Source organism: Rhodopseudomonas telluris (genome assembly GCF_042432815.1).
In the GTDB taxonomy this organism is placed as follows: Bacteria; Pseudomonadota; Alphaproteobacteria; order Rhizobiales; family Xanthobacteraceae; genus Rhodopseudomonas; species Rhodopseudomonas telluris.
In genome coordinates this window covers 1,082,008-1,194,450 of record NZ_JBHLWM010000001.1, presented here as the reverse complement: position 1 = coordinate 1,194,450, position 112,443 = coordinate 1,082,008, and the positions used below count along the sequence as shown (strand labels likewise).

101 protein-coding genes and 2 tRNA genes (2 of these 103 cut by a window edge) are annotated in these 112,443 nt (G+C 65.2%); 53 read left to right on the top strand and 50 right to left on the bottom strand.

Features of this window, described 5'->3' with window-relative positions:
- Both ACFFJ6_RS05450 and ACFFJ6_RS05445 read left to right on the top strand, forming a co-directional pair.
- Positions 1-669 carry the 3' portion of a coniferyl aldehyde dehydrogenase gene (locus tag ACFFJ6_RS05450; protein ID WP_378385150.1) on the top strand. The gene continues 765 nt to the left of window position 1, outside the view, so 669 of the gene's 1,434 nt are visible here — the last part of the coding sequence; its start codon lies off the left edge, out of view; it ends in the stop codon at positions 667-669.
- A gap of 75 nt (positions 670-744) precedes the next feature.
- Positions 745-2,349 (top strand): GMC family oxidoreductase, encoded by a 1,605-nt coding sequence (locus tag ACFFJ6_RS05445; protein WP_378385148.1) that lies wholly within the window; start codon positions 745-747, stop codon positions 2,347-2,349.
- Between the two features lie 417 nt (positions 2,350-2,766).
- Here the strand turns inward: ACFFJ6_RS05445 and ACFFJ6_RS05440 are convergent, their stop codons facing one another.
- Positions 2,767-3,528, bottom strand: a complete 762-nt coding sequence (locus tag ACFFJ6_RS05440; RefSeq protein WP_378385146.1) for a glucose 1-dehydrogenase — start codon at positions 3,526-3,528, stop codon at positions 2,767-2,769.
- Positions 3,529-3,636: 108 nt separating this feature from the next.
- On the opposite strand from ACFFJ6_RS05440, the gene ACFFJ6_RS05435 reads away from it, so the two are divergent.
- Entirely contained in the window at positions 3,637-4,419 is a 783-nt protein-coding gene (locus ACFFJ6_RS05435; RefSeq protein WP_378385144.1) for an SDR family oxidoreductase, read from the top strand.
- An 18-nt stretch (positions 4,420-4,437) separates the two neighbouring features.
- Here ACFFJ6_RS05435 and ACFFJ6_RS05430 read toward each other — a convergent pair whose 3' ends face one another.
- A complete protein-coding gene (locus ACFFJ6_RS05430; protein WP_378385142.1) occupies positions 4,438-5,067 on the bottom strand; it encodes a response regulator transcription factor in 630 nt (209 codons plus the stop codon).
- 288 nt (positions 5,068-5,355) lie between these two features.
- Between ACFFJ6_RS05430 and ACFFJ6_RS05425 the strand changes: the two genes are divergently transcribed.
- Positions 5,356-6,426, top strand: a complete 1,071-nt coding sequence (locus tag ACFFJ6_RS05425) for a tripartite tricarboxylate transporter substrate-binding protein (protein WP_378385140.1) — start codon at positions 5,356-5,358, stop codon at positions 6,424-6,426.
- The gene (locus tag ACFFJ6_RS05420) at positions 6,423-9,050 is read left to right on the top strand and encodes a hybrid sensor histidine kinase/response regulator (RefSeq protein WP_378385138.1); all 2,628 of its coding nucleotides are present in this window, start codon (positions 6,423-6,425) and stop codon (positions 9,048-9,050) included. The genes ACFFJ6_RS05425 and ACFFJ6_RS05420 overlap by 4 nt, the downstream gene beginning before the upstream one ends.
- 28 nt (positions 9,051-9,078) lie before the next feature.
- On the opposite strand, the gene ACFFJ6_RS05415 is transcribed toward ACFFJ6_RS05420, so the two are convergent.
- The 5 genes from ACFFJ6_RS05415 to ACFFJ6_RS05395 all read right to left on the bottom strand — a co-directional run bounded on the left by ACFFJ6_RS05415 (position 9,079) and on the right by ACFFJ6_RS05395 (position 15,299).
- Complete coding sequence (locus tag ACFFJ6_RS05415; RefSeq protein WP_378385136.1) at positions 9,079-10,320, bottom strand: two-component system response regulator; 1,242 nt, start codon at positions 10,318-10,320, stop codon at positions 9,079-9,081.
- A 142-nt stretch (positions 10,321-10,462) separates the two neighbouring features.
- Complete coding sequence (locus ACFFJ6_RS05410; protein ID WP_378385134.1) at positions 10,463-10,783, bottom strand: PilZ domain-containing protein; 321 nt, start codon at positions 10,781-10,783, stop codon at positions 10,463-10,465.
- Between the two features lie 13 nt (positions 10,784-10,796).
- Positions 10,797-11,669: a CheR family methyltransferase gene (locus ACFFJ6_RS05405; protein ID WP_378385132.1), complete on the bottom strand. Its 873-nt coding sequence runs from the start codon at positions 11,667-11,669 to the stop codon at positions 10,797-10,799.
- Between the two features lie 617 nt (positions 11,670-12,286).
- A complete protein-coding gene (locus ACFFJ6_RS05400; RefSeq protein ID WP_378385130.1) occupies positions 12,287-12,784 on the bottom strand; it encodes a response regulator in 498 nt (165 codons plus the stop codon).
- A gap of 160 nt (positions 12,785-12,944) precedes the next feature.
- Positions 12,945-15,299, bottom strand: a complete 2,355-nt coding sequence (locus ACFFJ6_RS05395; RefSeq protein WP_378385128.1) for a phosphoketolase family protein — start codon at positions 15,297-15,299, stop codon at positions 12,945-12,947.
- A 341-nt stretch (positions 15,300-15,640) separates the two neighbouring features.
- Between ACFFJ6_RS05395 and ACFFJ6_RS05390 the strand changes: the two genes are divergently transcribed.
- Positions 15,641-16,291 carry a BON domain-containing protein gene (locus ACFFJ6_RS05390; protein WP_378385126.1) on the top strand — a complete coding sequence of 217 codons (651 nt, stop codon included), beginning with the start codon at positions 15,641-15,643 and terminating at the stop codon, positions 16,289-16,291.
- Positions 16,292-16,486: 195 nt separating this feature from the next.
- On the opposite strand, the gene ACFFJ6_RS05385 is transcribed toward ACFFJ6_RS05390, so the two are convergent.
- Together ACFFJ6_RS05385 and ACFFJ6_RS05380 are read right to left on the bottom strand one after the other, a co-directional pair.
- A complete protein-coding gene (locus ACFFJ6_RS05385; protein ID WP_378385124.1) occupies positions 16,487-17,935 on the bottom strand; it encodes a serine/threonine protein kinase in 1,449 nt (482 codons plus the stop codon).
- 5 nt (positions 17,936-17,940) lie between these two features.
- Positions 17,941-18,681, bottom strand: a complete 741-nt coding sequence (locus ACFFJ6_RS05380) for a metallophosphoesterase family protein (RefSeq protein WP_378385122.1) — start codon at positions 18,679-18,681, stop codon at positions 17,941-17,943.
- A 222-nt stretch (positions 18,682-18,903) separates the two neighbouring features.
- Here ACFFJ6_RS05380 and ACFFJ6_RS05375 point away from each other — a divergent pair, with 222 nt between their 5' ends.
- The 6 genes from ACFFJ6_RS05375 to ACFFJ6_RS05350 all read left to right on the top strand — a co-directional run bounded on the left by ACFFJ6_RS05375 (position 18,904) and on the right by ACFFJ6_RS05350 (position 24,660).
- Positions 18,904-19,350 (top strand): hypothetical protein, encoded by a 447-nt coding sequence (locus tag ACFFJ6_RS05375; RefSeq protein ID WP_378385120.1) that lies wholly within the window; start codon positions 18,904-18,906, stop codon positions 19,348-19,350.
- Between the two features lie 155 nt (positions 19,351-19,505).
- On the top strand, positions 19,506-21,209 hold the full coding sequence (gene bchE, locus ACFFJ6_RS05370; protein WP_378385118.1) for a magnesium-protoporphyrin IX monomethyl ester anaerobic oxidative cyclase: 1,704 nt from the start codon (positions 19,506-19,508) through the stop codon (positions 21,207-21,209).
- Entirely contained in the window at positions 21,181-21,888 is a 708-nt protein-coding gene (gene bchJ / locus ACFFJ6_RS05365; RefSeq protein ID WP_378385116.1) for a bacteriochlorophyll 4-vinyl reductase, read from the top strand. Before bchE ends, bchJ begins: the two co-directional genes overlap by 29 nt.
- A gap of 26 nt (positions 21,889-21,914) precedes the next feature.
- Complete coding sequence (gene hemN, locus ACFFJ6_RS05360; protein ID WP_378385114.1) at positions 21,915-23,264, top strand: oxygen-independent coproporphyrinogen III oxidase; 1,350 nt, start codon at positions 21,915-21,917, stop codon at positions 23,262-23,264.
- 250 nt (positions 23,265-23,514) lie between these two features.
- Positions 23,515-23,817: a preprotein translocase subunit YajC gene (locus tag ACFFJ6_RS05355; RefSeq protein WP_378385112.1), complete on the top strand. Its 303-nt coding sequence runs from the start codon at positions 23,515-23,517 to the stop codon at positions 23,815-23,817.
- 192 nt (positions 23,818-24,009) lie between these two features.
- Positions 24,010-24,660 carry a hypothetical protein gene (locus tag ACFFJ6_RS05350; protein WP_378385110.1) on the top strand — a complete coding sequence of 217 codons (651 nt, stop codon included), beginning with the start codon at positions 24,010-24,012 and terminating at the stop codon, positions 24,658-24,660.
- Positions 24,661-24,730: 70 nt separating this feature from the next.
- On the opposite strand, the gene ACFFJ6_RS05345 is transcribed toward ACFFJ6_RS05350, so the two are convergent.
- Positions 24,731-25,006 carry a metal-sensitive transcriptional regulator gene (locus ACFFJ6_RS05345; protein ID WP_378385108.1) on the bottom strand — a complete coding sequence of 92 codons (276 nt, stop codon included), beginning with the start codon at positions 25,004-25,006 and terminating at the stop codon, positions 24,731-24,733.
- Between the two features lie 223 nt (positions 25,007-25,229).
- On the opposite strand from ACFFJ6_RS05345, the gene ACFFJ6_RS05340 reads away from it, so the two are divergent.
- Positions 25,230-27,803, top strand: a complete 2,574-nt coding sequence (locus tag ACFFJ6_RS05340) for a heavy metal translocating P-type ATPase (protein ID WP_378385743.1) — start codon at positions 25,230-25,232, stop codon at positions 27,801-27,803.
- 4 nt (positions 27,804-27,807) lie between these two features.
- On the opposite strand, the gene ACFFJ6_RS05335 is transcribed toward ACFFJ6_RS05340, so the two are convergent.
- Entirely contained in the window at positions 27,808-27,945 is a 138-nt protein-coding gene (locus ACFFJ6_RS05335) for a hypothetical protein (protein ID WP_378385106.1), read from the bottom strand.
- Between ACFFJ6_RS05335 and ACFFJ6_RS05330 the strand changes: the two genes are divergently transcribed.
- Positions 27,944-28,537, top strand: a complete 594-nt coding sequence (locus tag ACFFJ6_RS05330; RefSeq protein WP_378385104.1) for a hemerythrin domain-containing protein — start codon at positions 27,944-27,946, stop codon at positions 28,535-28,537. The two genes, ACFFJ6_RS05335 and ACFFJ6_RS05330, sit on opposite strands and share 2 nt — an antisense overlap.
- Before the next feature lie 64 nt (positions 28,538-28,601).
- On the opposite strand, the gene queD is transcribed toward ACFFJ6_RS05330, so the two are convergent.
- Complete coding sequence (queD, locus tag ACFFJ6_RS05325) at positions 28,602-28,970, bottom strand: 6-carboxytetrahydropterin synthase QueD (RefSeq protein WP_378385102.1); 369 nt, start codon at positions 28,968-28,970, stop codon at positions 28,602-28,604.
- A 360-nt stretch (positions 28,971-29,330) separates the two neighbouring features.
- Between queD and ACFFJ6_RS05320 the strand changes: the two genes are divergently transcribed.
- Together ACFFJ6_RS05320 and ACFFJ6_RS05315 are read left to right on the top strand one after the other, a co-directional pair.
- The gene (locus tag ACFFJ6_RS05320; RefSeq protein ID WP_378385100.1) at positions 29,331-30,536 is read left to right on the top strand and encodes a GGDEF domain-containing protein; all 1,206 of its coding nucleotides are present in this window, start codon (positions 29,331-29,333) and stop codon (positions 30,534-30,536) included.
- A 27-nt stretch (positions 30,537-30,563) separates the two neighbouring features.
- Positions 30,564-31,196 carry a peptidoglycan recognition protein family protein gene (locus ACFFJ6_RS05315; RefSeq protein ID WP_378385098.1) on the top strand — a complete coding sequence of 211 codons (633 nt, stop codon included), beginning with the start codon at positions 30,564-30,566 and terminating at the stop codon, positions 31,194-31,196.
- A 12-nt stretch (positions 31,197-31,208) separates the two neighbouring features.
- Here ACFFJ6_RS05315 and ACFFJ6_RS05310 read toward each other — a convergent pair whose 3' ends face one another.
- On the bottom strand, positions 31,209-31,907 hold the full coding sequence (locus ACFFJ6_RS05310) for a sulfite exporter TauE/SafE family protein (RefSeq protein WP_378385096.1): 699 nt from the start codon (positions 31,905-31,907) through the stop codon (positions 31,209-31,211).
- Between the two features lie 106 nt (positions 31,908-32,013).
- Here ACFFJ6_RS05310 and ACFFJ6_RS05305 point away from each other — a divergent pair, with 106 nt between their 5' ends.
- The 3 genes from ACFFJ6_RS05305 (at position 32,014) to ACFFJ6_RS05295 (ending at position 34,911) form a co-directional block, all read left to right on the top strand.
- Positions 32,014-33,222, top strand: coding sequence for an ABC transporter substrate-binding protein (locus ACFFJ6_RS05305; RefSeq protein WP_378385094.1), 1,209 nt, complete (start codon positions 32,014-32,016; stop codon positions 33,220-33,222).
- Positions 33,223-33,372: 150 nt separating this feature from the next.
- Entirely contained in the window at positions 33,373-34,386 is a 1,014-nt protein-coding gene (locus tag ACFFJ6_RS05300; protein ID WP_378385091.1) for an aldo/keto reductase, read from the top strand.
- A 126-nt stretch (positions 34,387-34,512) separates the two neighbouring features.
- Positions 34,513-34,911, top strand: a complete 399-nt coding sequence (locus ACFFJ6_RS05295; protein ID WP_378385089.1) for a translational machinery protein — start codon at positions 34,513-34,515, stop codon at positions 34,909-34,911.
- 117 nt (positions 34,912-35,028) lie between these two features.
- Here ACFFJ6_RS05295 and ACFFJ6_RS05290 read toward each other — a convergent pair whose 3' ends face one another.
- The gene (locus ACFFJ6_RS05290) at positions 35,029-35,856 is read right to left on the bottom strand and encodes a flagellar hook basal-body protein (RefSeq protein ID WP_378385087.1); all 828 of its coding nucleotides are present in this window, start codon (positions 35,854-35,856) and stop codon (positions 35,029-35,031) included.
- A gap of 405 nt (positions 35,857-36,261) precedes the next feature.
- Between ACFFJ6_RS05290 and ACFFJ6_RS05285 the strand changes: the two genes are divergently transcribed.
- Positions 36,262-36,522, top strand: coding sequence for a hypothetical protein (locus ACFFJ6_RS05285; RefSeq protein WP_378385085.1), 261 nt, complete (start codon positions 36,262-36,264; stop codon positions 36,520-36,522).
- A 31-nt stretch (positions 36,523-36,553) separates the two neighbouring features.
- Positions 36,554-37,771 carry an ABC transporter substrate-binding protein gene (locus tag ACFFJ6_RS05280; RefSeq protein WP_378385083.1) on the top strand — a complete coding sequence of 406 codons (1,218 nt, stop codon included), beginning with the start codon at positions 36,554-36,556 and terminating at the stop codon, positions 37,769-37,771.
- Positions 37,772-37,972: 201 nt separating this feature from the next.
- Here ACFFJ6_RS05280 and ACFFJ6_RS05275 read toward each other — a convergent pair whose 3' ends face one another.
- From ACFFJ6_RS05275 to ACFFJ6_RS05265, 3 genes are read right to left on the bottom strand one after another with little or no spacing between them, the layout of a single operon-like run.
- Complete coding sequence (locus ACFFJ6_RS05275; protein WP_378385081.1) at positions 37,973-38,668, bottom strand: ABC transporter ATP-binding protein; 696 nt, start codon at positions 38,666-38,668, stop codon at positions 37,973-37,975.
- Positions 38,661-39,887: an ABC transporter permease gene (locus ACFFJ6_RS05270; RefSeq protein ID WP_378385079.1), complete on the bottom strand. Its 1,227-nt coding sequence runs from the start codon at positions 39,885-39,887 to the stop codon at positions 38,661-38,663. Before ACFFJ6_RS05270 ends, ACFFJ6_RS05275 begins: the two co-directional genes overlap by 8 nt.
- Complete coding sequence (locus ACFFJ6_RS05265) at positions 39,884-41,158, bottom strand: efflux RND transporter periplasmic adaptor subunit (RefSeq protein WP_378385077.1); 1,275 nt, start codon at positions 41,156-41,158, stop codon at positions 39,884-39,886. Before ACFFJ6_RS05265 ends, ACFFJ6_RS05270 begins: the two co-directional genes overlap by 4 nt.
- Positions 41,159-41,306: 148 nt before the next feature.
- Here ACFFJ6_RS05265 and ACFFJ6_RS05260 point away from each other — a divergent pair, with 148 nt between their 5' ends.
- The 3 genes from ACFFJ6_RS05260 (at position 41,307) to ACFFJ6_RS05250 (ending at position 42,914) form a co-directional block, all read left to right on the top strand.
- Positions 41,307-42,329 carry an alpha/beta fold hydrolase gene (locus ACFFJ6_RS05260; RefSeq protein ID WP_378385075.1) on the top strand — a complete coding sequence of 341 codons (1,023 nt, stop codon included), beginning with the start codon at positions 41,307-41,309 and terminating at the stop codon, positions 42,327-42,329.
- A gap of 71 nt (positions 42,330-42,400) precedes the next feature.
- Positions 42,401-42,649, top strand: coding sequence for a hypothetical protein (locus ACFFJ6_RS05255; protein WP_378385073.1), 249 nt, complete (start codon positions 42,401-42,403; stop codon positions 42,647-42,649).
- A gap of 34 nt (positions 42,650-42,683) precedes the next feature.
- Complete coding sequence (locus ACFFJ6_RS05250) at positions 42,684-42,914, top strand: DUF3222 family protein (RefSeq protein WP_054161419.1); 231 nt, start codon at positions 42,684-42,686, stop codon at positions 42,912-42,914.
- Between the two features lie 144 nt (positions 42,915-43,058).
- On the opposite strand, the gene ACFFJ6_RS05245 is transcribed toward ACFFJ6_RS05250, so the two are convergent.
- The 4 genes from ACFFJ6_RS05245 to ACFFJ6_RS05230 all read right to left on the bottom strand — a co-directional run bounded on the left by ACFFJ6_RS05245 (position 43,059) and on the right by ACFFJ6_RS05230 (position 48,299).
- Positions 43,059-44,291 (bottom strand): carboxylate-amine ligase, encoded by a 1,233-nt coding sequence (locus tag ACFFJ6_RS05245; RefSeq protein WP_378385070.1) that lies wholly within the window; start codon positions 44,289-44,291, stop codon positions 43,059-43,061.
- A complete protein-coding gene (locus tag ACFFJ6_RS05240) occupies positions 44,281-46,062 on the bottom strand; it encodes an N-acetylglutaminylglutamine amidotransferase (RefSeq protein WP_378385068.1) in 1,782 nt (593 codons plus the stop codon). Before ACFFJ6_RS05240 ends, ACFFJ6_RS05245 begins: the two co-directional genes overlap by 11 nt.
- Positions 46,063-46,088: 26 nt before the next feature.
- Positions 46,089-46,907 (bottom strand): class II glutamine amidotransferase, encoded by an 819-nt coding sequence (locus ACFFJ6_RS05235; RefSeq protein ID WP_378385066.1) that lies wholly within the window; start codon positions 46,905-46,907, stop codon positions 46,089-46,091.
- A 240-nt stretch (positions 46,908-47,147) separates the two neighbouring features.
- Complete coding sequence (locus ACFFJ6_RS05230; protein WP_378385064.1) at positions 47,148-48,299, bottom strand: ABC transporter substrate-binding protein; 1,152 nt, start codon at positions 48,297-48,299, stop codon at positions 47,148-47,150.
- Positions 48,300-48,580: 281 nt separating this feature from the next.
- Here ACFFJ6_RS05230 and ACFFJ6_RS05225 point away from each other — a divergent pair, with 281 nt between their 5' ends.
- From ACFFJ6_RS05225 to ACFFJ6_RS05215, 3 genes are all read left to right on the top strand, one after another.
- The gene (locus ACFFJ6_RS05225; RefSeq protein ID WP_378385062.1) at positions 48,581-49,336 is read left to right on the top strand and encodes an SDR family NAD(P)-dependent oxidoreductase; all 756 of its coding nucleotides are present in this window, start codon (positions 48,581-48,583) and stop codon (positions 49,334-49,336) included.
- 22 nt (positions 49,337-49,358) lie between these two features.
- Positions 49,359-50,396, top strand: a complete 1,038-nt coding sequence (locus ACFFJ6_RS05220; protein ID WP_378385060.1) for an aromatic ring-hydroxylating dioxygenase subunit alpha — start codon at positions 49,359-49,361, stop codon at positions 50,394-50,396.
- A 147-nt stretch (positions 50,397-50,543) separates the two neighbouring features.
- Complete coding sequence (locus ACFFJ6_RS05215; protein ID WP_378385058.1) at positions 50,544-50,834, top strand: hypothetical protein; 291 nt, start codon at positions 50,544-50,546, stop codon at positions 50,832-50,834.
- On the opposite strand, the gene ACFFJ6_RS05210 is transcribed toward ACFFJ6_RS05215, so the two are convergent.
- Together ACFFJ6_RS05210 and hsdR are read right to left on the bottom strand one after the other, a co-directional pair.
- Positions 50,753-51,520, bottom strand: a complete 768-nt coding sequence (locus ACFFJ6_RS05210) for a GntR family transcriptional regulator (RefSeq protein WP_378385056.1) — start codon at positions 51,518-51,520, stop codon at positions 50,753-50,755. The genes ACFFJ6_RS05215 and ACFFJ6_RS05210 overlap by 82 nt on opposite strands.
- Positions 51,521-51,696: 176 nt before the next feature.
- On the bottom strand, positions 51,697-54,006 hold the full coding sequence (gene hsdR, locus ACFFJ6_RS05205; RefSeq protein ID WP_378385054.1) for an EcoAI/FtnUII family type I restriction enzme subunit R: 2,310 nt from the start codon (positions 54,004-54,006) through the stop codon (positions 51,697-51,699).
- A gap of 64 nt (positions 54,007-54,070) precedes the next feature.
- On the opposite strand from hsdR, the gene ACFFJ6_RS05200 reads away from it, so the two are divergent.
- A complete protein-coding gene (locus ACFFJ6_RS05200) occupies positions 54,071-54,265 on the top strand; it encodes a DUF2281 domain-containing protein (RefSeq protein WP_378385052.1) in 195 nt (64 codons plus the stop codon).
- Positions 54,258-54,596 (top strand): type II toxin-antitoxin system PemK/MazF family toxin, encoded by a 339-nt coding sequence (locus ACFFJ6_RS05195; protein ID WP_378385050.1) that lies wholly within the window; start codon positions 54,258-54,260, stop codon positions 54,594-54,596. Before ACFFJ6_RS05200 ends, ACFFJ6_RS05195 begins: the two co-directional genes overlap by 8 nt.
- Positions 54,597-54,676: 80 nt before the next feature.
- Here the strand turns inward: ACFFJ6_RS05195 and ACFFJ6_RS05190 are convergent, their stop codons facing one another.
- The 5 genes from ACFFJ6_RS05190 to ACFFJ6_RS05170 form a co-directional block, all read right to left on the bottom strand.
- Positions 54,677-55,909 (bottom strand): restriction endonuclease subunit S, encoded by a 1,233-nt coding sequence (locus ACFFJ6_RS05190; RefSeq protein ID WP_378385048.1) that lies wholly within the window; start codon positions 55,907-55,909, stop codon positions 54,677-54,679.
- Entirely contained in the window at positions 55,906-57,360 is a 1,455-nt protein-coding gene (locus ACFFJ6_RS05185) for a class I SAM-dependent DNA methyltransferase (protein WP_378385046.1), read from the bottom strand. Before ACFFJ6_RS05185 ends, ACFFJ6_RS05190 begins: the two co-directional genes overlap by 4 nt.
- Before the next feature lie 125 nt (positions 57,361-57,485).
- A tRNA-Ile gene (locus ACFFJ6_RS05180) sits at positions 57,486-57,561 on the bottom strand.
- Between the two features lie 113 nt (positions 57,562-57,674).
- The gene (locus ACFFJ6_RS05175; protein ID WP_378385044.1) at positions 57,675-58,088 is read right to left on the bottom strand and encodes an ester cyclase; all 414 of its coding nucleotides are present in this window, start codon (positions 58,086-58,088) and stop codon (positions 57,675-57,677) included.
- Between the two features lie 44 nt (positions 58,089-58,132).
- Entirely contained in the window at positions 58,133-59,383 is a 1,251-nt protein-coding gene (locus ACFFJ6_RS05170; protein WP_378385042.1) for an MFS transporter, read from the bottom strand.
- A 259-nt stretch (positions 59,384-59,642) separates the two neighbouring features.
- On the opposite strand from ACFFJ6_RS05170, the gene flhA reads away from it, so the two are divergent.
- Both flhA and ACFFJ6_RS05160 read left to right on the top strand, forming a co-directional pair.
- Positions 59,643-61,772 carry a flagellar biosynthesis protein FlhA gene (gene flhA, locus ACFFJ6_RS05165; protein ID WP_378385040.1) on the top strand — a complete coding sequence of 710 codons (2,130 nt, stop codon included), beginning with the start codon at positions 59,643-59,645 and terminating at the stop codon, positions 61,770-61,772.
- Positions 61,773-62,103: 331 nt separating this feature from the next.
- Positions 62,104-62,304, top strand: a complete 201-nt coding sequence (locus tag ACFFJ6_RS05160) for a hypothetical protein (protein ID WP_378385038.1) — start codon at positions 62,104-62,106, stop codon at positions 62,302-62,304.
- A 236-nt stretch (positions 62,305-62,540) separates the two neighbouring features.
- Here ACFFJ6_RS05160 and ACFFJ6_RS05155 read toward each other — a convergent pair whose 3' ends face one another.
- The 4 genes from ACFFJ6_RS05155 to fliI all read right to left on the bottom strand — a co-directional run bounded on the left by ACFFJ6_RS05155 (position 62,541) and on the right by fliI (position 66,014).
- The gene (locus ACFFJ6_RS05155) at positions 62,541-63,434 is read right to left on the bottom strand and encodes an anti-sigma factor (protein ID WP_378385036.1); all 894 of its coding nucleotides are present in this window, start codon (positions 63,432-63,434) and stop codon (positions 62,541-62,543) included.
- Positions 63,434-63,982 (bottom strand): sigma-70 family RNA polymerase sigma factor, encoded by a 549-nt coding sequence (locus ACFFJ6_RS05150; protein ID WP_378385034.1) that lies wholly within the window; start codon positions 63,980-63,982, stop codon positions 63,434-63,436. Before ACFFJ6_RS05150 ends, ACFFJ6_RS05155 begins: the two co-directional genes overlap by 1 nt.
- A gap of 178 nt (positions 63,983-64,160) precedes the next feature.
- A complete protein-coding gene (gene fliJ, locus ACFFJ6_RS05145) occupies positions 64,161-64,580 on the bottom strand; it encodes a flagellar export protein FliJ (RefSeq protein ID WP_378385032.1) in 420 nt (139 codons plus the stop codon).
- Between the two features lie 108 nt (positions 64,581-64,688).
- Positions 64,689-66,014 carry a flagellar protein export ATPase FliI gene (gene fliI / locus ACFFJ6_RS05140; protein ID WP_378385030.1) on the bottom strand — a complete coding sequence of 442 codons (1,326 nt, stop codon included), beginning with the start codon at positions 66,012-66,014 and terminating at the stop codon, positions 64,689-64,691.
- 369 nt (positions 66,015-66,383) lie between these two features.
- On the opposite strand from fliI, the gene ctrA reads away from it, so the two are divergent.
- Positions 66,384-67,085: a response regulator transcription factor CtrA gene (gene ctrA, locus ACFFJ6_RS05135; protein ID WP_011442789.1), complete on the top strand. Its 702-nt coding sequence runs from the start codon at positions 66,384-66,386 to the stop codon at positions 67,083-67,085.
- Between the two features lie 262 nt (positions 67,086-67,347).
- Here the strand turns inward: ctrA and ACFFJ6_RS05130 are convergent, their stop codons facing one another.
- The 6 genes from ACFFJ6_RS05130 to chpT form a co-directional block, all read right to left on the bottom strand.
- Complete coding sequence (locus ACFFJ6_RS05130) at positions 67,348-68,223, bottom strand: CheR family methyltransferase (RefSeq protein ID WP_378385027.1); 876 nt, start codon at positions 68,221-68,223, stop codon at positions 67,348-67,350.
- The gene (locus ACFFJ6_RS05125; RefSeq protein ID WP_378385025.1) at positions 68,220-69,395 is read right to left on the bottom strand and encodes a protein-glutamate methylesterase/protein-glutamine glutaminase; all 1,176 of its coding nucleotides are present in this window, start codon (positions 69,393-69,395) and stop codon (positions 68,220-68,222) included. The genes ACFFJ6_RS05130 and ACFFJ6_RS05125 overlap by 4 nt, the downstream gene beginning before the upstream one ends.
- 82 nt (positions 69,396-69,477) lie before the next feature.
- Positions 69,478-69,843, bottom strand: a complete 366-nt coding sequence (locus tag ACFFJ6_RS05120) for a response regulator (RefSeq protein WP_378385022.1) — start codon at positions 69,841-69,843, stop codon at positions 69,478-69,480.
- 62 nt (positions 69,844-69,905) lie between these two features.
- Complete coding sequence (locus ACFFJ6_RS05115) at positions 69,906-70,376, bottom strand: chemotaxis protein CheW (protein ID WP_197279631.1); 471 nt, start codon at positions 70,374-70,376, stop codon at positions 69,906-69,908.
- Positions 70,377-70,402: 26 nt separating this feature from the next.
- The gene (locus ACFFJ6_RS05110) at positions 70,403-73,210 is read right to left on the bottom strand and encodes a hybrid sensor histidine kinase/response regulator (protein ID WP_378385019.1); all 2,808 of its coding nucleotides are present in this window, start codon (positions 73,208-73,210) and stop codon (positions 70,403-70,405) included.
- Positions 73,211-73,406: 196 nt separating this feature from the next.
- Positions 73,407-74,060 carry a histidine phosphotransferase ChpT gene (chpT, locus tag ACFFJ6_RS05105; RefSeq protein WP_378385017.1) on the bottom strand — a complete coding sequence of 218 codons (654 nt, stop codon included), beginning with the start codon at positions 74,058-74,060 and terminating at the stop codon, positions 73,407-73,409.
- Positions 74,061-74,206: 146 nt separating this feature from the next.
- Between chpT and ACFFJ6_RS05100 the strand changes: the two genes are divergently transcribed.
- Positions 74,207-75,043: a 3'(2'),5'-bisphosphate nucleotidase CysQ family protein gene (locus tag ACFFJ6_RS05100; protein WP_378385014.1), complete on the top strand. Its 837-nt coding sequence runs from the start codon at positions 74,207-74,209 to the stop codon at positions 75,041-75,043.
- A gap of 18 nt (positions 75,044-75,061) precedes the next feature.
- Here ACFFJ6_RS05100 and ACFFJ6_RS05095 read toward each other — a convergent pair whose 3' ends face one another.
- A complete protein-coding gene (locus ACFFJ6_RS05095) occupies positions 75,062-75,565 on the bottom strand; it encodes a YHS domain-containing (seleno)protein (protein ID WP_378385012.1) in 504 nt (167 codons plus the stop codon).
- Between the two features lie 111 nt (positions 75,566-75,676).
- Between ACFFJ6_RS05095 and ACFFJ6_RS05090 the strand changes: the two genes are divergently transcribed.
- The 5 genes from ACFFJ6_RS05090 to ACFFJ6_RS05070 all read left to right on the top strand — a co-directional run bounded on the left by ACFFJ6_RS05090 (position 75,677) and on the right by ACFFJ6_RS05070 (position 82,121).
- The gene (locus tag ACFFJ6_RS05090) at positions 75,677-76,270 is read left to right on the top strand and encodes a DUF1134 domain-containing protein (protein WP_378385010.1); all 594 of its coding nucleotides are present in this window, start codon (positions 75,677-75,679) and stop codon (positions 76,268-76,270) included.
- Between the two features lie 251 nt (positions 76,271-76,521).
- Positions 76,522-77,772: a coiled-coil domain-containing protein gene (locus ACFFJ6_RS05085; RefSeq protein WP_378385007.1), complete on the top strand. Its 1,251-nt coding sequence runs from the start codon at positions 76,522-76,524 to the stop codon at positions 77,770-77,772.
- 167 nt (positions 77,773-77,939) lie between these two features.
- Positions 77,940-78,014 (top strand) — tRNA-Val (locus tag ACFFJ6_RS05080).
- 200 nt (positions 78,015-78,214) lie between these two features.
- Positions 78,215-81,343 carry a 5'-methylthioadenosine/S-adenosylhomocysteine nucleosidase family protein gene (locus ACFFJ6_RS05075; protein WP_378385005.1) on the top strand — a complete coding sequence of 1,043 codons (3,129 nt, stop codon included), beginning with the start codon at positions 78,215-78,217 and terminating at the stop codon, positions 81,341-81,343.
- Positions 81,344-81,803: 460 nt separating this feature from the next.
- A complete protein-coding gene (locus ACFFJ6_RS05070; protein ID WP_378385002.1) occupies positions 81,804-82,121 on the top strand; it encodes a hypothetical protein in 318 nt (105 codons plus the stop codon).
- A 176-nt stretch (positions 82,122-82,297) separates the two neighbouring features.
- Here ACFFJ6_RS05070 and ACFFJ6_RS05065 read toward each other — a convergent pair whose 3' ends face one another.
- Both ACFFJ6_RS05065 and ACFFJ6_RS05060 read right to left on the bottom strand, forming a co-directional pair.
- The gene (locus ACFFJ6_RS05065; RefSeq protein WP_378385000.1) at positions 82,298-82,729 is read right to left on the bottom strand and encodes a DUF5413 family protein; all 432 of its coding nucleotides are present in this window, start codon (positions 82,727-82,729) and stop codon (positions 82,298-82,300) included.
- 106 nt (positions 82,730-82,835) lie between these two features.
- Positions 82,836-84,380 (bottom strand): acetolactate synthase large subunit, encoded by a 1,545-nt coding sequence (locus ACFFJ6_RS05060; protein WP_378384997.1) that lies wholly within the window; start codon positions 84,378-84,380, stop codon positions 82,836-82,838.
- 188 nt (positions 84,381-84,568) lie between these two features.
- On the opposite strand from ACFFJ6_RS05060, the gene ACFFJ6_RS05055 reads away from it, so the two are divergent.
- Positions 84,569-85,147 (top strand): L,D-transpeptidase, encoded by a 579-nt coding sequence (locus tag ACFFJ6_RS05055; protein WP_378384995.1) that lies wholly within the window; start codon positions 84,569-84,571, stop codon positions 85,145-85,147.
- Positions 85,148-85,224: 77 nt separating this feature from the next.
- Entirely contained in the window at positions 85,225-86,034 is an 810-nt protein-coding gene (locus ACFFJ6_RS05050) for a DUF2927 domain-containing protein (protein ID WP_378384992.1), read from the top strand.
- 185 nt (positions 86,035-86,219) lie between these two features.
- Here ACFFJ6_RS05050 and ACFFJ6_RS05045 read toward each other — a convergent pair whose 3' ends face one another.
- Positions 86,220-87,392 carry an isovaleryl-CoA dehydrogenase gene (locus ACFFJ6_RS05045; RefSeq protein ID WP_378384990.1) on the bottom strand — a complete coding sequence of 391 codons (1,173 nt, stop codon included), beginning with the start codon at positions 87,390-87,392 and terminating at the stop codon, positions 86,220-86,222.
- 353 nt (positions 87,393-87,745) lie between these two features.
- Here ACFFJ6_RS05045 and ACFFJ6_RS05040 point away from each other — a divergent pair, with 353 nt between their 5' ends.
- The 5 genes from ACFFJ6_RS05040 (at position 87,746) to mdlC (ending at position 94,188) form a co-directional block, all read left to right on the top strand.
- The gene (locus ACFFJ6_RS05040; protein ID WP_378384988.1) at positions 87,746-89,026 is read left to right on the top strand and encodes a cytochrome P450; all 1,281 of its coding nucleotides are present in this window, start codon (positions 87,746-87,748) and stop codon (positions 89,024-89,026) included.
- A 32-nt stretch (positions 89,027-89,058) separates the two neighbouring features.
- Entirely contained in the window at positions 89,059-90,234 is a 1,176-nt protein-coding gene (locus tag ACFFJ6_RS05035; RefSeq protein ID WP_378384986.1) for an acyl-CoA dehydrogenase family protein, read from the top strand.
- Between the two features lie 113 nt (positions 90,235-90,347).
- Entirely contained in the window at positions 90,348-91,442 is a 1,095-nt protein-coding gene (locus ACFFJ6_RS05030) for a CaiB/BaiF CoA transferase family protein (RefSeq protein WP_378384984.1), read from the top strand.
- Positions 91,443-91,454: 12 nt separating this feature from the next.
- The gene (locus ACFFJ6_RS05025; RefSeq protein ID WP_378384982.1) at positions 91,455-92,312 is read left to right on the top strand and encodes an HTD2 family dehydratase; all 858 of its coding nucleotides are present in this window, start codon (positions 91,455-91,457) and stop codon (positions 92,310-92,312) included.
- A gap of 253 nt (positions 92,313-92,565) precedes the next feature.
- Positions 92,566-94,188: a benzoylformate decarboxylase gene (gene mdlC / locus ACFFJ6_RS05020; RefSeq protein ID WP_378384980.1), complete on the top strand. Its 1,623-nt coding sequence runs from the start codon at positions 92,566-92,568 to the stop codon at positions 94,186-94,188.
- Positions 94,189-94,211: 23 nt separating this feature from the next.
- Here the strand turns inward: mdlC and ACFFJ6_RS05015 are convergent, their stop codons facing one another.
- Positions 94,212-94,790 (bottom strand): hypothetical protein, encoded by a 579-nt coding sequence (locus tag ACFFJ6_RS05015; protein WP_378384978.1) that lies wholly within the window; start codon positions 94,788-94,790, stop codon positions 94,212-94,214.
- 199 nt (positions 94,791-94,989) lie between these two features.
- Between ACFFJ6_RS05015 and ACFFJ6_RS05010 the strand changes: the two genes are divergently transcribed.
- Complete coding sequence (locus ACFFJ6_RS05010; RefSeq protein ID WP_378384976.1) at positions 94,990-95,430, top strand: hypothetical protein; 441 nt, start codon at positions 94,990-94,992, stop codon at positions 95,428-95,430.
- An 11-nt stretch (positions 95,431-95,441) separates the two neighbouring features.
- On the opposite strand, the gene ACFFJ6_RS05005 is transcribed toward ACFFJ6_RS05010, so the two are convergent.
- On the bottom strand, positions 95,442-96,299 hold the full coding sequence (locus ACFFJ6_RS05005; RefSeq protein ID WP_378384974.1) for a LysR substrate-binding domain-containing protein: 858 nt from the start codon (positions 96,297-96,299) through the stop codon (positions 95,442-95,444).
- A 182-nt stretch (positions 96,300-96,481) separates the two neighbouring features.
- Here ACFFJ6_RS05005 and ACFFJ6_RS05000 point away from each other — a divergent pair, with 182 nt between their 5' ends.
- The gene (locus ACFFJ6_RS05000; RefSeq protein ID WP_378384972.1) at positions 96,482-97,450 is read left to right on the top strand and encodes a sodium-dependent bicarbonate transport family permease; all 969 of its coding nucleotides are present in this window, start codon (positions 96,482-96,484) and stop codon (positions 97,448-97,450) included.
- Positions 97,451-97,476: 26 nt separating this feature from the next.
- Positions 97,477-97,788 carry a DUF190 domain-containing protein gene (locus ACFFJ6_RS04995; RefSeq protein ID WP_378384970.1) on the top strand — a complete coding sequence of 104 codons (312 nt, stop codon included), beginning with the start codon at positions 97,477-97,479 and terminating at the stop codon, positions 97,786-97,788.
- A 153-nt stretch (positions 97,789-97,941) separates the two neighbouring features.
- Here ACFFJ6_RS04995 and ACFFJ6_RS04990 read toward each other — a convergent pair whose 3' ends face one another.
- The gene (locus tag ACFFJ6_RS04990; protein WP_378385741.1) at positions 97,942-98,448 is read right to left on the bottom strand and encodes a YciE/YciF ferroxidase family protein; all 507 of its coding nucleotides are present in this window, start codon (positions 98,446-98,448) and stop codon (positions 97,942-97,944) included.
- A gap of 394 nt (positions 98,449-98,842) precedes the next feature.
- Between ACFFJ6_RS04990 and ACFFJ6_RS04985 the strand changes: the two genes are divergently transcribed.
- From ACFFJ6_RS04985 to ACFFJ6_RS04975, 3 genes are all read left to right on the top strand, one after another.
- Positions 98,843-99,916: a putative bifunctional lysylphosphatidylglycerol flippase/synthetase gene (locus tag ACFFJ6_RS04985; protein ID WP_378384968.1), complete on the top strand. Its 1,074-nt coding sequence runs from the start codon at positions 98,843-98,845 to the stop codon at positions 99,914-99,916.
- An 87-nt stretch (positions 99,917-100,003) separates the two neighbouring features.
- The gene (locus tag ACFFJ6_RS04980; RefSeq protein ID WP_378384966.1) at positions 100,004-102,001 is read left to right on the top strand and encodes an SGNH/GDSL hydrolase family protein; all 1,998 of its coding nucleotides are present in this window, start codon (positions 100,004-100,006) and stop codon (positions 101,999-102,001) included.
- A gap of 241 nt (positions 102,002-102,242) precedes the next feature.
- Positions 102,243-104,576, top strand: coding sequence for a TonB-dependent receptor (locus ACFFJ6_RS04975; protein WP_378384964.1), 2,334 nt, complete (start codon positions 102,243-102,245; stop codon positions 104,574-104,576).
- 200 nt (positions 104,577-104,776) lie between these two features.
- Here the strand turns inward: ACFFJ6_RS04975 and ACFFJ6_RS04970 are convergent, their stop codons facing one another.
- The 3 genes from ACFFJ6_RS04970 to ACFFJ6_RS04960 form a co-directional block, all read right to left on the bottom strand.
- The gene (locus tag ACFFJ6_RS04970; protein WP_378384962.1) at positions 104,777-105,421 is read right to left on the bottom strand and encodes a DUF2147 domain-containing protein; all 645 of its coding nucleotides are present in this window, start codon (positions 105,419-105,421) and stop codon (positions 104,777-104,779) included.
- 67 nt (positions 105,422-105,488) lie between these two features.
- Entirely contained in the window at positions 105,489-106,781 is a 1,293-nt protein-coding gene (locus ACFFJ6_RS04965) for an O-antigen ligase family protein (RefSeq protein ID WP_378384960.1), read from the bottom strand.
- Between the two features lie 7 nt (positions 106,782-106,788).
- A complete protein-coding gene (locus ACFFJ6_RS04960) occupies positions 106,789-108,114 on the bottom strand; it encodes a glycosyltransferase family 4 protein (protein ID WP_378384958.1) in 1,326 nt (441 codons plus the stop codon).
- Positions 108,115-108,371: 257 nt separating this feature from the next.
- Here ACFFJ6_RS04960 and ACFFJ6_RS04955 point away from each other — a divergent pair, with 257 nt between their 5' ends.
- Positions 108,372-109,412, top strand: coding sequence for a glycosyltransferase (locus ACFFJ6_RS04955; protein WP_378384956.1), 1,041 nt, complete (start codon positions 108,372-108,374; stop codon positions 109,410-109,412).
- Positions 109,413-109,476: 64 nt separating this feature from the next.
- Here ACFFJ6_RS04955 and ACFFJ6_RS04950 read toward each other — a convergent pair whose 3' ends face one another.
- Together ACFFJ6_RS04950 and ACFFJ6_RS04945 are read right to left on the bottom strand one after the other, a co-directional pair.
- Positions 109,477-110,751: a chloride channel protein gene (locus ACFFJ6_RS04950; RefSeq protein ID WP_378384954.1), complete on the bottom strand. Its 1,275-nt coding sequence runs from the start codon at positions 110,749-110,751 to the stop codon at positions 109,477-109,479.
- Positions 110,752-111,093: 342 nt separating this feature from the next.
- The gene (locus ACFFJ6_RS04945) at positions 111,094-112,122 is read right to left on the bottom strand and encodes an NAD(P)/FAD-dependent oxidoreductase (protein WP_378384952.1); all 1,029 of its coding nucleotides are present in this window, start codon (positions 112,120-112,122) and stop codon (positions 111,094-111,096) included.
- Positions 112,123-112,283: 161 nt separating this feature from the next.
- Between ACFFJ6_RS04945 and ACFFJ6_RS04940 the strand changes: the two genes are divergently transcribed.
- On the top strand, positions 112,284-112,443 hold the 5' portion of the coding sequence (locus ACFFJ6_RS04940; protein WP_378384950.1) for an acyl-CoA thioesterase. 290 nt of this gene lie beyond the right edge of the window; the window shows 160 of its 450 coding nt (coding positions 1-160); its start codon is at positions 112,284-112,286; the stop codon falls past the right edge of the window.

Below are 112,443 nucleotides of genomic sequence, written 5' to 3'. Positions count from 1 at the left end.
GCGCCGGACTACGTGCTGGCGCCGCGCGACCAGGTCGAGCCGCTGGCGGAGAAGATCCGCGCCGCGATGGCCCGGATGTTCGGCAGCGATCCGGCCAACGCCGACTACACCTCGATCGTCGCCGACCGGCATTATGCGCGGCTGAAGGGGCTGGTCGACGACGCCGCCGCGCAGGGCGCGACGCTGCTGCAGCCCGCCTCAGCCGACGATGCGGCGTGGAGCAGCCGTCGCAAGTTTCCGCCGACGCTGGTGCTGGGCGCCACGTCCGACATGAAGATCATGCAGGAAGAAATCTTCGGCCCGCTGCTGCCGATCCTCGGCACCGACGATGCGGCGGAGACCATCCGCTTCATCAACGGCCGCGACCGGCCGCTGGCGCTGTACTGGTTCGGTACCGATGAGGCCGCACGCGACGAGGTGCTGGCCCGCACCGTCTCGGGCGGCGTGACCATCAACGACTGCCTGGTGCACTTCGCGCAGCAGAACCAGCCGATGGGCGGCGTCGGCGCCTCAGGCACCGGCGCGTATCACGGCGAATGGGGCTTCAACACCTTCAGCCAGCTCAAGCCGGTGTTCTATCGCTCGCCTTACAACCGCTTCGCCGATCTCTACCCGCCCTACGGCGGCAAGATCGCACGGCTGTCGAAAGTGCTGCGATGGCTGTCCTGATCTGACGATGGAACGACCAGCGACCGGACGCAGAGCCGGCGCGGACAACAAACAAGAATAATCCAGGAGGAAACGATGACGGAGACCTATGACTTTGTCGTGGTCGGCGGCGGCTCGGGCGGCTGCGCGGTGGCCGGACGGCTGTCGGAAGATCCCGGCACGTCGGTGGCGCTGCTCGAGGCCGGCGGGCCCGGCGACAATTGGGTGGTGAAGACGCCCTACGCGCTGTCGCTGATGGTGCCGAGCAAGCTCAACAACTGGCATTTCGAAACGGTGCCGCAGCCGGGGCTCAACGGCCGCATCGGCTATCAGCCGCGCGGCAAGGCGCTCGGCGGCTCCTCGGCCATCAACGCCATGGTGTATATCCGCGGCCACAAATGGGACTACGACCACTGGGCCGAACTCGGCGCCGACGGCTGGTCCTATGCGGACGTGCTGCCCTACTTCAAGCGCTCCGAGAACAACGCCGAATTCAACGGCGCGTATCACGGCCAGAGCGGGCCGCTGCATGTGAACCGGCTGCGCACCGACAATCCAGTGCACGAGATCTTCCTGCAGGCGGCGCGCGAGGCACAGTTCCGGGTGCGCGACGATTTCAACGGCGAGGAGCAGGAAGGCCTCGGCCTGTATCAGCTCACGCAACACGAGGGCGAACGCTGGAGCGCCGCGCGCGCGTACGTGCATCCGCATATGGCGACGCGGCCGAACCTGCGGGTCGAGACCGGCGCGCAGGCGACGCGGATTCTGTTCGAGGGCGGCCGCGCGGTCGGCGTCGAATTCCGCAAGGACAACGAGACCCGGCAGGTGCGTGCGCGCCGCGAAGTGATCCTTGCCTCCGGCGCGTTCCAGACGCCGCAATTACTCCAATTGTCGGGCGTCGGCGACGGCGAAATGCTGCAGCGGCACGGGATTGCGACCGTGCATCACCTGCCCGGCGTCGGCCAGAATTTGCAGGACCATCCGGACTTCATCTTCGCCTATCAGTCCGACGCGCCCTACTTCACCGGCACCAGCTTCACCGGCATCGGCCGGCTGCTCTCCACCATCGGCCAGTATCGCCGCGAGGGGCGCGGCCCGCTCGCGACCAACTTCGCCGAATGCGGCGGCTTCCTGAAGACGCGGCCGGATCTCGACGTGCCGGACATCCAGCTGCATTTCGGCATGGCGATGGTCGACGATCACGGCCGCAAGCGGCACTGGGGCACGGGCTTCTCGTGCCATGTCTGCCTGCTGCGCCCGAAGAGCCGCGGCAGCGTCGGGCTGACCAGCGCCGATCCGCTGGCGGCACCGCGGATCGATCCGAATTTCTTCGGCGAGGCGGACGATCTCGAGGCGATGGTGGCCGGCTACAAGACGACGCAGCGGCTGATGGAGACGCCGGCGCTACGTGCGCTGCAGCAGAAGGACCTGTTCACCGCGAATGTGCGCACCGACGACGACATCCGCGCCATCCTGCGCGCCCGCGTCGACACCGTGTATCACCCTGTCGGCACCTGCAAGATGGGCGCGGCGAACGATCCCACCGCCGTCGTCGACCCGCACCTCAAGGTCCGCGGCCTCGAAGCCCTCCGCATCGTGGATGCCTCGGTGATGCCGACCCTGATCGGCGGCAACACCAACGCCCCGACCATCATGATCGGCGAGAAGGCGGCGGATTTGATCAGGGGGGAGATGCGTTAGCACCGCCCTCTCCCCGTCATTCCGGGGCGCGAGCGCAGCTCGCGAGCCCGGAATCCATACTCCCTGCGGCCTGGTGTTGACGCCACGCGGTCGTCGACTGTGGTCAGCCGAGAGCGCAGGGGTTATGGATTCCGGGTTCGCGCTGCGCGCGCCCCGGAATGACGGGGCGAGGGGCTGTGCTCGTGAGCTTCAGCCACTCGAGCCGCTCTGCGTTACGTGGTATCAGGCCTGATGATGGAAGCCACAAGTACATCCTCATGGTGAGGAGGCGCGCAGCGCCGTCTCGAACCATGCGCCACCGGCGCTGCGTGGCCCCATCCTTCGAGACGCCCGGCTTCGCCGGGCTCCTCAGGATGAGGACTCAGTGCTTCTGCAAAGGCCGGATTGCTTCAATCAATCGATGAAGCGTTCTACTAACTACCCCAGCAAGAACCCGCCATCCACCGTCACCACGCTCCCGGTCATATAGCGCGAGGCGTTCGACGACAGCAGCAGGATGGCGCCGTCGAGGTCGGATTCGTGGCCGACGCGGCGTTGGGGGATGCTCTTGAGGAGTTTTTCGCCGGCGGGGGTGGCCCACAGGTCGCGGTTGATGTCGGTGTCGATGTAGCCGGGCGCCAGCGCGTTGACGCGGATGCGGGAGCTGGCGAGTTCGAGCGCCATCGCCTTGGTGGCCTGGATGATGCCGGCCTTGGAGATCGCGTAGGGCGAGACGAATTTCAGCACGCTCTGGCCGAGCACCGAGGCGATGTTGATGATGTTGCCGCCCTGCTGGCGCGCGATCATTCGGCGCGCGACTTCGGTGGCGAGGAAATACGCGCCTTTGAGATTGGCGCCGATCACCTTGTCCCAGTCGGCCTCGCTGGTGTCCACCGCGAGCTTCTCGGTGGCGACGCCGGCATTGTTGATCAGCACGGTGACCGGGCCGAGCGCGGCCTCGGCCTGATCGAGCGCGCTGGCCATCGAGGCGAGGTCGGTGACGTCCATCTGCACCGCGACGGCGCGGCCGCCCTTATCCTTGATCTCCTGTTCGAGCGCCTTCAGCTTGTCGGTCTGGCGCGCGGCGAGCACGACCGCCGCGCCGCGCTCGGCGAGCACGCGGGCGAATTGCCGCCCGAGACCCTGCGAGGCGCCGGTGACCAGAATGACTTCGTTGCTGACGTCGAACAGTTGATCCATGCCGCGTTTCCCGTTGATGCGTTATGCGTTGCCCTCCCCTTACCATGCCGGACCGGGATGGCTAGAGTGCCGGCCTCACCGACATCGCCGATCATCCGGGAGTGAAACGTGGATCTGGGAATCAAGGGCCGCCGCGCGCTGGTGTGCGCATCGAGCAAGGGACTGGGACGCGCCTGCGCCGAGGCGCTCGCCGCCGAGGGCGTGCATGTGACGATGACGGCCCGCGGCGCCGAAGCGCTGGCCGCGGCTGCGGCGGCGCTGCGCAAGGCTTATCCGGATGTCGAGATCCTCGAGGTGGCCGGCGACATCACCACGCCGGACGGCCGCGCCGCCGCGCTGAAGGCCTGCCCGGAGCCCGATATCCTGGTCAACAATGCCGGCGGTCCGCCGCCCGGCGATTTCCGCAACTGGACGCGCGACGACTGGATCAAGGCGCTCGACGCCAACATGCTGACGCCGATCGAGCTAATCAAGGCGACGGTCGACAAGATGATCGAGCGCAAGTTCGGCCGCATCGTCAACATCACCTCGGCGGCCGTGAAGGCGCCGATCGACGTGCTCGGCCTGTCCAACGGCGCACGCACCGGCCTCACCGGCTTCGTCGCCGGCCTGTCGCGCAAGACGGTCCGGCACAATGTGACGATCAATGCGCTGCTGCCAGGCCCGTTCGACACCGACCGGCTGCGGGGCGTGGCGGCGGGCCAGGCCAAGGCGTCGGGCGTGTCGGCCGAACAGATCCTGCAGACGCGGATGAACGAGAACCCGGCGGGCCGATTCGGCGACCCGGAGGAATTCGGGCTGGCCTGCGCGTTCCTGTGCGGCGCGCGGTCGGGCTACATCACCGGGCAGAACATCCTGCTCGACGGCGGCGCCTTCCCCGGCACGCTGTAACTGCGTCCGCCCGTGACGCTAAGTCCTCGGCGCCGTCATCACGATGCGGACGAGGTCGGTGGCGTTGCGGGCGCCCAGCTTCTTCATGATGTTCGCACGATGATATTCGATCGTGCGGGGGCTGATGCCGAGCTGACGGCCGGCCTCCTTGTTGGTGTTGCCTGAAGCGAACAGCTCCAGCACCTCGCGCTCGCGCAGCGTCAGCGGCTCCTTGCCGGGGAAATTGTACGACGGCGCCTTCACGACCTTGCCGGGCTCCCGGCGGCGCTCGAACGCCTCGATCGCCTCCTCGACCCGCGTCACGATCTCCTTGCCGCGGAACGGCTTCTCGATGAAGTCGAGCGCGCCATTCTTGATGGCGTTGACCGCCATCGCGATATCGCCCTTGCCCGAGATCATGAAGATCGGCGCCGGATAATCCTCGGCGTGCAACTCGGCCAGGATGTCGAGCCCGGATCGGCCGGGAATATGAACGTCCAGAAGGATACAGGCCGGGCTGCGGCTGCGGGTGACGGACAACAGCGACTCGCCATCGGCGAAACAGATTACTTCATAGCCCGCCGCAGATAACACGATCGAGAGCGTTTCGCGGACCGCCGGATCGTCGTCAACGACGAAGACCTCCCCCCCTGACGACTTCTCATTCATCGCTCGACCTCCAAAAAAGCTTTGAAACTAACGCCGACAACGCAACAACCTCGTAGTACTCCGAGGGAACAACTTAACGCGCAGACAGAACCAAATCGTTACAATGAAATAAGAAAACTAGAGAATGACGGTGTCATCTGCTTCCACCGCTGTTGAGCGGAGCGATCTCCCGTGAAAAACATCGCGTCAATATTCACGGAGGCGGCCGCTCCGCCCGTAGCCCAGTCTCACCTAACTTACTCGTCGGCGAAATATTCATGAATGGGAACCTGTTGTCCGCATAGCATCATGAAGCAGATTCGAGCAAGCGCAGCCGCATTCAGGCCGACCTCGCGGGTGGACAACATGGTCCGCTGGCTGCGCTGCACTCTGCTATGGCTGCGCTGCACTGTGCTCTGCCTGCTGGCCGCGCCGCTGACGGTCAGCCCGGGATTCGCCGCCTATCCGACGCGCGCCATCACCGTCATCGTGCCGTTTGCCACGGGCGGCCCGAGCGATACGGTGGCCCGGATCATCGGCGGGCATCTGTCGATGACGCTCGGGCAGCAGTTGATCATCGAGAACGTCGTCGGCTCGGGCGGCGCGACCGCCGCGATCCGTGCGATGCGCGCGCCCGCCGACGGCTACACGCTGATCATGGGTCAGATGGGAACCCACGGCAGCGCGCCCGCCGTCCACCCGAACCTGCCCTACAATCCGGCGAAGGACTTCGCGCCGGTCGGCCTCGTCCTGGAAATTCCCGTCGTGGTGATCGCCCGTAACCCGTTGCCGGTTCACACCGTCGCCGAGCTGATCAGCCATGTGCGCACCCATCCGGACACCACGATGGGCCATGCCGGCGCCGGCTCGATCTCGCATGCGGCCTGCACCCTGCTGGAGGCGACGACCCATGTTCATGCGACCGCAAAGCCGTTTCAGGGCAGCGGCCCCGGTCTCCAGGCGATGCTCGAGGGACGCGTCGACTACATGTGCGACCAGATCGTCAATTCGATCGATCGCATCAGGGCGGGCGAAGTCCGGGCGCTCGTCATCGCGGCCGATCGGCGAAGCCCTGCTCTGCCCGACGTCCCCACCGCCGCAGAGGCCGGCATTCCAGCCTTCGATGTCTCGGCGTGGCAGGCGCTGTTCGCACCGAAGAACACGCCGCCCGAACTGATCGAACGTCTCGCCACCGCCCTAGATCAGGCCCTCGACGACCCCACGGTTCGCCAGGAACTGACCGCCCTCGCCGGCACGATCCCAGCGCCCGATGAACGCGGACCGGCCGCGCTGCGGCGGCTCGTCGATGACGAAATCGCCCGCTGGAAAAAGCACCTGAAACCCGCGCTGGCGCGGGACGACGAACGGATGGCGCCATGAGCGAGCTTGCCACCTCGTTCAGGCCCCGGCTCAAGCGATCCCAGATCGCGCTGCGGCTCGTGGCGATCGCGCTGATCGTCTCGATCATGAGCACCAACGTGGTGTTTCTCAGCAACCTGCGCGAAAGCACCGTGCGGACCGCGGAATCCGACCTGCAGCGCTACAACCTCACACTCGCCGAAGAAGCCGATCGCTCGTTCAAGTCGCTGGACCTCGTGCTGTCGAGCGTCGGCGATTATCTCGCGCGCCGGGGAGTGACGGACAGCGAGTCGTATCGCAAGGCGATGTCGGATTACACCACCCATATGCTGCTGAGGGAGAAGGTCAGCGGCCTGCCGCAGGTCGATGCGGTGACGATGATCGACGATCGCGGAAAGCTGCTCAATTTCTCGCGCTACTGGCCGATACCCGAGGTCAATGTGTCCGATCGGGACTACTTCAAGGTGCTGAGCGCCGACAGCAACCTCGAAACCTATATCAGCATGCCGGTGCGGAACCGCGGCACCGGCGCCTGGAGCATCTACATCGCGCGGCGTCTCAACGATCCCAACGGCAACTTCATCGGACTGCTGCTGGGCGCGATGTCCCAGCAGTATTTCGAGAACTTCTTCGCCGCGACGGCGCTCAGTCCGGACACCGAGATCTCGCTGGTGCGGAGCGACGACGTCGTGCTGGCGAGCTACCCGCATCGCGAGGATAGCCCGCAGCTTGCGACGGGTGGACGGGCGGCCGTCAAGGCGGGCGGCAACGTCCGCGAGGCCGCGGCCGCCGGCGGCAACAAGGCGCGGCTCCGGTCCGCCCGCATGCTGCCGAACTATCCGGTGCTGATCACCGTGACGCAGAGCGAGGAGAGCGCGCTGCAGAGCTGGCAGGAAATGGCGATGCTGCTGCTGGTGATGTCGGTGCTGACCTCGCTGATCGTCCTGACCGGCAGCATCGCGATCGCGCGGTGGTGGAACGAGCAAGCCGTCTATGCCGAGGCCGCCGAAGCGGCCAGCGCGGCCAAGTCCAGCTTCCTGGCGATGATGAGTCACGAGATCCGCACGCCGATGAATGCGGTGCTCGGACTGGCCAGCAATCTTCTCGACACCAGGCTGGATGCCGAACAGCGGCAGGCCGTGATCGGCATTCATGACGCCGGCGACAGCCTGCTGGAAATCCTCGACGACATTCTCGACTTTTCGAAGCTGGAAGCCGGACGGCTGTCGCTCGAACTGATCCCGTTCTCGCCGCGCAAGATCGTCGAGCATCCGCTCTACGTGATCGGACCGCGGGCGGCCGCCAAGGGGTTGACGATCCGGACGGAGCTGAGCGAGGAGCTGCCGGAGGCGCTGATGGGCGATCCCGGGCGCATCCGCCAGGTCATGCTCAATCTGATTTCGAACGCGGTGAAGTTCACGCCGTCCGGAACGATCGTCGTCGCGGCCGAGTGTCTGGCGAATGACGGAACCAGCGCGCGGATCCAATGGACCGTCAGCGACACCGGGATCGGCATCGATCCCGAGAAGATCGAGTCGCTGTTCAGCGACTTCGTGCAGGCCGACAGCTCGATCCGCCGGCGGTTCGGCGGCTCCGGGCTCGGCCTCGCGATCAGCCGGCGGCTGGTCGAGCAGATGGGCGGCAAGATCAGCGTGACATCGACGCCCGGCCAGGGGTCGACGTTCCGTTTCGCGCTGACCTTCCCGGTCACCGCCGACATGCCTCCCAGTGAGGAGGACCACCAGGCACAGTACCAGCAGCTGAGCGCGCGGATCGCGGCCGGCGGCCGACCGCTGCGCCTGCTGATCGTCGACGACAACCCGACCAACCGGGCGGTCGCCGTGGGGATGCTGAACGAGTTCGCGATCCAGAGCAACACGGCGTGCGACGGCACCGAAGCCATCACGGCCGCCACCAACTTCAACTACGACGTGATCCTGATGGATATGCGGATGCCCGAGATGGACGGGCTGGAGGCGACGCGCGCCATCCGCGCCAAAGGCGGCGCGCTCGCGACCGTGCCGATCATCGCGTTCACCGCCAACGCCTTCGGCGAGGACAAGGAGGCGTGCCGCGAGGCCGGCATGACCGACTACATCGCCAAGCCGGTGCGCAAGAACGTGCTGGTCGATGCGATCCTGCGCGCCTTGCCGCCCCCGCCGGCAACGAGCGCATCGACGAATGCAGCCCCGACCATCGTGCCTCCGCCGGCCGCATCCGACGACCGCGGCCCCGGTGGCGCGGCGCCATCGGTCGCCCTCGCCCCGGACGGAGCGGCGGCGCCCACACGCCTCTATGTCGGCAAGACCGCTTTCGCGCATCTCGTCGCAGAGATCGGCGAGGATGCCAGCCGCGACGTGCTCGCCGTCTTCATTCGCGACACCGAGACGCGGCTGCGCTTGTTCGACACGCTGGCGATTCCGGGCGACCGTCGCAGGATCGAGCGCGAAGCGCATTCGCTAAAGAGCGCAGCGGGCACGTTCGGCCTCGACCTGCTGGCAAGCCTCGCCCGCGATCTGGAGCGGCGCGCGCCGGACTTGTCGGAGGCCGACTATGTCGAACTGGTCGGGCGGATCAAGGCCACCTTCGCGGCGGCCCGGCAGGCGCCGGTGGGCGACGACCGGCTGGTCGAATGCGCGGCCTGATATGAGACGGCTGCGCAAGGACGCGTAACTACTCCGCGTGCACCCGGCGGGTCAGGACCGGGACCGGCGTGTCGGCATTCCAGGCCTGATACCAGCTCTCGAACGCGTCCAGCTTCAACGGGCGGGAAATGCCATAGCCCTGGCCGATGTCGCAGCCGAGTTCCTCCAGCGCCCACCATGTCTCGGCGTCCTCGATGCCTTCGGCGACGGCCTTCATCTTGTATTGATGGGCGATCGCGACCGAGGCGGCGACCACCTTCCACATATCCGGATCGACCAGGCAGTCCTTGACGAACGAGCGGTCGATCTTGAGCTCGCTGAACGGCATGCGGGCCAGCGCGGAGAGGGACGAATAGCCGGTGCCGAAATCGTCCATCGAGATTCCGACGCCCTTGATGCGCAGCCGCAGCAGCACGTCCATGGCGCGATCGACGTCCGACATCGCGGTGGATTCGGTCACCTCGATCATCAGCGACCTCGCCGGCACGCCGGTCTCGTCCAGCATCTGCTCGATCTGCTGGAGAATCGTGGTGTCGGTCAGCAGCATCGCCGACAGATTGGCGGCGACGACGAAGGACGGGTCGCGATCGAGAAAGCGCCGCGCCATCGACATCGACTCGCGCAGCATGCGCAGGGTGATCAGCTTGATCGCGCCGCTCTGCTCGGCGAGCGGAATGAACACATCGGGCCCCACCGCACCGAACGTTGGGCTGTCCCAACGGGCCAAGGCTTCACAGCCGACCACCTGCCCGCTCCGCAGATTCACCTTCGGCTGGAACACCGGATACAGCTCGTCGGCCGCAAGGCCCTGGGACAACTCCTCCGCCGTGATCAGGCGCGCATTCTTCTCCGCCCGGTGCTGCGCGGTCGAGCGACCGCCGCCCTCGAAGGTCAGCGCCTCGCGCAGCGACCGCAGATCGATCGGCTTCGGGAGAGACACCGCATCGACGATGCCGGCGGCATGCGCCATGCGGACGGTGGCGCTGAGAATCCGCTGATCGCAGCCGCTGATCACGATGACACGGCGGGCGCCGCTGTCGGCCGCGATCAGGCGCAGAAGCTCGATGCCGTCGCGGTCGCCGAGCGACAGATCGAGCGTGTAGCAATCGAACGTGCCGGTGGAGATCAGATCCGCCGCAGATTGGTAACAATCCGCGAATACCGCCTGATAACCGAGCCGATGACAGACCCCGCAGATCAGGGCGCCCTGCAGAGGGTCATCGTCAACGACGAGAATTCGTATGGTTGGTGCTTGATCGCCGTCCGTCATCAGCGCATTCGCGAGGTTGGTCGGTCTTGTCCCGCCAAGACCTCTGCGGACGACGCTAATCGCGTCTCATAAACGAAGTCTTTTGCGAATATACAACCGGAACCCGGCCGGCCCGAATGGTTAGCTTTTCCCTCCCGGGAGCTCACGAATCCATGCGATCGTCGCGGCTGCCCATCGGCCTGCCGGACTTGTTCTTGGTCTTGAGGAAACGCACGTCGATTTCCGAGCCATTGACGCGGATCAGCTCGCAGCGGCGATACGCCAGACCGGTGGACGACAGCAGCAGGAAGAATTCCTTGAGGTTGAGCCCTTCGATCGAGCCTTCGAGCTCGAGCTCCGCCTCGAAGCTCGAGACGGCCTTGAGCACGCAGCTGCGACGCCACGTGCCGTCGATGCCCATGATCCAGACCGCGTAGCCACGCCCGAATGTCACACGCTCGGTGCCGATATTCTCGGTGGTCAACCCGAACCCTCCGCTAGCGGCCGGCGAAACCCGCCGGTTTGAGACCGCCTGCGGCAAAGCTCGTCGCGGCCGCAGGCGCCACGTTCGGCAGATACACGCCGCGCCGCTTCGGACACACCTTGTAGCTGTCGGTCAGGCCGACCACCGTCTCGGCCGCGCCGAGAAACAGGTAGCCGTCCGGCTCGTTGGCCTTCATCAGACGGTTGAAGATATCGGACTTCGTCGCCTGATCGAAATAGATCAGCACGTTGCGGCAGAAGATCACGTCGAACTTGCCGAGCGGGGCGAAATCCTGCAGCAGGTTGAACTGCCGGAACTGCACCATGGCGCGCACGTCCGCATTGAGCTGCCACATCATGCCGTCCTGCTTGAAGTACTTCACCAGAAACTGGATCGGCAGGCCGCGCTGAACTTCGAACTGGGTGTAGAGACCGTTCTTCGACTTGGCGAGCACCTCGGGCGACAGGTCGGTGGCGATGATCTCGACGCGCCAGCCGTTGAGCTCGGCGGCCTTCTCCTTCAGGAGCATCGCCAGCGAATACGGCTCCTGGCCGGTCGACGACGCCGCACACCAGATCCGCAGGCTGCGCCGTCCGGCGCGCGCCTTGATCAGGTCCGGAATGACGCTGTCCTTGAAGTGGTCGAACGGCGTCTTGTCGCGAAAGAAGAAGGTCTCGTTGGTGGTCATCGCTTCCACCACGTCGTGGATCAGCGACTCCGAGCCGGCCTTCATCTTCTGAACGAGTTCGGTGATGCCGGGCACGCCGGCCTTGCGGGCGAGCGGCAGCAGCCTGCTTTCCAGCAGATACTTCTTGTCCGCCGACAGCATCAACCCGGATCTGTCCTTCAGGATCTTCTGCAGATAGTCGTAGTCGAGCGGAGTCATGGGATCCTTCCTGGCACGTTCGCGTACGACGTATCGCGATGAAGGGCGATTGATCGGTCAACGCTGGGCGTCATGGTGATGACCTCACACAGCCGCCGCGACGGACATCGTCCAGGCCTGCAGGCCGGCGCCGCTTTGCAGAGTGAAATCATCCATTCCAGAGCGCCTTTCTCGACCTTCCGGCGGCGGGCGGTGAAATAGATCCGCCGATCCGGAACTCACGTCTGACTGCTCTAGCGGTGATTGACCTTCACTCTCGTTAATTTTTGTCCCTCGTAGTCGTACCAGCAGGTCGCACGATCAGTTCAAGATACGGCGTCGATGAGCCCGCACGGCGATACAATTGTATTAGACCGAAGGCGACTCCGCACAGCGGCGGCGTCGGCGCGAGGAACATTCGGCTTCTCGTATACAAGGAAGATCGCGGCCCTACGGCGCGGCGAGCCGGCCAAATTCATCAGCCCCGACTTCGGTTGTTGGTTTAAAATTATTCAACCAGAACGGTCGCAAGAACGGGCAATTCCAATGAGCACCGTGATTGGTTGCCGGGACGGCAGCCGGCCCCGCGGTGAAATCCGCTCACCGCGCCGGCCGCATCGGCGCGCGCAGACGCGGGCCTAGCCGTGTTCGTAACGTGGACCGCAGACTTCGCCCCAGGAATGGACGATCGGCAGGCCCGCGACATTACTGCGAATATTGGCGAGCGAAATCCGCAACGCGGCGAGGTCGATCGGCTTCGGGAAGCTCTGCAGCAGGTCCATGCCGAGCGAGCGGGCGAGCGCGCGTGAACTGCGGCGGCGTTCGGAGTTCATGCCGCTGATCACGATCAGCGGCCCGGCATAATGCGCGCCGGCCATCGCCCGCATGACATCGCTGCCGTCGCCATCGTCGAGCATCAGATCGAGCGTCACGCAGTCGAACGGACGCTGCTGGATCAGCGCGATGCCCTCGGCGCAGGATGCCGCATGGGTCGCCGCATAGCCTGCTTTCTCGGCCGCCCCCGTGATCAGCATCCGCTGCACCGGGTCGTCGTCGATCACCAGCAGGTTCAGTAGGCCGAGTAATCGGTCGGCTCCGATCTCCGCATGCGCCGTATCATGGTCGCGCGTATCCATCGGCCCGCTCCTTTTGCCGTTGAGTTCACAGCAGCAGGCTTAGCGGGCCGGTGGCAAGCGTTGGTTAACTCAGCGGCCGTCGGCCGCCGCCAGACCGATCAGCTCAATCGGTGGTTGACGACGGCTTAGCAGCTTGCGGACAATTCGACGACGATTGCACTCAGCTCGGCCAGCGCCAGTCGCGCACTTCCGGCATGTCGTCGCCATGCTCGGCAATGTAGAGTTTGTGCCGCTGCATCGTCGCCCAATAGCGCGACGTGGCCGCCTCGACCTCGCCGGCGAGCCGCGGAATGCGGCGGATCGCGTCGAGGGCGAGCCGATAGCGGTCGAGATCGTTGAGGACCACCATATCGAACGGTGTTGTGGTGCTCCCCTCCTCCTTGTAACCCCGCACGTGGATATTGAAGTGATTGTGCCGGCGATAGGTCAGCCGATGGATCAGCCAGGGATAGCCGTGGAACGCGAAGATCACCGGCTTGTCGGGCGTGAACATCTCGTCGAAGCGGCGATCGTCGAAGCCGTGCGGATGTTCCGAACTCGGCTGCAGCACCATCAGATCGACGACATTGACCACGCGGATCCGAATGTCCGGGACGTATTCCCGCAATAGCGTGACCGCCGCCAGCGTCTCGACGGTCGGAACGTCGCCGGCGCAGGCCATGACGACATCCGGATCGCCCCCGTCGTTGCTCGCCCACTCCCAGACGCCGGCACCGGCTGAGCAATGCCGCACCGCGGCGTCCATATCGAGCCATTGCCACTCGGGTTGCTTGCCGGCCACGATGACGTTGACGTAGTTGCGGCTGCGCAGGCAGTGGTCCGCGACGGACAGCAGCGAGTTGGCATCCGGCGGCAGATAGACCCGAACCACGCTCGCCTTCTTGTTGAGGACGTGATCGATGAAGCCAGGATCCTGGTGCGAGAATCCGTTGTGGTCCTGCCGCCAGACGTGCGAGGTCAGCAGATAGTTCAGCGAAGCGATCGGACGCCGCCACGGGATCGACGCCGTGGTCTTCAGCCATTTGGCGTGCTGGTTGAACATCGAGTCGATGATGTGGATGAAGGCCTCGTAGCACGAGAACAGGCCGTGGCGCCCCGTCAGCAGATAGCCTTCGAGCCAGCCCTGGCACAGATGCTCGCTCAGCACTTCCATCACCCGGCCGTCCGGGCCGAGCGCGATGTCGACGCTCTCGACGTCCGCCATCCATTCCTTGTCGGTGACCTCGAGCACGCCGTCGAGACGGTTGGAAGCCGTTTCATCCGGGCCGAACAGACGGAAGTTGCTGGTCTCGAGGTTGTCGCGCGTCACGTCGCGCAGGAATGTGCCGAGCACGCGCGTCGCTTCGGCCTTGACGGCGCCGGGCGCAGCGAGTGCCACGGCGTAGTCCCGGAAGTCCGGCATCGACAGCGGCTGCAGCAATTCGCCGCCATTGACGTGCGGATTGGCGCTCATGCGGCGATGGCCGGTCGGCGCCAGCGCCGCGAGATCGTCGCGGAAGCGTCCGTTCGCGTCGAACAATTCGTCCGGACGATAGCTGCGCATCCAGTCTTCCAGCAGCCTGATATGCGCGGGGTCCTTGAAATCGGCGATCGGCACCTGATGGGCCCGCCAGGTGCCCTCCACCGGCTTGCCGTCGACTTCCTTCGGACCGGTCCAGCCTTTCGGCGTGCGCATCACGATCATCGGCCAGCGCGGCCGCGCCGTGACGCCACCGTGCCGGGCGGCGGCCTGAATCGCCTGGATATCGGCCAGCGCTTTCTCCAGCGCGGCGGCGAGCGAGTGATGCACCACGGCCGGATCGTCGCCCTCGACGACGATCGGCTCATAGCCGTAGCCGCGCATCAGGTCGGTCAGTTCCTGACGGCTGATGCGGGCGAGCACGGTCGGATTGGCGATCTTGAAACCGTTGAGGTGAAGGATCGGCAGCACCGCGCCGTCACGCGCGGGATTGAGAAACTTGTTGGAGTGCCAGCTCGTCGCCAGCGCGCCGGTCTCGGCCTCGCCGTCGCCGACGATGCAGGCGACGATCAGATCCGGATTGTCGAACGCCGCGCCGTAGGCATGCGCCAGCGAATAGCCGAGCTCGCCGCCTTCGTGGATCGAGCCGGGGGTCTCCGGCGACACGTGGCTTGGCACCCCGCCCGGCCAGGAGAATTGGCGGAACAACCGCTGCAGGCCGTTGCGATTGCGCTCGATCGCCGGATAGCGCTCGGTGTAGGAGCCTTCGAGATAGGAATTCGCCACCAGGCCGGGACCGCCGTGGCCCGGACCGATGATGTAGATCATATCGAGATCGTGCGCGGTGATCATCCGGTTGAGATGCACGTAGAGCAGGTTCAGCCCGGGAGTCGTGCCCCAGTGCCCGAGCAGGCGCGGCTTGAGATGCTCGATCCGCAGCGGCTCGTCGAGCAGCGGGTTGTCCTGCAGATAGATCTGCCCGACCGACAAGTAGTTCGCGGCACGCCAATAAGCGTCCATCTTCTGCATCAGTTCGTTGGACAACACATCCGACATCACATTCTCCGCCTCTGCATTCCAAATCTCATCCGCGCGCTCGCGCCGGCGTCCGTCGCTGATCGCGCGATCGAGCAAGGTGCGGTCGCGCCTTAGCCCAATGGCGATCAGTGTCAGTCTGGCCTGACATTAGCGCTCGCGAACGCGACGCAATGCAAGACCCGGACGTTGCCGGAGATCGTCGGCCATCCAATTGTTGAGATTACGGCGATGAAACCATGATGACAGCGTTTGACGCAGATCAACCGGGATGCCGCATTCGGTTGATTGGGATCAATGTGTTTGACCTTCAACCACGGAAGATGCCGGCCGTCAGCGCAGCGGAACTCCAGAGGCCAAGCATGTCTGAGTCCCAGCTCCGTCAAAACATCCTTGACGAGTTCGAGTTCGATCCGAGCTTCAACAGCGGACATATCAATGTCGCTGTCGAAGGCGACATCGTGATCCTCACCGGTCACGTCATCAGCTATGCCGAGAAGCTTGCCGCGATTGCGGCAACGCGTCGCGTCAAGGGCGTGCACGCGATCTCGGAGAACATCGACGTTCGTTATCCCTTCACCAAGACGGATGACGATCGCATCGCGCAGCGCGCGTCCGACATTCTCGACTGGAACGTGCTGGTGCCGGCGAACTCGATCGAAGTACAGGTCGAAGACGGCTGGCTGACGCTGAGCGGCACGGTTGACTGGCACTACGAACGCGCCGCGGCGGAAGACGACGTCCGCAAGCTCGCCGGCGTCGTCGGCGTGACCAACAACATCGTCATCAGCAATCCGCTCGGCGATCATGCCTGCATCCGATCGTGCCTGGAGTCGGCCCTCGAACGTCACGCCGAACTCGCATCGACCGGCATTCGCGTGACCGTGAAGAACGGCAACATGGTGGTGCTCGAAGGCCGCGTTGAAACGTGGGATCAGCGCCGCGCCGTGCAGAACGCCGCATGGTCGACGCCCGGCGTCGCCGCGGTCGATGACCGCCTGATGATCAACTGATCGTCGTTGATTTCTTCGACAGAGCCGTCAAAGCTGACAGCGTCCGGAGTGAGGGACGTAGCAGGTCAGCTACGAGCCCTTGGTCGATCGATTGTCGGACCTTCGAAGTACGTCTTTAAGCTCGCACGCTCGTCCCGGCCGTGTCGGTCCGGATCAGCATGGCCGCCGACCACCGGCCGGCGTCGTTCAAGACAATTAAGCGTCTTGCCGGCTGGCCGACATATCCGCCGGTCTGCCCGAGCGCGTCGGCCGCAGCGCGGAGTCGCGGACGATCGTCACCGTGCAGGTCGCCTCACTCGCCACCTTGGCTGAAACGCTGCCGCCGAGTGTGCGCAGCATGGAATTGCGCCGCGCGCCGATCAGGATGTGATCGACCCGGCTCGCCTCGGCGAATTCGAGAATCGCCGAGGCCGGATCGACCGCTTCCAGCACATGCGCGGTCAGCCGATCGTCGGACAGCTTCAGCGGCTCGGCCCAGTGCCGCAGCGCGACCAGGCGATCGACGTGCTTGTTGTGGCCGTGCTCGTCCAGCGTCCGGTCGATGGTCATGCGGCCGAGCTTGAGCACGTTGAGGCAGGCAAGCCGCGCCGAGGGCAGCGTCGCCAGAATGCGACCGGCAGTGATCCGCAATTCCTCGTTCAGCTCCGCGGCGCCCTCGGCCACATCGATCGCCACCGCGACGATCGGCGCCGAGGCGAGATGCGCCGCCAGCGTCTCCCTGCGCGGGCGTGTCAGCTCCTTGTTGAAGCGGCGACGCAGCACCGTACGCAGCGGATCGCGCTTCAGCTTCTCCGAACGCGTGGTGAGCTTCACCTCGCTGGGATGCGTGAGGTCGAACACCAGCTGCGCCGCGGTCGGGTAGCGCCACTCCGGCTGAATCTCAAGACAGCGCAGCACCACCTCCTGCAACCAGGGCGGATAGTCCGGCCGCAATTTGCGCGGCGGCACCGGATCGCGCCACAGCCGCCGGCGCATGCCGTACATCGTTTCGGTCTCGCCGAACGGCCGGATGCCGGTGGTGAAGAAGTAGAGCAGCACACCGAGCCCGAACAGATCGCTGCGCGGATCGTTGCGCACGCCGAGCAATCGTTCGGGCGCCATATAGGGCGCGGTACCGAACGGCAGACGAAACTCTTCCTGCATCAGATCAGGCAGTTGATCGCTGCAGGCGAGCCCCATATCGAGCATCACCGCCTCGCCGCTCGGGCGAAACATGATGTTGCTCGGCTTGATGTCGTGGTGGATCACATGCTGCCGATGCAGGTCCGCCACCGCGACGGCGATCTTGGCCGCAAGGCCTACGGCTTCGTCGTAAGGCAACGGCAGATCCGGCAGGCGCGACAACAGCGGCTCGCCCGCGATCCGCTCCATCACGATGTAGGGGTGCCGGGAGAAATCGGCCAGCGCGACGAACTGCGGGACGTGCGGCCCGCGCAGCCGCGGCATCAGCATCTGCTCCATCTCGAAGCTGACGATCGCGGCCGGATCTTCGCCCTCTCCCATGCGCGGGATCTTCATCACCATCGGCATCGGGTTGTCCGCCCTGCGGACCTCGAACAGCGAGGCCATGCCGCCGCGATGCAGCGCGCGCTCGATGATGTATCCGTCGATGTCGCTGCCGGGCTCGAAGGTCGGGCTGTCCATCGCCGTCACCGTCCGGCCAGTAATCGCTCGGCGAGCCAAACCGGCAGTCCGTTGTTGCGGATCCGCCTTGCTGCGCCTTCGACGTCGTACGGCACGCGGCAATAGGTCAGTTCGTGCTTGACGGTGTCGTAGAGCGCATAGGCGGCGGCCGGATTGCCGTCGCGCGGCTGGCCCACCGAACCCAGCACGGCGAGCCATTGCCGCCCCGGCAACAGATGCACCGGCACGTCGGAGGTCGGCACGAAGGTCGTCATCTTGCCGGTGACCGACAGCGAATACAGCGCCGGCTTGTGGACGTGGCCGCAGAACGTCACATGCGCGGCGACCGACTGCATGCTGCGCGAGGCGATCGAGGTGTCGGTGACGTAGATCCAGTTGTCCGGCCGCGTCGCCTCGGAATGGACGAACAACAGGTTGCTCTCCTCCTGCTTCATCGGCAGGTCGGCGAGAAACCGGCGCTGCGCGACGTCGAGCTGGCCGCGCGTCCATTCGATCGCGGCTTCGGCCTCGGCATTCATCTGCACCTTGGGATTGCCGACCGCGCTGTCGTGATTGCCGAGAACCGCGATGGCGCCGCTGCCGACGAGATCGATCACCGTGCCGACCGTCCAGTCCGGATCGCCGCCGTAGCCGACATAGTCACCGAGCAGAACGATCTTCTCGGCCCCCTGCTCGCGCGCTTTGGCCAGGCATGCCGTGAAGGCCTGCCGGTTGGCATGAATGTCGGCGAAAAGCGCAAGCAACAAATCCACCTCCCATGTAGTTCGATCCGCTTTGCCAGCGGCGTCTCTTGTTGGCAGCGCCCGGAGCGGCGCGGCGGCGGCGATGTCATCAGTTCGACGGGGTGCCGTTCGAGCTCGCGCACCTGTCTTTGATCCATCGCAAGCCTGTCGCACTCCTTGATCTGGCGCAATGGGGCGCCCGACGAGGGTCAGTATATCAGCAAAACAATCGCGTTGGAGGCGCCCATGACTGCATCCGGCAATCCAGACCCCAACAACGCACCCGTCACCGATGCCGTCGCGGCCGATGCTGTCGCTGCTGTTGTTAGCGAGTGGGAAGAGATCACCGCCAGTCCGGTCGAGCTCGAAGCCTTCGGACGCGCGATGGCCAATATGGTGAAGGACCTCGGACTGTCACCTGCCGAAGTGCGCGCGCTCGCGACCAAGGGCAGCAGCGCCAAAGAGCTGCCCTGCCTGCTGGACGCATTGCGCATCAGCATCCGGGCGCTCGCCGAAAAGGAGCCGATGCTGCTCAACGACCTGCGGCGCACCTGCGCGATGTGCGAGCACAAGGTGGAGTGCGACGCGGATATCGCCGCCGGCACTCTGGTGCCGGCCTATCAGAACTATTGCCTGAACGTCGACACGCTCGACGCACTTCAACACGACGCCAACTTCACCGCGGAGTCCTGACGTCCGACACCGCGACGGAGCGAAGACGACCTGCCGAGTTCGTCGAGGCTGGTCGAAGCTTCCTCACTACCAATGCACCATCTTGTTTGATCTGCGTCAATAATCCTTGACACTCCATGTGTCATCGTTTCTTGACAATCATGGGAGAAATGTCAGTGCGCATCCTTCTCATTCACCCGAATTACCATTCCGGTGGCGCCGAAATTGCCGGCCACTGGCCGCCGGCTTGGGCGCCTTACTTGGCGGGCGCGCTGAAGGCGAACGGATTCACCGACCTCAAGTTCATCGACGCGATGACCGAGGATACAACGGACGAGCAGTTGGCGCAGCTCATCGCCGACTACAAGCCGGACTTGGTCGGCACGACGTCGATCACGCCGTCGATCTACAAGGCCGAAGAGGCGCTGAAGATCGCCAAGCAGGTCAACCCGAAGATCGTCACCGTGCTCGGCGGCGTCCACGCCACGTTCATGTACCAGCAGGTGCTGTCCGAGGCGCCGTGGGTCGACGTGATCGTTCGCGGCGAAGGCGAAGAAATCATGGTCGAGCTGGCGCGCGCCGTCGCGTCCGGCCAATGGCCGGCGAACCGCGAGAGCATCAAGGGCCTCGCCTACACCGAGGGTTCGAACGGCGAGAGCAAGATCGTCGCCACTCCCGCGGCGCCGACCGTGAAGGACCTCGACGCGATCAGCCCCGACTGGGGCGTGCTCGACTGGTCGCTCTACAAATACATTCCGATGAACACCCGCGTCGCGATCCCCAACATGGCGCGCGGCTGCCCGTTCACCTGCTCGTTCTGCTCGCAGTGGAAGTTCTGGCGCGACTACCGCGTCCGCGATCCGAAGAAGGTGGTCGACGAAATCCAGGAGCTGGTCGAGAAGTATCAGGTCGGCTTCTTCATTCTCGCCGACGAAGAACCGACCATCAACCGCAAGAAGTTCATCCAGTTCTGCGAAGAACTGATCGCGCGCGGCCTGAACAAGAAGGTGCAGTGGGGCATCAACACCCGCGTCACCGACATCCTGCGCGACGAGCAGCTGCTGAAGTTCTACAACGAAGCCGGCCTAATGCACGTCTCGCTCGGCACCGAAGCGGCGGCACAGCTCAAGCTCGACCTGTTCAACAAAGAAACCAAGATCTCCGACAACAAGAAGGCGATCCGCTTGCTGCGCGAAGCCGGCATCGTCGTCGAAGCCCAGTTCATCGTCGGCCTCGACTCCGAGACCCCGGAGACGCTGGAAGAGACCTATCGCATGGCGATGGACTGGAAGCCGGACCTCGCCAACTGGTCGATGTACACGCCGTGGCCGTTCACGCCGCTGTTCAAGGAACTCAGCGACAAGGTCGAGGTGTTCGATTTCGCCAAGTACAACTTCGTCACGCCGATCGTGAAGCCGGCGGCGATGGAGCGCGGCGAGCTGCTCGACCGGGTGATGAACAACTATCGCCGATTCTACATGTACAAGGCGTTCTTCTCCTATCCCTGGTCGGGCACCGGGAGACGGCGCCGCTATCTGCTTGGCTGCCTGAAGGCGTTCCTGAAGGCCGGCTTCGAACGCAAGTTCTACGACCTCGGCCGCGTCGGCTATTGGGGGCCGCAGTCGAAGAAGAAGGTCGACTTCCACTTCGACACCACCCGCAAGATCTCGCACGCGCAGATGGCCGATTGGGAAGCCAATGCCGACCGTTCGCGCAAGTCGGCCGCCTCGCAGATGGCCATCGTCTCGGCCTGCGGCGGCGGCTCGGAGCAGATGACCGAGCCGACCAATTGTGAAGTCGCCAAGGAAACATTGGCGGACACTGTAGCCAGCCGCATGGTGGACACCGCCAATGACGCAGGTTCGCTCACCCGCCACTGACAGCGGGATGCCGGCGGTGTCCGAGATCGGACCCAACGCCGTCATCCAACTGATCCACGCGCTCGACGCGGCCGGTCTCGAACCGGCCGCCGCCGAGATCTTCTCGGAGGCGGCGGCGAGCGACTGGCTCGCCCATCCGCCGACCGCGATGGTGGACGAACGCCCGGTGGCCGCGATCCATCAGGCGGTCCGCCGCGTGCTGCCGCAACCGCAGGCCGCCGCGATCCTCGCCGACGCGGGGCTGCGCACCGGCGACTACATCCTGGCCAACCGGATCCCGAAGCTGGCGCAGGCCGTGCTGAAGATCATGCCAGCCTCGATCGCCGCCCGAATGCTCACCAAGGCGATCACTGCGCATGCCTGGACCTTCGCCGGCTCGGGCAAGTTCTCGGCACAGACCGGCAAGACCGTCACCTTCGAGATCGCCCACAATCCGCTGTGCGCCGGCGAGCATGCCGATCATCACGTCTGCGTCTGGCACGCCTCCGTATTTCAACGGCTGTTTCAGGCGCTGGTCTCGCCCTATACCCGGGTGACCGAGACCACCTGCGGAGCCCGCGGCGATGATTGCTGCCGCTTCGTCGCGGACTGGACCACGATTCCGGACGCCGCCAACATTTACGCCAGCCGCCGATCGACGCCGATCGCCGGCAGTTCTGAAACCATTTCCGCGCGTTGATCCGCGGACGATGTGAGAGACCAGCGATGTCGTCTGCCCTCGAAAAATACGCCAAGAGCTCGGTGCCGCGTTACACCAGCTATCCGACCGCTCCGCATTTCGCCAAGGAGTTCCCGGAGTCGGTGTATCGCGGCTGGCTCGCCCAGCTCGACACCGACGAGCCGATCTCGCTGTACCTGCATGTGCCGTTCTGCAAGCAGCAGTGCTGGTACTGCGGCTGCAACATGAAGCTCGCGTCGAAATACGGACCTGTCGCCGACTACGTCGAGAACCTGATCGACGAAATCGATCTGGTCGCCGACGCGATGCCCGGCACGATGCCGGTGCGCCACCTGCATTTCGGCGGCGGCACGCCGACCGTGATCTCGCCCGAGGATCTCGGGGCGATCATGACGCTGCTCCGCGAGCGCTTCGAATTCGTGCCCGATGCGGAGCTGGCGATCGAAAGCGATCCGCGCACGCTGACCGACGAGATGGTCGCGACCATCGGTGAGCTCGGCTTCACCCGCGCCAGCTTCGGCGTGCAGGAATTCGACCCCAAGGTCCAGGCCGCGATCAACCGCATCCAGCCGCCCGACATGGTGGCGCATGCGATGACCCGCTTCAAGGCGGCGGGCGTGTCGAAGATCAATTTCGACCTCATCTACGGCTTGCCTTATCAGACGGCCGGCGACTTGAAGCGCACGGTCGAGCAATGCGTCGAGATGCAGCCCGACCGCGTGGCGCTGTTCGGCTACGCGCACGTGCCGTGGGTCGCCAAGAACCAGCGGATGATTCCCGACGATTCGCTGCCGAAGTCGGAGCTGCGCGCCGAGCAGGCGGACGCCGCGGCGGAGGCCCTGATTGCTGGCGGCTACGTCCGCATCGGCATCGATCACTTCGCACTGCCCGGCGACTCGCTGGCCGTCGCGGCGAAGACCGGCGAACTGCACCGCAACTTCCAAGGTTACACCGCCGACGCGGCTCAGACGCTGATCGGCATCGGCGCGACCTCGATCGGCCGCACGCCCAGCGGCTACGTTCAGAACATCGTCGAGACCGGCGCGTGGGCTCGTGCCGTCGCGGCCGGCAAGCTGCCGGTGGCGCGCGGCCACGGCCTTACCCAGCAGGACAATCTGCGGGCGCATGTGATCGAGCGCATCATGTGCGACGGCAAGATCGACCTCGCCGCGGCGGGCCGTGCGTTCGGCTACGCCGACAACTGGTACGCGCCCGAGGAAGAAGCGCTTGCCGAACTGCAGCGCGACGGCGCCGTGGTCTGCGATCACGGCCGGCTGACGCTGACGCCCGAAGGCGTGCGGCTGTCGCGCGTCGTCGCCTCGGTGTTCGACACGTATTTGCGCAATTCGAACGTGCGGCACTCGATCGCCGTTTGATCTCGCCGACCAGATCCCGTTCGAACGCGCGCCCTCGCGGCGCGCGTTTTGCCTTTTGACGCAGGTCAAATCACGCCTTGCGATCCGGTGCATATGTACCTCAAGCGGTAATATGTCAGGGAGATGAGGTCCGCCGGCTCGCCGTCTTAACGGAAAATCGCTCATGCTGATGGCCACATCGGCCCTGGTCGCAGACCGTTAAGCTCCGGCGCCTATCGCTGCCACGACCGGACCGATCGAGGGATCACCAATGACCCACAAACTCAAAGTCACTGAGGATATGGTCGCCAAGGCCACCGCTGCATTCCGCGCCGCCGGCGGCAGCGACGCCGTCTGCCTGCGCGCCGCGCTGGAAGCCGCGCTCGAGAACCAGACGTTCTCGGTCGGCGACGAAGTCACCGCCCACGGCAACGTCACCGGCATCATTCTGTCGATCAATGGCGACGAGGCGCTGATCTCCTGGTCGTGCCGCGGCAAGACCATCACCAAGCTGTCCGAGCTCGATCACATCGAGCACGCCGACTCGGTGTCGTCCGAGCATTTCGCGGCCTGATTATCCGGGCGGGGTGCTGGCACCACAGCCGGTGCCCATGCCGCCGGGACCGGGAGTAAGCCGGGACCACGGCCGAACTCCACAGAATGCTGGCCAAGTTAGCTGCAACAGCGACCGGATTGCAGTCACTCCGCTTGACAAAGCGGCATCCGGACGGCGGAATCCCGCGATCTGATCTGCCGCGGGACGGGCATGACCGGTTTTCGTAAGTTTACCAGCCTTCATCTGGCGCTCGCGCTGGGGGCAGCAGCGCTGCCCGCGGACGCGCGCGCCGAATGGTGGCCGAGCCGCGCCCCGGTCGACTACGAGGATTGCGTCGAGAAGGGCGAGAAGACCGCCGACACCAAGGAAGCCAAGGCTGCCCTTGCGGCGCAGTGCGACGCCAAATTCGCCGGCCGCCGCAAGCCGGGCGGCGGCTACACTTATTTCGACTTCATGCAGAACCGCAACTTCGACATTGCCGGGCCCAACCCGACGGCCGAAGAACTGCGCAAAATGGACGAGCAATACACCGAGTTTCTCGACCAGCGGCGCCGGACGATTATCGCGGCGGCGTTCGCGGCGCGGCAGCAGCAGATCGCCGCGCTGCAGGCCCAGCAGCCGGTCGAAGCCGCCCAGGCGGCCAAGCCGCGTCCGGCCGTCGAGAAGCCCCGCACCGCGGTCGCCAAGCCCCGTCCGCGCCCCGACAAGCCGCGCACCGCCAAGCAACGGCAACGCCCCGAGCCATCGGCCAAGTTCGCTTGCGAGGGGGACCCGGTGTCCTGCGGGCTGACCGGCTTGTCGAAGGGCTTCACCGCGGTGAAGACATCGCTGTTCGGATCGGCGGCCAAACCGGGCCGTTGAGCCGCCGCGTGGACCGATCGGACGCGCGACTTGATCAGTCGCAACGCGGCAGCCGGCGAACAGCGTCAGATCAGCGACTGGATCGCTGAATCACATCCATCAGCTCGGCGATCTTCTGGCGCTGATCGGTCTTGTCGCCGCTCGCGATCGCGTGCTCGACGCAATGCGCGACGTGATCCTTCAGCACCTCTTCCTCGACCCGGCGCAGCGCCGCGCGGACCGCGGAGATCTGCGTGACGATATCGATGCAGTAGCGGCCTTCGTCCATCATTCTGGAGATGCCGCGAACCTGCCCCTCGATCCGGCCGAGGCGCTTCTGACATGACGTCTTGATGTCTGACTTCATGGCGGATATATACCCCTACACGGTATGGGTTTCAAGCGGCAAGGTGATGCGAATGCGCGGTACGGATCAGGTCAAGGACACCAGCGCGGCCGGAGCATCGAGCTGCTGCGGTTCGGCGCCGAGCAACGACGCCGCCCCTGCTACCACCGGCTCGTGCTGTGGCGGCCATGGCGATGAGGCGGCGCCCGCCGCTGCGACGAAGGCGATCGATCCGGTCTGCGGCATGACCGTCGATCCCGACATCACCGCGCATCGTTTCGATCACGACGGCACCACCTATTATTTCTGTTGCGCCGGCTGCCGCAGCAAATTCGCCGCCGATCCGGCCGGCGTGCTCGCCAAGGCCGCGCAACCTCTGGTGCTGCCGCCCCAATCGCCGCCGAAGCCGGCCGTGAAGCTGCATCAGCTGACCGATTTCGCCGCTCCGTCGTCCTGCTGCGGCGGCCATGATCATGGTCACGACCATGCTCATCATCACCACCACGAAGAGGCCGCTGCCGACGGCAAGGTGATCGACCCGGTCTGCGGCATGACGGTCGATCCGGCGACGGCGAAGCATCGCTTCGACTATCAAGGCCAGACCTATTACTTCTGCGCCGCGAGTTGCCGCAGCAAATTCGCGGCCGATCCGGTGTCCTATCTTGACAAGTCGAAGGCCAAGCCGGCTCCGGCCGTGCCGGAAGGCACGATCTACACCTGCCCGATGGACCCGCAGATCCGCCAGATCGGCCCCGGCACCTGCCCCATCTGCGGCATGGCGCTGGAGCCCGAACTGGTGTCGCTCGACGACGCGCCCAATCCGGAACTCATCGACATGACTCGCCGGTTCTGGATCGGCCTGGTGATGGCGCTGCCGGCTGTCGTGCTGGAAATGGGTGGCCATCTGGTCGGCGGCCACGGCCTGATCGACCCGGTGCTGTCGAACTGGATTCAGCTCGCCACCGCGACGCCGGTCGTGCTGTGGGCCGGCTGGCCGTTCTTCGTGCGCGGCTGGCAATCGCTGGTCACCCGCAACCTCAACATGTTCACGCTGGTCGCGATGGGCACCGGCGTGGCCTACATCTACAGCGTCGTGGCGACGCTGGCGCCGCAGGCATTTCCGCCGGCGTTCCGCGGCCATGGCGGCACCGTGCCGGTGTATTTCGAAGCGGCCGCGGTGATCACCGTGCTGGTGCTGCTCGGCCAGGTGCTCGAGTTGCGCGCCCGAGAGGCGACCTCCGGCGCCATCAAGGCGCTGCTCGGGCTGGCGCCGAAGACCGCGCGGCGGATCGAGGCCGACGGCAGCGAGCGCGAGGTCGAGATCGACAGCCTGGCGGTCGGCGACACGCTGCGCGTGCGCCCAGGCGAAAAGGTCCCGGTCGACGGCGTCATTCTCGAAGGCCGTTCGTCGCTCGACGAGTCGATGGTGACCGGTGAGTCGATGCCGGTGACGCGCGAGGCCGGCGGCAAGGTCGTGGCCGGCACGATCAATCAGTCCGGCGGTTTCGTGATGCGGGCCGACCAGGTCGGCCGCGACACCATGCTGTCGCGCATCGTCCAGATGGTCGCGCAGGCGCAGCGCTCGCGCGCGCCGATCCAGGGCGTCGCCGATCTGGTCGCCGGCTGGTTCGTGCCGGCGGTGCTGCTCGCCGCGATCGCAGCCTTCGCCGCCTGGGCAACGTTCGGTCCGGAACCGCGGCTGACCTTCGCGCTGGTCGCCGCCGTGAGCGTGCTGATCATCGCCTGCCCCTGCGCACTCGGCCTCGCCACCCCGATGTCGATCATGGTCGGCGTCGGCCGCGGCGCACAGGCCGGCGTGCTGATCCGTAACGCCGAAGCGCTGGAGAGGATGGAGAAGATCGACACGCTGGTGATCGACAAGACCGGCACGCTGACCGAAGGCAAGCCGAAGGTGACGGCGATCGTTACGGCAGACGGAGTCGAGGAGACCGACCTGCTGCGGCTCGCCGCCAGCGTCGAGCGCGCCAGCGAACATCCCCTCGCCCATGCCATCGTCAGCGCCGCGACCGAGCGCAAGATCGACCTCGCCGAGGTCGCCGAGTTCGATGCCCCGACCGGCAAAGGCGCGTCCGGCAAGGTGGCAGGTCGCGCGGTCGCGATCGGAACCGCCAGCTATCTCGGCTCGCTCGGCATCGAGACCTCGGCGCTGCGCGACAAGACCGAGCAGATGCGCGCCGACGGAGCCAACGTCGTCAGCGTCGGCATCGACGGCAGGCTCGCCGGCCTGATTGCGATCGCAGATCCGGTAAAGGCCTCGACGCCGGATGCGCTGACGGCGCTCGCGGCGGATGGCCTGAAGGTCATCATGCTGACCGGCGACAACCGCACCACCGCAAACGCGGTCGCCCGCAAGCTCGGCATCGCGGATGTCGAAGCCGAGGTGCTGCCCGATCAGAAGAGCGCCGTTGTCGAAAAGCTGCGCCGGCAGGGCCGCGTCGTCGCGATGGCCGGTGATGGCGTCAACGATGCGCCCGCGCTCGCCGCGGCCGACGTCGGCATCGCGATGGGTACCGGTACCGACGTGGCGATGGAAAGCGCCGGCATCACGCTGCTGAAGGGCGATCTCGGCGGCATCGTCCGCGCGCGGAAGCTGTCACGCGCCACCATGCGCAATATCAGACAGAATCTGTTCTTCGCCTTCGTGTATAATTCGGCCGGCATCCCGATCGCCGCCGGCGTGCTGTACCCGACCTTCGGGCTGCTGCTGTCGCCGATCATCGCGGCTGCGGCAATGTCATTGTCGTCGGTGAGCGTGATCGGCAATGCGCTGAGGCTGCGTGCGGCCGATCTGAAGTGATCATTTATTGCGACTGATAGCCGCCGGCACCCCATTGATCTACCGCAAGGATCGGGACGTCGCGGTCACTATCTTCGCGGTGGAATTTTGCCGCAGCCGCAGCCGCGGTCTTTCCGGTCAGCGAGCAGTCGAGGTCGGCCATGTCACGAATCATTGAAATTCTTCACGACGAGCACCGCAACATCGCGAAGCTGCTCAACGTGATCGAGCGCGAACTCAGCGTGTTCGACCGCCGCGAACGGCCCGATTACGAAATCTTCCAGGCCGTGATCCAGTACTTCAGGGAGTATCCGGAACTCTGCCATCACCCGAAGGAGGATGTGGTCTACCAGATCCTCAAGGAGCGCAATCCGGCGGTGGCCGGTGCGGTCGGCGATGTCGAGGCCGAGCACCAGGTGGAAGGCGAGCGCCTCGCCCGCTTCGCCCAGGTCGTCAACGACGTGCTGGCCGATCAGGAACTGCCGCGGCAGACCTTCCACGCCGCCGCGACGGACTTCCTCGAACATCAGCGCCGGCACATGGCCAAGGAAGAGCAGTTGCTGTTCCCCGCCGCGCTGGAGACGCTGACCGCGGACGACTGGGCCAAGATCGACTCGCGCATCGAGGCCAGCAAGGACCCGATGTTCGACGGCGAGACCGCCAGCAAATTCCAGAATCTCTACGCGACCATTCTGCGCTGGGAGCAGGAGACCGAGGAAGACCGCGGCCGCGCCGCCGCGACAGCGGCCCGATAATCAAGCTCCGGATCGCGACGACCGCCGCGAGACTGCGGCGGTCCCTTGCGCGACCGACAGCCGATCAGGCGCCCTGCTCTTCGCCGGCGTAGTCGGCCCAGCAATCCGGCGTCTCGTAGACCCGGACATTCGACAGCGCCGCCAGCGTCGGCTTGGTGCGGTCCCAGATCCAGATCGCGATGTTTTCGGCGGTCGGATTCTCCAGCCCCTCGACGTCATTCAGGCAATAATGGTCAAGCCGCGCCAGCAGCGGGCCGAACGCCGCCTCGATCTCGAAGAAGTCCAGCACGAAGCCGGTCTTGGGATTCACCGGCCCGGAGAGCTCCAGCTCAACCCGATAGGAGTGTCCATGCATCCGCTTGCAGCGGTGCGTCTCGGGGACATGCGGCAAATGGTGAGCGGCTTCGAACCTGAATGCTTGGGTGATCTTCATCGATGTCGGGGGTTGGGGCGCCGGGCGCCGGTCGGTTGCGGCGGACCCTATCCGAGCGCCGCCGGCATTTGAAGCCGGCGGCCGGAGAAATCGGCTCTCCGGATCGCATGGCGGGGCAGCGGTTCAGGCCGGGCGATCTCGTCTTTGGCCCCGCCGCTGGCCCCCTCGGCTGAAGCCGCGGCGTGTTATCCGCAGATGCGACTGCGGGATTCATATATTCACAACCACCCCGTAGTTTTCCGGACCATCCTCAGACTCCGTTAAGCGCTGTCCGTGCAACTTGTCCGCAACTTCGGGAGCTCAAATGACTCGCCCAGGATTCAACTTCAGGGACTTGGCGCCCTCCGCCTTGACCAGGCGATGTTGAGCGTCCCTACACTCTGGGTTGTATTTCTCATCAATTTCTTCGCCTTGGGTCTGGTCTGGACCCATGTGATGCGAAGCTATCCGAGCTTCACGCCGGCGCGTTACTGGACCGCCGGCAGCTTCATTCTATCCGCAGGCGCTGCGATCGGAATGCTGCGCGGCGTGGTCGACAACACCGCTCCGCTGATCGTGGGCGGTGGCGCGATCGTGCTGGCCGCCAGCCTGACCGGCATGGGCATCTTCAAGTTCTACGGCCGCCGGCTGAGCTGGTGGTTGGTGATCGGCTTGACCCTGTGGTGCATGACGGGGCTCGCCTTCTTCCTGCTCGTCGTCGACTCGATGGCCGCGCGGATCATCACCTACTCCGTCACCCAGGGCGTCCCGATTGCCCTTGCGCTTCCGGTGCTGCTGAACCGCACAGCCCGACAGAATCCCGGCGCCCGGATGACCGGTACCGTCGCGATCCTGATGCTCGTGACCTACACGGTGCGCTCGGTTGCGGCCCTGATGGGTGTCGGCGGCGAATTGAGCGTCGTGCATTTCAACGACTTCCAGGCGGCGATGGTGCTGATGCTGGTATTCCTGTCGATGGCGCTCAATTTCGGGCTGCTGCTGATGGCGATCGACCGGCTGCGCTCCGAAGTCGAAAACCTCGCCCTGGTCGACGACCTCACCGGCATCGCCAACCGCCGCCATCTTCTGCAGCGGATGCAGGAGCAGTGCGCGATGTCGATGCGCAGCGGCGAGGCCTTTGCGGTGCTGGCGATCGATCTCGATGGCTTCAAGGCGATCAACGACAGCCACGGCCACGCGGCGGGCGACGAATGCCTGCGCCGGTTCGCGCGCGCCGCGCAGTCGCGGCTGCGGCCGGGCGATCTGCTGGCGCGGACCGGCGGCGACGAATTCTGCGTTGTGATGCCCGCCACCACGCTGCGCGAAGGCGCGATGTTCGCCCGCTTCATCATCGAGGAGAGCCGCAGCCTGACGCAGCAGGATGGTGACGGCAAGATCACCATCGCCGCCTCGATCGGCGTGGCGCAATGGACTTTCCAGGTCGGGCTGCACCCCGAGCGGCTGATCGCGGCCGCCGACGCGGCGCTGTACAACGCCAAGAAACTCGGCAAGGATCGCTACGCGGTCCACGATCCGGCCTCGGAGACGACGCCGTCGCTGTTGCCGCCGCTGCGCAAGATCGCCTGATTTCGCCCCACCGCGAGGCTTCCGCCGATGTTGGCTCGGCTGTTTGGACTGGCGCTACTGAGCGCTGTCGCCCTGCCACTTCAAGCTGCGCTCGCCGAACCGCTTTCACCCGAGCTGACCGCCCTCGCCCGCAGCGCCGGGACGCCCGACATTCCCGGACTGCGCATTGTCTGGCTGGCGCCGTGGGGTGACTATCGCAAGGCGCCGTGGCGCAACATCCTGGTGCATCAAACCGAAGGACCGGCCGGCTCGGCGCGCAACGGCGCGCGCGAACAGGCGAAGAATCCGACCCGCCGCGGTGTAACGATCTGGGTCGAGACCGACGGCACGGTGTATTGGGCCGTGCCCGAAACCGTCATCACCACCCAGGGTGACGGCGCCAACCGCACCGACAACAAATACATCGACAACAAGCCGACCTATCGGCAGGTCACCCGCGCCAATTCGATCGGCATCGAATTCGCCGGCAACTATCCGGACGTCACCGCGCCGGCCACACCGGCGCAGATCGCAACGTGGCGCGTGCTGGTGCGCGTGCTGCAGGCCCGCTACGACATTCCGGCCGAGCGGATCTACGCCCACAACTGGATCGACTACAAGGACGCCCGCTATTGCGAAGGCTGCGAGCTCGCCAGGCTGGCGCGCGATCCGTCGTTCTAACGCCTCGGCCGCTCAGCCCAGCAACGTCGACTGGATGGTGTGCAGCCCGATCACGATGGTCAGCACGCCGACCGTGATCTGCAGCCCGCGATTGACCACGGTGAGTCCCCGCGCCGAGATCACCAGCGGCACCGCGATTGCCGCCGACAGTGCGCCCATGCCGACCATCGAGCCAAGTCCGAACAGCGCCACATAGAGCAACCCCTGCGCCGGCGTCGGCGCCTGCGACACCGCCAGCACCAAGAGCGCCGCCGAGCCGGCCATGCCGTGCATCAGGCCGACGATCAGGGTCCGCCAGCGGAAACCGTGCTCGTGGCGATGCGCCGCGGGGGCGTCGTGCCGCGCCGGCTGGCCGGCATGACTGTGCAGATGGATGTGCCGCGTGCCGTCGCCGTGCTGGTGCACATGCACGTGGACGCGATCCCGCCACAGCCGCCACAGCAGATGCGCGCCGAGCCCGACCAGCATGATGCCGACCGCGCCTTCGAGCGGCTCGGCGATGTGATCCGGGATGGCGTGACCGAGCACGATCGCAGCGCCGGCGAACAGGAACAGCGTCAGCGTGTGCCCCAACCCCCAGGTCAGCCCGTGCTTGACGATGTCGCGAATGCCGCTGCGCCGCGCCGCGATCGTCGACACCGCGGCGATATGATCGACCTCGAGCGCATGCTGCATCCCGAGCAGAAACCCCAACCCCAGAATTGCGAACATCGGCCCCCGATCGTCTGCGTTGCGCCGGCAAATTGCGGCAATACCGGAATGGTGTAAGTTCGCGATCACAACACGGCCGCAGAGCCGGAACAAGGGAGAAACCAGCATGTTCGCCAGACCATTGGCGGCGGCAATGATGACGTCCGCGCTGCTGTCACCGTCCGTCGCCTCGGCGCAAGTTTCAGACGACGTCGTCAAGATCGGCGTCCTCACCGACATGAACGGCCCGGCCTCGACGCCGACCGGCCAGGGCTCGGTCACCGCCGCGCAGATGGCGGTCGAGGATTTCGGCCGCAGCGTGCTCGGCAAGCCGATCCAGGTGATCGTCGGCGATCATCAGCTCAAGCCGGACATCGGCGCAACTCTGGCGCGGCGCTGGTACGACGTCGAGCAGGTCGACCTGATCGTCGACGTGCCGGTCTCCGCGGTCGGCCTCGCCGTGCAGAACATCGCCAACGAGAAAAAGCGGATGTTCATCACGCAATCGACCGGCGCGGCTGATTTCCACGGTAAGTTCTGTTCGCCTTACGCGATGCAGTGGGTCTTCGACACCCGCGCGCTGGCGGTCGGCACCGCGCAGGAAGTGGTCAAGCGCGGCGGCGACAGCTGGTTCTTCATCACCGACGACTACGCGTTCGGCCAGTCGCTGGAGAAGGACGCCGCCGCGGTGGTCACCAAGACCGGCGGCAAGGTGCTCGGCTCGGTGCGCCCGCCGTTCGCGACGCCCGACCTGTCGTCCTTCGTGCTGCAGGCGCAGGCCTCGAAGGCCAAGATCATCGGCATCGCCGGCGGCCCGCCGAACAACATCAATGAGATCAAGACCGGCGCTGAATTCGGCGTGTTCAAGGGCGGCCAGCAGATGGCGGCGCTGCTGGCGCTGATCACCGACATCCACTCGCTCGGCCTGCCCGCCGCGCAGGGCCTGCTGCTCACTACGTCGTTCTATTGGGACATGGACGACAAGACCCGCGAATGGTCGAAGCGCTACTTCGCCAAGATGAACCGGATGCCGACAATGTGGCAGGCCGGTGTGTACTCGGCGGTGACGCATTATCTGCAGGGCATCAAGGAGGCCGGCACCGACGAGCCGCTGAAGGTGGCCGCCAAGATGCGCGAGAAGCCGATCGAGGACTTCTTCGCCCGCAACGGCAAGCTGCGCGAGGACGGGCTGATGGTGCACGACCTGATGCTGGTGCAGGTGAAGAGCCCGGAGGAGTCGAAATATCCGTGGGACTACTACAAGATCCTCACCAAGATCTCCGGCGAGGACGCGTTCGGCCCGCCTGATCCCGCCTGCCCGCTGGTGAAGAAGTAGCTCGCTTCACAATCATCGTCTATGATTCGTCATGCCCGGGCTTGTCCCGGGCATCCACGTCTTACAGCCTCGCGATCTCGAAGGCGTGGATGGCCGGGACGAGCCCGGCCATGACGGCGTGAGACGATCATCGTATCAAAAAGGTGCCCCATGGATTACCGCCCGCTCGGCCGCAGCGGCCTGAAGGTCTCGCCCCTGTGCCTCGGCACCATGATGTTCGGCGGCGCGACCGACGAGCCGACCTCGGCCCGCATCATCGACAAGGCGCGCGAGGCCGGGATCAATTTCATCGATACCGCCGACATGTATTCGACCGGGATCTCCGAGCAGGTGGTCGGGCGCGCAATTGCCGCGCAGCGCGATCACTGGGTGCTGGCGACCAAGCTTGCCAACCAGATCGGCGATGGCCCGAACCGCGGCGGGCTCTCGCGCCGCTGGGTGATGCAGGCCGCCGACGCCAGCCTGACGCGGCTCGGCACCGACTGGATCGACATTTATTATCTGCACAAGGAAGACCACAGCACGCCGCTGGACGAGACCGTGCGGGCGATCGGCGATCTGATCCGCGCCGGCAAGGTCCGCTATTTCGGCGTCTCGAATTACCGCGCCTGGCGCATCGCCGAGATCTGCAATCTGTGCGACCAGCTCGGCATCGATCGCCCGATCGTCAGCCAGCCCTATTACAACGCGATGAACCGAATGCCCGAGGTCGAGCAGATCCCGGCCTGCGGCTTCTATGGTCTCGGCGTCGTGCCGTATTCGCCGCTGGCGCGCGGCGTGCTCACCGGCAAATACGCGCCCGATGCCGCCCCCGACAAGGACAGCCGCGCCGGCCGCGCCGACAAGCGGATGCTGCAGACCGAGTGGCGGCCGGAATCGCTGGAGCTGGCGCAGCGGATCCGCGCGCACGCCGAAGCCAAAGGCGTCACGGCCGGCCAGTTCGCGGTGGCCTGGGTATTGAACAACGCGCTGGTGACCTCGGTGATCGCCGGGCCGCGCACGGAGGCGCAATGGGACGATTATGTCCGGGCGCTCGACGTGACGTTCACCGCCGAGGACGAGGCGCTGATCGACAGTCTGGTCGTCACCGGTCATCCCTCGACCCCCGGTTACAACGACCCCGCCTATCCGATCGAAGGCCGGCCGGTGCGCCATCCGGGCTGAGCGGACCGGCTCTCAGATGGAACAATTGCGGCCGATCAAGCTGCGTCGGCCGCGGTAGCTCTAATCTGGAGCCCTGCGTCCCCGCATCCGCGAGCGGACGCACCGCGCAGAGCCGGAGACGACACCATGACCAGTCCCCACTTCCATGCCGTGATCTGGATAGACCACCGCGAGGCGCGGGTGTTTCACTTCAATCCGCACGAAGCCGACAAGCTCGTGCTGCACGCCGACAATCCGAACCGCCACATCCACCACCACCGCGCGATCGGCTCGGGGCACGACCCGGAGGATCAGCACTTTCTGCGCCAAGCGATGGAGGCGATCGCCGATGCCGGCGTGGTGCTGATCGTCGGCCCCGGGCAGACCAAGCACGTGTTCGAAAAGTTCGTCGCCGAACACGATCCCGCGCTCAAGGCGAAGATCGCGGCGGTCGAGACCGCCGACCATCCCACCGACAACCAGATCGTCGCCCACGCGCGCAAATATTTCAAAGCCGAGGACCGGACGACGCCGCAGACGAAATGAACGCGACGGGGCCGGGCGAACCAGCCGGCCCCTCGCTCACAAGTAAAACCTCCGGCGGCTTGGAGCATTGTGTTTGCCCGGCATCCATGCCGGTTGGCGGCCGCGACACTAGCATGGTCATATCGTCAGGCTGGTGAGGGTCAGCATCATCTCGTTCGCCGCCGTCACGACCTTTGTGCTGGCGGTGTAGGCCTGCTGGGCTTGGATCATCGTCGTCATCTCGTCCTGAACGTTGACATTCGACGTCTCCAGGAAGTTTCCGACCACCTGACTATAACCGTCATATTGGGCCGGGCCGGATCTGGCCGTCGGCGCGAACGTCCCGCCGTCGCCCTGCGTCATGAAGCCCTCACCGCGAAAGGTGGCGACGGGAAGCGCGGCGACATTCACCGTCTGCCCCTTGGAATACGTCCCTTGCAGCGTGCCTGCCGCACTGACCGACAGACTCTGCAACACACCAAGGGTCGGCAGTTCGGTGGTCATGTCGAACTGCAGCGGCTGAACCGTCGCGCTCTTCGCCTGGGTGACAGGATTGATCGGGGATCCCATCAGATAGTAGCCGGCGCCGTTGACGAGATATCCGTCCTTGTTGAGATCGAAATCGCCGCGGCGCGTATAGGTCGTCTTGCTGGTGGTGAATGTCGGCTGCCCATTGGTGGTGACGCCGGTTGGCGCCGCCACCGTGAAATAGCCGTCTCCACCGATCGCCATGTCGGTACTTGTCGTCCCGGGGACGAACGACCCCGCGTTGCCGTTGGTCAAGACGGACCGCCAGACAACCGTTTCCGACAGCTGCGACGGTGTGACCAGATCCGCGAAAGCGGTATCCGTCGCCTTGAACGCAGTCGTCTGCGCATTGGCGACATTGCCCGATATGTTCTGTAACGCGGCCGACTGGGCCTGCAGTCCCGAGGTCGCCGTCCAAAGCGCGCCAAGTGATCCCATGAGGAGCCCTCCGATCCATGTCCACGCGTCGCGTGACGCGCATGCTCGGAAGCATTGCAAGGCGCAAGCCACGTTCGACACCCAAACAAATCAACGACATCACTGATCATCCCCGTAGATTGCCGGAGCGATCGCTTGATCGGAACGCGGAAAATCCTGCCTCGCCGCTGCTACTCGAATTTCCCGGTACAGTTACAGATACTTGTCCAAATTGATACAAACGAAGCGCGATAGTTACTTGGTTGATGACACCCATTATCACGCCGTCGACAATCAGGGCGGGGATGCCTCCGGAGCTCAGCCAACCACGCGGTCGATAAAGTCCGATGCGCGGCTCTCTCCGCATCGCGCCCGGCCTTGCGCCGAACGTCCACGCCCTGCGATCGAGGTGCAGCAGAGGCGTGGATGCCCGGGACACGTCCCACCGCAACGAAGGCCATCGGCGATGCGGTCGCTGCAATTAGTCACGCGATTCGGCTGCCTCCTTGGAAGAGCGCCGCTGCAGCGCAAATTCCACACGAAGCAATTTCCTGCAGTCTGTCCGCGAGCGAAGCGTTCATCCTGGCGAAATCGACGCAATCATCAGCAGGATGCGCCAACCTGTCCGCATCGTCGGCATTGCGCCGTCAGGCCGTCCACGCCTATTATTCGGCTGCGACGATCTGAAGATCGCGCCAAGAAGACGGGATGGAAACCTATGAAACTTTTCGGACTTGCGGCCGCGCTCGCGGCGGCATCGTTGCTCGCGCCTAATGTCGCGCTGGCACAAAAATCCTACGGCCCGGGCGCCAGCGATACCGAGATCAAGATCGGGAATTTCGTGCCCTACAGCGGTCCGGCGTCGGCTTACGGCATCGTCGGCCAGGTCGAGATCGCTTACGCCAAGATGCTGAACGAGAAGGGCGGCATCAACGGCCGCAAGATCAATTTCATCTCGTATGACGACGCTTACTCGCCGCCGAAGGCGGTGGAGCAGGCCCGCAAGCTGGTCGAAAGCGACGAGGTGCTGTTCCTGTACCAGACGCTCGGCACGCCCTCGAACACCGCCGTGATGAAGTACCTGAATCAGAAGAAGGTGCCGCAATTGATGGTGTCGAGCGGCGGCACGCGGTTCGGCGATGATCCGAAGACCTATCCGTGGACGATGCCGTTCAATCCGCCCTACCAGGCGGAAGGCCGGATCTATGCGAAGTGGATTCTGGCGACCCATCCCAACGCCAAGATCGCCGTGCTGGTGGCGAACGACGACTACGGCAAGGACATCTACAAGGGCGTCAAGGACGGGCTCGGCGACAAGACCTCCCTGATCATCTCGGAAGCGACCTACGATCTGACCGACCCGACGATCGACTCGCAGATGGCCAAGCTCAAGGCCTCGGGCGCCGACATGTTCCTCAACCTGTCGACTCCGAAATTCGCCGCGCTGGCGATCCGCAAGATGGGCGAGATGGGCTGGAAGCCGATTCACGTCCTGAACAACGTGTCGGCGTCGGTCGGCGCGGTGATCAAGCCCGCCGGAATGGAATTCGCGCAGGATGCGATCACCGCGAGCTACGTCAAGGACCCGACCGATCCGACCTGGAAGGACGATCCGGGCCTGAAGGAGTGGGACGACTTCCTGCAGAAATACATGCCGGGCGCCGATCGCTCGAACGGCCTGCTGCTGTACGGCTACGGCGCCGCGCAGACGCTGGAGCACATCCTGAAGCAGGCCGGCGATAATCTGACGCGCGAAAACATCATGAAGGTCGCGACCAGCCTGAAGAGCTACGCGCCGTCCGCACTGCTGCCGGGGATCACCATGAACACCTCCCCGACCGATCACTTCCCGATCGAGCAGATGCAATTGATGCGCTTCAAAGGCGACCGCTGGGAGATGTTCGGCAACGTGATCGAGGCCAAGCTGACGAACTAGCACCAGCGCTGGAAGCGACGACGGATGCGCGGGGCCAGCCCCGCGCATCATTTATTTTCATCGAGCGATGAGCGCTGCCTCATCAACAGCCGTCATGCCCGTGTGTTGAACGCACGGCACAACAACATGATCCCGCGCCTACTAGGCCGGCCGGCCAAGCCGGACGATGACGGCGGAAGGTGACGCCATCGCCTTGCTTCGCTACCCGGTCGCCCCCTCCCCCGCGATCCGTCCGTCCACAACGCGCACGATGCGGTCGCACTTTGCCGCAAGATCGTCGTTGTGCGTCACCAGCAGAAACGTGGTGCCGCGCTCGCGGTTGATCTCGCGCATCAGGTCGAAGACGTCACCCGCGGATTTGGTGTCGAGGTTGCCGGTCGGTTCGTCGGCGAGTACCAAGTCCGGATTCATCGCCAGCGCGCGGGCGACGGCGACGCGCTGCTGCTGGCCGCCCGACATATTAGTCGCACTGTTGTTGCGCCACTTGCCGAGACCGACGCGGTCGAGCAACTCATCCGCACGCTTTTCCATGACCGCATCCGGACGGCCGCGGTCGACCAGCATCGGCATCATCACGTTCTCCCGCGCCGTGAAAGCGGCGATCAGATAGTGATACTGGAACACGAAGCCGATGGCGTGGCCGCGCAGATGCGTCAGCGCGGCGTCGCCGAGCGTGCCGGTGTCCTGGCCGCTGATCAGCAGCCGGCCGCCGGTCGGCCGGTCGAGCAGACCGATGATGTTGAGCAGCGTCGACTTGCCGGAGCCCGACGGTCCCATCAGCGCCAGGAAGTCGCCGGAGTTCATCGCAAGGTCGATGCCATGCAGCACCTCGGTCTCGACCGGCGTGCCGACATTGTAGGACTTGCGGATCTGTTCGAGACGCAGGACTTCAGCCACGGATCGCCACCACCGGATCGAGCCGCGCCGCCCGTAGCGCCGGGGCGATCGCGGCCGCGACGCCGGTGGCGGTGGCGAGCACCGAAGCCCAGACGAACAGATCGGTATCGATGATCAGCGGAAACAGCTCGCTGCCGTCGACCTGACGGGCGGTGCGATGCCACACGATCAGCGCCAGCGCGCCGAGGCCGGAGCCGATCAGCGAACCGACGAAGGCGAGCAGCCCGCCCTGGATTAGAAACACCCGCAGGATCTGCTCGCGCCGCGTTCCCATCGCGCGCAGGATCCCGATGTCCTTCGACCGCTGGATCACCGACACGATCAGCACCGCGGCGATGCCGAACGCCACCGACAGCCCGACGAACAGCCGGATCAGCGTGTTGGAGTTCTTCTGCGCCTGCACGGCGGTGAAGAACTGCGCGTTGGTCTTGATCCAGCTGTCGGCCTTCACCGGCAGCATCGCCTGGATCTCCGCCGCGATGTCCTCGGCGGCGTAGATGTCGTCGACGGTGAGATCGATCGAGGTAACGCCGCCGATCAGGCCGAGCATGCTCTGCGCATTGCGCAGCGTCACGAAGGTGGTGCGCTGGTTGGCGGCCTTGTTGCCGAAATCGAAGATGCCGTTGATGGTGAGAACGCGATTGCCGGCGAGCGGCGTCGAGACGATGATCTTGTCGCCCAGCGTCGCGCCGAGATCGCGCGCCAGCTCGGTGCCGACCAGGATGCCCTCGGTGGTGATCTGCGGACTGCCGGCAACGATGTAGTCCGGCACCTTGACGATATTGAAGTAGATCTCCGGCTCGATGCCGGTCAGCGTGATGGCGCGGTTGGTGTCGCCGCGCAGCGCCAGCGCCGAGCCGGCCGCCGTGGCGGCAGCGTTGGTCACTTCGGGCCGCGCCTGCATCTCGGCGCGGATCTTCGGCCACTGATTGATCGAGATCACCCGCTGGGTCGGACGCTGCACGGTGGCCGACTCGAATGTTCCCGGCGCATCGCGCAGCGGCCGCGCCACCTGGTCGGGCGGGATCAGCTGGATCTGCGGCTGCGAGGTCAGCACGCGCTTGATGAAATTGGCCTGAAGCCCGGCCAGCATCGCCGACATGAACACGATGACGCCCACCCCGATGGCGATGCCGCCGACGATCACAAGCGTCTGCAGCGCGCCGTCGAGCAGGAAGCGGACAGCGGCGATCCACGCGAACGACAGCAGCCGGTTCATGGCACGACCGCCCGGAGACGTTGGCCTGCCTTCACGCCGGCGGTCAGCGGGACGACACGGTCGCCCGGCGCAAGGCCGTCCAGCACCTCGTAGAAGCCGACGCCGCGCAGGCCGAGCCTGATCTTCTTCACCACCGCACGCCCGCCCACCGCCGCCAGCACGTAGGGCGCAGTGGCGACGTCGTGCACGGCGCGCGCCGGAACGATGATGACGTCGTCACGGCGCGCGGTGGCGATATCCACCGACACCGTCATGTCCTGGCGCAGATAGTCCGGCGCCGGATCGACCTTCAGCTTGACCTCGACCGAGGCGCGATTGATGTCGACCGACGGGTTGATGTAGCTGAGCGTCGCGGTGAAGCGGCGGTCCGGATAGGCGTCGGCCGAGGCCACCGCGTGCTGGCCGAGCGCGAGCTGGCCGAGATTCTTCTCGTCGATCTGCACCACGATCTGGATCTCGCCCGCGGGCGCCAGTACCAGCAGCGCCCTGCCGGGCTGCACCACCGTGCCGCGCTCGACATTGCGGGTGATCAGCACGCCGTCGCGCGGCGCCGTGATCAGCGCGTAGCCGAGCCGCGCCCGCGCGGTGCCGAGATTGGCCCGCGCCTGGCTGAGCTGGGTCTCGGCCATCACGTAGTCGCTGCCGCCGAGGCTCGAGGTGTAGAGCTGCAGTTCGGCGGTGCGGACCTGGGTGCGGGCGACGTCGAGATTGCGCGTCGCGTCGTCCAGCGTGGCGCGGGTGCCGAAGCCCTTGTCGGCCAGCTTCGACGCGCGTTCATAGGCGGCTTCGGCATTGAGCAGATTGGCCTGAGCCTGCTTCAGGGATTGGTCGGCGGCCGGCCCGGTCAGCTCCTTCAGCTGCCGCATCCGCGCCTCGGCCTGCGCCACCGCGCCCTCGGTCTGCACCACCGCGGCACGCAGTTCGCTGTCCTCGATCGCGATCAGCTCCTGGCCCTGCCGCACCTGCTGGCCCTCGACCACCAGCACGTCCTTGACGGTGCCGGTGATCTGGCTGCCGATCTCGACCCGGTATGGCGTTTCGATGTGGCCCGAGGCGACCACCGTCTGCACCAGATCGCCGCGCTGCACCTCGGCCACCACAACTTCCGGGCCGAGCAACAGCCGCGTCAATCCGAGTGCCGCGGCGATCAGGATCAGGGTGATCCCCAGCGCCGGCCATTTGTGGCGCCACAGCGCGCCCGCCCACGCGGCCGGACCGGAGGTCCGCGCCGATCCGGTCGCTCCGCCCGCCAAGTCCGCCTCGACCCGCATGGTGATCCACCGACTGCCCAGCCGACCCGTAGCGTCGGGACCGGGCTGCACCATTGCGGGAGATCAATTGCGGGCCGCCCTGCCCATGATCAAAATTCCGGTCTCGCTGCGGACATCGTCCGCCCTCCTCGACGGACAAGGAATCCGGATGATCGCTGCTGCCCTGCTGGTGCTGATCGTTGGCGCGCTGTTGTTCGGCTCCGGCTGGCTGTCCTGCACGATCGCGCGCAGGCTGGAAGCGAAATTCCCGCCGCAGGGCGCGTTCGTCATGGCCAACGGCGTACGGATGCACGTGCTCGATCTGCCGCCCGCGCAGCCATCGGACCGCCCGCTGCCGACAGTGCTGCTGGTGCACGGCGCCAATCTGTGCAGTGAGGATATGCGGCTGGCGCTCGGCACGCGACTGTCACGGCGGCTGCGGGTCATCATTCCGGACCGGCCGGGCCAGGGCTACAGCGCGGCCGGCGTCGGCCCGCTCGCATCACCGGCCTATCAGGTGACTCTGCTCCGCGAGGTGCTGCGCGAGCGCGGCGTATCCGGCCCGCTGATCGTGGTCGGGCATTCGTTCGGCGGCCTGATCGCGCTGCGCTACGCGCTCGACAATCCCGACACCGTGCAGGGCCTGGTGGTGATCAACCCGACCACTCACCCGCGGCCGCACGGCATCCGCTGGATCCAGCGTGTGTTCGACGTGCTGATGAAACCCTCGATCAACTACACCGTGCTGCCGCCGATGTTCATGGCGATGATGGGCCGCGTCGCGACCCGGATCTTTCGGCCTGAACCGCCGCCGCCGGACTATGCCGATCGCAGCCGGCTCGGTCTGGCGCTGATGGCGAGGCGGTTCTCTGGCAGCCTGCAGGAATATTCCGGACTGCGCGACCAGTTGACCGACCACGTGCCGCGCTACCCCGCGGTGCAGGTCCCGACCGTGATCATCGCCGGCAGCGCCGACCCGGTGGTGCCGCCGCAGATCCACGCAGAGGCGCTGGCGCAAGCGATGCCGCGCGCGCGGATGATCCGCATCCCCGGCGCCGGGCACATGGCGCACCATGCCCACGCCGAGGTGATCGCCGCCGAGATCGAACGGCTGGCCGGTTGCGCCGGCGGCGCGACCACGCTGCGTGCGGTGGAACGGCCGCTGCAGGCCGGGAGCCAGCAACCGGCTTGACATCGGCGGGTCCAGCGATGAAACCCGAAGCGGTTCGACCGCGTTCCACCCGACAGGCAGGAGATTCCCGGATGACCGTCTTCAAGCTGATCTGCGCCGTCGCAGTGGTGTCGCTCGCGGCCAGCGCGCCCGCGGCCGCCAAGCACAAGCATCGCCATCACCGCCACGCCGGCGAGGGCTCGCTCTACATCCACAATTTCGGCCCGCCGGTCTGGCCCGACCAGCCGTTCGCCTATTACGACGGCCCGACCTCGGCGCTGTGCAAGCAGGGCGCCGCCGCCTATCGCGGCCAGGATGGCCGCCGGCATCCGTGCTATTGATGACGCCGCCCACCGCTCGTACCGGATTTGAGCCATGACCGACCTCGCCCCGCCCGAAGACATCCGCAAGATCGCGACCGCGCTGCTGAAGACGGCGATCGAGATCGTCTCCGAGGAAGACGGCGGCGCGCACAATCAGTGCAAGCTGTGCAACGCCTCGGTGCCGTGGCTGCAGACCGGCGACGAAATCAAGCACGCGCCCGACTGCCCGGTCGTGCTCGCTCAGCGCATCCTGTCGTCGCGGCCGAAGCTGCACAGCGTCTAGCGCCGCGTTTTTCCAAGTAATGCCGTCATGGCCGGGCTTGTCCCGGCCATCGACTTGTTTGCGGCTCGGCAAAACTCAAAACGACGATGCCCGGCACAAGGCCGGGCATGATGAAGTTCGAGCAAACCGGCGGTGCGGTCCGGACTAGTTCACCGCATCGCGTGCGGCGGGCGCCGATGGCTGGCTTGCTTCGGCGATGGTTTCCTCCGCGATCCAGCGCGTGACGGCGCGCAGGTCGCCGCCGCTGTTCTCAAAAGCGCGGAGCTGCGCGTCGGCAGAGCTGCCGCGGCGCAGGATGTCGCGGCAGGACTCGACCTCCGCCGTGCAACCCAGCGCCTCGGCATCGACGCGAACCATCTCGATCACCCGGTCCAGCGCCTCGGCGATCGGCACCGCGCCGTCGCGCGAGGCGAAGCTGCAGTCGGTGCCATAGCGCTGGGCGCGCCATTTGTTCTCCACCGCGATCGCGCGCTCCACGGCGCTGACCCTCGGCGTCTCCGGCATCTCGCCGAGATGGCGGACCAGCGCGCGATACAGGCACGCGATCGAGACCGCGTCGTCGAGCCGGGTGCAGACATCCGGCGCGCGCAGCTCAAGCGTCGGATGCCGGAACGACGGGCGCATCGCCCACCAAACATGGCTCTCGTCCGGGATCACGCCCGACTTCACCAGCGCGCCGATGTAGTCCTCATAGCCCTGCTGATCCTCAAACAGCTCCGGCAGCCCGGTGCGCGGCAATTCGCTGTACGCGGCGAGCCGATAGCCGCGGAGACCGGTGTTCTCCGAATTCCAGAATGGCGACGAGGTCGACAGCGCCAAAAACAGCGGCAGATGCGGAATCATCGCGCACATCACCGGAAAGCGCTTCTCCGGCTGCGGCAACTGCACATGCACGTGCATGCCGCACAGCATGTTGCGATAGCCGATCACCTGGAGGTTCTCGATCATCTCGAAATAGCGCGGCTTCGGCGTCGGCTGCGACGCGCGCCATGACGCGGTCGGATGGGTGCTGCACGCCATGATGACGAGGCCATATTGCGCCGCGACCGCCGAAACCTCGCGGCGCAGGAAGCGCAATTCCTCGCGCGCGTCCTTCGGATCGACATGGACGTTGGTGGCGACCTCGATCTGCGCCTGCAGCATCTCGCGCATCACCTGGCCGCCGGTCGACCAGTTCGCTGCTTCGAACAATTCGTTCGGAGTCAGGATCGCGGCCTCGCCGGTCACGGCATCGGCGAGGAAGTACTCTTCCTCGATGCCGAACGAATAGCCGGTCGCCTCCGCGCCGCCGCCGGCCGCGGAGCGGATCACGATGTGGCTCTGGTCACCGCTGAGATTGAGCCGGAGCCGCTCGATAATCTTCGGATCAAATTGCATGTTCTTGCAGCCAGGCTTCGAGCAGCGCCGCCTGCCACAGCCGGGAATGGCCCTTCGGGCTCATCTCCGCTTCCGGGTGCGCAAGCATGTGATCGATGAAATCGGATCGATACAGCCCGCGCTCGCGGGCCGCGCGCGAGGTGATCACATCGCGAACGTAGTCGAGGAAATCGCCTTCCAGATGCCGGAGCGACGGCACGGGGAAGTAGCCCTTCGGCCGGTCGATCACTTCGGCCGGCAGCAGCGACCGCGCCGCCTGCTTCAGAATGGCCTTGCCGCCGTCCGCAACCTTCAGCCGCGACGGCATCCGCGCCGCGAGCTCGACCACCTCGTGATCGAGGAACGGCACGCGGGCTTCGAGACCATGCGCCATCGTCATGTTGTCGACGCGCTTGACCGGATCGTCGACCAGCATGATCTCGGCGTCGATCTGCAACGCCTTGTCCACCGCCGACGTCGCTCCCGTCTGGGCGAAGAACGACTCGACGAACTCGGTGCTGGCGTCGTCGCCCAGCATGTCGTCGGCGAGCAGCTTGCGCAGATCGTCGTGCTGCCAGTCGAAATAGGCGTCGCGATACTGCTCGGTGGCGTCGTTCGCGGTGAGGAAGGACGGATACCAGCTATAGCCGCCGAAAATTTCGTCCGCGCCCTGCCCGCTCTGCACCACGCGCACGCGCTTGGCGACCTCGCGCGACAGCAGATAGAACGCGACGGAGTCGTGGCTGACCATCGGCTCCGACATCGCGCGGATCGCATCTGGCAGCACGCCGAGCGCCTCGCTGCCGTCGATGCGGATCTGCTCGTGCTCGGTGCCGAAATGCTTGGCGATGATATCCGAATAATAGAACTCGTCGCCGCTCTGGCCGCCGACGCTGTCGAAGCCGATCGAAAAGGTGCGGACGCTGCCGTGCCCGAGCTTGGCGAGCAGCGCGACGATCAGCGACGAGTCGAGACCGCCGGACAGCAGCACGCCGACCGGCACGTCGGCGACACGCCGGCGATCGACCGCCGCCAGCATCGCGTCGTTGACGGCTTCGCGCCACTCCTGCTCGCTGAGCCGGCGATCGCCGGCGCGCTCGCCGACCGTGAACTGCCAGTAGCGCTCGCTCGTCTTGGTGCCGTCCGGCGCGATCGTCAGGATGGTGGCGGGCTCGAGCTTCTTGACGCCCCTGAGAATGGTGCGCGGCGCCGGCACGGCGGCGTGGAAGCTGAAGAACTGATGCAGCGCGACCGGATCGATGGCGCGATCCACGCCGCCCGCGGCCAGCAGCGCCGGCAGCGTCGAGGCAAAGCGTAAGAAGCCGTCGCCCTCGGTGTAGTACAGCGGCTTGATGCCCAGCCGATCGCGAACCAGCACGACGCGCCCGCTGTCGCGCTCCCACAGCGCGAAAGCGAACATGCCCTTGAAGCGGCGCACGCAGCCCGCGCCCCAGGCGTGATACGCCTTGAGGATGACTTCGGTGTCGCCTTCCGAGAAGAAGCGATAGCCCTTGGCCTGCAGCTCGGCTTTCAGCTCGCGGAAATTATAGATGCAGCCATTGAAGACGATGCCGAGGCCGAGCTCGTTATCGACCATCGGCTGCTGCGACGTCGACGACTGATCGAGGATCGCGAGCCGGCGATGGCCGAACGCCATCGCGCCGTGCTCTACCCCATGCGACAGCACGCCTTCCGCATCCGGACCACGCGACTGCATCGCACGCGTCATCGTCCAGAATTCCGGAAGCCGGACATCACCCTTGGTGCGGATCTCTCCGCAAATTCCACACATCTGCTCAGGCCTCGCTTGCTGCTCTTTCAGGCGCGCGCGACAACCCTTTGAGCACCGGGATGTTCCGATTTCCGTTCATCTTGCATGAACGGCAGCAGCTCGATCTGATGCGCCGAGCGAGACACCAGTACGTGATTGGCCGGAACCTCGGTCCAGCCGGGCTCGCCATCGTACGGTTCCGACGCGACGATCAGACGATCGCCGGCCTGCCGATAATACAAGGAATTCGCCGCATCGTTTTCGGCGAAGCGGAAGGCGTAGAGATCGTGACCGTTAGCGAGGGCGGCGGTAAAGCGCATCCGCTCGCGCAGACCGTTCTCGTTGAGCAGCGCGCCGAGCCGCGTCATCACGGTACGCGTCGCCGCAATCGGATCCTCGTCGATGCCGGCGCCCATGATGGCCAGAAAGATCGCCTCCGAATCCGTATTGCCGCTGCGCGACGGATATAGCGGGTCCGGGATCATGGCCTCGATGCGGCGCCGCAGCCGGCTCCAGCTTCCGACGAAGCCGTTGTGCATGAACATCCAGCGGCCGCAGGCGAACGGATGGCAATTCTGCCGCGTCACCGGCGTGCCGGTGGCGGCGCGGACATGCGCAAAGAACATGTGGGACTGAAGGTGCCGGCACAGATAGCGCAGATTTTCGTCCGACCATGCCGGCCGAGTCTCGCGGTACAGACCCGGCTCCGGATGCACGCCGTACCAGCCGAGCCCGAAGCCGTCGCCATTGGTCGGTCCGGCCGACTCACGCGCGCGCAGACTCTGCGTGATCAGCGAATGCACCGGCTCGGTAACGTAGTTCTCGAAGAGAGTGGTCTCTCCGCGATAGGCAATCCAGCGACACATCGGGAACCTCGGGTGACGGACGCGGCGTTGTGACGCGCGAATCCGCGCGACGCCGCGTGTCGGGGTCAATCGCCGCAGGCCGCTGCGGTTCCCATTTTGCGCGTTCCGGCACAGGAACCGACCGCCCGCATCATTGGCGAAGATGGCGACGCGAATGTGCCTCCAACAAGGAGACGGGGCGACCTCCTCCGAGGCCGCCCCGTGTCGTTCGTTTGTTCGCTCGACGATTTGCCTTGCCGATTACTTGCTCACCAGCACCACCTTGCCGTCCTCGATCTTGACCAGATGGGTCACGGCGGGGCTCTGTCCGCTCTCCTTGCCGGCCGGCCCGACCTTCTCGAACTTGATCTTGCCGGTCAGCCCCGAATAGCTGACCTCCCACAGCGCCGCGCGGATCTTCTCGGGATCGGCGGCGCCGGCTTTCTCGATCGCCTTGGCCAGAACGTTGACGGCGTCGTAGCCGCGAGCGCCCTCCGGCATGCCGCCCGGAGGCAGGCCAGCTTTGCCCCAATCCGCGATGAAGACCTTTGCTGCTTCCGGATCTGCGGCCGTCTCGGGAAACCAGGGCGCGAACATCGCGTCATGATACGAGTCGTTGGCCGCCGTCCCGGCCTGCGCGATCAGCTGATCCGGCAGCGTGCCGCCGGTGGTGACGATGCGCCGCTTCAGGCCGAGCGACTGTGCCTGCTTCATCAGCAGCGTCATCTGTTCGACGCCGGTGGTGATGAACAGCGTGTCGCTGTCGGTGCCCTTGATGTTGGACAGCTGTGCCGACACATCCTGCGCGGCGGCGTCCATCGTCAGCGACTTGTTCACCGTGAGGCCCTGGTCCTTCAGCATCTTGCCGAATTCGGCGGCGGCGCCGAGGCCCCAATCGTTGTTGACGGTGAGGAAGTCGGCCTTCTTGATGCCGAGCGGCTCAACGAAACGGGCGAAGCTCTTGGCTTCGGTGCCGTTGGTCGGGCTGATACGGAACACATAGGGATTGCCGAGCGTGGTGATCTTGTCGGCGCTCGAGGTCTCGACCACCATCGGCACCTGATATTCGAGCAGCTTCGGCATCACCGCCAGCGTGTAGGTCGAACTCCACGCGCCGACCAGCGCCGGCACCTTGTCGCGGGTGATCAGCTTCTCGGCGACCGCGGCCGCCTCGGTCGGATTGCTCTTGTTGTCCTCGATGACCAGTTCGAGCTTCTTGCCGAGAATGCCGCCCTTGGCGTTAATCTGCGCCGCGGCGATCTTGGTGCCCGCCGTCACCATGTTGCCGGCAGCCGCGACCACGCCGGTCAGCGGCTGATTGACGCCGATCTTGATGACTTCCTGCGCGGCAGCGGGGCCACCGATGCCGACGACCAGGGCGGCACACGCCATCCACGAACGCGACGAGCTCATCTTCATCTCCTCCTTGGCCGAACCAGGTTGACGTGGCGCCGCGCGGTCGCACGGTCGATTGCGCTAATAGCATAACTTTAGGATGTTTCCGGTCAACGGCCCGCAACGGCGATAATTCCAGCAGCCATTGCCCAACTTCGGCGCAGTCGCGCCGTTGCCGCACCTAGACCTATTGTGCTATTTATAGAACTTATTAAAGCACGAGCGCGGCGATCGTTCAGCCGCCCGCCCCGTGCGGCGAAGACCACGCGGCGGTACGGATATCAGGAGGAGACGGCAGCATGGATCTCGAAGGCAGCGTGGCGATCGTCACCGGCGGCGCGATGGGGATCGGCTTCGCCGCCTGCGAGGCGCTCGCCGCGCAGGGCGCCGCGATCCTGGTGGCGGACCGGGCGAACGCCGCCGCCGCTGCCGAGACGTTGCGCAGCCGTGGCTATCGGGCCGCCCATGCGGACACCGATGTCGCCAGCGAAGCCGACACCGCCGCGATGGCGGAGGCCGCGCTGCGCGCCTTCGGCCGCATCGACATCCTGCTCAACAATGCGGCGATCTATTCGACGCTGACGTCGAAACCGTTCGAGCAGCTGACCGTCGCCGAGTGGCGCACCATTCTCGACGTCAACGTCATCGGCCAGTTCCTGTGCTGCAAGGCGGTCGTTCCGCATTTCAAGGCGCGGCAGTCCGGCCGTATCATCAACATCTCCTCCGGCGTCGCCTTCAAGGGCAATCCCGGCATGCTGCACTACGTCGCCACCAAGGGCGCGATCGTATCGATGACCCGCACGCTCGCCACCGAACTCGGCGACCATGGCGTCACCGTGAACAGCGTCGCGCCGGGCTTCACGCTCAGCGACGGCGTGCACCGAAATCCGGAACTCGCCGGCGCGGTCGCGGCGTTCTCGGTGCGCAATCGCGCGCTGAAGCGCGACATGCTGCCGACCGACCTCGGCGGCGCGATCTGCTTCTTCGCCGGCCCGCACGCCGCGTTCATCACCGGACAGACGTTGGTCGTCGACGGCGGCGCTTACTACCACTGACGCAACACGCAGGAGGCCTGCTATGAGCTACATCCGCGAAGCATGGTACCCGGTGGTCTGGGCCGATCGCGTCGGCCGCGAACTGACCCGCCACGTGGTGCTGGAAGAGCCGATCGTGATCTATCGGCTGCAGGACGGCGGCATCGCCGCGCTGCAGGACTCCTGCCCGCATCGCCTTGCACCGCTGTCGCTCGGCCGGCTCAAAGGTGACGATATCGAATGCGGCTATCACGGCATGACGTTCGACTGTGCCGGCAAATGCGTGCTGATTCCGGGACAAGATATCATTCCAGGCCGGGCCCTGGTGCGGGCCTATCCGGTGCAGGTGAAATACGGGCTGGTGTGGCTGTATATGGGCGACGCCCGCAACGCCGATCCGAGCAAGATCTTCCACATCGAACAATACGATGACCCCGCCTGGCACGCGGTGCAGGGCGATACGCTGCGGATCGAATGCAACTATCTCAGCCTGTGCGACAACCTGCTCGATCCGGCGCATGTGACGTTCGTCCACGCCACCACGCTCGGCACGCCGGCCGGCGCCACCGTCCCGGTGAACAACGAATATCACGGCAACGAGATCTGCGTCTGGCGCTGGATCCGCAACGCCGAACCGATCGGCGTGTTCGCCAAGTTCGGCGGTCTCACCGGCATGGTCGATCGCTGGCACTATTACAATTACAGCACGCCCAGCTACTTCAAGATCGACATGGGCTCGTGCCCGACCGGCAGCATTCCGGACATGGAGCGCCGCTCCGAAGGCACCCAGATGTACACCTGTCACGTGCTGACGCCGGTCGATCAGCGCACCGTGCTGCAGCATTGGTTCCACGTCCGCAATTTCCGCACCAACGAGTTCGAGATGGACGCCGACCTCAGCGCCAGCCTCGACATGGCCTTCCGCGAGGACAAGGTGATTCTCGAGCGCATCCAGCTCGAGGAAGAACGCGCGCCGGATTTCAAGCGCATCATCCTCGGCATCGACGCCGCGCCGATGAAGATGCGGCGGATGGTCGACAAGCTGATCCAGGCGGAAGCTGCGCCTCGCCCGACTGCATGACACAGGGCGACATCCGGCCCGATGATCGAAATAGATGCACGCACTGCGGATAATTTGCGCTCGTCGGCCGGTGCTGCGTCGCTAAGATTCCAGCGTGAGCCCCGACGATCTTCCCAGCGGCAACGCGCTCACCATCGAGAGGTTGGCATGACTCCGAACGAGCCTTCCACCATCGTCCTCGACATCGTCGCGTCGGTCACGGCGGGCATCCCCGTGTACTACACGGTGCCGGCTTCGGCAGAGCAAAATGCAAGCCTCATTCCGATGACGGCGCCGGTGAGCCTGTTGGATGGGCTCGGCGGCCTGCGCGGCGCCGTGCAGCCCGCTCTCGACGCGATGAAGCCCGAGCGCGTCGGTCAGCCCGCCTTCGCCAGCTTGCGTGTCGTCTTGGCGGGCTTCGGCACCAGATCGCGGCGCAGCGCGAAGCAATTGCGCTGATAATGAAACTCCGCGACGTAGATCGCGACATTGGCGCTGTCGACCAGCACCAGGCGGCAATCGGCCGTCGGCTCGCCCAGTCCGACCCGCAGCAGCTCTGACGTTTCCGGATCGGCGACCCCGATCGTCACCGTCTGCAACGCACGCGCGACGTCGATGTCGGGCATCTCCATGATGCGCGGCAGCGCCGGCTTGCGATTGAAGGTTCGGCGATCCCGCGCATAGATCTCCCGCGACAGCCGCAGATTGGCGACCGCGAACGGCTCGCGCCGGCTGAACTGCACGCTGCGCAGCTGAACATAGTCGGGCGCCAGCACTCCCTCACCGGCCTGCAACAGCGGCGGTGCGGCCTGCTCGTCGATACTCACGATCTTGATGACGTTGTCCCGGACCGACTCGATGACCGATTCGAGATCGTTGGCGAGATTGAACCAGTGCTTCTCCTTGGGACGCCCGGAGATGAACGTGCCCTTGCCGCGGATGGATTCGACCAGACCATCATCGCGCAGCAGATCCAGCGCCTGCCGCACCGTGATCCGCGCAACGCCGAACTCCGCCTCGAGCTCCTCGATCGTCGAGATCTTGTCGCCCTCGCTCCAGTGCCCACTCTCGATCCGCTGCCGCATCACCGAGGCGACCTGCAGATACAGCGGCACACGGTTACGATCCCGATCTTGGCTTCGCATGGGCGTGGTGTCTCGTATCACGTGAATTGGATCGCCTAGCCGTGCGCATCCGGCCACAGCGACCGCCCGGCCGATGCGCCGGACACCAGGACTATAGCGGCTCTGCCGCGTGGAAACATCTCAAAGTCTTTATAATAGACTTAACTGCCCCGGCGGCTTCCGCGCTCCGACCCCCCTCACTCGTACAAATAGCGCTGAAAGCCCACGAAGGTTTCGCGGATGGCCTGCACGCTGCCGAGCTCAGCCGCCGCGTCGTCGATGGTGTGGTACCTGAGCTCGACCAATTCTGCGAGCTTGTCCTGATCGAGCTCGCTGACTCCCTGGCTGACGTATTGGGCCAGGACAAAATCGAGAAACGTCTGCAGCTTGCCGTCGTAGTGCGTGAAGATGTCGGTACGCCGCGTCTCGACCCGTTCCGACCGCGTGATCGGCGCCAGCGCAAACGCGATGTAGCCAAGGACGTCGAACACATCGCTCTTTTCGGCATTAATCATCCGACTGATTTCGAGCAATTGCTCTTCGCCGAAGCCACTCTCCGACAGTGCCTGCAGCAACGCCTTGCGGGTGTCGGGCTTGCTCCATAGCCGCCGCAACTCGTCCTCGTCCTTGAACAGCCGCGGCAATTCGCCGAACAGCTTCTCGACCATCTGGTTGGCGGAGATCGGCTTGCCGTCGGGGCTCCAATAGCTGGTCGCCATCATGTGCTGGATGGTGCGCTCCTTGCCGTCCGCCAGCTTGATCTTGATCTGCTTCGGCTGCTCGGACGGCGGCTCTGGCTCGTAGTAAGCGCCTTCCTCTTCGCACCCCGGAGCTTTGGGCGGCTTCGGGTCGGCCGCGGGCGGCTCCATCGGCTCGCCGTCCCATTCCGGATCGTTGAAATGCTCGTAGGCCTTCACAAAGTCATAGATCGTGAAATAGTCCTTGCCGTCGAACAGCCGGGTGCCGCGGCCGATGATCTGCTTGAACTCGATCATGGTGCCGATCGGCCGCATCAGCACGATGTTACGGACGTTGCGGGCGTCGACGCCGGTCGACAGCTTCTGCGACGTGGTCAAAATCGTGGGAATTGTCTTCTCGTTGTTCTGGAAGGTGCGCAGCCACTGGTCCCCAAGCGCGCCGTCCTCCGCCGTCACCCGCACACAGTAGTTCGGATCGCTACTGGTCTTGATTTGGTTGACCAGGTCACGCACCAGCGCTGCGTGGGCCTGGGTGGCGCAGAACACCAGCGTCTTCTCGCGCTGATTGATCTGCTCCATGAACAACTTGACCCGATAGCGCTCGCGCTGCTCGATCTCGATGGTGCGGTTGAATTGCGGCTCGCGGTAGCGCTTGCCTTCCTCGATCTCGCCTTCGATCACCTTGTCGTCGGGCGTGTAGACATATTCGTCGAGAGTCGTGGCGATCTGCCGGACCTTGAACGGCGTGAGGAAGCCGTCGTTGATGCCGTCCTTCAGCGAATAGCTGTAAACCGGCTCGCCGAAATAGGCGTAGGTATCGACGTTGTCACGCCGCTTCGGCGTCGCGGTGAGGCCGAGTTGCACCGCCGGCGCAAAGTAGTCGAGAATGCCGCGCCAGTCGCCCTCGTTATTGGCGCCGCCGCGATGGCACTCGTCGATCACGATGAAATCGAAGAAGTCCTTCGGGTAGTCGCCGAAATACGGGGCGGGCTGGCCGTCCTCGTCGGTCCCGCTCATGAAAGTCTGGAAGATGGTGAAGAACACAGAGGCGTTCTTCGGCACCCGGCCCTTCTTGCGGATTTCCTCCGGCTTGATCCGCGCCAGCGCATCTTCCGGAAATGCCGAGAACGACAGATAGGCCTGGTTGGCGAGGATATTGCGGTCGGCCAGGAACAGGATGCGCGGGCGCCGCTCCGGCTTGCGGGTCAAATTCCAACGACTTTGAAACAGCGCCCAGGCGATCTGGAACGCGATCGCGGTCTTGCCGGTGCCGGTCGCCAGCGTCAGCAGGATGCGCTGCTGGCCTGCGGCAATCGCTTCGAGCGCGTTCTCGATGGCGTTGTGCTGATAATAGCGGGTCTGCCAGGTGCCGCCACGCTCTTCGAACGGCACCGCCGCGAAACGGTTGCGCCACTCGTTCGGCGTCTTGAACACTTCGGCCCATAATTCGTCGGGCGTGGGATAGCGGGAGACATAAGCCTCCTCGCCGGTCTCCATGTCGATCCGGTAGATGCGCTTGCCGTTGGTCGAGAACGCGAAGCGGGCCTGCAGTTTGGTCGCATAGGCCTTGGCCTGCCCGACGCCCTCGGTGTCGCCCTTGCCGACCGCCTTGGCCTCGATCACCGCCAGCTTGTGATTGCGGAAGGTGAGGACGTAGTCGGCGATTTCTTCCCGGCCGCGCCGGCCGGCGCCCTCGATCCGTCCCGGCGCGATCATCTCGCGGCGGACCCGGCTGTCCGCGACCACGCCCCACCCGGCCGCCCGCAGCGCGGGGTCGATCAGTTCGGCGCGGGTCTCGGCCTCATTCATGCGGCCTCGTCCCTCTGGCGAGGATCTGCTATAGTCGACGCCGGTCGACGGGCAGGAGTAGCGAATGAAGATCGCAGACATGGTCTACGAGCAGGTAAAGGCGCTGCCCGATCCGCTGGCGCGGGAAGTGCTGGATTTCGTCGAATTTCTGCGCGATCGGCAGGACCGGGCCGACTGGCGCGACCTGATGAATGCGCAGGCGAACTCACTGGCGCCGGTCTGGGACAATGCCGAGGACAGAGTCTGGGACGATGTTTGAACGCGGCGATCTGCTGCTGGTCCCGTTCCCGTTTTCGGACCTCTCCGCCACCAAGCGACGCCCGGTGTTGGTCCTGACCGCGCCTGACAGCTACGGCGACTTCATTGCGCTGCCGGTGACCTCCCGGCCGCAGTCGGACCACGGACTGCCGATCTTGCCGGACGATTTGGCAGGTGGGACGTTGCCGGCTCCGAGCTGGATCCGAACCAACCGTATCGTCACACTCAATGTCAGCCTGGTGATCAAATCCATCGGCCGCGTAACCGAACCTGTGGTCGCGGCGGCCGTGGACCGGTTTAGCGCATATGTCAGCTCTTCCGAACGAAGCTGAAGCTGCCATGCGGCAAGCATTTGTCGCCAAGCGTGCTTCGCTCGACCTCTCTTCCCTGTAGGTGCGGGTTGGGCCGTCGGTCATTCGGCGGCTTCTTTGATCGCGCTCAAGGGCGGAGCGGTCAGCTCACCGGAGAAGGCCTTCTGCAGGATGGATTGCTTCAAACTTTCAAGTTCTAACATCCTAGTTTCATAGTGCTTCTCTAACCGCCTCGCGGCCGACGACAATTCATCAAACTTATCCGCGAACTTCCTCTGCAATTGGACGCTGGACGGAAGATCAATTTTCTGCCCCCGCAAGATGGTTGCATTGATATTCGCTTGATTAACTGAACGGGCTGCCTTCGAACGTATCCTTGCTAGAAAATCGTTTGCGTTCATCAAGTACGCTGCAAAACGAGAATCCATCTTCTCGGGATCAAACGTTACGCGAATAAGATAGGAAGCAAAACAGTAGTCACCCTCAAGATCGAATCGCCCAGTTTTGCCGACTAAGTCGACGCTATTTGTTCTATTGAACAGAATGTCGCCCCGCCGCAGTCGATAGGACTCGAATTCAGCACGATCAATATTGATATACTTCATTCGGCCAGAATCGACCATTGCGCCTCGCTGAACCTCGCCCATACGGAAGATTCTGTAGCCCACCCCGTCCGAGTTCAACGTCCCTGATAGACCGTATTGCGTGGTCGCCACATCACCTATTTGCAGACTAATCCAATCGTCGCCCTTGGCCGTAAAGACAGCCGATACACTCCCCTCAAACAAATCACGTGCATTCTTGAGATTCTTCTCGGCGTTGGCGATCGCCGTCGCCAGTCCCGCAAAGGCCTCATCCAGAATGGCGACAATGCGGTGTTGTTCGGAGAGCGGAGGAAGAGGAATAGGCACTTCTTTGAGCTTTCCTCCAGATAGTTCTTTGAAGGTCGCACCTGTGCCCAAGTCATTTAGCAAGCCGACGACACTGCCAAGATAGTAATAGAGATACTTAAAGTGGATACTCGGCTTTGGAACGAGCCCTTTGCACCCCTGATTGGTTGCCATGGGAATGCTATTAATTACGAGATGACCAATTGGCGCCCGCGAAGACAGAATAACAGAATACGCGGGCAACAGGTTCGCTGCCGTGAGGCCCGCGTCCGTCAACCGCCTAGCTGTCGTATCCACGTAGGGGTCGCTTCGACGGCCCATTTCGGCCGGCGTTATCCACATGTGCTTCCCGCCCCAGAAAGTAGCAACATTAGTCTTGGGTGTTCCGCCGTTCACAACGTCGCAAACATCACCAATCGAAGTATCTCGCCACCCCTCCTTCACAGCATCCTCCCGATGCCTTCGAGAATCTCCGCGCTCTCGGCATCCAGCGCCATCATCTCGGCGATGATGTCCTTCGGATCGCGCAGCGCCGTTTCTTCTGCCTTGTTCGGGTTCTTCACCGACAGATCATGGGTCGCCTTGTCGATGCTCTTGACCTCGACGCTCCACGACTTGGCGCTGTCCCTGAACTTCGCCTGCAGCGAGACGAACTCCTTCAGATCGTCGTCGTTCAGCGGATTGGTCTTGCCGAGATTGCGGCCGGGGTCGCATTTGTAGAACCAGATCTTTCGCGTCGGCGCGCCCTTCTCGAAGAACAGCACCACGGTCTTCACGCCGGCGCCCTGGAAGGTGCCGCCCGGCATGTCCAGCACGGTGTGCAGATTGCAGTTTTCCAACAGCTCCTTACGCAGGGCCACCGAGGCGTTGTCGGTGTTCGACAGGAAGGTGTTCTTGATCACGATGGCGGCGCGACCGCCGGCCTTCAGCGACTTGATGAAATGCTGCAGGAACAGGAACGCGGTCTCGCCGGTCCTTATCGGAAAATTCTGCTGCACCTCCGGCCGCTCTTTGCCGCCGAACGGCGGATTGGCCAGCACGATGTCGTAGCGGTCCTTGTCCTGGATGTCGTCGATGTTCTCCGCCAGCGTATTGGCGTGCACGATGTTCGGCGCGTCGATGCCGTGCAGGATCATGTTCATGATCCCGATCACGTAAGCGAGGCTCTTCTTCTCCTTGCCGAAGAACGTCTTGTCCTGCAGCGTCTTCAGGTCCTTGGACGACAGGTCCGGCTTGCCGCGCAGATGATCATAGGCTTCGCACAAGAAGCCGGCCGAGCCGCAGGCCCCGTCATAGATGCGTTCGCCGATCTGCGGCTTGACGACCTGGATCATCGCACGGATCAGCGGGCGCGGCGTGTAGTACTCGCCGCCGTTGCGCCCGGCATTGCCCATGTTGCGGAGCTTGCCCTCGTAGAGTTCGGACAGCTCGTGCTTTTCACGTTGGGTTTTGAAACTGAGGCCGTCGACCAGTTCGAGCGCGTCGCGCAGCGAATAGCCGCTACGGAACTTGTTTTCGATCTCGGAGAAGATCTCGCCGATCTTGTATTCGATCGTGTTGGCGCCTTCGGCGCGGCGGCGGAAGCCCTTCAGATAAGGGAACAGCTTGGTGTTGACGAATTTGATCAGGTCGTCGCCGACCATCGCCTTGTCGTGGTCGAACGTGCCGTCCTTCTTCTTCGGCGCCGCCCAGCTCGACCAGCGATACCGCTTGTCGATAATGTAATCGTAGGCCTTGCCGTGCAGCTCGGCCTTCTGCGCGTTGGCGCGCTCCAGATCATCCAGATATCGGAGAAACAGAATCCACGAGGTCTGTTCAGTGTAATCCAGCTCGGTGGCGCAGCCTGCCTCTTTCCACAATACGTCGTCGATATTCTTGAAGGTCTGTTCGAACATGTCCTGCCGCTTGCCCTGCCCTGCCGGTCTTTACGCGCCCCGGTTGAGGGCAACCTAGCAGGGAGGCGGGCGAGACAAAACGAAATCGATCAATCGACGCTTCGTGAAAAGTGGCTCAGCCGTCTTGGTGGGCCCGGCAGGACTCGAACCTGCAACCAGACCGTTATGAGCGGCCGGCTCTAACCATTGAGCTACAGGCCCCGCCGGGGCCGCCGGAGCGGCAGGGGGCAGATGGCCATACAATGCCGCGCGGTCACGGGCAATCCATAGCTGGGTGCGCGCTGATCTTTGGCCACCCTAGCAAAATGGCATAGTCATCGCGGCGCGGGGCCGGCGTTCGGCTCCAGCTGGGCTTCCAGCGCGGCCTTGTCGAGGACCGACCAGACCTCCGCGATCTTGCCGTTCCGGATTTCGTAAAACACGTTCTCGGCGAAGCGGACCCGGCGTCCGTCGATGGCGAGGCCGAGAAAGCGGCCGGTCGGGGTGCAATCGAACCACAGCCGGCTGGCGATGCGCTCGGCGTCGCAGACCAGCAGCTCGAGGGCGAAGCGCAGGTCGGGGATATCGCGAACGTTCTGCTCCAGCATGGCGCGATAGCCGGCGAGCCCCAGCTCGTTGCCGTTGTGGCGCACCTCGTCGGCCACGAAGCCGCCGAGCGACGGCCAGTCGCGGCGATTGAGGCAGGCGATGTAGTCGCGATAAAAGCCGGCGAGATCCTGATCGCGCATCCATGCTCCCTGCGGACAGTGCTCTGGGCGTTTGCGCCCGCCAGCTACGCCACCGCCACGCTCGCCCCGCCCCGGCGCCGCCGCGAGCGCAGCCACAGCGCGGTGACGATGGTGACGTTGACGGCGTTCCAGGCGATGCCATTGAGGAAGGCGGCGGCGTAGGAGCCGGTGGCGTCGAAGATTGCGCCGGAGATCCAGCCGCCGAGCGACATGCCGACCACCGAGGCCAGGATGACCAGGCCGACGCGGGTTGCAGCCTCGCGCGCCGGCATCGCCTCGCGAACGATGATCGCATAGGCCGGCACGATGCCGCCCTGGAACAGGCCGAACATCGCCGAGATCAGATACAGCGACGGCAGGCTGTCGAAGAACAGGTAGAACAGCAGCGCCGCGCCCTGCGCCACCGCGCCGATCAGCAGCGTCGGAATGCCGCCGATGCGGTCGGCCAGAAAGCCGGAGCCGATCCGGCTGACGATGCCGAACGCCAGCATCAGCGACAGCATCTCGGCGCCGCGCGCGACGCCGTAGCCGAGATCACCGCAATAGGCGACGATGTGGACCTGTGGCATCGCCATCGCAACGCAACAGGCGATCGCGGCGACGCTCAGGATCGTGGTCAGCGTATTGGTGCCGAGCTGCAGGTCGATGCGCGGCGCCGGCGCGACCGCGGCGACGTGCGGCACGGCGGCGCGCATCCGGGCGCGCAGAACAAGCAGCGTCAGCGTCATCGCCACCACGCAGAACGCGCCGATCGCCAGATGCGTGGCGCGCCAGCCGTAAGTCTGCGTGCTCCAATTGACCAGCGGCGGCCACAGCGCGCCGCCCAGATAATTGCCCGAGGCGGAGATCGTCACCGCGAGGCCGCGATAGCGCTCGAACCAGTGCGACACCGCGGCCATCAGCGGCCCGAACGTCGCCGAGGCGCCGACGCCGATTACCAGATGCATCAGGTTGAATTGCCATTGCGCGGCCGACAGCCCCGCACCCGCATAGCCGGCCCCGATCAGCAGCACGCCGCTGCCGATCGCCGCGACGATGCCGAACCGGTCGGTCAGCTTGCCGGTGGCGACGCCGCCCAGCCCGAAGCCGAGCATCGCCATGGTGAAGGCCAGCGACGCCGCGCCGCGGCTGGCACCGAACTCGGCCTGCACCACCGGCAGCACCACGACCACCGACCACATCCCGACGCTGCCGATCGAGCCAATGACAAGCGCGAGCGCCAGCCTGATCCAGGCCTGACGCGAGTCGAGCACGAATGCCGGCCTTTGGCCGGTCGTTGATGAAGGCGTTTCCACGCCACAGCTTTGCCGCATGGTCGCAGGCGGTCAAGCGGCACCCGCGGCGTCCGGCCAAGCACAGCGGTTAAAGGCTCGTTAACTCTTTCCTAACCATAAACTCGGCAAAATTTGCCCAGTGATCTGAAGTGTCGTTGGCCGCGAACCGGGGAAGCCCGTGGACGCCAGTGCGGTGCCTCACGTTGCAGCCGGCGTCCCGCCTCTCGGAAGGCGGACGCGCGGCCATCGCAACCGACACGGGCGGGAAAAGGCGGCGGACATGACGGATACCACGGTCGGCCAGGGCACCGGCGGCGGTCTTCCCAGCTTCAAAGACATCGTCGCGATGCTGAAGCGCGGCGATCTCGCGCTCGCCTTCGGCGTGCTCACCATCCTGGTCGTGCTGATCCTGCCGCTGCCGGCGATCGTGCTCGACCTGTTCCTGGCGATCTCGATCACGCTGTCGATCCTGATCCTGATGACCGCGCTGTTCATTCAGGCGCCGCTGGAATTCTCCTCGTTCCCGACCGTGCTGCTGATCTCGACCATGCTGCGGCTGTCGCTGAACATGGCCTCGACCCGGCTGATCCTGTCGCACGGCCACGAGGGCACCGCCGCCGCCGGCCACGTCATCGAGGCGTTCGGCAACTTCGTGATGGGCGGCAATTTCGTGATCGGGATCATCGTCTTTACGATCCTGATCATCGTCAACTTCGTCGTCATCACCAAGGGTTCGGGCCGTATCGCCGAAGTCGCGGCGCGCTTCCAGCTCGACTCGATGCCCGGCAAGCAGATGGCGATCGACGCCGACCTGTCGGCCGGCCTGATCGATGAAGCCACCGCCAAGACCCGCCGCAAGGAGCTCGAGGACGAGAGCGGCTTCTTCGGCGCCATGGACGGTGCCTCGAAGTTTGTCCGCGGCGACGCCATCGCCGGCCTGCTGGTGGTGTTCATCAACGTGATCGGCGGCATCATCATCGGTGTCGCGCAGCAGGGGCTGAGCTTCGCCGAAGCCGGCCACACCTATACGCTGCTGACCGTCGGCGACGGCCTCGTCACCCAGGTGCCGGCGCTGATCGTCTCGACCGCCGCCGGCCTCCTGGTGTCGAAGGCCGGCATCTCCGGCTCCGCCGACAAGGCGCTGATGGGCCAGCTGTCGGGCTATCCGCAAGCGCTCGGCATGGCGGCCGGCGTCATGCTGGTGCTGGCTGCGCTGCCCGGCATCCCGACGCTGCCATTCCTGGCGCTCGGCGGTGGTGCGGGGTGGCTGGCGGTCAAGGCGAGCCGGCGCAAGAAGGAGACCAAGGCAGCGGCCGACGTCGCGGCTGCGCAGTCGCCGGCCGGAATGGCCGCCGCCGCCGCCGCGACCGCCGAGGAGCCGATCAGCGCCGCGCTGAAGATCGACGATCTGAAGATCGAGCTCGGCTACGCGCTGCTGCCGCTGGTCAATGGCCCGGACGGCACCGACCGCCTCACCGAGCAGATCAAGGCGCTGCGCCGCTCGCTGGCGATCGAGATGGGCTTCGTGATGCCGGCGGTGCGCATCCTCGACAACGTCCAGCTCGAAGCCAACACCTACGTCATCAAGATCAAGGAAGTCGATGCCGGCACCGGCCGGATCTGGCCGAACCAGTTCATGGTGATGGATCCGGGCGGTGAACAGGTCACGGTGCCGGGCATCCACACCACCGAGCCGACCTTCGGCCTGCCCGCCACCTGGGTGGACGCGGCGTTCAAGGAAGAGGCTTCGCTCAAGGGCTACACGGTGGTCGATGCCGCCACCGTGCTGTCGACGCATCTGACCGAACTGCTCAAGGGCAACATGTCGGACCTGCTGTCCTACGGCGAGACGCAGAAGCTGCTGAAGGATCTGCCGCCGGAGCAGTCCGAACTCGTCAAGGACATCGTGCCGGGCCAGATCACCGTGTCGGGCATTCAGCGCGTACTGCAGTTGCTGCTGGCGGAGCGGATCTCGATCCGCGACCTCTCGACCATCCTCGAAGGCATCGCCGATGCACTCGCCTTCTCGCGCAATCCGTCGACCATCGTCGAGCACGTCCGCGCCCGGCTGGCGCGGCAGATCTGCGCGCAGAATACGTCCTACAACGGCTACCTGCCGCTGATCGCGCTATCGGCGAAGTGGGAGCAAGCCTTCGCCGAATCGATCATCGGCCAGGGCGACGAGCGCAGCCTGGCGATGGCGCCGTCGAAGCTGTCGGAATTCATGACGGCGGTCCGCGACAAGTTCGAGCAGGCCGCGCGCGAAGGCGAAGCCCCGGTGCTGGTGACCTCAGCGGCGATCCGGCCATTCGTCCGGTCGCTGGTCGAGCGGTTCCGGGCCCAGACCACGGTGCTGTCGCAGGCCGAAATCCATCCGAGGGCGCGGTTGAAAACCGTTGGCAGCGTCTGATGCGCGTCACCAAATCGGCGCCCCGGCGCTCGCTCCCGGTGCGATATTTTCGTCACAGACAAGCCCGGCGAGCATTCATTCGTTGAGCAAGGGTAAACGGTGGCGCTGTACCGCCGCGCCCGCGAAGACATTTAAGTCACTGAATAACAACAACTTATCGATTTTTTCGCAGCTGCACCCTCGCGGCGCTTCAAGTCTTATCACCGGCTTGTGATCGGATATTGGGAACGGGAAAGCGATGGACTACGTTTGTTCGGCGAGTTGTTTGAACCTGCTTCGAGATAGCGACTACCAATTCTCGAAGGTGGAGAAAGACACCAGGAGGCTTCCCATGAACCACTCGATCTATAGCGCCGATCGTTCGACCCACCTGAAGGTGGTCGCAGTTGCGCTGGTCGCAGGGATCGCCGTAGCCGGGCTTGGTATCACGGCACGCCTTGGCGCCAATGATGGTTATGCGCAGACGGCGCGGGTGATCAAAGCCGACAAGCCTGTGATGCTTTCGACGTCGAACAACACGGCGATTCGCTGAGGTCGGGCAACCTGGTTGGCGGAGACTGATCAGCTTCAATTCGAGTTTGCATTCACGCGGCGCTTGTTAAGCCCCCAGGTCGACCGCGTGTGATGCAGTGATCCACTCGCCCCAAGTGGATCACCAGAGAAAGCGCCCGCTCCCCACGGGCGCTTTCTTTTTGCGTCGTCGCGATCGCGCTCTATCAGCCCAACTACGCAGCCACATCCAAGCGGGATGTTGGCGTCTCTGCGCGATCAGGGCTTCGGCGGCACCGGCATCGGCGGCATGGTTTCGACCAGCTTGCCGGAGTACACAATCGGGCCGGTGGCAACGCCCGTCGGCGAGCCGCCTTCGGGCTCAATGGTCACCGCGTAAGTCGCCTTGTTGACCATGTCCGGGTCATAGGACGCCATCGACGGGTTGATGGTGAAGTCGTGCGAGCCGATCACGCCGAGCGAGCGCGGCTTCTGCAGTTTGTCCGACACCAGCCATAGCTCATAACTCTTGCCGGGCTCCGGCGTCGCAGCGACGCGGCGGACCATGAACATCTTGTTGGCCGGGTCGACGGTGAGAATGAACGCCGGCGAGTCGCCACCCTGCTGCAGCACCGCGACGTACTGGGCCGGCATCGCCGGCGCCGGCGTCTCGACCTTGACGATCTGGGTTCGGACCGGCGGCCGGAGCGCATTAGGCAACAGATCCGGCTGATAAAGCTGCGCGCCGAGCACTAGTAGCAGCGCGGCCGCGATCGCACCGGTGGCGCCGGCGACGCGCTTCCACACATAGGTCTGCTTGGCGAAGCGCACGACGCGCATCGATTCCGGGCTGAGGCCGGTGTCGTTGGCGGGGCGCGGCGGGACGATCACCGTGTCGGAGGCCGGAGCGGCAGCGGCAAGCGGCAACGCGAAGGCCTGCTGATCGCCGGCTGCGCCGATCGCAGCCTTGATCCGCTCCCACACCTCCGGCGACGGCTCGACGCCGCCGACCATCTGGTTGAGTGCGCTCAGCCTGATCTGCCACGACTCGACGACAGCCGCGTAGTCCTTGTCGGCGGCCATCATGGCCTCGACCTGCGCCCGCTCGTCGGCATCGAGTGTGCCGAGCGCATATTCCGCGGCGAGCGCGATATGGTCTTCGCTCATGGCCATCAGATGAGTCCCAGACACTCCCGAATATCGAGCATGCTACGGCGAAGCCAGGTCTTGACCGTGTTCACCGGTGCGTCGAACTTCGCCGCGAGCTGTTCGCGGCTCCAACCGTTGTAGTAAGCGAGCAGCACGAGCTTCTGACGGTCCGGCTCCAGCCGGCCGACGCATTCGAGCAGTCGCTTCAATTCCTCTGTCATCTCGCGGCGGGCGAGCGGGTCCGGCGAATCGGCGGCGGCCTCCTGGGCGGACGGCTCGTCCTCGATCGAGACTTCGCTGCGCTTGCGCGCGACGTCGATGGCCCGATTCCGCGCGATCGACGCCATCCAGGTAATCGGCGAAGCAACGCCGGGATTGAACGTCCCTGCGCTGTTCCAGATCTTGACGTAAGCTTCCTGGACGACTTCTTCCGCGAGATCCTGACGGCGCAAGATACGCAGAACGACGCCATAGAGTTTCGCGCGCGTGGCGTTGTAGAGCCGCTCGAAGGCCGCCTGGTCCCCCTTGGCCACAGCAGCGATCAGCCAGACCAACTCAGCCGACGTCAGCATTCAGTCCCCACCCCGGCGGTCGCGCCGCTCCGGTCGCCTTCGGCCGATCCCCTCGGCCAGTTGCCAGCATATCCCGCGCCTGCGCATTCCGCCACGGCGCCACCGCGGCGATTGTGGATACTCCAAACAAAAAGCCCGGGCGAGGGCCCGGGCTCTGCGATGGCGAAGCGGCGTCCGATCAGGCGATGGCGCCCATTCGGGACCGCATCAGGCCGATGCTGTCCAGGTCGGCCTGCTCACGGGCATTCTCCTCGGCACGTTCGCGGGCCTGGTCGCGCTCGTCGAGCAGCTCGACCTTCTTGAGCTCGTCGTAGGCTTCGGAGAGTTGCGCGCGCGCGTCCTCGAGCTGCGCCCGCAGTTCGTCGGCCGAACGGGTCAGATTCTCGCGCCGCTGGATCGCGGCCTTGGCGTAGGTGGGATAGGCGAAGTGCGTGGGGTCGCTGATGCCGGCGCGTTCCTGTTCGGTCTGGATTTCGCGCTCCAGATCCACCGACATACGCTGGAAGTCCGCGATCATTCCCTCGATCTGGGCCACTCGCCTGCGCCGTTCGTCGACCTGAAACTTCTTCAAGCGGATCAGCGTGTCACGTGACTTCATCGACTCGTACTCCCCAGAAGTCCCGATTCAACGCGGGACATCGCCGGCGTGCCGCAACGGGCCAACCGGCAAAACGATTGACGTGCCAAGCATGATGACGTGACAAAGTTAGCGTTCCGTTTCCACGGACTTCAGGATCTGGTCGAGTTGGGCATAACCTGAGGACAAGTCGGTCGCCTCGTCCTTGCCCTGGCGCAGGAACTCCTCGAGCGGCTCGTGCAGCCGTACTGCCTCGTCGACTTCGGCGCTGGAGCCGGGCCGATAGGCACCGAGCCGGATCAGTTCCTCCATGTCGGCATACGTTGCCATGATCTGCCGGGCTCGCTTGATCACCGGCAGATAGGCGGGATCGCAGGACCGCGGCATGGTTCGCGACACCGATTTGAGCACGTTGATCGCAGGGTAACGGCCGCGTTCTGCAATCGAGCGCTGCATCACGATGTGGCCGTCGAGAATGCCGCGGACGGCGTCGGCGACCGGCTCGTTATGATCGTCGCCATCGACCAGCACCGTAAAGATGCCGCTGATGGTTCCCTCTCCCATTCCCGGACCGGCGCGCTCGAGCAGCTTCGGCAGTTCGGTGAACACGGTCGGGGTGTAGCCCTTGGCGGTCGGCGGCTCGCCTGCGGACAGCCCGATCTCCCGCTGCGCCATGGCGAAGCGAGTCACCGAGTCCATCAGACACAACACGTCCTTGCCTTCGTCGCGAAAATATTCGGCGATCGACAGCGTCAGATAGGCCGCCTGGCGGCGCATCAGCGCCGGCTCGTCCGAGGTTGCGATCACCACCACCGAGCGAGAGAGGCCCTCCTCGCCGAGATCGTCCTGCAGGAACTCCTGGACCTCGCGGCCGCGTTCGCCGATCAGCCCGATCACCGAGACGGCGGCGTCGACGTTCCGCGCCAGCATCGACAACAGCACCGACTTGCCGACGCCGGAACCGGCGAAGATGCCCATGCGCTGACCGCGGCAGCAGGTGAGAAAGGTATTGAGCGCGCGCACGCCGAGATCGAGCGGCGCGCCGACCCGCTTGCGCGAATGCGCCGGCGGTGGCGAGTTGCGAAACGGCATCGGCGACGGCCCCTGCGGCAGCGGCCCCTTGCCGTCGATCGGTTCGCCCAAAGCGTTAACGACGCGTCCGAGCCAGGCCTGACAAGGGCGAACCTGTGCGGCCGAGTTCGCGATCACCGCGCGGCAGCCGCGGCGCACGCCTTCGAGCCCGGCGAAGGGCATCACCATCGCGTTGTTCCCGGTGAAGCCGATCACCTCGCACGGAATGGTGCGACTTCCCCCGGTTTCCACAACGATACGGGCACCTACGGACATCGCGTGGATCGGCCCCGCGATCTCGACCATGAGGCCGCGAACGCCCACAACACGGCCATAAATGTTGACGCCGTCGATATCGCCGATCTGTTCCGCCAGGGCCTTCATTGCGAAACCCTTAAGTTTGTCGGGGGCGGCGCTGTCACCTTAACTTCGTGTTTACCCGCATCGTTAATCATTGCGTCACTGTCTTTGGTGGCTGAACGCGCTTGCCCATCAGAACGAAGGTGCGAGTCGCGGGAGTCGGTTGAAACTGACTCTTAATGTGAAACTTGAAGAGGCCGGGTAACAAAAAGCTGCTTCTGCGCAACATCTTACGTCGATTCTGCAAAAATTGCACGAACAGAGCTTGCGGACCAGAATCAGGATTTGTTAACCATACCTCGTCAGGATCCGAATCAGTTGTTCAGAGGCGTTTCCAGTGCCGCAGGTAGTGCGGACGCCTGACGCCCGGAGCGGCGCTATAAGGGGACTGGCATGCGCGTATTGCTGATTGAAGACGACAGCGCGACTGCGCAGTCGATCGAATTGATGCTCAAATCCGAGAGTTTCAATGTCTATACGACGGATCTCGGTGAAGAAGGCGTCGACCTCGGCAAGTTGTACGACTACGACATCATCCTGCTTGATCTGAACCTGCCGGACATGTCCGGTTACGACGTTCTCAAGCAGCTGCGCGTCTCCAAGATCAAAACCCCGATCCTGATCCTGTCCGGTCTCGCCGGCATCGAGGACAAGGTGAAGGGTCTCGGCGTCGGCGCCGACGACTACATGACCAAGCCGTTCCACAAGGACGAGCTGGTCGCGCGCATCCACGCCATCGTCCGCCGGTCCAAGGGCCATGCCCAGTCGGTGATCCAGACCGGCGACCTCGTCGTCAATCTCGACACCAAGACCGTCGAAGTCGGCGGCCAGCGCGTGCATCTAACCGGCAAGGAATATCAGATGCTGGAGCTGCTCTCGCTGCGCAAGGGCACCACGCTGACCAAGGAAATGTTCCTGAACCATCTCTACGGCGGGATGGACGAACCGGAACTGAAGATCATCGACGTCTTCATCTGCAAGCTGCGCAAGAAGCTCGCCAACGCTTCCGACGGCCGCAACTTCATCGAAACCGTCTGGGGCCGCGGCTACGTGCTGCGCGAACCGACCGAAGACGACGTCCGCATTCCGGCCTGAGGGCCGCACAGCCTTCTACCGAGCGCCCGTCCGGCGCTCACCCGAGAGACTTCAGCCCCGCCGCAAATGGCGGGGCTTTTGTTTGTGGGGTGGCATCGGCAGAGCGGGCGGGCGGAACAAACAAGGCCCGCGTTCCAGCGTACGCCGTCATGCCGGGACGCGCGCGTGAGCGCGCGAACCCGGAATGAAGGAGAGAGAGTTCGACCCGCCGCCTCAGCGTATTGGAATGCCCAAGCCTATGCAGCAAAGACGGCGTGCAGCCTCAGGCCCGAAGCCCGGCAAGCTGACCCAGCGGCTTGGCCGCTGGGACGATCGACGGCGACTTCGTCAGCGAGTTCGGCAGATAGATGCCGCGGCGCGTCGCGTGGGGTTTGAAAGTATCCGTCAGTCCGACGACGGTCTCCGCGGCGCCGAGGGCGAGGTAGCCGTCGGGCTCGAGCCGCTTGGCCAGCCGCTCGAAGATCGACACCTTGGTCGCCTGATCGAAATAGATCAGCACGTTGCGGCAGAAGATGACGTCGAACATGCCGAGCTGCGAATAATCCTGCAGCAGGTTGAACTGGCGGTGCTGGATCATCGAGCGCAATTCGGGGCTGATTTCCCAGAGGTCGCCGATCTGCTTGAAGTACTTCACCAGCAGCTGGATCGGCAGACCGCGCTGCACTTCGAACTGGCTGAACAGCCCGGACCTGGATTTCTCCAACACCGCCTGCGACAGGTCTGTGGCGATGATCTCGAACCGCCAGCCGGCGACCGCCGGGCCGAGCTCCTTGAGGCACATCGCGATCGAGTACGGCTCCTGCCCGGTCGACGACGCCGCACACCAGATCCGCAGGCTGCGCTTGCCGGCGCGGGCCTGCAGCAAGGCCGGCAGGATCTCCTCGCGCAGATGATCGAACGGCAGCTTGTCGCGGAAGAAGAAGGTCTCGTTGGTGGTCATCGCTTCGACCACGTCGGCGGTGACCTTGTCGGCGCCATTCTTCATCTTCTGAACGAGATCGCCGATGCCGTCGAGACCGAGCCGGCGCGCCAGCGGCAGCAGCCGGCTCTCGACGAGATATTGCTTGTCGGTGGACAGATCGAGGCCTGAACGTTCCTTGAGCGCCTTGCGCAGATAGTCGAAATCGACAGGCGTCACGAACGATCTCCTGAAAACAACCGAACCAGCTTCGGACCAATCTGATTGAGCGGCAGCACCGCAGCGCAGATGCCGGCATTGGCGGCGGCACCGGGCATCCCCCAGACCACGCTGCTCGCTTCGTCCTGGGCGATCACGCTGCCGCCGGCCGCGACGATCTCCTTGCCGCCGCGCATGCCGTCCGAGCCCATGCCGGTCAGCACCACCGCGAGAATCCCGCTCTGCCAGACATCGATCGCCGAGGTGAACAGCGGATCGACCGCAGGCTTGCAGAAGTTCACCGGCGGCCCGTCGTCGAGCGCGATCACCGGATTACCGCCCTGCTTGGCGACGCGCATGTGGCGGCCGCCTGGCGCCAGATAGATGCGGCCGGGCTTGATCGCTTCGCCATCGACGCCTTCGTGCGCCGGATGGCGCGAGGCGCGCATCAGGTGCTCGGCCAGAATCGTCGTGAAGGTTGGCGGCATGTGCTGCGTGATCAGCACCGGATAACGGTCGATCAACGGGCCGATATCGGCGACCAGCGTCATCAGCGCCTGCGGTCCGCCGGTCGACGAGCCGATCAGCAATACGCGCGGCGCGGTCGCGCCGAATGCGCGCTTCACCAGCGCCGCCTGGCTGGCCACGGTCGGAGCAGCCGGCGCGAGGGGCGCGGCAGGCTCACGCAGCACGGCGGGCGCCGCAGCCGCAACCGGAGCAACGCCGGTGGCGCGGCGGCGCACCTTGCTGCCGAGATGGCGGATCTTCTGCAGCAGGTCGTGCTTGAAGATCTCGGCGGCGTGCGGTTCCCGCGTGGTCTCGGGCTTCGGAATGTAGTCGGCGGCGCCGAGCGACAGCGCCTTGAAGCTGATCTCCGCGTTGCGGCGGGTCAGCGTCGACGCCATGATGATGATCAGGTCGCGCTTCTTGGCGAGCAGCTTCGGCAGCGCCGAGATGCCGTCGAGTTCGGGCATCTCGATATCGAGCACGGCGACGTCCGGCCGGATTCGGTCGATCTGATTGACCGCATCGAGCCCGGTCCGCAGCGAGGCCGCGACCGTCATGTCCGGCTCGGCTTCGACCCAGCGCGAAATCAGCCCGCGGATCACGACGGAATCGTCGACGATCATCACGCGCAGGGGCTCGTACTGCGTCGAACTTGCGGCGGGACTACCTGCCAATGCTACACTCATCACTCACCGACGCAACGCAACTCCCCCACCGCGTCGGATGACGCGGCGTCGACCGCCTTTCGGCAGATCAGACCAGCTCAGCTCAGATCAGGCCGACTTCCTGAAACTTCGCCGTCACGATGTCCTTGTCGAACGGCTTCATGATGTACTCGTTGGCGCCGGCATGAAGTGCGCGCGCAATGTGGGCGACGTCGTTCTCGGTGGTGCAGAACACCACCTTAGGGGCGTCACCGCCCGGCATCCGGCGCAGATTGCGCAGGAATTCGTAGCCGTCCATGACCGGCATGTTCCAATCGAGCAGCACCGCATCGGGCAGCCCGTTCTTGCAGGCCTCGAGGGCTTTCTCGCCGTCCTCGGCCTCGACGATCTCGAACTCGAGTCCTTCGAGGATACGCCGTGCGACCTTTCGGATCACGCTCGAGTCGTCGACCACCAAACATGTCTTCATTGTCTGCCTCTGTCAGTCAGCGCCCGAACGAACGGACGATTGTTGTCGCCGGTACGTTCCGATTACGCGGCCATCCGCGCGTTTGCGATTTCGAGAACCTTGTCGACGTCGAGCACGACCATCAGCTGGCCGTCCAGACGATGCACGCCGTTGGCGAAGGAAGCCATCCGCGGGTCGAGATTGACCGGGTTGACCTCGCGTCCCTCGTCCGGAAGCGTCAGCACCTCGCCGATCGTGTCGATCAGCAAGCCGTAGGATTCGCCGCGCAGATCGACGCCCATCGCCATCGGCGGCTTGCCGCTGTCGTTCTTCGGCAGGCCGAGCCGGGCGCGCATGTCGATCGCAGTGACGATGCGGCCGCGCAGATTGAGCACGCCGGCGACGTCGTCGGGCGCCAACGGCACCCGCGTCAGCCGCTCGGGCATGAACACGTCCTGCACCCGCGAGATCGGCAACCCGAACAGCTGCCCGCCGATCATCGCCGTGGCGTATTGAGTGGTGTTACCGCTGATGGCGTCGACTTGCCGGCTCATCGTGTGGTGTCCTTCCTGGTCCTTCGTCATGCCGCCTGCTGCTGCTGCAGCTCGGCCCGTTCATGGCCGATGGTCTGCTCCTTGAGCGCTGCGATCAGGCCCGGGCGGTCGAACTTGGCCACGTAGTCGGAGAGTCCGGCCTGGCGTCCGCGCTCGATCGCCGCCGGCGACACCAGCGAGGACAATGCGATCACCGGGGTCGCGCCCAGCTTGGCATCGGCGCGGATCGCCTCGGCGAATTCGAAGCCGTTCATCTCCGGCATCTCGATGTCGGTCAGGATGACATCGAACTGAGCGCCGGTGCGCAGTACCGACAATCCTTCGACCGCCGACGTCGCGACCCGCACCTTGTAGCCCGCGGCCTTCAGCACCGGGCCGAGCATGTTGCGGAAGAAGGCGGAGTCGTCGACCAGCAGCACCGAACGGGTGCTGATCGATTGCTTCATTTCCTTGCGGGCGAGCCAATCGGAGAACGCCATCGGCAGGAAGTGCGCGACGTCGATGACTTCGGTCGCGAGTCCCTTGATCACGGCCGAGCCGAGAATGCCCTCGCGGCTGGAGCCGACCTGGATCTGCAGATGCTCCTCGACGATGTCGACGATCTCGTCGACGACGAGGCCCATGCTGCGGTCTTCGTCGGCGAACACCAGGATCGGCTGGACGCCGGTGGTGGCGACCGTCACGCCTTCCATCAGCACCAGCGGCATCAGCTGGTCGCGGTACTGCACCATATAGCGGCCGTTCGACATCTCCACCTTGTCGGCGGCAATCTCTTCGAGGCGGGTGACCAGCGACAGCGGCACCGCCTTCGGCTGCGGCGAGCCGGAGCGGAAGACGAGCAGCGAGGTAAGCTGTTCGGTCGACGCGGCGCGCGTCGCGGCGCTCTGCTCGGACAGATCGTGCTGTGCCGACACCGAGGTGCCGAGAGCCTGCGCGATCCCGTTCGGGTCGACGATCATGATCACCGCGCCGTCACCCAGGATGGTGTTGCCGGAGAACATGCCGATGTGACGCAGCTTGGTGGACATCGGTTTGACGACGATTTCCTCGGTGTGGAACACCGCGTCGACGACGATGCCGAAGGTCTGGCTGCCGACCTGCGTGACCACGATGAAGCCGTTCTCCGGCTCGGTCGAGCCGGTGCCGTCATCGATGTGCAGCAGCTTCTTCAGGTGCATCAACGGCAGCAGCTTGTCGCGCAGCCGCAGCACCGGAGTGTCCTTGATACGCTCGATGCGGTGCTCGGAGTTTGCACGGGCGCGCACCAGCTCGACGACCGCGAGCTGCGGGATCGCGAAGCGGTCGCCGCCGGCCTCGACGATCAGCGCCGAGACGATCGCCAGCGTCAGCGGGATCTTGATGGTCACGCTGGAGCCCTCGCCGGCCACCGACTTGATTTCGATCGTGCCGCCGATCTGATCGATATTGGTGCGCACCACGTCCATGCCGACGCCGCGGCCGGACACGCTGGTGACTTCGGCAGCGGTCGAGAAGCCCGGCGCGAAGATGAACTTGTGGATCTGCGCCTCGGTCATCTTCTCGACGTCGGCCTCGGTGACGAGACCGTTGGCGATCGCCTTGGCCTTGATCCGCTCGGTATCGAGACCGCGGCCGTTGTCGGCGATGCAGATCACGATGTGGCCGCCTTCGTGATAGGCGGACAGGCGGATGGTGCCCTGCTCGGGCTTGCCGTTACGCACCCGCTCCTCGGGCTTTTCGAGCCCGTGGTCGGCGGAGTTGCGCACCATGTGGGTGAGCGGGTCCTTGATCAGGTCGAGCACCTGGCGGTCGAGCTCGGTGTCGGCGCCGTGCATCTCGAGTTCGATGTGCTTGCCGAGTTCGGAAGCGAGATCGCGCACGATCCGCGGCAGCTTCTGCCAGGCGTTGCCGATCGGCTGCATGCGGGTCTTCATCACGCCGTCTTGCAGCTCGGCGGTGACGGTCGAGAGCCGCTGCAGCGGCACCTTGAACTCGGTGTCCTCGTGGCGGCGGCTGATCTCAAGCAGCTGATTGCGGGTCAGCACCAGCTCCGACACCATCGTCATCAGGTGTTCGAGCGTATCGACGTTGACGCGGATCGACTGGTTGGCGATGCGATCGCCTTCGGCCGGGGCCTCCTGGTCGTTGGCCTTCTTGGCCGCCTTGGCGGCAGGCTTCGCCGCGGGCTTGGCGGCCTCGGCGACCGGAGCAGCCGCGGCGGGCGCCGGGGCGTCCTGCTGGGCAGCGGGCGCCAGCGGGGGCGCTTCGATCTCGATCGCGGTCTCGCGGAAGGCGCGCTCCAGCTCGTCGAGCGAGACTTCGCCCGGACGCAGCGGTCGCTCCAGCGTCTGCGGCACCAAGGTGCCCTCCGCCTTCGGGGGCTCCACCGCTTCGGCTTCGGCGATCGTTTCGACGACGTCGGCTTCGGCCGCCCCGGCGAGCGGCGGCGCTTCGCCGAGTTCGGCGGCGAGTTCTTCCGGCGTGCGCATCGACAGGCGTTCGAGTTCGCCGATCAGGTCGCCGTCCTCGCCCTCGGGCTCGGCTTCGGTGGCTTCCAGGCCGCCGAGAATGTCCTTGATGCGGTCGATCGTGGTCAGGATCAGCGTCACGGCCTCGCCGGTGACCGGCATGCCGTCGCGGAATTTGCCCATCAGCGTCTCGGCCGCATGCGCCAGCGCTTCCAGTCGCGGCAGCCCGAGGAAACCGCAAGTGCCCTTGATGGTGTGAACAAGCCGGAAGATATTATCGAGAATCTTCGCGTTGTTCGGCTCCTGTTCGAAGCGGACCAGTTGGTTATCAACTGTGTCCAGGCTCTCGAAGGTTTCCGTCAAGAACTCACGGAGAAGATCGTCCATGTGCGCTGGCCTCTTTACGCGGGCGCACGGCAACAGCCGTGACCGAGTGATGCGGCCACTGTCTGCGGAAAGCGTTTAATATTGGTTGCGTATTCGGCTTCGACCGTTCCGAATGAATCCGAGTCGAACACGTACTAATACCAGGGAAGACCCGTAACCGGGCCTTTACCATGTCGATCCGGCGCTTAGCGCGGGACTAGACGGCGCTTACCACCAAGGTATCGCCTTCGGGGGCCAGCGACACGGTCAGGCCGCATGCTTCCGCCAAAAGTCGCGTGTAGTAGGGCTGCACGCCGTGGGACTCGATCGGGCCCGAATGCTTGCCGCTGAGCATATCGACGATGGCCTGCGGGGTTCGCACGTTGAGACCGGCGGCGATCACGCGGAACGACAAATTGTCGCCCTCGCCGACCGGATCGATCGTCAGCGTGCCGCCGCGCGGAATCGTCTGCTGCGCGATGATCAGCATGTTGAGCAGCAGCTTGACGCGATTCTTGGCGAGCAGCAGGCGCGGCAAATTCCAGGAGATCTTGGTCTTCTCGTCCTCGAGATGACCGCGCGCCATGTTCTGGGCGTCGCCCAGATCGATCTGGGCGCCGGCGGAGCCGGCCGCGCCGAACGCCAGCCGGCAGAACTGCAGCCGGGCCGACGCCGTCTTGGCGCTCTTGCGGATCAGGTCGAGGGCGAAGTCGCGGTCTTCCTGCTTGTTGCTGTCATCCAGCACTTCGAGGCCATTGACGATCGCGCCGACCGGGCTGATGAGATCGTGGCAAACCCGCGAACAGAGCAGCGCCGCCAGTTCGAGCGCATCCGGAGCGGGAGCCTGGACGGGAGTGGGACTGTCGGACATCTGTCTGCTCCTGGGAAGCCGCACCGGTCGTTCAAACGGGCTCGTTCAAAACGAATCAGCCATGGTGCATGGCTTGATACACTGCGGCCGCTTGCGCTGCCAACATCAGGGCCGTTGCGAAACCGGCCGGACTGGGAGATCAGACGATGGCGACGGGGCGTGCGGCGGAACGGGAGCCATCGATATCGTGTGACGACGCCGTCGCCTGGATCGAGCCGCTGACCGAACTGGTGCTGCGCGCCGGCGCGGCGATCCTGGCGATCGACCGATCCGGACAGGTCGACCACAAATCCGACGGCTCCCCGGTGACGGCCGCCGACCTCGCCGCCGACCGGGTCATCGCCGAAGGGCTGGCCCAGATCGCTCCGCAACTGCCGACGCTGTCCGAGGAGCGCTGCGGGCTCGGCCGGCCGCAGGCGCGCAGCTTCTTCGTGATCGACCCGCTCGACGGCACCAAGGAATACGTTGCCGGCCGTGACGAATTCACCGTCAACCTGGCCTTGGTCAGCGACGGCGAGCCGCTGCTGGGCATCGTCGGCGCGCCGGCGCTCGGGGTGATCTGGCGTGGTCTCGTCGGGCACGGCGCGGAGCGGCTGACGATTGCACCGGACGGCGCCAGCTACACCACGACCACGATCCGGACCCGACCACTGCCGCCGCAGGGGCAGCCCTGGACGGTCGCGATCAGCCGGTCGCATCTCGACGACGACACCCTCGCCTTCATCGCGGCCCGTCCCGGCGCCGTAAGGTCGCAAATGGGCTCGGCGCTCAAATTCGGCCGGATTGCCGAGGGCGCGGCGGACATCTATCCGCGGATGTCGCCAACCTGCGAATGGGACATTGCGGCCGGAGCCGCGGTGGTGATCGCCGCCGGCGGGAAACTGACGGATCGCCACGGCGAGCCGCTGCGGTTCGACGTACCGCGGCCGAACTTCATCGTGCCGAACTTCATCGCGTGGGGCGACCCGAGCGCGGCGACCTGATCTGGCCCGCGCAATCCGTTATTGGGCCAGCGTCGCCTGCACGGCGGGCCACTGCTGCCGCGCCTGCTTCAGGTAGCGCTCCGGATCGGCCGAAAAGGCGTCCCGGCTCTCTTCGCGGTCGAACAGAAACAGCCGCTGGCCGCTGACCAGCCACACCAGCGGATTGCCCTGCAGCGGCACGCCGCGCGCGATCCCGACCGGGTCATAGCCGCCGAATTGCGGGCTGTAGATGTCCGGATTGGCGACGAACGCCGCCATGTTGGCCGCGTTGCAGAACCGCCAGATCGCGCCGCTCGCGGACGCCTCGTAATCCGCAACTCCCATCCGGGCCTCGCGGTCGGTGAAATAGGCGACCGGATCGAAGCCGTCGATCGCAAGCCCCGTGTAGCGATCCACCACCACCCGCTCGGTCGTCGCCGCCTGCAGCCGCGGCCACGGAGCGGACGCGAGCAGCAGCGCGGCGAGCCAGATCGTGGCAAATCCGAGGCGCATCGCGTTCCCTTCCTGCCGTTCTGCCGTCATAGTTGATCTCGATAAGGATCGAATCGTGGGGCCGATGCGCCACACTAGCCGGCGGCCATCAGCGTCCGGTTAAAGTGGTTGCCGGGTATCGAAGACCCAGGGGTGAGGTTGATGACCATCGTTTCACGTCGTGCTGCGCTGGCGCTGCTTGCGTCCGCGGCCCTGATCGCGCCGGCTGCGGCGCAGCAGCAGCCATTGCCCCCCAGGGCGCAGGCGGGCCCGAATACCTACGGGCCCGAAGAATTGACCAGCGCCGGCCATCGCTTCTTCGGCAATGTGTCGCGCGGCCTCGCCTCGGTGATCGAGCGCGCTGTGAGCCAATGGGGCCTGCCCAACGGCTATGTGCTGGGTGAGGAAGGCTCGGGCGCGTTCGTGGCCGGCCTGCGCTATGGCGAAGGCACACTCTACACCAAGAACGCCGGCGACCTGCGGGTGTACTGGCAGGGCCCGTCGGTCGGCTTCGACTGGGGCGGCAACGGCGCCCGCACCATGACGCTGGTCTACAACCTGCCCTCCACCAACGCGATCTACCAGCGCTTCGGCGGCATCGACGGCTCGGCCTATGTGGTCGGCGGCTTCGGCATGACGGCGCTGACCGCCAACGGCATCGTGCTGGTGCCGATCCAGTCCGGCATCGGGCTGCGGCTCGGCGCCAATATCGGCTATCTGAAGTTCACCCCGACGGCGACCTGGAATCCGTTCTGACCGGGCGCGCCGCGACCGGCGCCATCCCGTCCCGGCATTCACGTTAACGCCGCAACGCACTGGCGCAACGGCTGCGCTCCGTGGCATTGTCCGGCCGGAATCTCCGGCCGGACGGCGACGTTTGCCCGGCGCCTCGTCCGCCACGGCTCACCGCCCATCGGTTTCGCCATCTGACGTCGCGCAGGCGCAAGCCGCCTCCCTGGCCGGTCCACACAGCGTTCCGCTTTCGGGATCTCGGGTAGGAGAACGTCATGGTCGAGCAGATCATGTATCTGGCGATCGGCTTTCTGGCCGCGATGCTGCTCGCGCTGATGATCGCGCCGCTGGTGCATAATCGCGCGGTGCGGCTGACCACCAAGCGGCTGGAGGCGGCCACGCCGCTGTCGATGGCCGAGATCCAGGCCGACAAGGACCAGCTCCGCGCCGAATTCGCGATGTCGGCGCGGCGGCTGGAGATGAGCGTCGAGCAACTCCGCAACAAGACTACCAGCCAGCTCGCCGAAATCGGCCGCAAGACCGACGCGGTCAACCGTCTCAAGGTTGAGCTCGCCGAGAAGAACGAAGCCATCATCACGCTGGAGGCGCGCGAGAAGGCGCTCAACGAGCAACTTCGCACCACCGAGCAGGACTTCGCCACCAAGACTCAGGAGCTGCGCGCCGCCGAGGCCGCGCTCGCCGAGCGCCAGGCGGAGCTCGCCCGCATCAATGCCGAACTCGCCGACCGCTCATTGCAGGCCGATACCCGCCAGGTCGAACTGGTCGCGGTGCGGGCCCAAATCGAAGAGCTGCGCGCCCGCGTCGGCGAAGCCGAGCGCGAATTCACCGCGACCCAGACCCGGCTCGAAGCCCAGCGCGGCGAAACCGTCAGCACCAGCCGCGAGCTGAGCGAGGCCCGCAGCCGCGCCGAGCAACTCGGCAGCCGCGTCGCCGATCTCGACCGCCAACTCGTCGCGCAGGTCAAGGAAGCCGAGCAGCTCGGCAGCCGGGTCGCGGCGCTGGAAGCCGAGAATGCCGGCCTGCGCGCCGCCGCGACGGCTGCCGAGCAGGAATTGCAGCGGCTCCGCGGTGGCAAGGCGTCTCCGAAAGAAAAGGTCGGCGGCAACGCGGATGTCGCCCGGCTGCAGGCCGAAAAGGCCGCGCTCGAAGACCAGCTCCGCCAGTCCCGCGAAGAGCGCGCCGCCGCGCAACGCGAACTGGCGGCGATCCAGCAGCAGGCCGAGAACAACTGGGCGACCGAGCGGATGGAGAACGCCCTGCTGCGCGAACGCATCAACGACATCGCCGCCGAAGTCGCCAAGCTGGCGATGACGCTCGAGGGGCCGGATTCGCCGATCGAGGCGATCCTCGCCGGCCAGGGCAGCGCGGCGCCGGCGCCCGCAGCAAAGGCAACGACCCGCGCCAACGGCACCGAGGCAGCGGCGGCGCCGGTCGTGGGCGGCACGCTCGCCGAACGCATCCGCGCCCTGCAATCGCATGCGTCGCGGGCGCGGCAGATCGGCTGAGCAGCTCAAGCCGGCCGCGCGCAGGATGGTTTGGCCCGAGCCGCAAATGGGTGAACGAAGCGGCAAATTTCCGGCTTGCCGCTTGACACCCGAGCCCCTCACTCCGTAAATCGCGCCTCTACGGTCACCGGGACCAGCCGCCACGCGGCCCCGTCCCCACCGGTCCCGGGCGCATAGCTCAGCGGGAGAGCGTTCCCTTCACACGGGAGAGGTCCAAGGTTCGATCCCTTGTGCGCCCACCATTCTTGACTAGATCCTGTGTCAAGAGTTGTTACAAGAGTTCCGTTTTTCTTCGCGTTTGAAATTTCGAGTCAACGAGCCGGGCCACCGTCAATCAGAAGTTGCTTCCCTGTCATTTTCGCGCTGACTTCGATATTCCTGATTCATTTCCCCTCGCCGATTCTGCGCGGCGAGCGGCGGGGTTCAGGAAGGGAAGTCTTCGATGAAGCGTTACTTCGATTTGGCGGCAATCATCCCCCTTGATGAAGAATTTGAGACCGCCCTCAGCCATTTTAGATACGTCGCGAACCTTAGCACCGGCAGCCGAATCCGATTCCAAATGGCATCTGATGGAAGCCCGCTAGATATTTTATTCGTGAAACAAAATGCAATGGGCAGGACTGAAAATGTCAATGCTGCCCTCGATATTCTCGATGAGTTTGACGTTGGCCTCCTCGTCTGTCTGGGAATTGCGGGCGGGCTATCATCTGATCTCAATATCGGCGATGTGTGTCGAACCGGCGCAATCGCAGACCTTCTCGATAATTCAAAAGTTTCGGACGTTGCAGTTAAGGCCCGAAAGCCAGCTAGCCGTTCGAACAAAGCTGATAAATCGCAACAAGAAATCTCCTTCTCGCCTACACACTACGAAACCCCCACTGAAATATCCGTCGCACTCGATCTCGACAAACTGGTCCCGGAGCGAAAGGAAGTCTTCGACCGCTGGGTGAACGACCGCATGCTCTCTGGCGAGAGCATCATGCCCCAAGAATTCACGGGAAAAGACGGACGCAAGGAGAAACTCGGAGCTCCATCTGTAAAGAGCGGCCTTATAGCTTGCGCCGCTGTCGCTGCTAGTCCTGATTACAACAGGAGCATCAAGAAACTCGACCGCAAGATCTTAGCGGTGGAAACAGAATCGGGCGGAATGTTCTCTGTGGTGAAGCGCCTCGGGATACCAGCCCTCACGATCCGAGGAATTTCCGACTACGCCGGCTTCGGAGTCGACAAGAATCAATTCGAAACCGAAACCAACAACAAGGCAAGATTCGTCGCCGCCTCAAATGCAGCATCGTACTTGGCCCAGCAAACGCGAAATCCATTACTTGTTCGATATCTCCAAGATCGATTGCAAGGCAAAACCCACCAACATCAATCGCCAAATAACGGGACTACCGATCCAACCGCCTCAGCACTAATCGCGCGATCAGATCATTTTAATTCTCGACTGCGGGAACTTGCGCCCGGGTTTTCACTCGACGGATACCGCATTCCAGTCCCACGCATCCGCCTCCGAAGCGACGACTTGGAAGGAGCTGTCCGCCCCACCACAGGAGACCCCATCGAGATACGAGATGCGCTTACGCAGACCGATATTATCGTTGTCGAGGTTCCACCACAGTATCCCGATCGGAGCCTTGCCTGGGTAGTCGCACGCGATCTGATTAACTCGCAAGTCTCGAACAGGCAGATGTTACCGACAGTAATCGAGGCGTCCAATCTTCACAAACCAGATTATGGCATCGAGGCGCTTGCTCAAGATACAATCGCGTTCAAAACTAACAATCAAGTCAAACTCATTTTTATTATCGACGAATTTAACTTCCAGTCACGATCACAAGCTCTGTTCTTACACGCGGAAGTCAGCAAGCTCGCCGACGCAAAGTTCGTTATTTTTTCCAGAAATCGGGCCAGCATCATCGCGGAAAGCGAATTCTGCACCAAAAGTGGCGCGCGGATGGCCACCTTGGATGATGTATCATTCCTCGAGACCTCGCATTTCATCCAAAAGAATTTCGAGATGTCTGTTGCGGAGTCCGAAGTCATCGCAATTCGCCTTCGGGAAACGTTCTCCCATTTTCGCTTGTCTGCTCATCCAAGCTACTTCGCGGGCATACCTCAAGCTGCTTTAGCCGGACTACTTCGAGCAAACAGACGGGCCGAATTGATCGAAATAGCCGTTGTCGGATACCTGAGCTACGTTGTCGCGGATGACAACGAACCTATCGCACTAAGCCGAACCACTAGAGAGAATTTTTTGACATTGCTAGCCCGCGAAATAAACGTAAAGAAAAGATCATTTTCGGAGGCAGAGCTAATTAAATTCACTGAAGAATTCGCCGAGAGGTTCGATTACAAGATTTCTGCCGTGCGCTTCTCCAGTGCATTTATGCAAAAGGGAATTCTATTTATCGAAAACGGTAACGTTCAATTCACGCTACCTTTTATGGAATCATACCTCTTGGCGAAAAGTCTCCATGACGACCCCGAGGAGGCGCAGCGGTACTTCCAATTTGGGACACGGGCGTTTGACCTTCCAACATTTGCGTTGTTTGCCGAACTCGGGCTGTCAAAGAATTTTATCGAAGAACTACAAACAAGACTAGACGGGGCGATTAGCAATGCCGAGCAGAGAGCCACATCACCTTCGTCACTAAGCTCCGATCGAATTAGGCCAGCGCTGCTATCGAAGGGCGAGCGCATGCAAGGCATCCAGAATCGATTGCAGAAAGCGATTGCCGAAGTGACCGAGGATCACGACGCGTCACGCGAGAAGCAGCGCTTGCTTGACGTTGCTGACAGGGTGAGAAGCGAGGCATCTCGACAGTCAGAGCGCCCCGTTGACGAAAGAGAGAGCAACGAAGGCGATTCGGCAGAAGAGGACGATTTTGAAGTTTGGTATGTGGCTGTTTCCTTGCTGGGGACTGGCGCCGAACGTCTAGAAGCCGACGTGAAGCGCTCTCTGATGAGCAAGGTCATCAAGCTTTCACGACTAATAATTGATGATTGGACGAATGCACTTGCAACTGTTGATTTCAAAGAAATCAAGAATCAGATGCTTTCTGACGAAGAGGTGATACGAGATATTGCGAAGTCGGAGGCGGACGTCGACCTTGTTGAAGCAAAGCGAACCGTGGAGATGATGGTCGATCTCCTAGAGTACGCGATGCTTTCTCAGCCACTACGCGTTGTCGTTCAATGCCTCTGTGAAGATGGTCGAGACGCAATTCTCGCGCATAGCCTAGCCAACACGGACTGCGAAGATCCGTTGGAAGATCTGCTCCGCTGTATTTGGCTTTCGGATTTGGACGCTGGGACTGGGACAAAGGGGCTGAAAGCTTCGCTGAAATCCCTTCCCAAGGCGAGCTTCCTGCGAATGGTTTTGGCTTCTCATCTAATCACTCGTGTCTATTGGAACCACTGGGAGAAAGAGAAGCGTTTGATGTTGCTGAACGCGGCGCAGGAATGTCTGAAAACTTCCGGGCTTCAATACGACCAAGCTGGGCTAAAGCGTCTCATTAACCGTGAGGCCAAAGGTTCGCACGAGGATGAAGAACGCAAATCCTCATAGAAATCCGCGATTAAGACCCTACCTTTCCAAGGGAGAGCCCTAACAAAAACATCAACAATTTTAAGTGCTTAAGAAAAGAGAACTTGAGTGTGCAAAATGCGTGCAAATTGTCGCAAAATTTTTTTAACCCATTGATTATAAAACAATTTTTCTGGCGGGGCAATCTTCCTTCACACGGGAGAGGTCCAAGGTTCGATCCCTTGTGCGCCCACCATTTCCGAGTTGCTACGCGCACTTCCAATTTGCCGGCTCGGACCCGGTGGCGCGCAGCGCAGCGAGGCCTTCGCCATCGAGGCGTTGTTTGACCGGCAACCGATGACGAACCTCGCCATCATCGAAGCGATCATCGGTCGCACACCACCGCACCGCACCAATTGATCCGGCACAATGCGACCGCCCCCGGCCTTCGTTTAGCGGAGGATCAGATGGCCCACAGAGCATCGGCGGGAGGCGACGGACAATGGCTCATACGCTCGAACAGACGATCAACGCCTTGCTCGAACAGGAGCCGGCGCTGCGACAATGGCTGGAGCAGATGCGGGCGCTGATCCGGGACACGCGGGGCGTAACCGCGATCGCCGGGTTGTCGCCGGCGGAGACCGAGGAATTCCTGCGGCTCGATCCGCGCCTGCGCGCCCATCGCGGCGCGATGACAGCGGCCGAGTTCGAAGCGGCCAGCGCGCGCCATGCCGACCTCAAGAGCCGCATCGAAGCCGCGCTGCAGGACGACGCGATCGAGAGCCTGAGCGACTGGGGCGCGGCCCCCGCGCGCGGCTGACAAGCCCGAGTAGCGCCGCATAGCGGTTGAGCGGAACGCCCCCCACGAGCACTCGCCGCTGCGGGTGATTGATCAGGTGCGTTGAAAAGCCGGCGTGGCGATGGGGCGCTTGCGCTCACCCCATCCTGCGGATCGGCATCCGCACACCCGTCCTGGCGCTATCGCGACGCGACGGCTCAGGCCGTCGCCTGCTCGGCCTGCGGACCAACCGGCTTGCAGAATTTGCTCGCCAGCCAGGACGACAGCACCGCCGGCACCAGCCCGACTATTCCATACAGCACAAGCTGCACCAGGCCGGCATCGGCGCCGCGATTGGAATACAAGAAGGCGGTGGCGACGAAGCCGATGACACCGACGATCACTATGCGCAGCGGCTGCTTGATGACGCGGATGTGGCAGATAATCTCGTCGATCGCCGCCATCATCAGCGCCGGCAGCAGGCCGAACAGATAGCTGTATTGCAGCGACTTGAACATCACGACGAAGAACTTCTGCACCTCCATCAGATCGGTGTGCATCCAGTAGCCGGACAGATAGGACGTCGCGAACAGCAGCAGCAGCCCGCCCACGAACGGCCCGATCGCACCGAAGATCAGATATCGCTTCATGCCTGCTCCACAACCGGCGATCCCGCGCCGGGCCGACAGGCTACGCCCTCCGGCCCGCCGCCGACAACTGCCGGGCGCGGGCTGGCCCGGCAAATTGCCGCGATGGTTACATCCGCACTTCGACCAGGCTGGGCCCGCTGCCGCGGACGCCCGCCTCGAGTGCGGCGTTGAGTTCGTCCGCCGTGGTCACCGCGCGCGCCGGCACGCCCATGCCCTTGGCCAGCGACACCCAGTCGAGGTCCGGCCGATCGAGCGTCAGCATGTCCTGCGCCCGCTTGCCGGGCTCGCCGGCACCGACGCCGTCGAACTCGCCCCTGAGGATCTGGTACTTGCGGTTGGCGAACACAACGGTGGTGACGTCGAGATTCTCGCGCGCCTGGGTCCACAGCGCCTGCAGCGTGTACATCGCGCTGCCGTCACCCACCATGCAGATCACCTTGCGGTCCGGGCACGCCACCGCGGCGCCGACCGCGACCGGCGGCGAGAAGCCGATCGAGCCGCCGAGATTCTGCAGCCAGTCGTGCGGCGCCGCCGCGGCGGTCGGCGGGAAGAAGCCGCGGCCGGTGGTGATGGACTCGTCGATCACGATCGCATTCTCCGGGATCGCCACCGCGATCGCCTGCGCGATGGTGTCGAGCGTCAGCGCCCCGCTCGGCTTGGCGATGTCGACCAGCTTCTGCGGCTGGGCGTCCTGAGCCTTGGCGCCGAGCGCGCCGGCCAGCGCCTCGAGCGCGGCTTCGGAGTTCTCGCCAACGTCGGTCAGGCGATGCGCGTCGCAGCCTTCCGGCTTCAGCAGGCTGGGCTTGTCCGGGTAGGCGAAGAACGCCACCGGGTCCATCGCCTCGACCAGCACGATGTGGCGGAACGGCTTCAGGATCGGCAGCGCCGCCTCGACCACATAGGGCACGCGCTCGACCCAGTAGCGCCCCTGCCCGCGCGCCATCCGGGCGTTGTAGGTCTGCGCCATCACCTTGCAGCCGGACTTGCCGGCGATCCGCTGCGCCAGCGCCAGACCGTGCTCGGTGAGCGCGTTGCCGGACAGCAGCAGCAGCGTCGGCTCGCCGGACCGCAGCGCCCGCGCCGCGGCCTCGACGGCGTGCGGCGAGTAGCTCGGGCGCTGTTGCTCGGCCGGCACTTCGGCGATGCCGTCGGCCTCGTTCCAGGCGGTGTCGGCCGGCAGGATCAGCGTGGCGATCTGCGGCGGCATCCCCTTGGCGGCGGCGATCGCGGCGGCGCCATCGCGCGCCACCGACTTGGCGTCCGGCGAGGTGCGGACCCAGGCCGACATCGGCCGCGCCAGGCCCTCGATGTCCGAGGTCAGCGGCGCGTTGTAATCGATGTGGTAGGTGGCGTGCTGGCCGACGATGTTGACAATGCCGGAGGCCGCCTTCTTGGCGTTGTGCAGATTGGCGATGCCGTTGGCGAGACCCGGGCCGAGATGCAGCAAGGTCGAGGCCGGCGTCCGCTTCATCCGATAGTAACCATCCGCGGCGCCGGTGACGACGCCCTCGAACAGGCCGAGCACGCAGCGCATTCCCTCGACACGATCCAGCGCAGCGACGAAGTGCATTTCCGAGGTGCCGGGATTGGTGAAGCAGACGTCAACGCCGCCCTGAACGAGGGTCCTCACCAGGCTTTCGGCACCGTTCATCGTTTCGCTCCCTGTTGTATCGTGACACGACGATCAATCATTGTTGAACGCGTTCGTCAAAGGGGCGGGCGCGCGGAGCAGCGCTTCCTGCCGCGCACGGCACTGCTTCGGCGTCATCGCGATGACTTGCGCAATCGCCATGATTGTGGCCTGTCTTGGGTTGGATTCTGACGATTGCGAGGTTCACGATGGTTCGCTCTGCCGCCCGCCTGTTCGCGCTCGCCGCCACGATAGCTGTTGCCGGGATCTCCCAGGCGTCCGCCCAGGAGGACATGCGGGCCGTGATGGGGTTCGGGCCGTTCTTCCGCTCCGGGCCGGCGGCCAGCCCGATCCCGCGTGAGCGCGTCAACTTCATGGGCAATTACGCTCCCGGAACCATTGTGATCAGCACCTCGGAGCGTCGGCTGTATCTGGTCGAGCCGAACGGCACGGCGCTGCGCTATGGCATCGGCGTCGGCCGCGACGGCTTCCGCTGGGCGGGCGTCCACCGCATCACCGCCAAGAAGGAATGGCCGAGCTGGACGCCGCCGGCGCAGATGCTGCGCCGCCGCCCCGACCTGCCGCGCCACATGGCTGGCGGCGAGGATAATCCGCTCGGCGCGCGGGCGATGTATCTCGGTTCGACCTTGTATCGCATCCACGGTTCCAACGAGCCGGAGACAATCGGTCAGGCCGTGTCGTCGGGCTGCTTCCGCATGACCAACGAAGACGTGGTCGACCTCTATGACCGCGTCCGCGTCGGCGCCACGGTGGTCGTGCGGAACTGATCCGTCGCGGGGCGCGCAGCCCCGCTGCTCCCAATTACGGGTTGTGCGCCGCGGCGGATTGCGGCAGCGTCACCGTCATGCAGTGCGGCCGCTCTCCCCGGTTCCTCGGCCCCGCGCTCGCGGCGATCATCGCCGCGGCGGCGGGAACGGCGGCGCCGTCGCTGGCCGCCGACAGCACCGATATCTCCGCCAACCAGCGCGCCGAGAAGCGCGACTTCACCGACAGCCAGATCTTCGACGGCTTCTTCAAGACCGCGTTCGGCGCCGAGTATCACCTCGCCGGCCGGGTCGACCGCATCCGCAAGTTCGAAGGGCCGGTGCGGATCTTCGCCGAGGGCGAGACCCATCCGGACCGCCGCGCGCAGCTCGCGCGGGTGGTCGCCGACATCGCCAAGCGGATCCGCCATCTCGATATCGCGCTTACCGAGGACAGCGACGAGGCCAACGTCACGGTCCATCTCGTCCGCGACAAGAACCTCAACAAGACCATCCAGACTTTCTACGGCGCCGAACGCGCCAAGGAGATCCGCGAGTCACTCGATCCGCAATGCCTGTCGGGCTTCCGCAAGAACGACAAGTTCGAGATCGAGCACGCCGACGTGATCCTCACCATCGACAATGGCGACTTCGTCTTCCTGGACTGCGCCTACGAGGAGCTGCTGCAGTCGCTCGGCCCGATCAACGACACCGACCAAGTGCCGTGGACGATGTTCAACGACGACGTTCAGAAGGGTTACTTCGACGTCTACGATCAGTACCTGATGAACATCCTGTACCACCCGGAGATCAAGCCGGGGATGACGGTGCAGGAGGTCAAGTCCGTGCTACCGCAAGTAATGGCCGACGTCCGCAGCTTCGTCGGCAAGGTGAATGGATTGGGGCAGTAGTCGGCGGTTATTACCCGCCTCTCCCCGTCATTCCGGGGCGCGCGAAGCGCGAGCCCGGAATCCATATCCCCTGAGTTCTCGACTTATCATCGACCGTCATCCATCCCCAACAGACGCTGCGGCGTATGGATTCCGGGTTCGCCGCTGCGCGGCGCCCCGGAATGACGCGTCGAGAGACTGCGCCCCTACGCCGTCTTGGTGAACAACTCCCGGCCGATCAGCATCCGGCGGATCTCGCTGGTGCCGGCGCCGATTTCGTAAAGCTTGGCGTCGCGCAGCAGGCGGCCGGTCGGGTAGTCGTTGATGTAGCCGTTGCCGCCGAGCAGCTGGATGGCGTCGAGCGCGCACTGGGTGGCGCGTTCGGCGGCGTACAGGATGGCGCCGGCGGCGTCCTCGCGGGTGGTCTCGCCGCGGTCGCAGGCCTTCGCCACCGCATAGACGTAAGCGCGCGAGGCGTTCATCGTCACGTACATGTCGGCGACCTTGCCCTGCACCAGCTGGAAGTTGCCGATCGGCTCACCGAACTGCTTGCGCTCGTGCACATAAGGCAGCACCACGTCCATGCAGGCCTGCATGATGCCGAGCGGCCCGGCGGCCAGCACCGCGCGCTCGTAGTCGAGCCCGCTCATTAGCACGTTGACGCCGCGGCCGACCTCGCCGAGCACGTTCTCCTCCGGCACTTCGCAATCCTCGAACACCAGCTCGCAGGTGTCGGAGCCGCGCATGCCGAGCTTGTCGAGCTTCTGCGCAGTGCTGAAGCCCTTGAAGCCCTTCTCGATCACGAACGCCGTCATGCCACGGGGACCGGCGGCGGGATCGGTCTTGGCGTAGACCACCAGCGTTTCGGCGACCGGGCCGTTGGTGATCCACATCTTGTTGCCGTTGAGAACGTAACGGTCGCCTTTCTTGTCGGCGCGGGTCTTCATCGACACCACGTCGGATCCGGCGCCGGGCTCGGACATCGCCAGTGCGCCGACGTGTTCGCCGCTGATCAGCTTCGGCAAGTACTTGCGCTTCTGCGCCTCGTTGCCGTTGCGGCGAAGCTGATTGATGCAGAGGTTGGAATGCGCGCCGTAGGACAGGCCGACCGAGGCGGAGGCGCGCGAGATTTCCTCCATCGCAATGCAGTGCTCGAGATAGCCGAGCCCGGCGCCGCCGTACTCCTCCTCGACCGTGATGCCGTGCAGGCCGAGTTCGCCGAGCTTCGGCCAGAGATCACGCGGGAAGGTGTTGGTCTTGTCGATGGCCTCGGCGCGCGGGGCGATCTCGTTCGATGCAAAATCGCGCACCGTCTCGCGGATCGCGTCGGCGGTCTCGCCGAGATCGAAATTGAACAGGCTCTGCGCGTTCGAAATCATGGTCGGGCTGTCTCCACTCGTCGGCGCGGCACGCCGCGCAACCGTGTTCTGGTTGGCCGGCACCATGTCATGACGCCGCAGGGCTGAGAAGGCTCCAAAGGTCGTTCCAGCGGCTTTCCAGGCTGTTTACCAGCGCCTCGACACAAAACTCACGACGACCGTACAGGCGCTGCGGACGATCTTGTGCGGAGCCGCTATGCGAGCGGCCCGGCACGCCTTGCTCTTGCCCGCCCAACCGGTTGTAATCTCCCGAACGGACTGCCGCGCCCCAAGACGGCAGCCAATGGAGATCGATCGCCGCGACGCGGCCCATCGGAGCGAAACGCCGACCACCCAGCGAGGGCCCCCGCATCATGCACGGCACCATCGAGACCAGCACAGCCGAGACCGACAAAGCCGCCCGCCTGCGCGCCGCGCGCGAGGAAGCCTACGCGACGCCGCTGAAGGACTTCCATCCCGGCGCGCCTCGGCATTTCCGCGACGACACGTTGTGGCCGTGGTTCGAGCGGCTGCGTGCGGAGGAACCGGTTCATTACTGCACTAACGCGCCGATCGAACCGTACTGGAGCGTCGTCAAGTACAACGACATCATGCATGTCGACACCAGCCACCAGATTTTCTCGTCCGACTCGACGCTGGGCGGCATCTCGATCCGCGACGCACCACCCGGCTACGACTGGCCGAGCTTCATCGCGATGGACGAGCCGCGGCATTCGGCACAGCGCAAAACGGTGTCGCCGATGTTCACGCCGGACCATCTCGACGAACTCGCGGTGCTGATCCGTGCTCGCACCCGCAAGGTGCTGGACGGCCTGCCGCGCGGTGAGACCTTCAACTTCGTCGACCGCGTCTCCATCGAACTGACCACGCAGATGCTGGCGACGCTGTTCGACTTCCCGTTCGAGCAGCGCCGCAAGCTGACGCGCTGGTCCGACGTCGCCACCGCACTGCCGAAGAGCGGCGTGGTCGAGTCCGAACAGCAGCGCCGCGACGAACTCAACGAATGCGCCGCGACCTTCGCCGGGCTGTGGAACGAGCGGGTGAATTCCGAGCCGCGGAATGATCTCCTGTCGATGATGGCGCATCACGACGCGACCCGCTACATGGACCGCGACAATCTGATGGGCAATCTGCTGCTGCTGATCGTCGGCGGCAACGACACCACCCGCAATACCATGACCGGATCGGTGCTGGCGCTGAACGAAAATCCCGACCAGTTCGCCAAACTGCGCGCCGATCCCAAGCTGATCGACACCATGGTGCCCGAGGTGATCCGCTGGCAGACGCCGCTCGCGCATATGCGCCGCACCGCCCTGCAGGACACCGAACTCGGCGGCAAGACCATCAAAAAGGGCGACCGCGTGGTGATGTGGTACGTCTCCGGCAACCGCGACGAGGAGGTGATCGAGCGGCCGAACGAATTCATCATCGACCGCAAGCGGCCGAAGATTCACCTGTCGTTCGGCTTCGGTATCCACCGCTGCGTCGGAATGCGTCTGGCGGAATTGCAGCTCCGGATCGTCTGGGAGGAAATGCTGGACAGGTTTGACCGCATCGAAGTTGTCGGGGAGCCGAAGCGGGTGTATTCGAGCTTCGTCAAGGGCTACGAGTCCTTGCCGGTTCGCATTTCCTGACCTCTCCCAAGAAAAAGAAGACAGCCTCGACAATGAAACATCATGCCGCCGCGGAGCAGGACGAATTCCACGATATCCGCGACGCCGTCGCCAAACTGTGCGCGCAGTTTCCGGGCGAATACTGGCGCAAGCTCGATCGCGAGATGGCCTATCCCAGGGCTTTCGTCGATGCGCTCACCGAGGCCGGCTACCTGTCGGTGCTGATCCCCGAGGAATACGGCGGCGCCGGGCTGAAATTGTCGGCCGCGGCGGCGATCCTCGAAGAGATCCAGCGCGCCGGCTGCAACGGCGGCGGCTGCCACGCGCAGATGTACACCATGGGTACTCTGCTCCGGCACGGCAGCGATGAGCAGAAGGCCAAGTGGCTGCCGAAGATCGCCTCCGGCGAACTGCGGCTGCAGGCCTTCGGCGTCACCGAGCCGACCTCCGGCACCGACACCACGTCGCTGAAGACCTTCGCCAAGAAGGACGCCAACGGCGACTACGTGGTCAACGGCCAGAAGATCTGGACCAGCCGCGCCGAATATTCCGACCTGATGATCCTGCTGGCGCGCACCACGCCGAAGGATCAGGCGGCGAAGAAGACCGAGGGCCTGTCGGTGTTCCTGGTCGACATGCGTGAAGCGCGCGGCCATGGGCTCGAGATCCGCCCGATCCGCACCATGATGAACCACGCCACCACCGAGGTGTTCTTCACCGACCTCAAGGTGCCGAAGGAGAATCTGATCGGCGAGGAAGGCAAGGGCTTCCGCTACATCCTGTCCGGCATGAATGCCGAGCGCATCCTGATCGCATCGGAATGCGTCGGCGACGCCAAATGGTTCATCGCCAAGGCCACCAACTACGCGAAGGACCGCGTCGTGTTCGGCCGGCCGATCGGCCAGAACCAGGGCATCCAGTTCCCGATCGCCAAGGCCTACGCCGCTATGCGCGCGGCCGAACTGATGGTGAGGGAAGCCACCCGGAAGTACGAAGCCGGCATGGATTGCGGCGCCGAGGCCAACATGGCCAAGATGCTCGCGGCCGACGCCTCGTTCGAAGCGGCCAATGCCTGCATCCAGACCCACGGCGGCTTCGGCTTCGCCGAGGAATACGACGTCGAGCGCAAGTTCCGCGAGACGCGGCTGTATCAGGTTGCCCCGATCTCCACCAACCTGATCCTGTCGCATCTCGCCGAGCACGTGCTCGGCATGCCGCGGTCGTATTAACCTCTCGACGTCATTGCGAGCGAAGCGAAGCAATCCAGAGCGCCGCGCATCGAGCTTGGATTGCTTCGTCGCTTCGCTCCTCGCAATGACGAAGCCATCGCAGGATTGATCGAATGCTTCCGCTCGAAGGACTCACCGTCATCGCCGTCGAACAGGCGGTCGCGGCGCCGTATTGCAGCTCGCGGCTGGCCGACGCCGGCGCTCATGTCATCAAGATCGAACGCCCCGAGGGCGATTTCGCCCGCGGCTACGATGCCGCCGCCAAGGGCCAGAGCAGCTACTTCGTCTGGCTCAACCGCGGCAAGGAATCCGCCGTGGTCGATCTGTCGACCAGCGAAGGCCGCGACGAGCTGGAAAAGCTGATCGCGTCGGCCGACGTGCTGCTGCAGAACCTCAAGCCCGGCTCGATGGACAAGCTCGGCTTCACCCGCGAGCGGCTGCGCGCGGACTATCCGAAGCTGATCATCTGCACCATCTCCGGCTACGGCGATTACGGTCCGTATGCGCACCGCAAGGCCTACGACCTGCTGATCCAGGCCGAGAGCGGCCTCGCCTCGATCACCGGCGGACCGGAAAGCGCCTCGCGCGTCGGCATGTCGGTGGTCGACGTCGCCACCGGCGCGGCCGCGCATGCGGCGATCCTCGAAGCGCTGATCGGCCGTGGCCGTTCGGGTCAGGGCGCCGACATCCGCATTTCGATGTTCGACGTGATGGCGGACTGGCTGACGGTGCCGCTGCTCAACGCCGAGGCCGGCAATCCGCCCAAGCGGCTGGGCCTCGCGCATCCATCGATCGCGCCCTATGGCGTGTTCACCAGCAAGGACGGCAAGGACATCCTGATCTCGATCCAGAGCGAGCGCGAGTGGAAGAAGCTCTGCTCCGACGTGCTGCGCCAGCCCGACCTGCCGAACGATCCGCGGCTGTGCAACGGCGTCGAGCGCGTGAAGAACCGTGCCTACACCGACAAGATCGTCGCCGACATCTTCGGTTCGCTGACCCGCGATGATCTGCTCGAACATCTCGCCAGCGCCGACATCGCCTTCGCCGAAGTGAACACGATGGAAGACCTGTCGCATCATCCGCATCTGCGCCGGATCGAGGTCGACACGCCGAACGGCAAGGTCGCCTATCCGGCGCCGGCCGCGATCGTGGTCGGCGAGGATCGGCATTACGGCGCCGTGCCGGGCATCGGCGACAAGCGCAAGTAAGCGAGGACCAACATGACCGACGCGCTCGACATCGATCACCTGCGGCAGTGGATCGGCCGCTCCGAGCAGGCCACCGACCTCGTCACGCCGCAGCTCGCCAAGGGCCTGCGCGCGACGCTGTTCCTCGACATCGGCACGCCCAAGACGGGCGACGTCGCACCGTTCACCGTGCACTGGTGCCTCGGCCAGCCGGTGTATCCGATGGACATGCTCGGCCCGGACGGCCACCCCACCCGCGGCGGCTTCCTGCCGCCGGTGCCGCTGCCGCGCCGGATGTGGGCGGGCGGCGAGCTCACGTTCGTCGATGCGCTCAAGGTCGGCGACGAGGTGACGCGGACCTCGACGATCGGCGACGTGCAAATCAAGCAGGGCTCGACCGGCACGCTGTGCTTCGTCACCGTCAATCACGAGATCACCACGCCGCGCGGCGTCGCGATCCGCGACCGGCAGGACATCGTTTATCGCGACGTGCCGCCGCCCTCGGCGGCCCCCGCAGCGCCCGCCAAGCCGGCCGCCGTCCCGCCGGCCGCGCAGCATCGCGAAAGCCACCTCGCCGATCCGGTCCTGCTGTTCCGCTATTCGGCGCTGACCTTCAACGGCCACCGCATCCACTACGATCGCGACTACGTCACCAAGGTCGAGGGCTATCCGGGCCTGATCGTCCACGGCCCGATGCAGGCCGCCCTGCTGGTCGAGTTCGCCGCCAAGCTGAAAGGCGCGGCGCCGAAGACCTTCAGCTATCGCGGCGTGCAGCCGCTGTTCGACGGCGCGGAGTTTGCGGTCAACGCTAATGAGACCGCGACCGGCCTCGAGCTGTGGACCGCCAATGCCGACGGCGTCCCGACCATGAAGGGCACGGCGAGCTGGTAATCAGTTTTCGCAAGGCGGCCGCGATACCCCTCCCCCTTGCGGGGAGGGTCGGCCGAGCGAAGCGGAGGCCGGGGTGGGGGTGCCGCGGGCACCGACTGCGTGGCGCCCCCCACCCGACCGGCCTTACGGCCGGCCACCCTCCCCGCAAGGGGGAGGGAAACTTGGCATCGCGGCTGACGCTGTTGACTCCCCTCCCCACCTCCTGATTGATCGGCGCAAGCAACAACGGCGCGCTGTCGCCGGAGGAACCGCCTTGCCGAAGAAGCCGAAGCCGCACGCGGCGACCACCACCGTCAAATCCGCCACTTTCGACCTGCTCCGCGCCTTCGGCATCGACAACGTGTTCGGCAATCCCGGCTCGACCGAGCTGCCGTTCCTCAGCGACTGGCCGGACGACATCGACTACGTGCTGGCGCTGCAGGAAGCCTCGGCGGTTGCGATGGCCGACGGCTACGCGCAGGCGACGCGCAATGCCGGCTTCGTCAATCTGCATTCGGCCGCCGGCGTCGGCAACGCGCTCGGCAACATCTACAGCGCCTTCAAGAACCAGACGCCGCTGGTGATCACCGCCGGCCAGCAGGCGCGCAGCCTGCTCCCGTTGCAGGCCTTCCTCGGCGCCGAGCGCGCCTCCGAATTTCCGCGCCCCTATGTCAAGTACAGCGTCGAGCCTGCGCGCGCCGAGGACGTGCCGGCAGCGATCGCGCGGGCGTACTACGTCGCGATGCAGCAGCCGTGCGGGCCGACCTTCGTGTCGGTGCCGATCGATGACTGGGCCCGGCCGGCCACCCCGGTGCCGCCGCGCAACGTGACGCGCGAACTTGGACCCGAGCACGCGGCGATGCAGGCGCTGGCCGACGTGCTGGCCAACGCGAAGAAGCCCGCACTGGTGGTCGGCCCCGCGGTCGATCGCGCCGCGGCAGTCGAGCTGATGGTGCAACTCGCCGAGCGCACCAAGGCGCCGGTGTGGGTGTCGCCGTTTTCGGCGCGCTGCAGCTTCCCGGAGCGTCATCCGCTGTTCGCCGGCTTTCTGCCCGCGTCGCCCGGTCAGTTGTCCGACACGCTGAGCGCCTTCGATGTCGTCGTGGTGATCGGCGCGCCGGTGTTCACCTTCCATGTCGAAGGCCATGCGGCGATCTTCGAGGGCGCGACCACGCTATTCCAGATCACCGAGGATGCCGACGCCGTCTCGGTGACACCGCTCGGCACCAGCATCGTCGCGACGATGACGCCGGCGCTGACTCTGCTGCTCGACCTGCTCCCCCAGGCCAAACGCGCCGCGCCAGCGCCGCGCGCGGTCCCGCCGGCGCCGCAGGCCGCCGAGCCGATGGCGGCCGAGTACCTGCTCGATGCGCTGAGCAAGGCGATGCCGGACGACGCCATGCTGGTCGAGGAGGCACCGTCGCATCGGATGGCGATGCAGAAATACATGCCGATGCGTGGCCAGGATTCGTTCGCCACGATGGCCAGCGGCGGGCTCGGCTGGTCGCTGCCGGCCTCGACCGGCTTCGCGCTGGCGAACCGCGAGCGCCGCACCGTCTGCCTGATCGGCGACGGCTCGGCGATGTACTCCGTCCAGGCGCTGTGGACTGCCGCGCAGCGAAAGCTGCCGCTGACCGTGGTGGTGCTGAATAATGCCGGCTACGGCGCGATGCGCTCGTTCAGCCAGGTCATGCAGGTGCGCAACGTGCCGGGGCTGGAGTTGCCGAACATCGACTTCGTCCAGCTTGCGCAATCGATGGGCTGCGCCGCCGAACGCGTCGTACGCTGCGAGGACCTGAACGCCGCGCTGTCCCGCGCGCTGTCGCATGACGGCGTTTTCGTGCTCGAAGCGATGCTGGATAGCTCGGTCCCGCTGCTCTACGCGAAGAACGGCTGAGATCGTCTGGCCACGCCTGCGCGCTACGGCAACAGGTCGCTGGGCACGTCGTCGAAGCTGTAGCGCCGCGGACGATTGCGGCGGATGAAGCCGCCGATCTGCCAGCCGAACAGCGCGGCGAAGCCGGCGATGAATAGCGCCCCCGCCCACGAGCCGGTCGCCACCGCGCGCGCCAGCAGCCCGGTCATTGCCGCCGCCACCAGCGCGATCAGCACCAGCGCGGCGGTGTGGATGGCGGGGCGTAGCCCGCCGATCAGTTCGGCATGGCTGCCGGCCGCCTGCATCCGCTGGTGCAATTCCAGCACGAAGGCCCGATAGGCGTCGTTCTGCGGCGCCATCAGCGCCACGGTCTGCCAGGTCGTCGACAGGATCCGCAGCCGCGCGCCGCTGACGTCTTCGAGGTCGGCGCGAAACCGCTGCGACTGCATCGACACTGGCCGGAAGCTGAGCCGCACCTGGGCGATCGTCGCATAAGGCCACAGCCCGGATTTCGGCCCGATCCGCCAGACGAGCCCGTCATCGGTCAGTTCGAACTGCTGGGCCGCCCCGATCAACGACGCCTTGAAGGCATAGGCGTCCGCCGAAGCGACCGCCTGCTTCACGCCGGAGGTCTTTGGCTCCGCGCCTGTATTCCGACCCGCTCGCGCCACCGCTCGCTGCCTCCTGCTCGCAGCGTCATTGCCGCAGTGGCGGCCGGGATGCAATGCGGTCGATCCGCCTGCCCGCGATCCCGCACGGTCCTCGCTTGCCCGCACTGCCCTGGTTTCCTACAACCGTCCCGACGATTGATCGTTGAGACCCATGCCCAAATCCGACGCCGCCTATTTTCCCCGTCATCTGATCTTCGCCGGTGCGCTGGTCAGCGGCGTGCTGCTGGCGCTGGCGCTGCACATGCTGGGGCAGCGGCTCGGGCTCGATCTCGGCGGGCTGTGGCGCAGCGATCTCGGCGAGTTCATGCCGGCGCGCGCCGCGCTGGCGTGGTGGCTGGTGGCCACGGCGGGCTTCGCCGGCGGCTACTTCACCTCGACGCTGATGCACCACGCCGCGGCCGGCCAGATCCCGCCGCGGATGCGGCAATTTCTGATCGCGATCGGCGTGCTGGTGCTGGCTGCCGCCGGACAGGCCGCCTCGGCGCCCTCGACCGGGCCGACCACGCCCGGCGTCGTCACCGGCCTCGCCGCACTGCTGCTCGGCGCCGCGATGGCGTTCTGCGGCGCGCACTTCGCGCTGCGCAAAGGCTGACCCCGCGCCGCCTAACCCAGCGACCGGACGATATGCTCCTTCAGCCGCTGCGCCGGCAGCGACAGCCGGTCGCGCTGCAGCAGCGCGATCTCGGTATCCTTGAGGTTCGGCAGCGGGCCGCCGTCGATCACGTGCAGATCGTCCGGCACCATGTCCTTGGGCAGCACGGTGACGCCGAGCCCGCCGCGCACAGCGGCCAATGAGCCGGCGAGCGAGCCGCAGGTATAGGCGATCCGCCACGGCTTGCGCGCCTTGTCGAGCGCCTCGGTGGCGCGCTTGCGATACACGCAGGGGCTCGGCGACACCACCAGCGGCAGCGGCCCCTCGCGCTCCTGCGGTCCTGGTTCGCCTGCCACCCACACCAGCGGCTCGCGCCAGACCCGGATGCCGGCGGCCTCGCCGACCCGCTCGCGCTTGATCAGCGCCAAATCGAAGCTGCCTTTCCGGAAGCCGTCGATGACGTGCAGCGTCAGATCGCAGGTCACTTCCAGCGCCACCGCCGGATAAGCCCGGGCGAAGCGCGACAGCACGTCCGGCAGATGCCGCGTGGCAAAGTCCTCCGGCGTGCCCAGCCGCACCACGCCGTGCAGCGCCGGCTCGGTGACGCGCGCGACCAGCTCGTCGTTGACGTCGAGCAGACGGCGCGCATGCGCCAGAAACATCTCGCCCTCCGGGGTCAGCCGGACGCTGCGCGGATTGCGCTCGAGCAGCCTGCGCCCGAGCGCATCCTCCAGCCGCTGCAGCTGCAGCGAAACCGTCGACTGCTGACGCCGCAGCGATTCCGCCGCGCGGGTGAAATTGCCGAGCGTGGCGATGGCGACAAACGCCCGCACCAGATCGAGGTCGAGATTGAGCAGAGGGCGCGGCATCGTTCGAACCATTGTGAAATGCAATGATAGAAGTTTCTACAATCAATTTCAAAGATGCTGCAAGCGCACCTAGGTTCCGCCCCGCCCGCGCACCGCGGGCTTCACGTCGCCGCGCGCCCTACCCTGCCTGCGCTCCCACCGAGCCGCGGGACGGCTGCGTGCGCCCGGCAAAGGGGGCCGACATGCTGGATCTCGCATTCCAAAATCTACTCTCGCCGATGGTGTTGTTCTTCGTGCTCGGCGTCGCCGCCGCGCTCGCGCGTTCGGATCTGTCGATCCCGGAGCCGGTGGCAAAACTCCTGGCGCTGTACTTGCTGATGTCGATCGGATTTCGCGGCGGCGTCGAGGTCGCGCATCAGGGCGTCGACGGCACGATGATCGCCGCCATCGCGGCCGGCGTCGCGCTGTCATTCGTGACGCCGTTCCTGGCCTATCTGATCCTGCGCGCCGTGACCCGCCTCGACGCCGTCAACGCCGCGGCAGTGGCCGCACACTACGGCTCCATCTCCGCCGTCACCTTCGTGGCTGTCACCGGCATGCTGGGGCAGCTCGGCATCGCCTGGGACGGCTACATGGTGGCGGTCGGCGCCGCGATGGAGACGCCGGCGATCCTCGCCGCGCTGCTGATCGCGCGCGGCAAGGCGGACCCGGACGGCCAGAGCCGCGGCACGCTGCTGCGCGAGGTGGCGCTGAACGGCTCGATCGTCATCCTGCTCGGCGCCTTCGTGATCGGCGCGCTGACCGGCGCGCGCGGTGCCGCGATGGTCAAACCGTTCCTCAGCGACCCGTTCGCCGGCGTGCTGTGCCTGTTCCTGCTCGACATGGGGCTGGTCGCAGGGCGCGGCTTGGCGCAGGGCCGGCGGCACCTGTCGCTGCCGGTGACGATCTTCGGCGTGGCGATGCCGCTGATCGGCGGCACGCTGGGCGCCGCGCTGGCCTGGCTGATCGGCCTGTCGGCCGGCAGTACCGCAGTGCTGATCACGCTGGCGGCGTCCGCCTCCTACATCGCCGTGCCGGCGGCGATGCGGCTGGCGCTGCCGCAGGCCAATCCGGCGGTGGCGCTGACGCTCTCGCTCGGCATCACCTTCCCGTTCAACCTGCTCGCCGGCATTCCGCTCTACATCGCCTTCGCCACCCGGATCGCGCCGTGACCGCTGCAGCTACTGGAGACTCAGCCATGCAGACCTTTCCCAAGAAGCGTATCGAGATCGTGGTCGAAGCCCCGCTGCTGCGGCGGATCACGACCAAGCTGGACGAGACCGGCGTGACCGGCTGGTCGGTGGTGCCGATCCTGGCCGGCCATGGCCGCGACGGCGATTGGACCGCCGAAGGTCAGGTCGGTACCGCGTCCCAGATGGTGATGCTGATCACCATCGTGGACGCCGCGAAACTCGACGCAGTGATGGATGCCGTGTTCACGCTGGTGTCACACCAGATCGGTTTCGTCACCGTCTCGGATATCGCGGTGGTTCGGCCCGAGCGCTTCTAACTTGCCGCTACCAAGTCCCGCGGCACAACGATCAGTTGTCATCGCGTTGTCGTATTACTTCGCTGACACGCGACCGATGCTCGCGGGCGCGGAAAAACGCCGCGCAGTCCCCTGCGCGGCGTTTAGCCTCATCCTTGTTAGCAACTCGGTCGCTTAGCCCGCCGCGCGGATATTGATCGATCCTTCGGCGAGCGTCGTCAGCTTCTTGTCGGTTGCTTTTTCTTCGTCGAGCGTCTTCTGCAGAACCGCAGCGCAGTCGTTGCGGCCCAAGCGTTTCGCCCATGCCACCAGGCTGCCGTAGCGCACGATCTCGTAGTGCTCGGCGGCCTGCGCCGCGTTGATCAGCGCCGCATCCAGCACCGTCTTGTCCTCGACCTCGCCGGCGGTTTCTTCGGCTTCCTCGATGATGCCGTCGATCGCCGGGCAATCGACCGCCTTGGCCTTGGTGCCGTGCATTTCGAAAACCTGCTCAAGCCGCTTCACGTGGCCCCGGGTTTCCTCGAGATGGGTCATGAAGCCCTGCTTGAGCATCGGATCGGTGGCTTGGTCGGCCATCTTCGGCAGCGCCTTCACGAGTTGTTTCTCGGCGTAATAAATGTCCTGCAGCTGGTGCACGAACAGATCGTCCATGGTCTTGATGTCTTTAGTGAAAAGTCCCATTGCATGGCCTCTCTGGGTTGGAACAAGGCGGCCCGGGGCCGCGCTTGCTGCTCGTTCCGGACGCGGGGTTAACCAGCCGCGCAAGCACCCGTTCCGCCCGCCCGGCATCAGCCTGAGGGCAATGGCGCGGCAGCGCACGGCGTCCTATATCAGTGCCGCAGGTGAGAGCTGTCCGACGCCGAGGGCCGCCATGCCGCGGCGGACCAGCTCCTTTGCGCCACGTCAAGGGCCGGCTGCGCCCTCCGCTCCATGGATGGTTTCGCAAGATGTCGGCCGGATTGCGTGCCAGGGCGTTTATGCCCTAAGGATTTTCGCGGATGAGTTTGTCGGGTGCCGAGTGTCAGGCCGTGCTGCTGGCGGCGCCCGTCGCGTTGCCGCCCCGCCGGGAGGACGAATGCATCGACTGCTGAGCGCGCTGGGGCGTGGCTTTAAAACCTATGTCGGCTGGAAGCGGGTCGGCGTCGTCGCCAGTATCCTGATCGTCGGCTTTGCGATCTACTCGCTCATCCACAACCTCAAGGGTTTGGATCACAATAAGCTCGTGACCGCGCTGACCAACGTCGCGCCGTCGCAGATCGGGCTCGCCGCATTGTGCGTGGTCGGCGCATTCTGCACACTCACGTTCTACGACTTCTTTGCCCTGCGCACGATCGGCAAGCTGCACGTCCCATATCGCATCGCCGCGATGTCGGCGTTCTGCTCCTACGTGATCGGCCACAATCTCGGCGCCACCGTGTTCACCGGCGGCGCGATCCGGTTCCGGATCTATTCGGACTACGGCCTGTCGGCGATCGACGTCGCCAAGATCTGCTTCATCTCCGGGCTCACGTTCTGGCTCGGCAATCTGTTCGTGCTCGGCATCGGCATGATCTGGCATCCGGCCGCCGCCAGCGCGATGGATCTGCTGCCCGACCGGATCAATCAGCTGATCGGCCTCGCCTGCCTCGCCGGCATCGCCGCCTATTTCGTCTGGCTGGCGACCGGCAAGAAACGCCGCGAGCTCGGCCAGAACGGCTGGAAGGTGGTGCTGCCGTCGGCCCGGCTGACGCTGGTGCAGGTGCTGATCGGCGTCGTCGATCTCGGCTTCTGCGCGCTGGCGATGTATCTGTTGATGCCGTCCGAGCCGTATATCGACTACGTCTCGCTGGCGGTGGTGTTCATCCTCGCCACCCTGCTCGGCTTCGCCAGCCACGCGCCGGGCTCGCTGGGCGTGTTCGATGCCGCGGTGCTGGTGGCGCTGCCGATGTTCGCCCGCGAGGACGTGATCGCCACGCTGTTGATCTACCGCGTGCTGTACTTCCTGCTGCCGTTCGGCATCGCGATCTCGATCATGGGCGTCCGCGAGCTGTGGCTCAGCGTGGTCAAGCCCTGGCAGGAAAAGCGTGCCGCGACCGGCAACGGCCACCCGATCGCCGCAGCGACCGCCGCCACCGTCCGCCAGGTCGCGCAACGTTCGCAAAAGCTCTGACCACAGACCAAAGGCGGTTTTCGCGGCGGGGCACAACGCTCATATTTCCGCCTTATCGGAAGCGTCATTCGCCTCATGGTCACCACGATGTCCCCATTCCGCCTGCTGGCGCTGGTCGCGTTTCTCGCCAGCCTCGTGTCGCTGCCGGCTTCGGCACAGACGCAGCTCGCGCCGCCAGTTGCTCCTTCGGCTGCTCCCGCTGCGGCCGTGCCGGTCACCGACGGCTCGATGCAGATCGTCTGGGAGGTGCGCAACCGCTTCCGGCTGTTTCGCGAGGAGCGGGACTTCCGCGAACAGGCCGAGTCGCTGAACGGACTGACCGTGCTGGCATCCGAGCAGGCGCTCGGGCTGCAGAGCGAAGGCCGCGGCTGGGCCCGCAACGTCGTCAACCGGCTGTGCATCGACCTGACCGGCCGGGTCAACGAACCCTGCACCCGCGACGGCGTCAAAGAGAGCTACCTCACCCCGACCGAGCACCCCGTAACGGTGCGGCTGACCGGCGCGATCCCGGTCGGCGCGATCTGCGCATGGGTTTTCGACGACGGCGACGGCCCGCGCCCCGCCACCCAGGACTGCGCCGAGCCGATCAATTTCCGCGCCCGCTACGGCAAGCCCACCGTCGCGACGGTCGATGTCACCAGCGGCGCCGACGCACCGCTGCGGGTCTCGACCGAGATCGCGGTGCGCGACTTCTTCATCGCCGGGCTGGGTGACTCGATCGGCGCCGGCGAAGGCAACCCGGACCGGCCGATCGCGCTATCCGACGAGGGCTTCTGCTATCGGTCCTATCTCGGCATCGGCACTGTCGGCGCCACCGCCGGCCAGTTCTACCGGCCGAGCCGCGCCGGCTTCAAAGGCGGCCGCGCCTGCGAGGCGCCGGACACGCTGGCCAACTGGCAGCGCTATTCGGCGACCTGGTTCAACGCTGCCTGCCACCGTTCGCTGTACAGCTATCAGACCCGCACCGCGCTGGCGCTCGCGGTCCGGCATCCGCATATCGCCGTCACCTATTTGCCGCTGGCCTGCACGGGCGCGACGATCCAGGAGGGGTTGTTCGGCTCGCAGCGCGCCCGCGAATGCTTCCGCACCAAGTCCGGCACCAACTGCCCGGGCAGCGTCAACGGCCAGATCGCCGAACTGCGCGAGGCGCTCGCCGCCGCCCGCAAGCGCCAGCCGCAGCGCGGGCTCGATCTGGTGCTGCTGTCGGTCGGCGCCAACGACATCAACTTCTCCGGCCTCGTCGCCGACGTCATCGTCGACAGCCCGACCGAGCGCGGCATCTTCCGCCGCTCCGGCGTGATCGGCTCGATCGAGGAATCGCGCAACACGCTGACGCGGCAACTCCCGCAGAATTTCGCCAAGATGCGCGAGGCCTTCAAAGGCCTGGTCGATGACATGTCGCGCGTCGTCTACGTCACCTACGCCAATCCGGCGTTGGCGAACCGCGGCGTGCCCTGCCCCGGCGGCCCCGGCGGCTTCGACGTGCATCCCTCGTTCAGCGCCGATCCCAACCGGCTGGCGGCGGTCGCTTCCTTCGTCGACAATGAATTCCTGCCGCGGCTGAAGGATCTGGCGCAATGCACCGGCGGCGTGCTGTGCCGCGATCCGTCCGCGGACGCGATGACCTTCGTCGACGCGCATCAGCGAACTTTCGCCAATCACGGCTTCTGCGCTCGCGCCGAAACCGATCCGGAATTCGACCGCGCCTGCTTCTCGCCGCGCGGTGACAGCTTCACCAGCGACATCGTCGCCGCGGCGAATTCGCCGATGGCCTGCGGCGCCGGCGCCAGCAACTTCCGCGCCTATCTGCCGCGCGCGCGCTGGATCCGCGACGCCAACGACAGCTACTTCGCCGCGATGACCTTCCCGCAGGGGCTGCCCGCCGCAATCCAGCCCGCCGACATTCACGACGCCACCTGGGGCGTGGTGTCTGCGGTCTATGGCGGCGCCATCCACCCCTCCGCCGAAGGCCATGCCGCGATGGCCGACGCCGCGCTGCCGGCGGCCGAATCGGTGCTGTCGCTGCAGCCCGGCCCCGAAGTCACCAGCCAGCCGCTGCCGCCACCGGCGCGCAACGACCGCTAACAACTTCGGATATCAGGGCGCCCGACCGCCCGGTCACCGGGACATCGGGTCCCTTTCCCGGATGCCGTCTCGGCGCCGGGATTTCCAACCCTCGCGTTCAATCCAAGAAGCCGTCTCAACTGGAGCCCCTCTATTAGGGGCTGCCTGCCGCCCTGCTTAGCGTGCGCGCGAACGACGTGACCGATCACTGCTGATCGATCGCGCCGCAATCACGCACCAAGAAACCACCCCTGGGGACGGCATGTTCAACGACCTGAATCGACCGCGCGCAGCGGCACTCCCTCTCGCCTGCGTTTCGATCCTGCTGACAGCGCAGGTGGCGCACGCTCAACAAACAGGTCCGATCGACTCCGCTCCCCCAAGTCCGGCCGTTGCGGCCGGCCGCCCCGCGTCGCCGGAAGGTCAGGCGCTGCCGTCGGTCGTCGTCGATGCCCCGGCCCGGCGGCGGGCCGTCGCGCGAACTCAGCGCAAGCCGGCTGCGACGGCTCAGCCGGCTGCGCCGCGCGGGCGGGCGACCCGCAACGATGTCGCCGCAGCGCCGGTGCCGTCGCTCGGCGCACAGCGTTCGGCCATTCCGTCCAGCTACGCGGGCGGCCAGGTCGCGCGCGGTGCCCATCTCGGGCTGCTCGGCAACAAGGACTACATGGCGACGCCGTTCAGCCTGACCAGCTACACCGACCAGACCATTCGCGATCAGCAGGCCACCAGCGTCGCCGAAGTGCTGACCAACAGCGACCCGTCGGTCCGCGCGGCGATCGGCGCCGGCAACCGATACGACGCGCTGACGATTCGCGGCTTCCGCGTCGACAACAGCGATTTCGCACTGAACGGGCTGTACGGCCTGGTGCCGAACTATCGCATCAACCCGGCACCGATCGCGCGCATCGAGCTGCTGAAGGGGCCTGCCAGCTTTCTGTACGGGATGTCGCCGCGCGGCTCCGTCGGCGGCAACGTCAATGTCGTGACCAAGCTCGCCGAAGACGATCCGCTGACCCGCTACACGGCCGGCTATATGTCGGATGCGCGCTTCACCAACAGCCTCGACGTCTCGCGCCGCTACGGCGACCAGAAAGAGTGGGGCGTGCGCGCCAATGGCGCGTTCGAGGGCGGCTGGCCGGCGATCGACGGGCAGTCGATCCGCGACGGCGCCGGCTCGCTCGGCGTCGACTATCGCAGCGAACGCTTCAGGTGGTCTGCCGATCTGATCTATCAGGACGATTGGCTCAAGTCCGGCACCCGCGGCTACGGCCCGGTTCCGGGCATCGTCGTGCCGGCAGCGCCCGATCCGCGCATCAACTTGTCCCAGCCGTTCGACTACTCGCGCTCGCGGAGCGTTACCGGCATGACCCGCGCCGAGTACGATCTGACGCCCGACGTCACGGTGTTCGGCGCGATCGGCGGCAATTTGTTCGGCTTCGACAAGCGCGAGTCGCCGGGCCCGACCATTCTCAATTCGGCCGGCGATGCGCAATCGACCTCGACGTTCCAGACCGGCAAGTCCGACGCCATTTCCGGCGAAGCGGGCGTGCGGTCGCGCTTCACCACCGGGCCGATCGACCATGAGGTCGTGGTCAGCGGCTCGGCGCTGACGCAGACCAGCTGGCTCGGGCAGACCCGCTACGGCAACTACCTCACCAACATCTACGCCCCGACCATGCTGCCCGGACCGGGCACGCCCGTGGCGACCTTCCCGGAGAGCAAGGCCAACAAGCTGCTGCTGCGCAGCGTCGGGGCCGCCGACACGCTGTCGGTCCTGAACGGCGCAGTGCAACTGACGGTCGGGGTCCGCCAGCAGCAGGTGGTGTCGGACAGCTACGCACCGATCACCGGCATCACCACGTCGGCCTACGATCAGAGCGCGACCTCGCCGTCGGTCGCCCTGGTGGTGCGACCACTGCAGTACCTGTCGCTCTATGCCAGCTACATCGAAGGCCTGTCGCCGGGGCCGACGCCGCCGTCCGGCGCCGCCAACATCAATCAGGTGTTCGCGCCGTTCAAGAGCAAGCAATACGAGGTCGGCACCAAGCTGGATTTCGGCCGGTTCGGCGCCACTCTCGCGGCATTCCAGATCAGTCAGCCGAACGGCGTGCTCGATCCGGTCACCAGGATCTTCGGCCTCGACGGCGAGCAGAGGAACCGCGGCATCGAACTGACGACGTTCGGCGAGGTCGCGACCGGCGTCCGCATCCTCGGCGGCGTGACCTGGCTGGACGCCAGGCTGACCCAGACCGCGGGACATCTCAACGACGGCAACCACGCGATCGCGGCGCCGGACCTGCAGGGCAATCTCGGCGTCGAGTGGGACACGCCGTTCGTGCCCGGCCTCACCGCCACCGCGCGCGCGGTCTACACCAGCAAGGCCTATGTGACGGCGGACAATCTGCAGGACGTGCCGAGCTGGACCTCGTTCGACATTGGCGCCCGCTATTTCACCAAGTTAGGCGGTCGGCCGACCACGTTCCGGGCCAGCCTGACCAACATCGCCGACAAGCGCTACTGGACCGCCAACCCGTCCGGCTACCTGATCCTCGGCATGCCGCGCACGCTGTGGCTGTCGATGACGGTGGACTTCTGAACGTGACCTCGTCGGGAGGACAATTCCTGCCTGCATGGCTGACGGTGGGGCTCGGCCCCACCCTTCGCGTCGTCCCGCATCGCGCCCCTGAAAACGCAGATGCCCGGCACAAGGCCGGGCATCTGGGGCAATCGGATTGTTTCGTCGCGTTGGCCGGGTTCCGGCCTGCCGTCAGGCACGGCCGGCTCGGTCCCCTGCGCTTACTTGGCCGGAGCCATCATGCCGCCCTTGGGGGCCGGGGCCGGCGTGGCGGTTTTTGCCTTCCCGGCAGTGGCGGGCGCGCCGGGCTTGCTGGCCAGCGCGGCGGCCTGCTCGGGGATGAACTTGGCGACGATATCCGGATCGAGCTGGGAGATCGCGATGTCGGGCAGCCGGAACCAGTCTTCGTCCTTGCCGAGCGCCGGGGTCATCAGATAGCCGCGCAGCGTCAAGATCTGGCCATCCGGGCTCACCGTCAGCATCGCCTTCCAGACGTCGCCGTTGCGCGGATCGAGAATGTTGCCGTTCTCATAGACACGGCCTTTCCGCTTCATGTCGCGGATCAGCGAAATGCCGAGGATCGGCTGGTTCTTGCGATCGTCCTCGCACTCCTCGCAGATCGTCAGGTTCGGCTGGCCGGCCTGCGGAAAGCTCTTGGCGACGATGCCTTCGTACTGGTTGTTGCCACGGTCGAGCATCAGCACCCAGACCACCGGCTTTCCGCCCGGCTTGCCGGTGTCGGTGCGTTGCCAGAGCCCGGCGGCGGTGGGTTCCGCTGCGGCGGCCGGCGACGTGGCGGTCATCACACAGGAAAGGACGGCCGCGGCCGCGAGCGCAAGGAAACGGATCGGTCGATGTGTATTCATGGTAACACCTGAAACATCGCGATGAGACGAGAATGTGGCGGAGCGGTAAGTCGTTCCGGCGGGCGAACTAATCCCCCGACGGCTGGCGATTTTGTGACGAGGCGGAGACCGTCTCCGGGCGGAGCCGTCGCCCGGGCAGAATGCGATGGGCCGACAGGCCCGCGCCCAGGCAGACACCGACCGGAAGCCAGAACAGGATGTACAGGTAGGCGAGATCGGTCGGAACAATCTCGTAGTCGACGCTCGAGGCGGTGAGACAGGCCGCGAGCAGCGCCAGCGCCACGACCTCGCCGGACCCTCGCCACGCCTTGAAGCCGCTCACCAGCGCCGCCAGCACGATGCCGATCAGGGCCAGCGCGGCGAACACGCCGCCACGCACGAGAGCGCACAGCACGATATTGTGGGCATTCATCACCACGTTGCCGCTGGACAGCGTGCGTTGAGTATCGAACGCGAGACCGTAACCGAGCCACGGCTTCTCGGCCGCCATCTCGAGATAGATCGGCCACAGCGCGAGCCGCAGGCTGTCGCGCCGCTGCAGCAACTCGCTCTGGAACGGCGCGATCACGATCAGGCCGACCACCACGACGGCCACCGCGATCAGCGCCAGCTTGAGCCGGCGGTGCTCGGACAGCAGCACGGCGACGCCGATGCCGACCGCCGCCGCGATCAGCGAACCGCGGCTTCCGGTCAGCAGGATCGCGCCGAGCAGCACCAGCACCGAGGCCGCCAGCATCACGTGCTGCCACAGCTTCAGCGACCGCGACGCCATCACCGCCGCCGCCCCGACGCAGGGCATCGCGAACATCATCCCGATGACGTTGGAGTTGTAGTACACGGTCAGGCCTTTGACGCCCTCGAGCCGCACCGTCATCAGCGTCCGGAACGACAAGCCGGTAAACGACGCCACGTCGCGGATCGCGATCAGCGCGGCGACCGGCCCGAGCACCAGGAACAGCGTCCGCAGGAAATCACCATCCTCGCGGACCAGATACGCGGCGATCGTCACGAAGGCGAGTACCGCTACCGTGTAGCGCAGATTGAGCAGCAGGATCTTCGTCGGCGTCTCGCCGCCGAGCGCCGAGGTCGCGAGCAGCACCAGCAGAAACACCGCCGAGGCGATGAACACCGGCGACTTCACGATCGACAGCAGCGAACGATACGGCGTCGCCACGATCAGCATAACCGGCACGACCAGGAACCACAGCACGGTCCTCGCCGACCATATGCTGTGCAGCGCATAGACGAGACACAGCACAAGGATGAACAGCTTCTCCGCGGCCCGGGTCCGCACCAGCCAGTCGCGGGTCCGCTCCAGCCTTTGCTTGCTCCGTGACGGCCCGGCGACTGCAAAAACCATTGGACTCCTAATTCCCGACAAGGGCCGGCGCGACCGACAGGCCGCGAAGAACCTCGGCCATCCGCCGCGCGGACTGATCCCAGGTGACCGGACGATAATTCGCCCGGATCGCAGCCTCGTGATCGGCAAGGTGCGCAGGCGAGCGGATCAGGTCAAGCACCGCGTCGCGCCAGGCGGCGAAATCCAGCGGATCGAGGTGCCCCGCCAGCCCTGCGCCGGCTTCCGGCAACGACGACGTGTTCGATGCGAGACAGTATTTGCCGAAAGCCAGGCTCTCGGACACCGGTAGTCCCCAGCCCTCGTAGAACGAGGGGTAAAGCGTGAAGGCGCAGTGCTGATACAGCCACGCAAGTTCCTCGTCGCCCACCCGCGGCAGATGCAGGATCGAGGACGCGGTGACCGGATCGTGCGCGATTTGCCACAACAGGTCGGAACTGCCGAACCCCGGCTGGCCGACGATCACCAGCGTCGGCAGGTCCGGCGTGCCCTGCTCGGTCAGCCGGCGCCACAGGTGATACAACAGATCGAAGTTCTTGCGCGACTGGATGGTCGAGACGCTGATCACGAAGCGTTTCGCCTGCGCGTCGGTGAGCGCCTGCGGCCGAACCGCCGCCTTCGGCGTCACCAGATCGGCGCCGAGATGCACCACCTCGAGCGCGCCGCGCACGCCGCCGTGGCGCTGCGCGTAAGCTCTCACGTCGGCGCTGGTCGATTCGGAAATCGACACGACCAGATCGCATTCACGGATCAAAAACTGCGCATACGCCTCGAACTGGGTGACGAATTCGCCGTCAGCAAAGAACTGCGGCGCGACCACCGGGATGAAGTCCTGGCATACCGCGGCGACCTTCGTGCCGCGTTCGCGGCGCATTCGCGCCACCGCCGCATAGTCCACCCGCGACCAGTTCTCACCGGCCAGCAGCAGCACCTCGCTGGCGCCAGCATGCGCGAGCGGCGGCAATCCTTCGCGGCCAGACACCTTCTGAAACAATGGCGCGGCGGCGCCCCGCACCGAGGTGCGAATCGTGCGTTCCAGCTTCTTGCCGAGCGGCTTGATCGACGACAGCAAGGTCGCCCGTTGCTTCTTCGGAGCGGCGGCGACCGGCTTTGCGCCCAGATCTGGCGCATAGGCGACCGGCACGTAGTCCCGCCGCAGCGGATCGTAGCGGCAGAAGCGGAGTTCCGGCGCGATCGCCTCCGACAGCGCCGTCGCGATGCTGTGCTCGACCCGCAGCGTGCCGTTCATCTGGCCGGATCGGGCGCGACAGCTGGTCGTGACGTCCATCCACAGCCAGGGCTGGGGCGGGCTGTTCGGATCGGGAGGCTGCGCCAAAGAGCTGTCCGTCGCTGACGTCGGCCGTCGCGGCCGGTGAAACCATCCACGCGGCGGCCCGCGCGATCACCAAATCAATGCGGCGATGTAACGGGTCCGGCTTCGCAGCGTCAATGGCGCGGCGGTCGGCACGGCGAATTCGCTGCCGGAAAGACCGCGGAGGCTGGCGCGCTTGCAAAGCGCCGGCCGTCGCGGTCTATGTCGGCCGGCACGCGCCGGCCCGGCCAGCGACGTGCACGATTTGAGCGAGGACGACAGTGCTGCCGGTCACACCCGAGGTTTCGGTGATCCTGCCGGTCCGCGACGGCCAGCGCTGGCTGCGCGAAGCGGTCGGCAGCGTGCTGACGCAGACGCTCGCCGCGCTGGAACTGCTGGTGATCGACGACGGCTCCGCCGACGCGACGCCGTCGATTCTCGCGGAGATTCGCGCCAGCGATCCGCGGCTGATCGTGCTGCGCCAGGAGCGCGAAGGGCTGGTCGCAGCGCTCAATCGCGGGCTCGCCCAGGCGCGGGCGCCGCTGATCGCGCGGCTCGACGCCGACGACATCGCGCTGCCGGAGCGGCTGACGCGGCAGCGGGATTTTCTCGCGGCGCATTCGGACATCGTGCTGCTCGGCGGCTGGGCCGACGTCATCGACGAACACGGCGCGCCGCGCGGCAAACAGATGCGGCCAAGTCCCGACCGCCTGCGCGACACGCTGGCGAAGAAGAGCCCGTTCATCCACCCGACGGTGATGTTCCGCGCCGAGGCCGCGCGCCGCGTCGGCGGCTATCGCGCCGCCTTCGAGGCCGGCGAAGACTACGATTTCTGGCTGCGACTCGCCGACATCGGCGAGATCGCGATCCTGCCCGAACTGCTGATCCGCTATCGCGAGCACGGCGGCAGCATCACCCGGACGCGCGAGCTGCGCCAGATCTACTCCGCCCGCCTGGCGAAACTCGCGAGCGCCGAGCGCCGCGCCGGTCGGCCCGACCCGTCCGCCGCCCTCGCCGCTCCGCCCGACTGGCACGACCCGAATCCCGGTCCCTTCGAACGCGACAGTTCGCGGCTGTTCCGCATGCTCGAACTCGCCGATCCGGCCCGCGCCCGTAGCGCTCCCGTCTCAGCAATCGATCTCGACGCGATCGGCTCACAACTGCCCACGCTGACCGCCGGGGAACGCAAATTCGCCCAGGCGGCGGCGCTCAACCTGCTGCGCGAACGGAGCGACCTATCCGTATCGATGCGCGCGCGTCTGGTCGGGTTGTTGCTACGTCTGGGGCCGCTGAAGGCCGCCAAGCTGATGATCCGGAAGTAACAACATGACGGAGGGGTAGCCCGGGCGAGCGTAGCGACACCCGGGATACCGCACGACAATTGAGCTAAGTGCTCGCTTGCACGAAACGCTTGGCCAACGCGTGATAGATGCCCTCCTCGGCGATCAGCCGCGAGGTGGCGTAGGCGAGCAGCGAAGTGGCCATCACCGGGATCACCATCGCGTGGTTGTCGGTCATCTCGATGACGATGGCGAAGGCGGTGATCGGCGCCTGCACCACACCGGAGAAATACGCCACCATGCCGAGCAGCATGATGGCCGCAACCGGCGTCTCGGTGAACAGCGCCGCGAGGTTGCTGCCGAGACCGGCGCCGACCGCGAGCGAGGGCGAGAAGATGCCGCCAGGCAGGCCGCTGATCGACGACAGCGTGGTGGCGAGCAGCTTCAGCACGCCGAAATCGCCCGGCAGCGGCGTTCCGCTCTCCAGCGCCGCTTTCACCTGCGCGTAGCTGGTGCCGTAGATAGTGTCGTTCGAGACGATGCCGCACACCGCCACCGCGAGGCCGCAGCCGAGCGCCAGCAGCAGCGGCCGTCGCGTGAACGCCGGCAGATTGCTCGACGCCACCACGGCGCGGTTGAACAGCCCGCCGGCGAGCCCGCCGACCAGGCCGCAGACCGGGATTGCCAGCCAGTCGAGCCCGCCGCGCAGCCCCATCGCGCTGCTGCCGAAATACGTGTAGTTGCCCAGCAGCGCGATCGAGGTCAGGCCCGCCGCCACCACGGCGGCAATGATCAGGGTGCTGGCGCGCGTCTCGAACGAGCGGCTCATCTCCTCGATGCCGAAGATGATGCCGGCGAGCGGCGTGTTGAACGCCGCCGCGACGCCCGCCGAAGCGCCGGCCAGGATCAGCGCCGGTTGCCGCCGCGGCGACAGCCGGCCGAGCGCAAACATGATCGAAGCGCCGATCTGCACGGTCGGTCCTTCGCGGCCGACCGAGGCGCCGACCATCAGGCCGAACAGCGTCAGCACGAACTTGCCGACCGCCACGCGCAGCGACACCAGCCGGCCGCGCGCGCTTTGATCGGTCAGCCGCCGCGCCGCGATCGCCTGCGGAATGCCGCTACCGCCCGCATTCGGGAAGAAACGGTTGGTGAGATACACCGAGATCAGGAAGCCGAGCGGCGTGATCAGCAGCGGCCAGTAGCGCGAATGCCGCAGCAGATCGGCGAAGACGTCCTGCGCCAGATCGGCCAGCCAGGCCAGCGCCGCCGCCGCGACGCCGATGAACAACCCGCCCGCCAGAAAGATCGCCCGCCGCTTCGAGCGCGAGGAAAAGATCACGAATTGCCGCTTGTGGCGCTGAGAGACGGCGAATTTCATCGGCGGAATCGGGCCTCGCGCGAACGTGAAACGGCGGAAGCCCCTTCATGACGCGTCCGGACGGCCCGAGTCCAGCAAGTGATCGCGTCAACTTGACGTGAAACGCGGCAGCGCGCGCCCCTGTCGCCGAGCAAAATGCCCCCTCGCCTCCTTCACCGTCATTGCGAGCGCAGCGAAGCAATCCAGCAGCGCCGAGCACTGCGACTCTGGATTGCTTCGTCGCTGCGCTCCTCGCAATGACACCGGGGAGACACCGACAAAACAGAAAGGGCGCGCCTTGCAGCGCGCCCTCCTTCATCACTCACTCGCTCAGGCGGTGCACAGCGGCCCCGCCGCGTACGCTTAGTTCACGCCGAGCTTCTTCTGCAGGTTGGTGGACGAGGTCGTGTACTGGAACACGACGCGCTTGTCCGGATAGACGTATTTGACGGCCTTCTGGGCCATCAGCGCGCCTTCGTGGAAGCCGGAGAGAATCAGCTTCAGCTTGCCCGGATAGGTGTTGATGTCGCCGATCGCGAAGATGCCGGGGACGTTGGTCTCGAACGTGCCGGTGTCGACCGGGATCAGATTGTTCTCGAGCTGCAGGCCCCAGTTCGCGACCGGGCCGAGCTTCATGGTCAGGCCGAAGAATGGCAGCATGGCGTCGCACTTGATCTGCGCGACGGAGTTGTCGTTGAGCTTGATGGTGGCGCTGGCGAGCTGGCCGTTGTCGCCCTGCAGCTCGGTGATCTGACCGATCTTGAGGTCGAGCTTGCCGCTGGCGACGAGCTGGCGCATCTGCTCGACGCTGTGCGGCGCGCCGCGGAAATCATCGCGGCGATGCACCAGCGTCATGCTCTTGCAGATCGGGTTGAGGTTGAGCGTCCAGTCGAGCGCGCTATCACCGCCGCCGACGATCAGGATGTCCTTGCCGCGGAAGTCTTCCATCTTGCGCACCGCGTAGTGCACCGACTTGCCCTCGTAGGCTTCGACGCCCGGCACCGGCGGCCGCTTCGGCTGAAACGAACCGCCGCCCGCGGCGACGACCAGCACCTTGCACTCGAACACCGTGCCGGCGTTGGTGGTGACGCGGAATTCCGGATCGCCGATCTTCTCGACCGTCTCGATCATCTCGTTGAGATGGAAGGTCGGGCTGAACGGCTTGATCTGCTCCATCAGCGCTTCGGTGAGGCCGTGACCGGTGATCATCGGCACGCCCGGAATGTCGTAGATCGGCTTTTCCGGATACAGCTCGGCGCACTGGCCGCCGACCTTGTCGAGAATATCCACCAGATGGGCTTTGACGTCGAGCAGGCCCAGTTCAAACACGGCGAACAGTCCGCACGGACCCGCGCCGACAATCAGCACATCTGTCTTGATCGTTTCGGTCATCGCTTATTCTTTTCGTGTTGAAGAATTCTCGGACGCGGGGCGGTCCGGCCGCGGCCTGTCTAACCAAGCCGGGCGGGGGAGAAAAGCCATAAAACCGCGCCGGCACCTTGTTCTAGCTCAAGAACTGCGCTCAATGGAAAGCAAAAGCCCGGAGAATGGCCTTGACCGCAAGATCCCGCGACCACGCAGTCCCTCAGCTCGAAGACTTCCCCTACCGACTTTCGGACAATGTCCGGTTCGCCGATCTCGATCCGAACAACCACGTCAACAACGCGGTCTATGCCAGCTACTTCGAGAGCGCGCGCGTCACGCTGATCCGGG

Bases quoted from the DNA above. Each gene is read 5' to 3' on its own strand.
- ACFFJ6_RS05445 (WP_378385148.1), top strand. From the start codon at position 745: ATGACGGAGACCTATGACTTTGTCGTGGTCGGCGGCGGCTCGGGCGGC.
- ACFFJ6_RS05440 (WP_378385146.1), bottom strand. From the start codon at position 3,528: ATGGATCAACTGTTCGACGTCAGCAACGAAGTCATTCTGGTCACCGGC.
- ACFFJ6_RS05430 (WP_378385142.1), bottom strand. From the start codon at position 5,067: ATGAATGAGAAGTCGTCAGGGGGGGAGGTCTTCGTCGTTGACGACGAT.
- ACFFJ6_RS05425 (WP_378385140.1), top strand. From the start codon at position 5,356: ATGAAGCAGATTCGAGCAAGCGCAGCCGCATTCAGGCCGACCTCGCGG.
- ACFFJ6_RS05420 (WP_378385138.1), top strand. From the start codon at position 6,423: ATGAGCGAGCTTGCCACCTCGTTCAGGCCCCGGCTCAAGCGATCCCAG.
- ACFFJ6_RS05415 (WP_378385136.1), bottom strand. From the start codon at position 10,320: ATGACGGACGGCGATCAAGCACCAACCATACGAATTCTCGTCGTTGAC.
- ACFFJ6_RS05405 (WP_378385132.1), bottom strand. From the start codon at position 11,669: ATGACTCCGCTCGACTACGACTATCTGCAGAAGATCCTGAAGGACAGA.
- ACFFJ6_RS05400 (WP_378385130.1), bottom strand. From the start codon at position 12,784: ATGGATACGCGCGACCATGATACGGCGCATGCGGAGATCGGAGCCGAC.
- ACFFJ6_RS05395 (WP_378385128.1), bottom strand. From the start codon at position 15,299: ATGTCGGATGTGTTGTCCAACGAACTGATGCAGAAGATGGACGCTTAT.
- ACFFJ6_RS05390 (WP_378385126.1), top strand. From the start codon at position 15,641: ATGTCTGAGTCCCAGCTCCGTCAAAACATCCTTGACGAGTTCGAGTTC.
- ACFFJ6_RS05385 (WP_378385124.1), bottom strand. From the start codon at position 17,935: ATGGACAGCCCGACCTTCGAGCCCGGCAGCGACATCGACGGATACATC.
- ACFFJ6_RS05375 (WP_378385120.1), top strand. From the start codon at position 18,904: ATGACTGCATCCGGCAATCCAGACCCCAACAACGCACCCGTCACCGAT.
- bchJ (WP_378385116.1), top strand. From the start codon at position 21,181: ATGACGCAGGTTCGCTCACCCGCCACTGACAGCGGGATGCCGGCGGTG.
- hemN (WP_378385114.1), top strand. From the start codon at position 21,915: ATGTCGTCTGCCCTCGAAAAATACGCCAAGAGCTCGGTGCCGCGTTAC.
- ACFFJ6_RS05355 (WP_378385112.1), top strand. From the start codon at position 23,515: ATGACCCACAAACTCAAAGTCACTGAGGATATGGTCGCCAAGGCCACC.
- ACFFJ6_RS05350 (WP_378385110.1), top strand. From the start codon at position 24,010: ATGACCGGTTTTCGTAAGTTTACCAGCCTTCATCTGGCGCTCGCGCTG.
- ACFFJ6_RS05345 (WP_378385108.1), bottom strand. From the start codon at position 25,006: ATGAAGTCAGACATCAAGACGTCATGTCAGAAGCGCCTCGGCCGGATC.
- ACFFJ6_RS05340 (WP_378385743.1), top strand. From the start codon at position 25,230: ATGACCGTCGATCCCGACATCACCGCGCATCGTTTCGATCACGACGGC.
- ACFFJ6_RS05330 (WP_378385104.1), top strand. From the start codon at position 27,944: ATGTCACGAATCATTGAAATTCTTCACGACGAGCACCGCAACATCGCG.
- ACFFJ6_RS05335 (WP_378385106.1), bottom strand. From the start codon at position 27,945: ATGGCCGACCTCGACTGCTCGCTGACCGGAAAGACCGCGGCTGCGGCT.
- queD (WP_378385102.1), bottom strand. From the start codon at position 28,970: ATGAAGATCACCCAAGCATTCAGGTTCGAAGCCGCTCACCATTTGCCG.
- ACFFJ6_RS05320 (WP_378385100.1), top strand. From the start codon at position 29,331: ATGTTGAGCGTCCCTACACTCTGGGTTGTATTTCTCATCAATTTCTTC.
- ACFFJ6_RS05315 (WP_378385098.1), top strand. From the start codon at position 30,564: ATGTTGGCTCGGCTGTTTGGACTGGCGCTACTGAGCGCTGTCGCCCTG.
- ACFFJ6_RS05310 (WP_378385096.1), bottom strand. From the start codon at position 31,907: ATGTTCGCAATTCTGGGGTTGGGGTTTCTGCTCGGGATGCAGCATGCG.
- ACFFJ6_RS05305 (WP_378385094.1), top strand. From the start codon at position 32,014: ATGTTCGCCAGACCATTGGCGGCGGCAATGATGACGTCCGCGCTGCTG.
- ACFFJ6_RS05300 (WP_378385091.1), top strand. From the start codon at position 33,373: ATGGATTACCGCCCGCTCGGCCGCAGCGGCCTGAAGGTCTCGCCCCTG.
- ACFFJ6_RS05295 (WP_378385089.1), top strand. From the start codon at position 34,513: ATGACCAGTCCCCACTTCCATGCCGTGATCTGGATAGACCACCGCGAG.
- ACFFJ6_RS05290 (WP_378385087.1), bottom strand. From the start codon at position 35,856: ATGGGATCACTTGGCGCGCTTTGGACGGCGACCTCGGGACTGCAGGCC.
- ACFFJ6_RS05285 (WP_378385085.1), top strand. From the start codon at position 36,262: ATGCCCGGGACACGTCCCACCGCAACGAAGGCCATCGGCGATGCGGTC.
- ACFFJ6_RS05280 (WP_378385083.1), top strand. From the start codon at position 36,554: ATGAAACTTTTCGGACTTGCGGCCGCGCTCGCGGCGGCATCGTTGCTC.
- ACFFJ6_RS05270 (WP_378385079.1), bottom strand. From the start codon at position 39,887: ATGAACCGGCTGCTGTCGTTCGCGTGGATCGCCGCTGTCCGCTTCCTG.
- ACFFJ6_RS05265 (WP_378385077.1), bottom strand. From the start codon at position 41,158: ATGCGGGTCGAGGCGGACTTGGCGGGCGGAGCGACCGGATCGGCGCGG.
- ACFFJ6_RS05260 (WP_378385075.1), top strand. From the start codon at position 41,307: ATGATCGCTGCTGCCCTGCTGGTGCTGATCGTTGGCGCGCTGTTGTTC.
- ACFFJ6_RS05255 (WP_378385073.1), top strand. From the start codon at position 42,401: ATGACCGTCTTCAAGCTGATCTGCGCCGTCGCAGTGGTGTCGCTCGCG.
- ACFFJ6_RS05250 (WP_054161419.1), top strand. From the start codon at position 42,684: ATGACCGACCTCGCCCCGCCCGAAGACATCCGCAAGATCGCGACCGCG.
- ACFFJ6_RS05245 (WP_378385070.1), bottom strand. From the start codon at position 44,291: ATGCAATTTGATCCGAAGATTATCGAGCGGCTCCGGCTCAATCTCAGC.
- ACFFJ6_RS05240 (WP_378385068.1), bottom strand. From the start codon at position 46,062: ATGTGTGGAATTTGCGGAGAGATCCGCACCAAGGGTGATGTCCGGCTT.
- ACFFJ6_RS05235 (WP_378385066.1), bottom strand. From the start codon at position 46,907: ATGTGTCGCTGGATTGCCTATCGCGGAGAGACCACTCTCTTCGAGAAC.
- ACFFJ6_RS05230 (WP_378385064.1), bottom strand. From the start codon at position 48,299: ATGAGCTCGTCGCGTTCGTGGATGGCGTGTGCCGCCCTGGTCGTCGGC.
- ACFFJ6_RS05225 (WP_378385062.1), top strand. From the start codon at position 48,581: ATGGATCTCGAAGGCAGCGTGGCGATCGTCACCGGCGGCGCGATGGGG.
- ACFFJ6_RS05220 (WP_378385060.1), top strand. From the start codon at position 49,359: ATGAGCTACATCCGCGAAGCATGGTACCCGGTGGTCTGGGCCGATCGC.
- ACFFJ6_RS05215 (WP_378385058.1), top strand. From the start codon at position 50,544: ATGACTCCGAACGAGCCTTCCACCATCGTCCTCGACATCGTCGCGTCG.
- ACFFJ6_RS05210 (WP_378385056.1), bottom strand. From the start codon at position 51,520: ATGCGAAGCCAAGATCGGGATCGTAACCGTGTGCCGCTGTATCTGCAG.
- hsdR (WP_378385054.1), bottom strand. From the start codon at position 54,006: ATGAATGAGGCCGAGACCCGCGCCGAACTGATCGACCCCGCGCTGCGG.
- ACFFJ6_RS05200 (WP_378385052.1), top strand. From the start codon at position 54,071: ATGAAGATCGCAGACATGGTCTACGAGCAGGTAAAGGCGCTGCCCGAT.
- ACFFJ6_RS05195 (WP_378385050.1), top strand. From the start codon at position 54,258: ATGTTTGAACGCGGCGATCTGCTGCTGGTCCCGTTCCCGTTTTCGGAC.
- ACFFJ6_RS05185 (WP_378385046.1), bottom strand. From the start codon at position 57,360: ATGTTCGAACAGACCTTCAAGAATATCGACGACGTATTGTGGAAAGAG.
- ACFFJ6_RS05175 (WP_378385044.1), bottom strand. From the start codon at position 58,088: ATGCGCGATCAGGATCTCGCCGGCTTTTATCGCGACTACATCGCCTGC.
- flhA (WP_378385040.1), top strand. From the start codon at position 59,643: ATGACGGATACCACGGTCGGCCAGGGCACCGGCGGCGGTCTTCCCAGC.
- ACFFJ6_RS05160 (WP_378385038.1), top strand. From the start codon at position 62,104: ATGAACCACTCGATCTATAGCGCCGATCGTTCGACCCACCTGAAGGTG.
- ACFFJ6_RS05155 (WP_378385036.1), bottom strand. From the start codon at position 63,434: ATGGCCATGAGCGAAGACCATATCGCGCTCGCCGCGGAATATGCGCTC.
- ACFFJ6_RS05150 (WP_378385034.1), bottom strand. From the start codon at position 63,982: ATGCTGACGTCGGCTGAGTTGGTCTGGCTGATCGCTGCTGTGGCCAAG.
- fliJ (WP_378385032.1), bottom strand. From the start codon at position 64,580: ATGAAGTCACGTGACACGCTGATCCGCTTGAAGAAGTTTCAGGTCGAC.
- fliI (WP_378385030.1), bottom strand. From the start codon at position 66,014: ATGAAGGCCCTGGCGGAACAGATCGGCGATATCGACGGCGTCAACATT.
- ctrA (WP_011442789.1), top strand. From the start codon at position 66,384: ATGCGCGTATTGCTGATTGAAGACGACAGCGCGACTGCGCAGTCGATC.
- ACFFJ6_RS05125 (WP_378385025.1), bottom strand. From the start codon at position 69,395: ATGAGTGTAGCATTGGCAGGTAGTCCCGCCGCAAGTTCGACGCAGTAC.
- ACFFJ6_RS05120 (WP_378385022.1), bottom strand. From the start codon at position 69,843: ATGAAGACATGTTTGGTGGTCGACGACTCGAGCGTGATCCGAAAGGTC.
- ACFFJ6_RS05115 (WP_197279631.1), bottom strand. From the start codon at position 70,376: ATGAGCCGGCAAGTCGACGCCATCAGCGGTAACACCACTCAATACGCC.
- ACFFJ6_RS05110 (WP_378385019.1), bottom strand. From the start codon at position 73,210: ATGGACGATCTTCTCCGTGAGTTCTTGACGGAAACCTTCGAGAGCCTG.
- chpT (WP_378385017.1), bottom strand. From the start codon at position 74,060: ATGTCCGACAGTCCCACTCCCGTCCAGGCTCCCGCTCCGGATGCGCTC.
- ACFFJ6_RS05100 (WP_378385014.1), top strand. From the start codon at position 74,207: ATGGCGACGGGGCGTGCGGCGGAACGGGAGCCATCGATATCGTGTGAC.
- ACFFJ6_RS05095 (WP_378385012.1), bottom strand. From the start codon at position 75,565: ATGACGGCAGAACGGCAGGAAGGGAACGCGATGCGCCTCGGATTTGCC.
- ACFFJ6_RS05090 (WP_378385010.1), top strand. From the start codon at position 75,677: ATGACCATCGTTTCACGTCGTGCTGCGCTGGCGCTGCTTGCGTCCGCG.
- ACFFJ6_RS05085 (WP_378385007.1), top strand. From the start codon at position 76,522: ATGGTCGAGCAGATCATGTATCTGGCGATCGGCTTTCTGGCCGCGATG.
- ACFFJ6_RS05075 (WP_378385005.1), top strand. From the start codon at position 78,215: ATGAAGCGTTACTTCGATTTGGCGGCAATCATCCCCCTTGATGAAGAA.
- ACFFJ6_RS05070 (WP_378385002.1), top strand. From the start codon at position 81,804: ATGGCTCATACGCTCGAACAGACGATCAACGCCTTGCTCGAACAGGAG.
- ACFFJ6_RS05065 (WP_378385000.1), bottom strand. From the start codon at position 82,729: ATGAAGCGATATCTGATCTTCGGTGCGATCGGGCCGTTCGTGGGCGGG.
- ACFFJ6_RS05060 (WP_378384997.1), bottom strand. From the start codon at position 84,380: ATGAACGGTGCCGAAAGCCTGGTGAGGACCCTCGTTCAGGGCGGCGTT.
- ACFFJ6_RS05055 (WP_378384995.1), top strand. From the start codon at position 84,569: ATGGTTCGCTCTGCCGCCCGCCTGTTCGCGCTCGCCGCCACGATAGCT.
- ACFFJ6_RS05050 (WP_378384992.1), top strand. From the start codon at position 85,225: ATGCAGTGCGGCCGCTCTCCCCGGTTCCTCGGCCCCGCGCTCGCGGCG.
- ACFFJ6_RS05045 (WP_378384990.1), bottom strand. From the start codon at position 87,392: ATGATTTCGAACGCGCAGAGCCTGTTCAATTTCGATCTCGGCGAGACC.
- ACFFJ6_RS05040 (WP_378384988.1), top strand. From the start codon at position 87,746: ATGCACGGCACCATCGAGACCAGCACAGCCGAGACCGACAAAGCCGCC.
- ACFFJ6_RS05035 (WP_378384986.1), top strand. From the start codon at position 89,059: ATGAAACATCATGCCGCCGCGGAGCAGGACGAATTCCACGATATCCGC.
- ACFFJ6_RS05030 (WP_378384984.1), top strand. From the start codon at position 90,348: ATGCTTCCGCTCGAAGGACTCACCGTCATCGCCGTCGAACAGGCGGTC.
- ACFFJ6_RS05025 (WP_378384982.1), top strand. From the start codon at position 91,455: ATGACCGACGCGCTCGACATCGATCACCTGCGGCAGTGGATCGGCCGC.
- ACFFJ6_RS05010 (WP_378384976.1), top strand. From the start codon at position 94,990: ATGCCCAAATCCGACGCCGCCTATTTTCCCCGTCATCTGATCTTCGCC.
- ACFFJ6_RS05005 (WP_378384974.1), bottom strand. From the start codon at position 96,299: ATGCCGCGCCCTCTGCTCAATCTCGACCTCGATCTGGTGCGGGCGTTT.
- ACFFJ6_RS05000 (WP_378384972.1), top strand. From the start codon at position 96,482: ATGCTGGATCTCGCATTCCAAAATCTACTCTCGCCGATGGTGTTGTTC.
- ACFFJ6_RS04995 (WP_378384970.1), top strand. From the start codon at position 97,477: ATGCAGACCTTTCCCAAGAAGCGTATCGAGATCGTGGTCGAAGCCCCG.
- ACFFJ6_RS04990 (WP_378385741.1), bottom strand. From the start codon at position 98,448: ATGGGACTTTTCACTAAAGACATCAAGACCATGGACGATCTGTTCGTG.
- ACFFJ6_RS04985 (WP_378384968.1), top strand. From the start codon at position 98,843: ATGCATCGACTGCTGAGCGCGCTGGGGCGTGGCTTTAAAACCTATGTC.
- ACFFJ6_RS04980 (WP_378384966.1), top strand. From the start codon at position 100,004: ATGTCCCCATTCCGCCTGCTGGCGCTGGTCGCGTTTCTCGCCAGCCTC.
- ACFFJ6_RS04975 (WP_378384964.1), top strand. From the start codon at position 102,243: ATGTTCAACGACCTGAATCGACCGCGCGCAGCGGCACTCCCTCTCGCC.
- ACFFJ6_RS04970 (WP_378384962.1), bottom strand. From the start codon at position 105,421: ATGAATACACATCGACCGATCCGTTTCCTTGCGCTCGCGGCCGCGGCC.
- ACFFJ6_RS04965 (WP_378384960.1), bottom strand. From the start codon at position 106,781: ATGGTTTTTGCAGTCGCCGGGCCGTCACGGAGCAAGCAAAGGCTGGAG.
- ACFFJ6_RS04950 (WP_378384954.1), bottom strand. From the start codon at position 110,751: ATGAAATTCGCCGTCTCTCAGCGCCACAAGCGGCAATTCGTGATCTTT.
- ACFFJ6_RS04945 (WP_378384952.1), bottom strand. From the start codon at position 112,122: ATGACCGAAACGATCAAGACAGATGTGCTGATTGTCGGCGCGGGTCCG.